This is a genomic window from Novosphingobium sp. PhB55 (assembly GCF_004368805.1).
Taxonomy (GTDB): domain Bacteria; phylum Pseudomonadota; class Alphaproteobacteria; order Sphingomonadales; family Sphingomonadaceae; genus Novosphingobium.
In genome coordinates this window covers 343,923-433,360 of sequence record NZ_SODQ01000008.1, presented here as the reverse complement: position 1 = coordinate 433,360, position 89,438 = coordinate 343,923, and the positions used below count along the sequence as shown (strand labels likewise).

Below are 89,438 nucleotides of genomic sequence, written 5' to 3'. Positions count from 1 at the left end.
CTCACCACCGAGGCCGGATCGCTCAACGACCAGGCCGCCCGCTTCGATACCGGCGCGCGCAGGCAGGAGTTCCGTCTCTCCTCCGTCGCCTGACGGCGTATCGCCCCGAATGCCTGCCCGGTTCGAAGATCCGGACAGGCATTTCGATGTGCGCCGGTTAGTCCGGCAGGGCGTCCGTCTGCCGCAGCGCCTCGCCCAGTGCGAGCGCTGCCGAGGTCGCCAGGTTCATGGAGCGGACCTGCGGCCGCATCGGGATGCGAAGCCGGGCGTCGCAGATATCCGAGACATCGACGGGAACGCCCGCGCTCTCCTTGCCGAACAGCAGGATGTCGTCGGGCCTGAACGTGAACGTGTAGGGCGATTGTTCGCTCTTTGTCGTGAAGAGGACCAGCCTGCTCGCGCCGATCGTGCTTCGGAAAGCCTCGAAATCGGCGTGGCGCGTGATGGTGACGTGGTCGATGTAGTCCATGGCGGTGCGCCGCACGCGGCGGTCGTCCCAGGCGAAGCCCATCGGCTCGACAAGGTCCACGGCCGCGCCGAGGCAGGCGCTCAGGCGCAGGATGGCGCCGACGTTTCCAGCGATTTCCGGTTCGAAGAGTGCAATGCGCATCGAGGCTCATTGGCCCCGGTCGATGCACCATGCAAGCCCGCGCATGATGCATGCCGACCCGCGTTTCAGCGCAGCCCCAGGTTGGCGGCGAAAGTCCGGCCTTCGTAGTCGCTGCGGAACACCCCGCGTTTCTGGAGGATCGGCACGACCTCGTCGACGAAGTTCGTGACCGAGGAGGCCATGACCGTGGGCGTGAGGTTGAAACCGTGGCACCCGGTTTCGCGCCAGATCTCCTCCAGCCTGGCAGCGACCTGTTCGGGCGTTCCGACGATCTGCGGCATGCCCACCGCAAGGCCCCACTTGATGGCGACTTCGCGCAAGGTGAAAGGGCGGTCGCCCAGAACCGAGGTGAAAGCCTTCATCAAGCCCTGCGAGGCCTGCGTCGCCTGTTCCTGCATCGGCTGATCGAGTTCGATGCCGGAAAAATCCACGCCCATCGTCCCGGAGAGGCGGGAGAGGCAGCCGTCCAGCGGCAGCCGTTCGATGAGATCGTCCAGGTGTCGCTGCGCTTCTTCCTCGGTACCGCCGAGGATCGGCTGCACGCCGAACAGCACGCCCGGCGCCTTGCGGCCGAGCCCGGCGGCGGCTTCGTCAAGCTGGCGCATGGTGCGCTGCATGCCGGGCAGGTTGGGCTGGATCGCGAAGACCACGTCGCCATGCTCGATGCCGAAGCGCATCCCGCGCCCGGAGGTGCCGGCCTGGAACAGCACCGGCCGTTTCTGAGGGGAGGGCAGGACCGGCCCGACCGTCTGGCACTTGTGGAACTCGCCCTTGAAGTCGACGAATGCGACTTTGGCAGGATCGGCATAAACGCCCGCGTTCCGGTCGGCGAGCACCGCACCTTCGCCGATCGAATCCCAGAGGCGGTAGCAGATCTCCATATATTCGTCGGCCGCGTCGTAGCGGCGGTCGTGCTCCAGCTGTTCCAGGCCGAGCGCGCGATGCTCGCCGCGCAAGTGCCCGGTCACGATGTTCCAGCCGACGCGCCCGCCCGAGAGATAGTCGAGCGTGGAAAGCTGCCGCACGATCGTCCAGGGGCGGTAGGAACTCGTGGACATCGTGGTCGCCAGGCCCAGATGCTCGGTGGCGGCGGCGAGGGCGGAGAGCAGGACCACGGGATCGTGATTGGGCCAGCAGATGCCGTACTTCACGGCGTCCTCGTGGCTGTCGCGGTAACGGTCGAACACGCCGGGCGTGTCGGCGAAGAACAGCCCGTCGAACCGGCCGCGCTCAAGCGTGCGGACAAGGTCCTGCCAGGCCTTCAGGTCGGCCATGGCATCAAGCCGGTTGTCGCCGGGGGCCGCCCAGCTGAGCACGGTGTGGTTGATCGGGGAATGGATCTGGAAGCTGACCAGATGCATTCGCCGGTCTGCAGCCTTTGCGGTCATTGGCTCTCTCCTCGCAGCTCAATTATGCCGGTTTCCCGGGGGCCGGTTTGCAGGAAGCACCGAAGCCGACGATCGCCGGCCTCGGGACTCCCTGCAAGACCCTGCCGGACCGCTAGCGGTCCCCTCCCCAGGTGCAGTCGTGAATCTCGATGCCGAGTTCGGCGACGATCCTGTCCATGCCGAGGATCCCGAAAAGCACTTCGCCTTCGCCGATGCGGCGGCGGAATTCGACTTCGGCGGCGGCGCGTGCCTCCGCCCTGTCTACAGTCTGTTCTATCAAGGCGCGCGGGATCACCAGCACCCCGTCGGAATCGCCGACCACGAGGTCTCCGGGTTCCACCCGCACCCCGTCGGCCACCACCGGCACGTTGACGGCGGCCGGCCCGCGTTTCTTCGGGTGCTCGACCGAGACGGCGGTGGACCAGACCGGATAGCCCAGCGCGCGGATGGCATCGACGTCGCGCATGGCGCCATGCACCACGGTCCCGGCCAGGCCCTTGCGCTGCGCATATGTGCAGGCGACATCGCCCCAGAGAGCGCCCTGATGCCCTCCGCCATTGGTGAGAACCAACACGTCGCCCGCTTCGGCCACCCAGAGGGCGGCGTGGATGGCGAGATTGTCGCCGGGGAAATTCCATGCGGTGACGGCGGGGCCGCAGAGTTTCTGTCCGGGCGCGATCGGCGTCATGGCAGGGCTCATCAGCCCCATGCGCCCGGCGATTTCACCCAGGCCCTCGTGCAGGTCGGCCACGCCGAACCGGGCGGCGCGGGCGACCAGGGCGGGATCGGGTCTCGGGATCTGACGATAGATGACGGACTTCAGCGGCGCGGTCATGCAAGGGCCTCCGGATTGAGCAGGGTCTTCGGCCGCTCCCCGCGGCTCACGTCTTCGACGACTTGCGCGACGTTCAGGGCCATGTCGCGCATGCCCGCCTCGGTCACGCCGGCGACATGCGGAGAGAGCAGGCAGTTCGGCAGAGCGAACAGCGGATTGTCGGGCGCGGGCGGCTCCGCCTCGAAGACGTCGATGCCGGCGCCGGCGATCTGTCCCGCCTTCAAGGCATCGGCCAGTGCCGCCTCGTTGACGATGCCGCCGCGGGAACAGTTCACGAGGATCGCGTGGCGCGCCATCATGCCCAGTTCCACGGTGTCGATCAGGCCGCGCGTGGCTTCGGTCAAAGGCGTGTGGATGGAGATCACGTCGCGGCGCAGGATCTCCTCCAGCGGCAGCGGTTCCGCCCCGGCCCCGCGGATCTCCGTATCCGGCACCATCGGGTCATAGGCCGCGACTTCCGCGCCGAAGCCGGCTGCGCAGATCCTTGCCACGCAGCGGGCAATGCGGCCGAACCCGATGAGGCCCACGCGCGCGCCGGTCAGGTCGCCCAGCCGCACCGTCCATCGTTCGTTCCAGCGACCCTCGCGCACCAGGCCGTCCATGTCGCGCGTGCGGCGCAGCAGGGCCAGCATCATGGCCACGGCGCCTTCGGCCACGGCAGTGGAATTGTTGCCGCCGGGGGTATTGGCGACGATGACGCCGCGTGCGGACGCGGCGGCCATGTCGATATTGTCCACCCCGGCGCCGTGCTTCACGATCGCCTTCAGCCGCGGCATCGCCCCGAAAATCTCCGGGCCGAGCGGGCTGGTGCGGATCACGATGACGCTGGTTTCGGCGAGCCGGGCGTCGTCCCGCCAGTTCGCCGGTGCGATGATATCGTGTGCCTGCGACATCCGCTCTACGCCGATGGCATGAATCGGGTCGATGATGCAGACGAGCTCGCGAGAACTCATGGGACCTTCACCTCTCCAGCGATATGTATACGTGTTGTTGCTGTTTGGAAGGTTAGGTCCTAAAAATCGGCCGTCAAGCGGAGGGAGGTCTGTTTAATGTATCCAATAAGTGCAAACCGTCTGGGCGATTTCAGGAGAGGATAGGAAGCATGTTCGCAGCGCCGCCCGCCGTCATGGCGGAAGTTTTCTGCCGCATTCCCGACACGCTGCGCCGGTTCGGCGAAACCACCGAATGGGCGCGCGTGCAGCTTCATGGCGCCGCCGCACCGGTCTTCCTCGAAGGGCCGGTCTTCGACGCAGAGGGCAACCTCTGGGTGACCGACATTCCCTGGGGCCGATTGTTCCGCATCGATCCCGAAGGGCACTGCGAGGTGGGTTTCGAGTACGAGGGCCAGCCCAACGGCATGAAGTTCCTGGCGGACGGACGGCTGCTGGTGGCGGATCATCACAAGGGCATGGTGATCTGCGACCTGGCCAGCGGTCAGTCCGAGGTCTGGTTCGACCGCTATCTGCTGGAGCCGTTCCTGGGCTGCAATGACCTGACCATCGCGCGTAACGGCGATATCTATTTCACCGATCAGGGCCAGTCGGGTTGGCAGAACCCCAATGGCCGCCTGTTTCGCGTACGCGCCGGCAGCGGGCGGCTGGAACTGCTGCTCGATGGCATTCCCAGCCCCAATGGCCTCGTGCTCAACAAGGCCGAGACCGCGCTCTTCCTGGCCGTTACGCGCGCGAACGCGGTCTGGCGCTGCCCCTTGATGGAAGACGGCGCGGTGGTGAGCAAAGTCGGAACCTATATCCAGATGTCGGGTGGTTCCGGCCCCGACGGGCTCGCCATCGACGAGGACGACAACCTGGCGGTCTGCCATGTCGGCTTCGGCGCCGTCTGGCTGTTCAGCAACCGGGGAGAGCCGATGCTGCGGATCGACGTGCCGGAAGGGCGCTATACCACCAACGCAGCCTATGGCGGGCCGGACAATCGCTGGCTCTATTTCACGGAATCAAGCACCGGCACCATCTATCGCACCGAGATGCCGGTGCCGGGGCGCCCGATCTTTACCGCAAGCGTCTGAAATGCCGGGACGCCATGACTGCCGGGTGGCAATCATGGCGTCCCGTCGATGGGCTCTGGATCAGAAGCGGAAGCGGACGCTGCCCTGGACGGTACGCGCCAGAGTGCGGACGCCGAGGGGAAGCAGGTCCTCGCTGCCGTGATAGCGGTAGACATCGCTGCCCAGGATGTTCGAGGCTTCCAGCGACAGCGTCATGAACGATATGGGCGTATAGTTGATCGCCGCATCGAGCCGGTCGGTTGCGCCGTTATAGGGCGAATACCGGGCGCGGTCCGAGCCCTGGCCGTCGAGCCAGAAGCCGATGCGATAGGACGAGCGGTAGTTGTAGGCCACGCGTGCGCTGAAGCTGGGCGTGTCGTAGAACAGGGTCGCGTTGGCCGTCCACTTCGAGGTGTTGGGGGAGTCGAACTCGCCCGGGAAGCTCTCCTCATCGTCGTATTCGACGCGGGCCTTGAGGATGTGCGAGGCGTTCAGGCTGACGCCGAAGTTGCTGAGAATGCCCGGCAGGAAGTCGAAGAACGACTGGACCGTGCCTTCAAGGCCCACGAAAGTACCGTCGCCTGCGTTCCGCTGCTGCTCGACATAGCCGAACGCGGCGCCATAATCTGCAAGGTTGACGCCGTAAGCCGCCATTTCGGCCGCCGATGCCTGTTCGCGGCTATAGAGCAGGAAGCCGGTGGCCTTCTTGTAGTAGCCTGCCAGCGAGATCTGGCCGCCGCGACCGAAGTAGTATTCGGCGCTGACGTCGAAGGCCTGGTCGCGTTGCGCCTTGAGGCTTGGATTGCCGGCATAGACGATCGGCGGATTGCTGGTGAGGTTAAGCGAATAGAACGGACGCGCGTCGGCAAAGGTCGGGCGTTGGACGTTCGTGGAGTAGGACAGGCGCAGCTGTGCTTTCGGCGTGAAATGGATGACGGCCGAGACGCTGGGCAGGATGTCGGCGTAGTTGCCCTGGCCCTCTGCGGCCTCGACGATATCTTGATTGCCGTTGGAGGCATCGCCCGGCCGGTAGCTGAAGCTGCTCGACGTGCCCCAGGTGTTGGTGAAGCGAGCGCCGATCAGCCCTTCGACGGGGATGGTGCCCATGTCGAAGCCGTAATTGATCTGCGCATAGGCCGCGAAGTTCTTTTCGTTGGAGCTGAACGTGGACCCACGGTCGCTCGGCGGATCGATGGTGGAGAAGCGCGCGGCATTGGCGGGATCGTACTGCTGGATGAAGGCGCGAACGTCGTCGATCTGGCTCAGCACCAGGGAGCCGGGGATGCGGTACCACTGCATCGTCGATCCGCCGATGTCGGGGCCGACCTGGGATGCCATATCGTAGCCGGGGAACAGGCTGAGCGGGGCGGGCGCGCCGTTCACGCGGGGCAGGCCATCGCGGTAGCCGTAGTAATTGCTCGTACGACGCTGGTTGAAGCGGCCACCGACCTGCAGGCTGCGCAGCAGCGAGGTTTCGCTGAGCTGGATCGTCAGGTCTGCCTGGGCCGCGAATTCCTTGTTCTTGGAGCCGCCGAGATTGTCCTGGAAGCGGTCGACGCCGTAGGACGAGACGTCGTTCAGGTCGGCACCGTTGAGCGTGATCGAAGGTGCGCCCTTGCTGTAGATGTCCGAGGCGAAATCGACGGAGGCGGAGGTCAGGCCCTGAGGCTTGAGAATGCTTTCGACGAAGTAGTTACCCGTCTTCGACCAGTTGTACTGCACGCCGGTATTGATCTGGACTTTGTCCGAATGCCAGTGCGCTTCGAAGTTCGTGGTGTAGAGATCCGAGTGGATCGAGTTGTACAGGGAATCGATGCCGGCATTGACGCCATTGGCGTTGCTGACGGTCAGCGATTTTACGGTTCTGCCGTCGGGCATCAACACGATGTCGCTGTAGTTGCTGGCGTAAGGCATGTCCTGGACGTAGAGACGCTCCACCGAGCGCTTTTCGCGTGATCCGACGTAGCCGCCTTCCAGCACGAAATCGAGCTTATCGCTGGCCTTCCACTGCAGAACCGCATTGATCGAAGGGCGCTTCACGTTGCCCTGCTCGATGCCGTACTGCGCGCGATAGGGAATGACGATGGTATTGCCGCCAACGACAGTCTGCGTGGGCGACTCGCTCTCGATGAAGTTCTCGCGGTAGTTGGTCTTGGTCCAGGAGCCGTTGAGCAGGAAGCCGATCTCACCGATACCGGTCTCGATACGGTCGGCAATCAAGAGACTGCCGTAAGGACTGACTTTCTCGGACTGATCGTCGTAGGAGCCGCGAATGCTGCCCGCGACTGTAAGGCCCTTCTTGAGATCGAAGGGGCGGCGCAGTTCGACGTTCACGGTGCCCGCGATGCTGCCTTCCACCTGATCGGCCGACCGGGTCTTATAGACGTCTACCTGCTTCAGCAGTTCCGCCGGAACGTCGGAAAGGTCGATCGAGCGGCCAGCACCGAGGTTGGTGTTATTGCCGTTGATCGTCGTCTGCACCTGGTCGAGGCCGCGGATGGTCACGCTCTGGCCTTGTCCGCGGGCGCGTTCGATCTGCACGCCGGTGACGCGCGCGAGGGCTTCGGGGACATTGTTGTCGGGCAGCTTGCCGACGTCTTCCGAGACGACGGAATCGACGATCTGCTTGGAATTCCTCTTCTTGGTGGCGGCGGCTTCGACACTGCCGCGCACGCCGGTAACGAGGATGTCCACGGGGGCGGCCTGGCTCTGGTCCGACAATTCGGAAGCGGTGCCCAGCGTGCCCTGTGCCCATGCAGGAGCAGCCATCCCGACCGCGACGATCGAAGTCAGCGCCGTCGAAAGCTTCAAGACTCTCAATGATTTCATCGAAAAACCCCCTGTTTTGATCCGCGGCACCTTCGATCCGATGCCCTTACTTATATCGTATACGTCCTACGATATTCGTAACGAGTCAAGGCGATTGTGACGGTTTGGAAACATTTTTGTCCGACTAGATGGGGTTCGGCGACAGATCCGAAAAGCGGATGGCAAAAGAGGCGCGGGTTTGTAACCCGCGCCTCTCCTGAGCTTTTTTGAAGGTTTGCTGACCCGTTCGGTAAGATCAGGAGCAGCTATCCAGTGGCGAATTGTCCGAGCGGACGGCAATGGGCTGAGGCTTCGGAGCCAGGACTTCCCATTCCTGGACGGCCAGTGCCGCATGGGTCTTTCCGTCCGTGGAGGCGTCCATCACCGCGCGGAGGCAGCGGGTCGTGATCGCAGGGAACGAAACATCCTGGAACGCGCCGGGGGTCGTACCGTAGGCGCTGGCCCTGGGAACGGTTTTCCAGCCGCGCTTGCCGGTAGAATTCCAGTATTCGAGATGCCAGCTCGCAGGCGGCGCCACGCCCACGCCGGATCCGGCCGGCTGGTCGTTCCAGAACCACAGGCGCGACCCGTCGATCGTCACCGGCTTGTCCCAGCGATATTCGATCCACTGACGCGGCGGGTTGTTCGGTGACCAGCTGCCCCACATGTCGGGCGGGAGCGGTGCTTCCTTGACGGCGCCGTTGTTCAGGGCCTTGATCCAGAACTGCACCGGCACGGGATCGTTCGAGGCGGTGGCCCAGGCCGCGCGCGCAATGTTGCGGCTGGGCGGCAAGGGGGGCTGCGGGCGCAAGGTCGGCACGACGGTGCGAATGCGCGCGGGGACAACGCTGTCGTCCCATTCCATCCTGTCCAGCGCGACGCTGCGGCGGAAGTGTCCGCCGCCTTTCGCATCCGCCGTGTGATAGGCAAGGTACCACTGCCCCTTGAACTCTACCGCGCCCGGATGGGAGGTGGTGGAGGATACGGGATGCAACATGACGCCCCGATAGGTCCACGGTCCCATTGGAGAGGGCGCGCTGCCATAGGCGATGCAGGCATAGTAGACGGCCTGCGTGCAGTCGGATTTCGGGCCGGCGTTGTTGCCGGCGTAGAGCATGTAATAAGTGCCCTTGCGTTTCATGATCCACGGGGCTTCGAAGAAGCCGGTCAGGCCGGTGACGGTCTGCTCGGGTCCCTTGGGCGTGATCATGTCACGTGCTAGTTCCATCCCGCGAAGCTGGCCGAACGTGCCCCAGTAGATATAGACCCGCTGATCGTCGTCGACGATCACGGTGGGGTCGATGTTCTGGATCTTGTTGGGGTAGGGCACCTTCTGCGAGATGATCGGACCGGCTGGATGGGCATCGCGCCACGGCCCCAGCGGACTGTCGGCCACGGCCACGCCGATCGCGAACTTGTCCTCGGCGTTGCTGTCTCTCTCCAGCACGGGGGCATAGAGGTAGTAGCGCTTCCTGCCGTCTGCGGCGCGAGGCCCCTCGACGATCTGGCCGGCGTAGGCGCGGGCCTTCTCGGCCCAGGCGAAGACATTCTCCGGCTTGATGATGGCAGGGTAATGCGTCCACTTGCCGGAGGCGGGATCCGCGGTCTTCAGCAGTTGCCATTCGGGCATGATGAAGTCGTTGACGTCGCTGGCCGCCTCGTCGCGACCCGTGAGGATCCAGAGCTGGCCATCGGCGACGAGCGGCGCCGGGTCGGTGGAATAGTAGTCGCCGTCGGCGAGAATAGGATTGCCGGGCACCGCAAGCTCGCGGCTGACCGGGGCGGCTTCCTGAGCGCCGACCGCCGCCGGCGAAAGGCCGATTCCCAGGATCGCCGCCCATGCGCAGGCCTGGGTTCGGACCGAGGCGGCACCGCGGCCGAAGGGAAGGGCAGGGCGCCGGCCAGTTCCACGCCTAGATGATTGCACGCTGATACTCCTATCGAATATCGTATACAGTGGAGGCGTTCCTGGCTTTCAGTCAATAGGTTCCTGCGCAAGTTCTGGGGTAGCGCTATCAAACAGCGCATTAAGACAAAACTGATTATATATCGTATATTTTCCTTGATTATCGATTGGCCGGAGGTCATGACACGATGGTCTTCCGAAACAACCGAGCGATTTCAGCCGTGCGTGCTTCGACCTTACCTTTCGCGAAATCGATCAGCCTCGTTGCCCTGGCCTGGGCGGTGCCGATGCTCACGGTCACGGCCGAAGCGCGTGATGCGCGCGGCGCGGTCGCAGCCGTCCCCAGCATCGACGCGCGTTATGCCGATGCCGAGAAATACCTGGGCAGCGCGCTGGGCGACCTCATCGACAATGCCGATGTCGCGCCTCGCTTCGTGGAGGGCGGGTTGTTCTACCGCACCGGCAACCGGCTGGAGCAGCGTTACCACTTGCTGGACCTTGCCAGCCAGCAGAGCCGGGAGATCACCTCCACCACGGCGCTGCTGGCGGCGCTGGCCGCTGCCAAGGGCGCTCCGGTCTTGATCGACGATGCCCGGATCGCCGATGTCGACTACGACCCCGCGCAGGGCGAAGTGCGGTTCCGCGCCTTCGACGGTGCGCTCTGGAGCCTGGATGCGGCGGGCAAGGCCCTGCAGGTCGAAGCGGCGGATCATCGCGAGATGGATCTTGCTTCGCCGGACGGCAAGACGAAGATCGTCGCCCGGGATTTCAATCTCTACGCCGTGGATATCGCCAGCGGCCGCGAAGTGGCCCTCACCACGGACGGTACGCGGGAGCAGCCCTATGGCCGCTCGATCCCGGAATTGTCCGATATCCTGCGCGAAGGGACCGAGGAACCGGCCATGCCGGTATCGGCGCAGTGGTCGCCGGACGGCCGCTACCTGCTGAGCTGGCGGCTCGACACGCGTGCGGTGAAGAAGCTTTCGATCACCCAGCAGAACCCGCCCGGCAGTTTCTACCCGCGCAGCTTCAGCTACGTCTATCCGCTGGCGGGGGCCGAGAAGCTGCCGCAGGCGACGCGCTTCGTGGTGGATGTCAGGCAGGCCCTGCGCAAGGGCAAGGCGCAGATCGTGCCGATCCAGATGCCGGCGGAATCGCTTCTCTACCCCGCGCCGCCGGACATGGGCTGGCTGGACGGCAAAGTCCGCGCGCTCTGGACCGAACGCGGCTACGGTCAGCAGGCCGTCTACCTCGCCGATCCGCAGACCGGCGTGGCCCGGATCGTCGTGCACGAGGCGGTGAAGCCGGTCGTCACCGTGACTTCGAGCATGATCTTCCCCGCGCCCGAACTGGGCGGCGAACTTTCGATCTCCGAGCGGACCGGCTGGGCGCAGCTTTACCTCGTCACGCCAGACCTCGGTCCGGATGGCGGGAAGGCGCTGACCACCGGGGCCTGGGAAGTGCTCACCGTCGATAATGTGGCGGAGGACAAGGTGTCGCTGGTCGTCACCGGCGTCGGCCGCGAAACATCGAGAGAAGGGGCGGGAGAAGCGTCGGGCGAAGGGGCGCGCAATCCCTATTGGCGCGCGCTGTACCGGGTTCCGATCGCGGGCGGCGAACTCACCGAACTCACGCCCGAGCCGCTCGATCACAATGCCCAGGTCTCGCCCGACGGCAAGTGGATCGTCGATCAGATGTCGAGCCCGACAACGCCGACGCGTGCGGTGCTGCGCGAAGGCGCGACCGGGCGGATCGTCAAGGAACTCGCGCGGGCGGACGACAGCCGCCTGCGCCGCACCGGCTACACCCCGCCCGAACCGTTCAAGGGTGTTGCCGCGGACGGCACGACGCCGATCTACGGCATGATCTACCGCCCGGCGCATTTCGATCCCGGCCGCAGCTATCCGGTGATCGACAACGTCTACACCGGCCCGACCACCACGGATGTGCCTGCCACCTGGAGCGACGCGCGGCGCGTGGCCGGCAACAGCGTGGCGCAGATCGGCGCGATCGTCGTGATGATCGACGGCACCGGCACCTCGCGGCGCGGACAGAAGTTCCGCCTGCCTGCCTTCCAGAACCTCGGTGAGGTGGGGCTGGACGATCACATCGCGCTGATCCGCCAGATGGCCGCGAAATACCCTTATATGGACGTGAACCGCGTGGGCGTGTTCGGCGGTTCGGCCGGGGGCTATGACACCGCACGCTTCGTGCTGCGCCGCCCGGACTTCTTCAAGGTGGGCGTCGCCTCCTCGGGCAACCACGACTTGCGCCTCGACAAGACCTGGTGGCCGGAAGTCTCGATGGGCTATGCCGACGAGGCGACCTGGGAGCGGAATTCGAACATGGCGGTAGCGGGCCAGCTCAAGGGCCACCTGCTGCTCGTCCACGGCGACATCGACGACAACGTGCCCATCACCGAGAGCTACCGGCTCGCCAAGGCGCTGATGGATGCCGGGAGGGACGTCGATCTCATCGTGATGCCCAATGCCACGCACAACGTCTACCGGCCCTTCTTCTGGAAGAAGCTGCGCGACTATTTCACCCAGTACCTGCTCGGCGAAACGCCGCCTGCACTCGGCCCGGTACAGCCGGCCAAGCCCGCCGTCGCCACGGCCGCCCACTAATTTCCTTCAAGGATCAGAAATGAAGCGTCTCCTGAAGCCCCTTCCGCTCATTGCCCTGGTGCTCGGCACTCTGCCGGCGGCGTTGCCCACGAGCATCGCTCACGCGGAGGAGGGCGAGGCGCCGAAGCCGAAGAAGGTATTCCCCCCGATCCGCAAGACCGAGATGGAGACGGCAACCTTCGATCTCGCCTTGCGTGCGGATACCCAGACGCTGGCCCATCTCTCGCCCAAGGGTGACACCGCTTTCGACTTCGTGCCGGCCGGCCGCGAGGCCGAACGTGCAAGCGACGGCTACGTCCACATCGGCGACATCCACATCCGCCTCAAGACGGCCGGTTCCGAGTGGCAGGACTATTCTTCCGCCCATGCGCGCCAGCAGATCACGGCGCTGCCGGGCGGCAAGGACGTGCTTGCCGCCGCCGACATCACCGCGTCGATGGGCACCTCCGGAAATGGCGGGGCAATGCCGCTGCGCGTCGAGCGCCGCTGGGTGAACGAGGCGGGCGTGCTCGCCATGCGCTTCACTCTGGTCAACACCAGCAGCGCCGCGGTCGAGATCGGCGGCCTGGGCATGCCGATGGTGTTCGACAACATCATCCTCGACCGCGACCTGGACCAGGCCCATGCCGAGGCGAGCTTCGTCGATCCCTACATCGGCCGAGACGCGGGCTATCTTCAGGTCACGCGCCTCAACGGACAGGGACCGGCGCTGCTGGTGCTGCCCGAGAAGGGCACCCCGCTCGAAGCCTATCGCCCGATCATCGAGGCGCGCGCCGCCAGGAATGGCGACATCTTCACTGACAAGAGCCAGCGCAGCCAGGTCTCGGAAGGGTTCTACGACTGGACGGTGGCCAGCAAGGGCTTTGCCGAGAAGGAATGGGCAAAGGCCGGCCAGCAGTGGAACGCGCCGACCAGCATCACGCTTGCTCCGGGTGAAAGCCGCACGATCGGCCTCCGCTTCGTGACTGCCCCCGATATCCGCAAGATCGAGGACACGCTGGTGGCGAACAAGCGCCCGGTCGCGGTGGGCATTCCCGGCTATGTCGTGCCGACCGACCAGACCGCCAGCCTGTTCCTCAAGACGCCGAGCAAAGTGGCGAAGATCGAATCCTTCCCCGAAGGCGCGCTCACCGCGATCGCCGGGAAGAGCGGCACCTACAAGAACGGGGGGGGATGGTCCCGCTATCAGGTCAAGGCTTCCGGCTGGGGCCAGGCGCGGCTGACCGTGACTTATGCCGATGGCCAGAAGCAGACGGTCAGCTACTACATCACCAAGCCGCTCGAACAGGTGATGGCGGACATCGGCCACTTCACCACCACCGACCAGTGGTTCGAAGGCAAGGGCGATCCCTTCCACCGCAGCCCTGCGATCCTTTCCTACGACCGCGAGGACAACAGGATCCTCACGCAGGATGGCCGTGTCTGGGTGTCCGGAATGAGCGACGAGGGCGGTGCCGGTTCGTGGGTTGCCGCGATGATGAAGCAGCTCGACAATCCCAATGCCGAGGAAGTCGCCAAGCTGGAGCGCCTCGTCAACGAGACCGTGCTCGGCACCCTGCAGGTCGAGGATGGCCCGCAGGCGGGCGCGGTGAAGAAGAGTATCTTCTACTACGATCCGGTCGAGTTCCCGAACTACTACGATCCCAAGATCGACTGGAAGAGCTGGACGGCCTGGTCGAAGAAGGATTCGGACGATCTCGGCCGCTCCTACAACTATCCGCATGTCGCCATCGGCCACTGGGTGCTCTACCGCCTTGCGCGTGACAACCAGGGCCTGGTCAAGCAGCACGATTGGAAGTTCTACCTGGAGTGGGCCTACCGCACGTCCGTGGCGATGATGCGCGATGCACCGTACTATGCGCAGTTCGGGCAGATGGAGGGCGATGTCTTCATCGACATCCTCAAGGATCTCAAGCGCGAGGGCCTGAGTGCCGAAGCCACGGAAATGGAAGGCCTGATGAAGGGCCGCGCCGACCACTGGCGCACGCTCAAGTTCCCGTTCGGCAGCGAGATGGCCTGGGATTCCACCGGCCAGCCCGAAGTCTACGCCTGGATGCGCTATTTCGGCTATCAGCCCCAGGCGGACGAAACGCGCGAGGTCATCCTCGCCTACGATCCGACCATTCCGAGCTGGGGCTACAACGGCAATGCCCGCCGCTACTGGGACTTCCTATATGGCGGCAAGGTCTCGCGCATCGAGCGGCAGATCCACCACTACGGCTCCGCGCTGAACGCAGTGCCGCTGTTCGACGCCTATCGCCAGAACCCCACCGACCTGCACCTCCTGCGCGTCGCCTACGGCGGCATGATGGGCGGCGTGACCAATATCGACCAGCAGGGCTTCGGTTCTGCCGCGTTCCACTCCTGGCCCGACATGATGAAGTGGGACGCCATCACCGGCGACTACGGCATGGGCTTCTACGGCCACGCCATCACCTCGGCGACTTACATGGTCGACGATCCGCAGTTCGGCTGGCTGGGCTTCGGCGGCGAACTGACGGCCAAGGGCGCCCGGGTTCATGTCGAACCGAAGGACGGAGCCCGCCGCCGCCTCTTCATCGCCCCGGCAGGCCTCTGGATCACGCTGGAATCGGGCCGCATCAAGAGCGCCGATTATGACGCGAAGACCGGCAAGGTCGTGCTGAAGCTCGATCCGGCCACGGCGATCGCCCCGCGCGCGCGTCTCCTGTTCGAGACGACCACGGCTGGCGGCAAGACTTACGCCGCGGACACCGGCACCGCCGATCGCGGCGGCTTTGCGATCGCGCTGGGCGATGCGGAAACCACCGTCACGCTAAGCCCGCGCTGACGATGAAAGTCCTGCTTCAGGCTTCGGTGCTGGCTGTTCTTCTTTCGGGAGGGGCCTTCCCGCCAGCGCCGGTGCTTGCCTCCCCGGTCACCGGCTCCACACCGAGTGCGGCCTGCGTGGCCGGGGACTGGAAGGTGGCGGTTACCGACCCTTCGGACGCGGCGAATTCCGCGTTGCCGCTCCAGATGGAAAGCCCGCATTTCGCGCTTCACTGGAAGGCGGGCACGGTCGACGCCGAAGTGGCCAGGGCTGCCGCGAAGCATCTGGAATATGTCTGGGACTATTTCCTCGGCACCCTGAAATTTCCCGAGCCGCATTGCGGCTCTGCGGGCAAGTTCAAGGTCAACGCCTATATCGGCGTGGGTTACGGCCTTACCGGCGGCGCCGATGAGCTGGGCCACATGGGCATGTGGATCGATCCCGGTGCCCTCAAGGACCGCTTCGGTCTTGCCCATGAACTGACCCATGCGCTTCAGGCCGCCACCGGCCGCCTGATGGATTCGCCCTACACCGGCTGGATGTTCGAGAGCCATGCCAACTGGATGACGGTGCAACTGCCCGAATTCCGCGAAAACACGCATTGCTCGGTGCTGCTCAAGCAATATCCGCACCTCTATTACGGCTCCACCCGCAGCCGTTATTGCAATTGGCAGTTCTTCGAATACCTCAAGGACACATACGGCTTCGAGGCGGTCAACGCGATCTGGCGGACCGCCCCCGGCAAGGACGACCCCGCGCGTCTCACTGCCGATCCCTTCTCCGTCCTGCAGGCGAGCCGGAACTGGACCCAGGCGCAGCTTAACGACGTGTTCGGGAACTGGGCGCTGCGGAACGCCAATTGGGACTACACCAACCCCGATGGCAGCGACCAGGGCGCGGTTTTTCGCCGGAACTACGGGACTTACGAGCAGACCACCGACGCCGGCATTCTCTCCGCGACAGTGCTCGATCCGGTGGACCTGCGCCGCCGCCGCTTCGCCGTGCCGGACATGTGGGCGCCGCAGCGCTGGGGCTACAATGTGGTCAGGCTGCATCCCGATCCCGGCAGCGCGCGGGTGACCGTGACGTTCCGGGGTATCGTCCAGCAAGCCAGCGCGACAAATGCGCTGCCGGGGCTGGCGGACGAGCCGGAAACGATCCCGCCGCCCGCATCCGACTGGCGCTGGGGTGTCGTCGCGGTGGGGGCGGACGGCAAGAGTCGGTACTCCCCCTTGCAGAGCGGCGCAAAGGGCGCGGCTGCGATGGCTGTTCAGGCGGGCGACACCGGCCTCTACCTCGTCGTCATGGCTACCCCTTCGCGGATGCAGAAGATCCGCTGGGACCAGCCCTATTACGCGATCTATCGCTATCCCTGGATGGTCCAGTTCGAGGGCGCGATGCCCGACCGCTGGCAGGCCGGTGCGCCGGAGCCGATCCCGGGCGGCCACCGTCACGCGAACGGCGGCGGCTGGGTCGGCCCCGCCGCCACGGTGGCGCCGGGCGCTTATGTCGGCCCCTATGCCCGCGTGGTTTCCGGCACCGTTTCCGGCAAGGCGCGGATCGAGGATCACGCCGTCGTGCTCGATAAGGCGCAAGTAAGGGACGAGGCGGTGGTTTCGGGCCTCACGGTGCTGCGCGGCGACACCGTGTTGAAGGACAAGGCCCGTGCCGCCACCGCGATGCTGGGCATAGGGGAGTACGAGAAGGGCATCGTTCTTTCGGGAACGGCGCAGAACCTTGGCGATGTCGAGCAGCGCGGCGGTTCAGCCTCCAGCGGGGTGTTCTACGGCTTCGTCGATCCCGAGAGCGTCAAGGACCCAAGGCACGGCGCGAATCTTTCCGCGCCCGTCCCGGAAGTCACCGCAAGACGGCGATACCGCTGGATCCCGTGAAAGGATCGCCCACGCAGGGGGCTCGCTCACGATTCCCAGTAGGGTGGATCGCCGAAGCTGCGGCGCAGGCTTTCGGCCAGGGCGCGGATCTTGGGGGCGGCGCCGTGGTCGCGGGGATAGGCAAGGAACAACTCCGCGCCCTCGGCCTGAAGCCCGATGTCGATCTCTTCCAGGGTTCCGCTGCGGACGGCGTCGTGCACGAAGAAACTGGGCAGCAGGGCGATGCCGAGGCCCGCTGCGGCGGCATCGCGCATGACCAGTCCGTTATTGACGCGGAGCCCTGCATTCGGGCGGATCACGGACCATCCCGTCTCCGTGGCGAAGCGCCAGTCGCCTGACCTGTTCGAATAGAGGATGCCGCGGTGGCGCTCCAGTTCCGCCAGCGAGACGGGCCGGCCCTCCCGCTCGAGATATGCGGGCGAGGCGACCAGCAGGCGCCGGCTGGCGGCCAGGCGGCGGGCGATCAGGCGGCCATCGCCCACCGCACCGTGCCGCAACACGGCATCGAAGCCGTCGCTGGCCGCATCGACGAAGCCGTCATCAAGCTCCAACGAGACCTCGATATCGGGATATTCGCCAAGAAATCGCGCGAGTGCGGGACCCAGATGCAGGATGCCGAAGCCGACCGGGGCGGAAAGCCGGAGCGGGCCGGACAGTCTGCCGCTGCGGGCCGCCAGTTCCGCGGCGGCTTCCTCCGCCTCGCGCAGGATTCGCCGGGCGCGGGGCAGGAAGGTCTGGCCGCTGCTGGTCAGGGAGAGTTTGCGCGTCGAACGTTGGAGGAGCGTCGCGCCCAGCGAGCGCTCCAGTTCGGCCAGCCGCTCGCTCACCACGGACTTGGCCAGGCCAAGCCGCCGCGATGCCGCGCTGATGGATCCTGCGTCGGCCGTGGTGAGGAAAGCCACGATCCCGTCGAACTTCATCATTGTTCGGAAATCCCGTCGTCCAGTTCCGGCATTTGCCGGCTAGTTCGAACGATGCCCGCAAGGCATCTACAAGTCCAGAGGGCGGGCCGAACCACCTTGCCGGGACCTTCCCGGGGAGGCGGCCCACCGGCAGGATCTGGTTCCAGAGCCTGAGAGACAACCACGAGAATGGAGACAAGGTCATGAATGAATTCACTGGCAAGAACGTCCTGATCCTCGGCGGCAGCCGCGGAATCGGCGCTGCGATCGTCCGCCGGTTCACCGCCGGTGGCGGCGATGTCGCCTTCACTTACGCCGGTTCGCGCGAAGCGGCCGAGGCCCTGGCAGCGGAAACCGGCGCCGTGGCGATCCGCGCCGACAGCGCCGATCGCGGCGAAGTGATCGCTACCGTGGCCGGACGCGGCGCACTGGACGTGCTGGTCGTCAATGCCGGAACGCTGGTGCTGGGCGATCCGCTGGAACTCGATGCCGACGCGGTCGACCGCATGATCGACATCAATGTTCGCGCGCCCTATCACGCCGCCGTGGAAGCGGGACGCCGGATGAACGCCGATGGCCGCATCATCGTCATCGGATCGGTCAATGCAGACCGCATGCCTTTCGCGGGCGGGGCGGCCTATGCCCTGACCAAGGCGGCCATGCAGGGCATGGTGCGCGGCCTGGCACGCGATTTCGGCGACCGGGGCATCACCGTCAACAGCATCCAGCCCGGCCCGACCGACAGCGAAATGAACCCGGCCGAAGGACCCATGGCAGCCACCATGCACAGCTTCATGGCGATCAAGCGCCATGCCCATGCGAGCGAGATCGCCGAACTCGCGGCCTTCGTCGCCGGCCCGCACGGGGCGATGATCACCGGCTCCATGCAGACCATCGACGGCGGCTTCGGGGCTTGATCGTCAGAGCGCTGAAAAGGCTTCAGCCACTTTAGCAACAGGGGCCGGGCGAGGGTATTTCCTCGTCCGGTCCGTCTGCGCGTTGCGGCTTTCCCTCATGCGCAAGACCAAATTACCCCTACTCCGATAGCCCAATTGAAACCCTTCCACGAGGCGCGCATTCTTGGTTACGTTGAGGAGACTCGGTAGTGGCAAACGAATGCATTGCGTATCGTGATTCAAAGGGGGGCCTTCACGGCTCGGCGGAAAAGGCCACGCTGGAAGACCTGGCCGGCGTTCTGGGGCGCGTGGGAGACGAAGGCGGCATGACGGCCGGCGTTGCCCGCATGATTTTCGACAAGCGGGCAGAAATCGAGCGGGTCTTTGCCGAGCACGACGCCATCATGGCTTCGGCCGACAGCCGCCGCCCGGAAGACCCGGTGGAACTCATCACCACCCCGGCAGCACAGATCCACGTCGTGAACTAGGCTGCGACTAGTGCGCTTTGCCTGGTGCTGGCGACAGCATCCAGGCGTGAGCGCGCGCTTGACGTTCGCAGTGCCGCCGTCCGATGCCCATGCGGGCATCCTTCGGCGAAGTCTTCAGGCCTTGCGGGCCTTGTGTTCGGCCAGGAGCTTGTCCAGTTCGTCGATCCGCAGCCGCTCGGGCGAGCCCTTCGGAAGGCCTTTCAGGCGGCATTCGGCCCAGAGGCTCCTGCGTTCGGACTCCAGAGCCTTGAGATAGAGGTCAGCCACGGTGTTTATCTCCTGTCGCTGCGGCCACGCCGTTCGGGCACGCCAGCGGTGTTGTTGATGTCTTCGGCGGAGAGCTTGCGCCAGCGTTCCAACCGCTCGGGCTCCAGCGTGCCTGCGGCGAGCGCTGCCTGTATCGCGCAGCCCGGCTCCTTGTGATGCCCGCAATTGGAAAAGCGGCATTCGCTGGCGAGAAGCGTGATGTCGTCGAACACTTCGGCAAGGCCGGTGGCGGCCTCGGCCAGCTTGAATTCGCGCATGCCCGGGGTGTCGAGTAACCAGCCGCCGCCCGTCAGCCGGTGCATTTCGCGCACGGTCGTGGTGTGGCGGCCCTTGCCGTCATGCTCGCGCACGGCCTGGGTGGCGATGCTGTCGGACCCGCGCAGGCTGTTGACCAGGGTGGATTTGCCGACGCCGGAAGAGCCCATCAGCGCCACCGTCTGCCCGGGGCCGCAGCGAAGAGAGAGATGGGCGACGCTCTCAGGGTCGCGGGCGTTGACGGTTTCTATCTCGAGGTCGGCCTGAAGCCCCAGCGCGGCCTTGCGGAAATGGTCGAGCCGATCCGTCAGGTCGATCTTGGTGAGCACGAGCACGGGCGTGACGCCCACTTCGCGAGCCAGCACCAGATAGCGCTCCAGCCGCGGCACGCTGAAATCCTGGTTGCACGAAGTGACGATGAACAGCGTATCGACATTGGCGGCAATCAGCTGGACCCGGCGGTCGTTGCCGGGCGCGGGGCGCTTGAACAGGTTTTCACGGTCCAGCAGGCGCTGCGCTTCGTGCTTTTCCCGCCCGACGAGCATCCAGTCGCCCACGGCGGGGCGGTCCTCCGGTCCCCGGGAAGCAGGCAGGCGCGACGATATCAGCCCCTCGAACTCGGCGCCGACGACGGTGACGAGGCCGCGATAGACGGCCATGATCCGTACCGGCAGGGTATCGCGCCGTTCGTCATCGGAGAGCTGGTTGCTGAAGAACGGCCTCCAGCCGAGGTCTGCCAGCGAAGGGAGGGGCGCATCCATGAGCAGCGAAGGGGCTTTCCTGTCGATGTCCGCAAAGCTGCGGGCGGTGCTGAAACGCCGGGCGGCAGCCGCGCGGCGGCGTGACGCGGCGAGGTCCCATCGATCGGCGCCGGATCATCACGGCGCATACACATCAACGGGGCCGTTGGATATGCCCAGTTCGCAAAAAGCCGCAGTCCGGCGGCAAGGGGCGTGGCAGCCGCCCCGAACGCGGCGCTATCAGCTGCTGGCCTCGGCACCGCGATGATAGCCGTAGCCCGGTTCGGCGCCCCGAATGTCGAAAGTGAACCACGCGCTTTCGCCGTAATCGTACAGCTGGACGAAATGGTCAGTGACCTGGGCGGAATAGGCGTGGTCGGCGCCGCGGTCGTGGCCGCGGACCTTGGCACCGTCGATCTCCATGGAAACGAAGGCTTCTGCGCCGGTGTCGTAGATCTCGGGAAGGGTGCCGCCGAACTTCACCGCGCGGTCGCCATCGAAGCCCTGCAACTGGGTGCCCCGGCTCTCTGCGGCGATCTGCAGATCGCGCTTGGCCGAATGATCGAACACTCCGGCGACTTTCTTGCCGGCGACAAAGGCGTAAGCTGCTGCGGCGATCATCGCGCGGGTTTCTGGAAGCATGCCCTTATGTGCCACTCCAGGGGCAGGGAAATCAAGCCTTCTCGGCGAATCGCGCCAGCGTCTGCATTGGGAGCGGGGAGGCTACCAAGGCGCGGCGCGCCGAGCATGGCTTTCCTGCAGGAATGTGGCAGTCGATCCAAAACCCGCAGGTCCCGGCACGATTAGCGACGATATGCTGTAGACGCGAGCACGACTCCGTATTACTATGATTCCAATTAGTATTACTAAGACGGGTGGAAGAATAATACGAGGGCAGGCGCATGGACGGAGTTCGCGTAGGTAAAAGGCTGATAGGCACTCAGGCACCGGTCACGGTGGGCTGGGAAAACATTCCCCGGGTCGAGGGCGGTCCGGTCAAGCAGTTCGTTTTCACCTGGTTCCAGCCCACAGTGCTCTTCGCGCTGATCCTGTTCTGGTACTATGCTCCCAATTCCATCGCCAAGGCCTCGACCGCGATCGGCATCGGCATCGGCTTCAAGGTGCTGCTGCTGGCGATGGAATGGAAATTCCCCCGCCACGAAAGCTGGAACCTCACCTGGAAGGAACTGGTGACCGACCTTTTCTACGTCGGGTTAGGCTATACCGCGCTCCGCATGGTCGATGGCTACATCGGCGATGGCGCGATGATCGAGGGCATCCAGCACTTCTTCCACTCGGACAAGTTCACCTGGTTCCTCGGCATGCCGCTGCTGCTGCAGGCTTTCCTGATCGCCTTCATCTTCGACTTCGGGCAATACTGGATGCATCGCGGGATGCACAACTGGTACCCCTTGTGGCTGTCGCACTCGGTGCACCACTATATAACCCAGCTGAACATCAACAAGGGCGCCGTGGGCAACCCGACCGAGCTGTTCCTGATCGGCCTGGGTATCGGCGGTTTCTTCGATTTCCTGCCGCGCGCCGCGCTGCTGGCCGGGGCTTTCGGCATGGCGATCGGGACGTACCAGCATATCAACGTGCGCTTCAACAGCCCGCGCTGGTGGCGCTTCCTGTTCAACACCACCGAGCATCACAGCCTGCACCATTCGCAGGACTTCGAGGCCAGCCGCAGCAATTATTCCAATACCTTCATCTTCATCGACCGCATCTTCGGCACTTGCGTCGATGGCGAGGCAGAGCTGCTCGGCATGGAAGGCGGCCGCCGCATGTCGATCCGCGAGCAGATGACCTATCCCTTCACCGAGGGCTGGAAAACGCTGAAGGAGCGCGTCGCCCGTCCCGAGGCGGTACCGGCCGAGTGAGCGCCAGAGTGAGCGCCTGCCTGCACGGTCGGCCTCTTCGCTCCGCCATGCCTTGCCCGAAGCGGTCGTTCGCGGCCCGGCTTCAGCCCTGCCGCGCGAAGCGGCAGGGCGGGACTCTCCACAAGGAGATCACATGAACCTGCGTTTCATCGACTGGATCTGGCATGTCCGGGGCAGCCTGGCTCTCGCGCCCGACCAGTCCGGCGACGATGCCTTTGACAGACTTCGTCCGCTTTTTCGCCAGACCGGCACCAGCCACGAGCGCAACAGCGACCGGCTGGTCTTCCAGAAGAAGGACCAGGCCGCCCAGGACAAGATGTCCGTGTTCGACGGCGGCGTGCTGCGGATCGAGAAGGGGCTGGCCGGATCGGTGCTCCATTACCACCTGACCAGCCGTGCCCTGCTGTTCTGCTTTCTGGCGCCTCTGCTTTTCCTGGCGTTTGCCCAGCTGACCGTCGTTCTGGGCAAGTTCGAAAAGCCCGCCGCGGAGACCGAAAGCAAGAGCGCGAAATCGGCCAGGGATGACGCGGCGCTGCCGATGAATTTCATCGACAAGGCGCTGGGCGCTCCTGCTCCCGAAAAGAAGGATCCGAAGAAGCCCAAGGAAAAGGACAAGAAGCACTCCCCCACGCCCGGTTATGTCTTCGCCGGTATCTTCGCGTCGCTCTATGTCGTGGGGCGCATTCTGGAGGACAGGCTCGTCCGGTCCCTGTTCAAAAAGAAGTTGCTGGGATCGTAGCCGGTCGCAAGGCCCGGGCATCGGCCGCGCCGGATGAGATGGACTTGTGCGGGCGCATATGGTTTCTCTCCCTCATGGTTCTGCAAAGCATGACGATAGCGATGGGTGATTTCCTGTCTTGCTGACGGCCGTTTCGCCCGCGATGCTTGAGCGACAGGCGCGTGCCGCGCTCGCGCAGGGCGATCTGTCGCAGGCTGCCGCAGCGGCGCAGCAACTGGTCGCGGCCGATCCGCTTCGGGCCGAGGGTTACTTCCTGCTGGGCTTGGCGGCGGCGGAAGCCGGCCATGTGGCCAAGGCCATTCCCCTGATCGAGGCCGCTGCCGCGCGGGGCGGGCAGGCAGAGCATCTGGCGCAGCTCGCCAGATTGCTCGTTCTCGTCCGGCGCGAGGGAGAGGCGGGCGCGGCAGCGCGTGGCGCGATGGCGGCGGGGCCGGGCGATCCGCTCACCTTCGATACCATCGGCTGCGTCCTGGCGCGGCTTGGCGACCATGCGGGATCGCTGGCGCCTTTCAGCGCGGCGGTGGATGGCGAGCCCGAAAACCTCGACTACCGTTACAACCTGGCTGCTGCCTGCGGCTTTACCGGCAAGGTCGAAGCGGCGCGGGACCACTACGAGGCGATCCTGGCGCGCGATCCGGGGCATGGCCGCGCGCATTATGCCCTGGCGATCCTGTCGCGGCAGTCGGTGCAGAGCCACCATGTCCCGCGGCTGGAGGCGGCGCTGGCCTCGGTCCCGCGGCCGGAAGATGCGCTGCGCATCCGTTACGCGCTGTCCCGCGAACTGGAGGACCTCGGCGAGAGTGCCGCCTCGCTGGCGCACTTGTCTGCGGCCAATGCCGCGCAGAAACGCGCGCTCCGCTACGACTTCGCGCAGGACGCAGCCATCTTCGACGCGATCGAGGCTCAGTTCGGGGGAAAGCCCGCCGAACTGGCGCGCGGCGCGGGGGATGGCAGCGAAGCGCCGATATTCGTGGTGGGCATGCCGCGCACCGGCACGACGCTGGTGGATCGCATCCTGTCTTCTCATCCGGCCGTGGAGGCTGCGGGCGAACTTCAGGCCATGCCGCTGGCGGTCAAGCAACTGGCGCTGCCACATCTGCCCGGCGCGCCTTCGCGGCAGGTCATCGACCCCGAGACCGTCGCGGCCAGCGGCCGGATCGAACCCGCAGCGCTTGGCGCGGCCTATCTGGCGCGCGCCAAAGTTCACCGCACCGGTGAGAAGCCGCGCTTCACGGACAAGCTGCCCGCGAATTTCCTCTACATCGGCCATATCCTGCGCGCCCTGCCGGAAGCGAGAGTGGTCTGCCTGCGCCGTCATCCGCTGGACACGGTGTGGAGCAACTTCAAGAACCTCTTCGCCAGCCAGTCGGCCTACTACGCCTATTCCTACGATCTCATGGATACGGCGCGCTACTATGCGCGTTTCGACCGGCTGCTTGCGCTGTGGGAGGAAATCTGGCCCGGCCGCGTGCTGCAACTGTCCTACGAAGCGCTGGTCACGGACCAGGAAGGGGAAACGCGCAGGCTGCTGGAGCATTGCGGCCTGGATTGGGACGCGGCGTGCCTGTCCTTTCACGAGAACCGCTCGGCCGTCGCCACCCCCAGCGCGGCGCAGGTCCGCCGGCCGATGAACCGGGACGGGATAGGCAAGTGGCGCGCTTACGAGGCGGCGCTGTCCCCCGCGCGCGACTGGCTGCGCACCCAGGGCATCGAGGTCTAGCCTCCCGAAAAGGACAAGCGCCGCCGCCTCGGAAGGCGGCGGCGCCTGCGATGATCGGCGCAGGGTGAATGGAGCGCTGCGCTGTGCCCCATTCCCCCTGCTATCCGACGTTTCTCAGTACTTGATCCGTGCTTCCACGCCGACCGTGCGCGGGTTGACCACGGTCTGGCGGTAGTAGCGCACGGCGACACCGTCGTTGACGCCGATGCGCGAACGGTCCTGACCCACAGAGACGACTGCGTACTTGTCGAAGATGTTGTTCGCGAAGAGGCTGACGGTGTACTTGTCCGTCTCGTAGGACAAGGTCGCGCGGTGCAGGACGTAGCTGGGGATCTTGTCCCCGTAGCCGCGGTCCCAGCCGATGCGCGAGACGACGTTGCCGCGGTAGGTCGCCGTCCAGTTGGCGCTGATGCTGCCTTCGCCCATCGGGACGGTGTAAGTCGCACCCAGGCTGCCCGCGTTCTTGGCCGAGCCGGGAAGCCGGTCGCCCGAAAGCGCGTCGAGCTGCGTGAATTTCGGCCGCCCGTCGTAGTCGTTCGGTGTCGTGCGGATGGTGATGATCCCCGGCACGTCCTCGGTCAGCTTCGCATCGGTGTAGGAATAGCTGCCCTGGATCGCCAGCTGCGGCACCGGCTTGAACTGGAACGAGGTTTCGAAGCCCTGCGACTTGGCCGAACCGCCATTGACGGTGATTCCGGTCACGCCGTAGTACGTGGCGGAGTCGACCTGGATGCCGTCCCACTTGATGTGGAAGACATCGAAGTTGAAGGACAGCTTACGGTCGAACAGTTGCATGCGCACGCCGATTTCCGCATTGCGCGTCTTGTCGGGTCCGTACTGGACTTCGTTCGGCAGGGCGCAGGCGTTCTGCTGGTTGGCCGGAACCGGATCGGGGCATGGCGCCACGCGGTTCGGGCCGCCGATGCGATAGCCCTTGCTGTACGTGCCGTAGACCATGAAGTCAGGCGTGAAGTTGTACGAGGTGTTGAGCTTCCACACCCAGCCGTCCTTCTTGGCCTTGCCGCCGGCGGGATCGACATCGTAGGGGCTGAGCGGGTCGCCCAGCAGGGGCAGCACCAGCGCGCCCTGCACGTCGGAACTGTACTTGAAGTAGCGAGCGCCGCCGGTGATCTGCCATTCCGGCGTGATCTTGAAGGTGCCTTCGCCGAAGACTGCCTTTTCGGTCACCTTCGACTTGGTGTAGCTGACATATTCGAGATCGTCGGGATTGCCGGTGACGCCGTAGAAGTCGGACAGGCCAGGCGTATGCTCGGCATAGTCGTTATGGTACTTCTGCTGGTTGTAGAAGCCGCCCAGAACCCAGTTGAACGGGCCGCCATGTCGCGAGACCAGTCGAATCTCCTGGTTGAACTGCTTGCGGCGGCCGTCGCTTTCGTTCCAGCTGGAGAAGGCGGGGAACAGTTCGTAGTCGTAGTCGAGATCCAGCAGCAGGTCGGTGTTGTCGGTCTGGCTGCGGGTGCGCACGTTGGTATAGGCGGTGGTGGAGACGAGATCGACGATATCGGCGATGTTCGCGTTGATCTCCATGCTGGCAAGGTGGGCGCGGCGGTTGACCGGCTCCTCGTAGCGGGCGGCGTTCTGATACTTGCCGGTGCCCAGCACGCCGTTGCTGTTGGACTGGGCGCCGTCCGTGCGGGTGCGCTGGAAGGCGTAAGTGAAGATCGCCTTGAGGTCTTCGGTGGTCTGGATCAGCAACTGGTTGCGGGTGGTGAAGGTCCGCTCGAAGTTCAGGTCCTTGCTGCGGCGCAGATTGGCGGCGAACTCTTCACGGGTGACACCGTCCGTGCCGCCGGGCTGGGGTAGGGAAACGCCGGGCGTCTGCAGCAGCAGCGGATAGTCGATGAAGCCCGGATCGTAGTAATATCCGGTGGCCGAGCGGAAGGCGACATGGTCGCGCACCAGCGGAATGTTGATCATCCCGTCCAGCTGGTAGCCGAAGTTGTCGGAGTGACTTTTCGTGGTGAGGCGGCCGTGAACCTCGCCTTCGAATTCCTCCACGTTCGGGCGATTGGGAATATAGCGAATGGCGCCGGCCAGCGTGCCAAGGCCGTAGAGCGTGCCTTGCGGGCCGAGCAGGGTTTCCACGCGCGCGATGTCGAGCAGCTTGAAATCGTAGAAGAGCGGCACTTCGCCCAGGTAGATGCCGAGGGAGTCGTCGTAGTTGGCACCGTTGGAATCGACATCCGAGGCGTTGAGGCCGCGCAGGACGATGGAGCCGGTCGATCCCGGGCCGGTATCCGAGATCGTCAGGCCGGGGGTGAAGTCCGCCAGGTCGCGCACGTCGTCGATCCGCTGGCGCGAGAGTTCTTCGGCGCCGATCGCGGAGATGTTGATCGGCGTATCCATGATCGTCGTGGCGCGGCGCGTTCCGGTGACGACGATGGCGTCACCTTCCTGGATGGCCGCGGCGGGTGCGTCCTGGGCGTCCTGTGCCATGGCCTGCGTGGCACCGGCGGCGCCCGTGAAGAATGTTGCGGTCAGCAGCGCTGCCCTCAATTTCGCGCGATGTGTCATGTGCTTCCCTGTCCTTGGCTGAGGTTCCCCGGGCTCCGGCCTGCCTGCGCCGAAGGTCTCGGGTACCGCTTTTATTGGCATGACGGGCCGGCCATCTTCGTGGATGTCGCGCCTGCGCGTCTCTGGTTCCCGACATCGCCCTTCGGCGGGTCGAGGGTCTTCGTTTCAGTGCGGCGTTTCACTGCGGCCGGTTCGATCCCGGAGGATCAGCCGGTCGCCCGCACCGAATTGCCGCGCTTCGCTTCCGCTCGGCGCGCCTGGGCACGGTCGAGCAGGGGGCGGAAGGGGAAAACGAACTGTTCCCGGATCGACAGGCGACGGAGGTCGTCCTGTCCGACGACGCTGGCCTCGCCCTCGCGGTAAGTGCCGAACAGGCGGTCCAGCAGGATCAGCGAATTGGCGTAGTTGCAGCGCGTGCTCTCGTAATCGGTCGAGTGATGCAGGCTGTGGTGCCGGATCGTCGTGAAGAAGAGCGAATAGAACTTCGGCGGATCCGCGCGCACATTGGCATGGGCGAACGTGGAGACCGCGCCCAGGATGTTCAGCCCGCAGAACACGGCGGCGGCCGACAGGTCGAACAGGGCCAGCACGCTCAGGCCGATCAGGAACAGTTCGATGGGGTTGCCGACGTAGCCCTTCGCGGCGTTGAGCTGGGTGATATGGTGATGCGGTGCATGGGTCAGCCAGAAGGGCGTGAAATTGTGCATCAGGCGGTGCATCCAGTACTGCCCGAACTCGATCACCACGATCACCAGGGCAACCTGCACCAGGAAGGGCAAAAGCGCGGCCCATTCGGTGGTGATGCCCAGCGACTGCTTCAGCGCCTTCAGCGGATCTTCCGCCAGATGGGTCGAAACCCAGGAAATGGCAGTCGCGCCCAGCACCACGTAGAACAGGTCGGTAAAGAATTCGCGCCGATTCATGCGCCAGCCGGCGTGGCGCTCATTCACCCATTCCAGCCCCAGCACGCTGAGCGTGATCAGGGAGGAGCTGACGATCAGCGTCCACGAGTTTTCGATCACCGCCTTGGGCGCGAAGGCCCAGAACGCCGCGATCACCACGAGATAGGCCGGCGGCACCAGATTGAACAACCACTGCTTCGTGGTGTCTGCGGTCCGGTCGGCGTCGGCCGATCGCTCGTTGTCCGAGAGAACCGTGCAGGAGATTGGCAGTTGTTCCATCGAAAACCCCCCATCCAGGCCAGTGGACCAGCCTGCTGTTACAGATTCTCTCTCCCGGATTTTCATCGCTCTGCCTGGCGACTTGATACACGGTATGGATATTACGTTTCTCGTCAAGCGTATTAATGTCGGTTTGACTTGTTTTGGTACAGTCGGCCTGGAAACGCAGGATTAATGCCGTTTTTCGGCGGCGAGGTAACACTGGCGCATATCGCCGCAATCGTCGGAGCGGTGCTTCCGCTGCGAAATCGGGATGTCGATTCGCCGCGGAAGGTTCAATCGTAGCGATAGGGATTGCGGTCGATGGTGGTCGTCCCGCGCGTCTGGTTGCAGAGGAACACGGTGCCGGTAAAATAAATCCCGGGCTCGGTGATCGTCTGGGCATGGGCATAGGCCTCGCGCAATTGCTGCACGGTCATTTCCACGGGGGCCTCGTCCGGCTGGTAGGTCAGGCCATAGGGATAGTCCTGCCCGTCCTTGCTGATCTCGACATGGCATCCCATGACGTGCGCGACCGGATGGGTGTCGCAGAAATCGATCAAGCGTTTCATGCTGTCGAACCAGGGCTGCCAGAAGCTGATGTAGCATCGGCCGCGATAGAACATGTCGCCGGTATATAGGATCTGCGTGTAGCTGTCGTAGTACGTGAACTCGGACACGACATGGCCGGGCGAGCCCCAGATCAGGATCTCGCGGTCGCCGAGGTCCAGGGTCACGCGCTCTTCGGGAAACCGGGTCATGCCCCAGAAGCCGACCATTTCCTCGTGCGTAAGGCCCATGTATCGGGTGTTCGGCCGGTCCGCGAACTGGTTGGTCGCGGCGTAGTGGTCGGCGTGGAGGTGGCTGAACGCGACGAGCAGTTCCAGCGAGGCGGGATCGCGCCCGTTGCGGCGGCACCAGTCGTCGATGCACTGGTCCACCACGCCGCGCAGGTCCCAGTCGTTGCGAAGCTGCACGAAGCCTTCGTCCAGCAGGAGCACGCGGTCGTTGCCGAAGTAGAGCGGAGCGAACGGCGCCTCGTAGCTGTAAGCCTTGTTCTGCCGCAGGATGGCCGTATGCGGATTGTACCAATGGACCTGAACGGGCGGGTCGGTATTGTCCATGCAGGACGGCGAACCGCAGATCCAGCGCTTGGGGAAACTGCCGGCGGCAGGAAGGTCGCTCGTGAAATCGATGGGCGCCGGCCGCGCGGCGGCGGCCACCGTGTCGGAGAGGGCCGCCAGGGACAGCCCGGTCAGCGGGACGGCGGCGACAGCGGCATTGCGCGAAAGGAAAGTGCGGCGATCCATGGAGAGGGTCCTTGGCGTCAGAAGGGGCGCGGCGGGTTGATGTCGGGCACGCCCTCGGGCCAGACCCTGGTCTTCTGGTCGGGGCTGACGCCGTTGAACAGGACGAAGTCCGGCCGGATCAGCATCATGTCCTTGCCCTGGATCTCGCGCGCGTGGGCGAGCGCCTCGTCGATCAGGTCCGGGGTCATTTCCAGCACCCGCTCATAGGGTTTGTAGGTCGCGAAGCGGGGATAGTATTTGCCCGGCACGAACATCATCTCGACGTGGCCGCCCAGCAGCCACTTGACCGGCTGTTGCCGCACGAAGTCCCGCAGCCGCTCCAGCGAGGCGACGAAATCGCGGTCGTTGCCGATGTTGATCTTGCCGGGGAACAGCAGGTCGCCGGTGAACAGGAAATCGCAGTAGGGGTCGTGGAAACTGACCCCGTCCCGGTGCGTGCCCGGCGTCGGGATGACGCCGATGACGCGGCCGCCCAGATCGATCCGGCCCGATCCGGAAGGCCAGCTTGCGTCGAGACCGTAGAAGCGCTTCATGAGGGCAGGCGGCTTGGGCACGATCGTCGTGTCCGGCCGCCCTGCGAACTGGACCAGTCCCTGGTTCTGTGCGGCATCCTCTCCCGAAGTGAGCGCTACCGTCAGGGGCACGGACTTGCGTCCGCGGGCCTGGCACCAGCGGGCAAGGATGGCATCCACCGTTTCGCGCAGGGGATAGGCCTGCGCGTTCGCGGTAGCGCCGGTATCGATCAGCAGCGCGCTGGCATTGCCGAACAGGAGGTAAGTGAACGGCGCTTCCCAATGGACGCAGACGTTCTGCCGCAGCACGAACGTATCCTCGTTGTACTGCACCACCTGCACGCGCGGATCGCGGTTCCGGGCTGCGACGTTGGAGCCGTAAGTCCAGCGAAATGCCAGATTGCCCGGTGCCGGACCGTCGCAGGCGTAGTCATGGACCACGGCCGTCTTGCGGTGCAGCGGCACTGCGCTGTCGGTATGGCGCGCACCGGGCGGGTTGTAGCCCAGCGCCGGGTTGCCGTTGGGATAGGTCCGCGCGGTGGCGGACTGCGGATTGCCCGACAAAGCGGAATTATAGGCTGGATTTTGCGCCACGGAGTTCCCCGATATGTCCGCACGAAGTCCGTCACGTTATCGATATTACCAAACTCTGCAATGGTAATATTTACGGGCTATCCCCGTAACACGGCGGGGTTTCGGGCGCGGACCCTCTGGGCATGAAGCGCGGCACGCTCTTGACACCCGTCCCCCAACCGGCCCAGCGTCGATCGCAAAGGATCGTCCCGCCCTCCGGTTTTCGGGACGAAGCCGCAGATGCAAGGATTATGACGATGGCCCAAGGGGATGCAGCGTGAAGACCGACGCCGCCAGTCTGGCCCGGCTCAGCATGAGCCTTCCCGCCGACCTGTTCCGCCAGCTCGATGCGATGGTCGAGGAACGCGGACTGCCTTCTCGCTCGCAGCTCATTGCCGAGCTGATCCGTCACGCCCTGGCCGAACATGAAGCGCTGACCCGGCCGGAAGAGATGCTGGCGGGCACGATCACCCTGGTCTACCGGGGCGACAAGGGCCGGGTGCGGCATCAACTGGCGCAGAGCCAGGCGGAGTACCTGAAGGAGGTCATCTCCTCGCAGCATGTGTTCCTGGAGGATGACCAGTCGCTCGAAGTGTTGCTGGTGCAAGGTCCTGCCGCGCGGCTGAAGGATCTCTGCGATGCCCTGCGCGCCATTCGCGGCGTGCATCAGCTCCAGCTCGTCACCACGACGGCGCTGCTTCCGCCGCTGCATGAGCAGGACGAGCTGGCGGGGACGGCGGACCGCGCCGCACGCAAGCGCCAATCCGAGGACGAAGTGGCGGCCTGATCTCTCGGGCGCGAGCGGGGCGCGGATCGCGCGTTCCCGCGCACATGCTCTTGAGGCCGCAGCAACCGCTCCCTGTGCCGCGCCGTCACGCGCGGCAGCTGGCGCAAGTATTACAAAGCACGCGCAGCGTAATAATTTTCGATGGACAACCTTTCGAATCGCAGCAATGTTGCACTGCGAAAGGGGACCGACTCATGATCGTACCGATCCGTCGCATTGCCAAGGCCACGTTGATGGCGGGCGTGCTTCTCACTGCAGCCTGCTCGCAAGGCCCGAGCGAGGCGCCCAAGCGCACCGAGTTCAATATCGGATGGTCGATTTACGCGGGGTGGATGCCCTGGCCCTATGCCCAGCAGGCGGGCATCGTGAAGAAGTGGGCGGACAAGTACGGCATCAAGATCAACGTCGTGCAAGTGAACGACTACGTTGAATCGGTGAACCAGTACACGGCCGGCAAGCTGGACGGCGTGACCGTCGCTAACATGGACGCCCTGACGATCCCGGCCGCTGGCGGCAAGGACACCAGCGCGATCATCGTCGGTGACTATTCCAACGGCAACGACGGCGTGCTGATGAAAGGCATTTCGAATGCCGGAGGGGGCTATCTGAAGGCGATCAAGGGCCAGACGGTCAATCTGGTCGAGCTTTCGGTTTCGCATTACCTCCTGGCGCGCGGCCTGAATTCGGTGGGCTTGGCGCTGAAGGACGTGAAGACGGTCAATACCGGCGATGCCGATATCGTCGGAGCTTTTGCCAGCCCCGACGTCAAGGTCGCCGTCGCCTGGAATCCTCAGCTCAACGCCATGAAGGCGCAGCCGGGTGCGAAGCTGGTGTTCAGCTCCGCCGACATTCCCGGAGAGATCCTCGACCTGCTCTGCGTGGATACGGCCACGCTCAAGGCCAATCCCAACTTGGGCAAGGCGCTGGCGGGCATCTGGTACGAGACGACGGCGCTGATGATCCGCCAGGATGCCGAAGGCAAGGCCGCCCGCGCGGCCATGGCGAAGCTGGCGGGGGCCACCCCGGAATCCTTCGACTCCCAGCTCGGCACCACGCATCTCTACGCCGATCCCAAGTCCGCCGTGGCCGCAACGGATGCTCCGGCGCTGATCACGACGATGACGCGGGTGCGGGACTTCAGCTTCTCCAAGGGGCTGTTCAAGGGATCCAACTCGGCCGACGCCGTCGGCATGTCCTTCCCGGGCGGCAAGACGCTGGGCGATGCGCAGCACGTCACGCTGCGTTTCGACGACAGCTTCATGAAGATGGCGGCTGACGGAAAGCTCTAGTTCGGCAGGCGGGGTTCGATTGCGGCAGTTTCGCAGTCGACCCGCCACGACGCCAACATCTCGCAAAGTGAGACAACGACAATGCGCTGGGTGAATCGTCACGTCGGGCGAGGGGGGCGGCTGTTCCTGGGAGCCACGCCGATCCTGCTGCTCGTGCTGGTCTATATCGTCATGGCCGCCAGCCGGCATGCGGTAAACCCGGCGGACAAGATCCTGCCGCTGCCGGGGGCCATGGCCGAAAGCATGTCGGCGCTGCTGTTCCAGCCCGACCAGCTCACCGGACAACTGGTGTTCTGGGCGGACACCCTCGCCAGTCTGCAGCGCCTGGGCATCGGCCTTGGCATCTCGACGCTGATGGCGCTGATGGTGGGTCTGGCGCTGGGGGTGCTGCCGCCGGTACGCGCTACCTTCGGGCCGCTGGTGACCGGCATCGCCGTCATTCCGCCGATCGCTTTGCTGCCGATCCTGTTCATCGCGCTGGGGCTGGGCGAGACGGCCAAAGTCGCGCTGATCGTGGTGGGCATCGCCCCGGTCATGATCCGCGACATCACGGCCCATGTCGCCGCTCTGCCGACCGAGCAGATCATCAAGGCGCAGACCCTGGGCGCGAGCAGTTGGCAGGTGATGATCCGCGTGGCGCTGCCGCAGGCGATGCCGCGGCTGCTCCAGGCGATGCGCCTGGCGCTCGGGCCGGCCTGGGTCTTCCTGATTTCCGCCGAGGCGATCGCCTCGGACGTCGGCCTCGGCTACCGCATTTTCCTCGTTCGCCGCTATCTCTCGATGGATGTGATCCTGCCTTACGTCGCCTGGATCGCCCTGCTGGCGATCCTGATCGACGTGGCCCTCACGTTCCTCAGCCGGCGACTGTTCCCCTGGGCCCATGGAGCAAGCCATTGAGCACTCTGCTGCGCTTCTGCGATGTCTGGGTCGAATACGGCGACCGCATCATCATCGAGAAACTCAACCTCGACATCGAGGAAGGTTCCTTCGTTTCCATCGTCGGCCCCTCGGGGGCGGGCAAGAGCAGCTTCCTGCGGCTGATCCTGGGACAGGAAGGGCCGAGCCAGGGCAAGATCCTGATGGACGGAACGCCGCTCACGCCCGAATGCGGCCCTGACCGCGGCGTGGTGTTCCAGCGCTATTCGGTGTTCCCGCACCTGACGGCGCTGCGCAACACGACCCTGGGCCTGGAGTGCGAGAAGGCGCCCCTGCTCGGACGCCTGTTCGGCAGTGCCCGGCGCGCGGCCGAGGAGGAGGCGACGGCGATGCTGACCGCCGTGGGCCTGGGGCATAGCCTTGACCTCTATCCGGCGCACCTTTCGGGCGGCATGCAGCAGCGTCTGGCAATCGCGCAGGCCTTGGTGAAAAGGCCGCGCATCCTGCTCCTGGACGAGCCCTTCGGCGCGCTCGATCCCGGCATCCGTGCGGACATGCATGCGCTGATCCTGCGCCTGTGGCGGGAATATTCACTGACCATCGTGATGGTGACGCACGACATCCGCGAGGCCTTCACGCTGGGAACCCGCGTTCTGGCGCTCGACAAGCGTCGTCACGATCCCCACGCGCCCCACCGTTTCGGCGCCACCGTGGTCTACGACCTGCCGATGCGCGAGCGTGCCGAGCCGGCACCCGAACAGCTCGAAAATATTACTATTGACGTAATTGGTAATAATTGAAAAGAGAGTGGGCATGGGCTCCGAATCCGCAAGCCTGGCGCGGCTCAGCATGAGCCTCCCGGCAGATCTCTTCAGACAGCTGGACATGATGGTGGCCGAACGCGCGCTGCCGTCGCGCTCCCAGCTCATCGCCGAGCTGATCCGCCACGCGCTTGCGGAGCACGGCTCGCTCATGCGCCCGGACGAGATGCTCGCGGGCACGATTACCCTGGTCTATCGGGGCGAGCGGGGCCGGGTGCGGCACCTGCTTTCCCAGACGCAGGCCAGTTACCTGAAGGAAGTGATCTCTTCCCAGCACGTCGTTCTGGAAGACGATCAGTCGCTTGAAGTTCTTCTCGTGCAGGGACCGGCCGTTCGGCTGAAGGAACTGTGCGACGCCATTCGCCGGGTGCGCGGGGTGCAGCAGCTTGAGCTGGTCACCACCACCGCCCTCCTGCCGCCGCTCTACGACCAGCACGGCAATGCATTCAGACAGACCGGAGCGCATTCATGACCCAGACCCTGGCCGATCCGCTCGCCGCGCGGGACCATGCCCGCGCCATGGCAGGGACGATCGTGGAGAGCATGCCCGTGCTCCCGCCCGTTGCCGAAGACTTGCCCGAGGGCGTGGACGGCGCTGACCTCGTGTGGGAGGAAACCATCGCGGCAGGCGGCTATGCCACGCGCCGGCTCTCGCGCGGATCGCGCCTGCGGCTGATCGACCTTGCCGGCGACGCCTGCGCCTCGCTGCTGGTGTTCAATGCGGAAATGCCGACCGAGCGCCTGAACGTCGCCGATACCGTCAAGGTTCAGTGGAATGCCTATCTCGGCGCGGGCAAGCTGCTGCTGTCCGACATGGGGCGCGTGCTCATGAGCATCCTCGAAGACGAGGCCGGTACCCACGACACCTTCTGCGGCACCTCGAACGCGGCCACCAATGCGGCGAAGTACGGCGATGGCCGCAACAGCGGCGACTATCCCAACGGCCGTGACCGTTTCCTGCTCGGCGCTGCCAAGCATGGCCTCGGCCGCCGCGACGTGCATCCCTGCGTCACCCTGTTCAAGGGCGCGCGGATCGAGGCGGACGGCGGGATCACGCCCGATGTCGGCCCCTTCGCGCCAGGTCGCAGCCTGGTCCTGCGCGCCGAGATGGACGTGATCGTGGTGATCGCCAACGTGCCTCACGTCCTCGATCCGCGGACAAGCTGGAGCGTCACGCCGCTGCGCGCCTCGGCATGGCGCGGCGCGGTGACGGGAGAGGACGATCCGCTGCGCAACGCCAGCCCCGAAGGCCTGCGCGCCTTCCGGAATGTCGAAGACTATTTCCGTCGTTGAAAGGACAGGTTGCATGACCGCCGACCCCCATCTCGCCGGCCTTTCGGGCGCCGTGATCCACGACGTGACCGTCCCCGCCCGCGCGCCCTGGCTGCACCATGTCCAGGCCGGGCAGACGCTGCGCATCGTCGACCTTGAAGGCAACCAGGCCGTCGACTTCCTGCTCTATGCCGCCGCCGACGATGCCGAGCGCTACAGCGCGCAGGACACCGTGGCCGCGCAGGGCAACCTGTTCCTGCGGCAGGGCACCCGGCTGCTGTCCAACGAAGGCAATGCGCTGATGACGATTGCCGCCACCTCGGTCGAATACCACGATACCATCGGCGGCGCCTGCTCGTGCGAATCCAACACGCTGCGCTACGGCCACCACACCAAGGCCGAACACGCCTGCGTGGAGAATTTCCTGGAAGCCAACCTCACCGAAGGGCGCGGCAAGCGGGACATCGTCTCCAATATCAACTTCTTCATGAACGTACCGGTAGAGCCGGACGGGTCGCTGGGCATCGTCGACGGAATATCCGCGCCGGGCCTGACCGTTGATTTGCGGGCGGACATGGACGTCGTCGTCGTCGTCTCCAACTGCCCACAGGTCAACAACCCCTGCAACGGCTTCAACCCCACGCCCGTCCGCATGATCGTCGCCGCATGAGCTTCGACACGGTCCTGATCGCCAACCGAGGCGCGATCGCCACCCGCATCATCCGCACCCTGCGCGGCATGGGCCTTCGCTCTGTCGCCGTCTACTCGGAAGCGGACGAGGGTTCCAGCCACGTCACCATGGCGGACGAGGCCGTCTGCATCGGCGGGGCCAAGCCCTCGGAAAGCTACCTGAACATCCCGGCGATCCTCGACGCCGCCCGGCGGACCGGGGCAGGGGCGATCCATCCGGGCTACGGTTTCCTGGCGGAGAACGTGGAATTCGCCGAGGCCTGCGCCGCGGCGGGGATCGTGTTCATCGGCCCGACCACGCAGAACATCCGCACTTTCGGCCTCAAGCACAGCGCCCGCGCGTTGGCGGCAGCACACGAAGTGCCGCTGGCACCGGGCACCGGCCTGCTGACGGGCGAGGAAGAGGCCGTGGAGGCCGCTGCGCAGATCGGCTACCCGGTCATGCTCAAGGCCACGGCCGGGGGCGGCGGCATCGGCATGCGCGTCTGCGAGGACGAAGCGGCCCTGCGCGAGGCTTTCGACGCGGTAGCGCGGCAGGGCCTCAGCAATTTCGGCGATGCCAGCGTCTTCCTGGAACGCTACATCCGCCGCGCGCGCCACATCGAGGTCCAGCTCTTCGGGGACGGGCAGGGGCGCGTCATGGCACTGGGCGAACGCGACTGCTCGTTGCAGCGCCGCAACCAGAAAGTGGTCGAGGAAGCCCCGGCACCGCTGCTGCCCCAGCATGTTCGCGCCGAGCTGATCGCCTCGGCCATCCGCCTGGGCGAAGCCGCGGCCTATCGCTCGGCCGGTACCGTGGAATATCTCTACGACGCCGACCGGGAGCAGTTCTTCTTCCTGGAGATGAACACCCGCCTCCAGGTGGAGCACGGCGTGACCGAGGCGGTCATGGGCATCGACCTGGTCGAGTGGATGGTGCGCGGCGCTGGCGGCGACTATGCCTTCCTCGACGCCGGCACACCGGTGCCGCAGGGCCATGCGGTGCAGATGCGGCTCTATGCCGAGGATCCCTCGCTGGACTATCGGCCCACTTCGGGCACGCTGACGTGTCTTGAGTTTCCCGACGACATCCGCACCGAGACCTGGTGCACGGCCGGAAGCACGGTCAGCGCCTGGTACGACCCGATGCTGGCCAAGCTGATCGTTCACGCGCCAAGCCGCGCCGAGGCGGTGGAAGCCGCGCAGCGGGCGCTGGACGGCAGCCGTGCCGACGGCATGGAAACCAACTTGCGCTGGCTGCGCGAAGTGGTGCGCTCCGCGCCCTTCGTCAGCGGCGAAGTCTCGACCCGTGTGCTCGACACGATCGCCTACCAGCCGCGCGCGTTCCGCGTGGTCAGCGGCGGCACCGCGACCACGGTGCAGGACTGGCCGGGCCGGCAGAAGTTCTGGGCCGTGGGTGTCCCCCCATCGGGGCCGATGGACGACCAGTCCTTCCGGCTCGGCAACCGGCTGCTCGGCAATCCCGAAGGCACTGCCGGGCTGGAAGCCACGGTCACCGGGCCGACCCTGTCCTTCGTCGCACCGGCCCGCATCTGCCTGACCGGCGCGGACTTCGGCGCCACGCTGGACGGCAAGCCGGTAGCGCGCGGCGTGCCGGTCGATGTGGCCGCGGGCCAGACGCTGGCGCTCGGCCGCGCCTCCACGGCGGGCCTGCGCGGATATATCCTCTTCGCCGGGGGTCTGGACATCGCGCCCTATCTGGGCAGCCGCAGCACGTTCGAGCTTGGCCAGTTCGGCGGCCATGCCGCGCGCCGCCTGCTGGCGGGCGACACGCTGCACCTGGGCAACGACGATGTCGGCGCCGCGCTCCCTTCGGTGCCGCTGCCCGAGATCTGTAGCGAATGGACGCTGCGCGTGCTTTACGGCCCGCACGGCGCGCCGGATTTCTTCACGGGTGAGGACGTCGAAACCTTCCTCGCCGCCGAGTGGAAGGTCCACTACAACTCCAACCGCACCGGCGTGCGCCTGATCGGTCCGAAACCCCGCTGGGCGCGCACCGACGGCGGGGAGGCGGGGCTTCACCCCTCCAACATCCACGACAATCCCTACGCGATCGGCGCGGTGGACTTCACTGGCGACATGCCGATCATCCTCGGTCCGGACGGTCCCTCGCTCGGCGGGTTCGTCTGCCCCTTCGTGGTGATCGCGGCCGACCGCTGGAAGATCGGCCAGCTCGCGCCGGGCGACAAGCTGCGCTTCGCCCCCGTCACCATCGACGATGCGGCGGCGGCGGATGCGATGCAGCGCGACCTCGTGGCGACGGGCGCCGTGCCCGCCGCTTCCCCGGTGCGGCCGGTGGAGACGCTCTCCCCCATCCTCGGCGAAATTCCCGAGGGTCCGGGCCGTCCGCGCACCGTCTATCGCCAGCAGGGCGATCGCAACATCCTGGTCGAATACGGCCCGATCGTGCTCGACATCGAACTGCGCATCCGCGTCCATGCCCTGATGACGGAACTGGAGCGCCTGGCGCTTCCCGGCATCATCGACATCGTGCCGGGCATCCGCTCGCTCCAGCTCCATTTCGACGGTGCCGCGATGGACCAGCGCGCGGCACTCGCCACGCTGATCGCGGCGGAAGAGCGGCTGGGCGACCTGGAGGACTTCACGATCCCCTCGCGCGTCGTCCACCTGCCGCTGAGCTGGCGCGATCCGGCGACGATCGAGACCATCGAGAAGTACATGGCCACCGTGCGCGACGATGCGCCCTGGTGCCCGGACAATATCGAGTTCATCCGCCGCATCAACGGCATGCCCGACCAGGCCTCGGTGGAGAACCTGATCTTCGAGGCCAACTACCTCGTCATGGGGCTGGGGGACGTCTATCTGGGCGCACCCGTCGCCACGCCGGTCGATCCGCGGCACCGACTGGTCACCACCAAGTACAATCCCGCCCGGACCTGGACGCCGCCCAACGTGGTGGGCATCGGCGGCGCTTACATGTGCATCTACGGCATGGAGGGGCCGGGCGGCTACCAGCTGTTCGGACGCACCACCCAGGTCTGGAACACCTACCGCCAGACCGATGCCTTCACCGAGGGCAAGCCCTGGCTGCTGCGCTTCTTCGACCAGATCCGCTTCTATCCCGTCAGCGCCGAGGAACTGGCCGAATGGCGCCGCGAGTTTCCTGCCGGGCGCCGGTCGATCACGATCGAGCCTTCCGAGTTCCGGCTGGCCGATTATCGCGCCTTCCTGGCGGACAATGCGGAAGGGATCGCCGAATTCGAGGCCCGCAGGCAGGCCGCCTTCGACGATGAGCGCGAGGACTGGCAGCGCCGGGGGGAATTCGACCAGGCCGAAGCGGCCGCCGAAGTGGAAGTCCCGGTGGAAGCCGCGATCGTCCCGCCCGACGGCGCGGACCTCGTGGAGGCGCCTTACGGCGGCAGCGTCACCCGGCTGCTCGTGGCAGCGGGTGACAGAGTTGAGGCAGGCGACAGGATCGCCGTGATCGAGGCGATGAAAATGGAATGTCCGGTCGAAAGCCCCGGCGCGGGAACGGTGGCGGCACTCTACATGCGCGAAGGGCAGTCGCTTCAGCCCGGCGCGCCGATGCTGGCCTTGAGGCGCAGCGCATGAGCGGGCCCGCCATCACCGCCCTGACCGCAACCGCAGCCGGCCGTCTCGGCGTGCAGGACATCGCTGCCGCCGTCCGGGGCGGGGCGACCTCGGCGCTCGCCGTGGCGCAGGATGCCTTGGCGCGCATCGAGGCCTACGACGCGGTGCAGCCGCAGATCTGGATCAGCCGGGCCAGCCGTGAGGATGTCCTGGCTGCCGCCCGCGCCGTGGATGCCCGCGTCGCGGCCGGGGAAGACCTGCCGCTGGCGGGCGTCCCCTTCGCGGTGAAGGACAATATCGACGTTTCCGGGCTGGAGACGACGGCGGCCTGTCCCGCTTTCGCCTACGAGCCCGAGAGCGATGCCGATGTGGTCGCGCGTCTGCTGGCGGCCGGGGCGATCTGCCTGGGCAAGACCAACCTCGACCAGTTCGCCACCGGCCTCAATGGAACGCGCAGCCCTTACGGCATTCCGCGCAATGCCTCGAACCTGGCCTATGTCAGCGGCGGATCGAGTTCCGGTTCCTCGATCGCGGTGGCGGCGGGACTGGTCGCCTTCGCGCTCGGCACCGATACGGCCGGGTCCGGCCGCGTGCCGGCCGCCTTCAATCACCTGATCGGCTTCAAGCCCACCAAGGGCCGCTGGAGCACGCGCGGGCTGGTGCCCGCCTGCCGTTCCATCGACTGCATCACCGTCTTCACCGACGGCACGGCCGATGCGCGGCTGGTGGACGGGGTCGTGGCAGGCTTCGACCCGGCCGATCCTTACTCCAAGCCACTCGCCGACCGCCCGCTCGCCCTGCGCCGCATCGGCGTTCCGCGGCGCGAGCAGCGCGTGTGGTTCGGCGACGGCGAAGCCGAGTATCTCTACGACCAGGCCCTGGCCCACCTCGCCGCGCTGGGCGAAATCGTCGAGATCGACCTCGCGCCCTTGCTGGAGGCAGCGCAACTCCTTTACGGCGGCCCCTGGGTTGCCGAGCGCACGGCGGCCATGGCCGGGATCCTGGCCTCCAACCCGCTCGCCGTGGACCCCACCGTCCGCGCGGTGGTGGAGCCGGGTGCGGCTATCGCCGCTACCGAGCTGTGGAACGGGATCTACCGCATGGCCGATCTCAAGCGCCATGCCGATCTCCTGTGGAACGAGCTGGACATGCTGGCCTTCCCCACCACCGGCACCACCTACCGCGTGGCCGAGATGCTGGCGGCGCCGGTGGCGCTCAACAGCAACCTCGGGCTCTACACCAATTTCGTGAACCTGCTGGACATGGCCGCACTGGCCGTGCCCGCCGGGATCCGCGCCAATGCCACCGGCTTCGGGATCACCCTGATCGGCCCTGCCGACAGCGACCGTGCCCTGTTCGATGCTGCCGATGCCTATCTTTCGGCCGCCGCGCTTCCGTCAACGCCACCACTCGATCTGGAGGGAAAGATGCAGACCGTTAAGCTTGCCGTGGTCGGCGCCCATCTCAAGGACATGCCGCTGCACTGGCAGCTCACTTCGCGCGATGCCGAATTCGTAGGGGCATTCGAGACCGCCCCCAACTACCGGCTCTACGCCATGGCGGACAGCGTGCCGCCCAAGCCCGCGCTCGTCCACAGCGCGGATGGCGCACCGATCAAGGTGGAAGTCTACGAACTGGGTGTCGCCGAGTTCGGGAGCTTCGTCGTCGACGTCCCGGCGCCGCTGGCCATCGGCACGGTGACCCTGGCCGACGGCACCAGCGTCAAGGGCTTCGTGGCCGAGCCCCGCGCCCTGGACGGCGCCGAGGACATCACCAGCCTGGGCGGATGGCGCGCCTTCGTGGCACGCGCCGCCTGAGGGGCGGCTCGACACAAGCCGGTACGAGCAAACACCGGTACGAGAAACAGGGGGTTAGCATGCGCAAGTGGATTTCGATGGCGGCTCTGACCGGCGCTGCCGTGGCCGGTGCCGCGGTGGCAGGCATTGGCCAGGCCCATGCGGAGCAGGTCATCGCCGTGCCGGGCTTCGCGGACTTCCTGGCGGTGGACGGCAAGACGGTCTGGACCACCAACCGCACCAGAGTGGAGCAGTGGTCTCGCAAGGGCAAGCTCGCGGAAGTACCGGTGAGCCGCGCCTGCGGGGCGATGACGGTGGCTTATGGCTCGCTCTGGCTGGCGGACTGCCAGGAACTGGCCGTTAAGCGCATCGATATCCGTTCGGCCAAAGTGCTCGCCACGATCCCCACGGGCATCGCCAATCCGCAGGGCGAGCTGAACGTCGTTGCCGGCGCCGGCTCGATCTGGGTGGCCAGCGATGACAAGGGCGCCGTCTCGCGCATCGATCCGGCGACCAATCAGGTCATTGCCTCGGTAAAGGTCGATCGCGGGACCTGGTACCTTGCGTTCGGCTTCGATGCGGTCTGGGCGGTCAGCGCGGCGGAGCGCTCGGTCCAGCGCATCGATCCGGCCACAAACACCGTCACCGGGCGCGCTCCGCTCGGTGCGGAACCGGGCTTCCTGGTTGCGGGCGAGGGGGCGGTCTGGGTCCAGGAGCAAGGCGATGGCACGCTGGCCCGCATCGATCCCCAGACCGTGACGGTCACCGGACGCACGAAAGTCGGGGAGAACCTCAAGTGGGGCGATATCGACGCGGGCAGCGGCAGGATCTGGCTGCGCACCACGGACGACCAGGTGTTTGCGACCATCGATGCCGGGACCGGCGCCGTGGAATCGCGCTTCGGCAAGCCGGCCGGCAGCGGCGCGCTGCGCTTTACGCCGTCAGGCGTGTGGACGACGGCGCACGACGAGCATACGCTGACCTGGTGGCCGAAGTCGGAATTGAAGAAGAACAGATAGATAGCGTCGGGAGCGGCCGGACTGCGTTCGCTTCCGCTTCCGGTTGGCCGATCCGTCCGGTTCTGTTCGATCGCTGCGGTACCGGCGCCGATGGGACAGATGACGCATGAGCGAACCTACGCCGTTGACTGACAGGAAGTTCGCCAGCCGGGTGGACTGGAACCTGATGCGCACTTTCGTCGATATCGTGCGGGCAGGGGGAATCGGCGCGGCGGCGCGGCAGCTTGGCAAGCAGCAGCCCAGCGTCAGCGCGGCGCTCAAGCGGCTGGAAGACCATGTCGGCGCCACCTTGCTGCATCGCTCCGCCAATGGCGTGGAGATGACCGCCGCCGGCAAGGCGATGATGATCCTGTGCGAGGACATGCTCGAATCGGCGCGGATGATGCCGCATCAGGTGGCCCAGGCCACCAGGCGGGTCGAGGGGGTGGTGCGGATCCAGATCGTGTCCGCCATCGTCTCTCCCGAATTCGACGAAGCGATCGCGAGCTTCCACCGGCGCAATCCGGACATCCGCATCGAAATCCGCGTCTCCGCCTGGCGGCAGGTGCTGGAGGCGCTGGAGGCGGGCGAGGTGGAAGTGGGCATCGGCTACGACAACAGCGTGCGCGGCAGCCTGGTCTACGAGCCGCTATTTGTCGAACGCCAGCAACTCTACTGCGCCCGCAATCATCCGCTGTTCGGTTACCGCATCACTCAGCCGCGCGAACTGGAGCACGAGGCTTTCGTGCTCATGGGCAGTGACGAGATCGAGGTCATCACGCATCTGCGCCGCCGCTACCGGCTGGGCACGCGGGTGACCGGCCTGGCCGACGACATGAACGAGGCGCGGCGGTTGATCCTGTGCGGGGTGGGCATGGGTTTCCTGCCCATGCCTGCCGTGCGCGCGGAAGTGGAGCGGGGCGCGCTCTGGCCGCTGCTCCATGCGGATATCGAACCGGCTTACGACATCTTCCTGCTCGCCCGCTCCGAGCCGGAACGCGACACGGCGACCCAGCTGTTCATCGACGAAGTGTTTCGCCGTCTGCGCGCCCAGCCTCGATCATAGATCCGATCTATGGGCGGCATCGGGATTTTACCCCTGCCGTGATGACCTCCGGCACTGCAGTCTTTTCACCAGACACAAGGTGAAGGCGGTAGATGAGCGTCAGGAACGATCTTCCCAGCAAGCACTCCCGGCAGGCAGGCCCGCTGCGCATCGCCGCTTCGGCGGTCCTGCGGTTCCTTCGCGAAGGCATGGAGGCGCGGGCCGGGGCGATCCGGGGCGCTGCAGGCGGTAACGCGCAGCGCCGGACCAGCCGATGAGGCGGCGTTTTCCCCATCGCGCCGCAGAGGTTCGGGCCGGGCGGCGCAGGCCTCTCGGCGGACTGGCTCTGGGGGTTCTGGCGGCCATGACTTGCGCGCCTTCGGCTCAGGCTGCCCAGCACCCCGGCGCGAAACTGGTTTCCTGCGCGGATGCGGACTGCCTGCTCGTCTCGGGCGCACGCAACGATCCGCAGGCGCAAGTCCTGATCAACGGGCATCCGGTAGAGGCGGAAGGCCGGCGCTCGTGGAAAGTGCTGCTTCCGGTCGAGACTGTGCGGGCCTGGTCGGCGCCCGGTGCGCGGAACATTGCCGTCACCACCCTCGGGGCGGGAAGCGACAGCAGGGATACCCGGCAGGTTAAACTGCCGATCGGAATGCTTGGAAGTATTACTGAACTAGCAGTGCTAGTAATACGCTGAACAAATTTCGCCGGTTGGAGTGAATAAATGAGCTGATCGATTGTCATTTCTTTGATCGGGCGCTATGAGTGCGGTGGTCGCCACCGTGTGACTCCTTGTGTCTGCTTGGGAGAAGATGATGAAGATTGGCGTTCTTGCGCTGGCGTCGCTGGCTTTTGCCACGTCGGCCACTGCAGCTACCGGCGAAAATCCGTTCGCGAAGGACCAGACGGTTCTCGAAATCAAGGGTCTCGATCTCGCCACGGCAGACGGGCAGCAGCGCCTTGCCATTCGCATGGACCAGGCCGCGCGCACCGTATGCGGTGAAAAGATGGCCAGCGTTCACCTCGCCGCCGAGCGCAAGGCTCAGGACTGCCGCGCCGCCGTCGTGGCCGACATTCGCAGCCAGATCGAAACCCGCCGCGCGGATGCATCGACTGCGCCTGCCGCCAAGCTGGCCCTGGCCGACTGACGCTGCACCGGCGCTATCCGGTTTGACCTGAGTGCCTGGCCGGCCCCGCGGGCTGGCCATTGGCACGGCAGGTATACGCCGCGGCATTCAGATGCCTTGGCGGTGAATGCCCCAGCTGATCGGGAGCAGCGTGTTTCGCCACCCCTCCGGCTATCGATCCCCGTTCCGCGCATCATGGATGGCGCGAAATCCTTTCAGGCAGGCCTCGCCCGAGGGGATGAAGCGGGATTCCAGCCCGATCGACGCCAGCGCGGCCGCGTAGAGACTCGACAGCGGGCCGTTGCCGATCAAGGGGATCTGTGCCTTGCCGAAGTCCGCGCTGACATCCAGCGCGTCCGCCAGCTCCGAGCCGATCAGCAGTCCGCGCAAGTAGGATGCGCTCTCGCTGCGCTGCAGGTCGCCGCGAACCACTTTTGCGCGCACGCCGAAAAGTTGGGTAGCAAGACCGGGGCTCCGCGACTTTCCGGCCGCAACGCCCGCGTGGAACGCATCGCCTTCCACCGCCTCGCCCTCGACGACCGAGGCGAGCAGGCCCTGGAGCGTGAGGCGGTCGAAGATTTCCCCCGACATGGCGGTGAAGAAGTCCGCGATGCGGCCGTCCTCGATCCGCACCCACTTGGTATGGGTGCCGGGCAGGGCCGCGATCCCCTGCGCCTGCCCCATGGCGAGAAGTCCCAGGAGCTCCACTTCCTCGCCGCGCATCACGTCGGGCGCATCGTCGAAGGCGCGGCGACAGGCAATGCCGGGAACGATCCGCAGCGGCGTGCCGCCGATCTCGACCGGGACGCAGGCGGAGGCGACTTCGCCCAGTCCGGCAGGTGCAAGCGCGTAAGGGGCCTCGGCCCAGCCGATGTTCGATCCGATCATCCCGGATGCATAGATCGGCCCATGGTCCGGCCAGCGCGCCACCAGCCCGGCCACGGCCTCCACCATGCCGTCACGGTCAAGCGCGGCGACGCCTGTGGGCGCGGCATATTCGTCGATCGCGGAACCATCCGGCGCGATGCGATAGGCGCGGAAGTTGGTGCTTCCCCAGTTTATGCCGACGATATCGGCTTCGGATTCGGTCTTAGCGGCGTGTGACACCGGCGCCTCCATCAATGGGGTGTATGGCGCCGGTGATCCATCCGGCGCGGTCGGAGGCCAGGAACAGGGCCAGTTCGGCCACGTCCTCGGCCATGCCCAGCCGCCCGAGCGGGTGGCGCAGAACATTGTCTTCGCGCGCCCGGATCGGGTCCGTCTGGCTTTCGAACGAACTGCGCAGTAGCGGGGTGTCGATCGAGGCCGGGGCAATGGCGTTGACGCGGATGTCTTCGGGCGCAAGCTCCAGCGCGACTGTGCGCGTCAGGCTTTCGAGTGCGGCCTTGGATGCGGCATATGCGGCAAGGCTGGGCGTGGCGAAGCGCGCGTTGATCGAGGAAAGCAGGAGCACAGATCCCTTGCGCCGGTCGCGCATGCCGGGAACGACACCGCGCAGCAGCCGCACGGCGCCGATGACGTTGACGTCGTAGATATCGGCATAAGCGGCAGGATCGGTATCCAGGGCGCCGCCCGCAACCGATGCCGCAGCCGCGTGAACGAGGATATCCGCCCGGCCGAGTTGCTCCTCCATGTGCTGCACGGCCGCTGCCACGGCCGCATCGGAGCGCAAGTCCGCCAGCAGCGGCAGGTCGGCCTCTTTCGCGTGTTGCAGGTCCATCCCCGCAACCCTGGCTCCGGCGGCGCGGAACCGCCGGGCAATCGCCGCGCCGATCCCGCTGGCCGCGCCGGTGACGAGCGCTACCCGGCCGTTCAGTTCGCTTTCTTCCACTCCGCTTCCCTTTCGGCCGTTCGCGTCCGTCAGAACTTCATGCTGACGCTGGCCTTGTACATACGCCCGAAGAACAGGTTGGTGCGCAAGGCGTCCTGCGTGCCGTCATACGTGCGCTGGTGCTCGTTGAGGATGTTGTTGGCCTCCAGGTTGAGCGAGACGCTGGGCGTGATGTCGTACCGGAACGTCGCCGAAAGGTCGGTGTAATTGTCGTTATAGATGCCGGTTCCGGCAGCCGAGAGGCTGACGAGGTAGGCATCGCGCCAGTTGTAGGCGACGCGCAGGCTGACCGGCCCCTTCTCGTAATAGCCCACGAGATTGACGTTGTTCTTGGAAAGTCCCGGGAAGGCCAGGGTGCGGCCCACCACGTCGCGGATCGGTGTGGTGGAGTCGATGTAGGAGTACGTCGCCATCAGGCCGAAGCCGTCGAACGGATCCGGCAGGAAGTAGAACGGCAACTGCACCAGTGCCTCCAGTCCCTTCACTTTGGCGCCGTCGCCGTTGACGCGGCGGTTGATGAGGTAGTTCACGCCGCCGTAGACTTCCGCGCTCTGTTCCGAGACGATGAAGGTCGAGACGTCCTTGTAGAACAGACCCAGCGAAGCCATCGCCTGGCGGCCGAAGTAGTATTCCAGCGATCCGTCGAACTGGTAGGCCTTGTAGGGATCGAGATCCGGCGCGCCGCCGTTGCCGGTGCCGGGCGTGATCTGCACCCCGTCCACGAAGACCGCCGTGTTGAACAGGGTCAGGCCGTTGTTGAGGTCCGCGGTATTGGGGAAGGCCAGGACTTTGGCTGCGCCCAGGCGCAGCACCAGCCCGTCGGCGATGTCGGCCTTCACGGTTGCGGAAGGCAGCCATTCGTTGTCGCTGCGGCGGAACGTGGTGGGCGTGGCCGCGCCGGTGCTGCTGATCAGGTTGCCGATCGAGGTCAGCCCCCGATGCAGATAGCGCAGGCCGATGTTGCCGCTCAGGCTGAATCCGCCCTGGGTGGCGAATTCCAGCTTGCCGTAGCCTTCGTAGAAGTTCTCCCTGATCTCGTATGTCCCGGCCTGCGACGTCGTCGTGGCGGTCGGGTTGAGGCAGGCGGCGGCCTGGGAGACTTGCGGGAAGTCCGTCCAGCTGCTGCATCCGCCCGTGATGAGGTCGGTGGCGACGAGATAGGATCGCGGCAGGCCGGCGAAGTCGCCGCTGGCGAAGTCCGGATTGGAACGCAGGCGGACGTAATCGCCCAGCTGGGTCGCCGGGATGCCGCCGGCCGGGCGAATGTCCGCCAGCGAAGGGTTGGCGCGGGTGTCGAGCCGCTGGTAGCGCGCGCCGACGCGCAGCTTGTCGAGGAAGCCGTCGCCCAGCTTGAAGTCCCAGTCGTTGCGCAGCGCCGTGGCCTCGGTGCGGGCGCGGTAGAGGTTGTCGAACAGGATCGTGAAGCGAAGCTGGGCAGGATCGGTCAGGTCGATGCCGTTGATCGAATAGGCGCCCAGGTCGCCGCTGGAGAGATCGAAGTCGATCGTCGGCGTGATCCCGGCAACCGGCTGCAGGCGCAAGTAGTTCTGGTCGTAGCTGGAGGTGGAGCGGTTGTACGAAACTTCGGCGCTGGTGTGGATCGTGTCCGTCACCTCGAAGTCGCCGTGCAGCGCGGTGGACCAGGTATCGGCCTTGGTCTTGGCATATTCGGTGTTGGTCAGGACCGGCGCGGTGGACCGGCCGGAAATCAGCACGTTGTCCGGCGAATACGTTGCATTGGTGAGGCCCACCAACGGGTTGAACGAGAGCCAGTAGCGTTCGCGGTCGGAAACCAGCTTGGAATAGAAGCTGTCCAGCGTCAGTTCGATGCCCGGCGAGGGGCGCCACTGGATCACGCCGTCGAGGCCGAACTTGCTGCGCGTCTCGTCGATTTCCTCGGGCCGCGCATCGGAAAGCCCGAAGTGCGTGGCGCCGGCTGCATCGGTGAAGCGGGTATAGCCTGCAAACGTGTCGAGGCCCTGCTGCGAAAGGCGGCGGCGGCCGTAGGAGGCGGAGACGAGGACGCCCAGCGTGTCGTCCGCGAACTTTTGCGAGGCCAGGCCGAACATCTCGTAGCTCGGCTTTTCGGTGAGGTCGTCGTAGCTGATGCCGCCGCGGGCGGCGATCTGGTTCGGCCCGTCCAGCGGCATGCGCGTCTCGATATCGACGATGCCGCCCAGCGCGCCGGCGATCTCGTCCGAGCCGGCCAGCTTGGTGACTTGCAGGCGGGAGATCAGTTCGGAAGGCACCAGCGCGAGCAGGCCGTAAGTGGAGCTGCCCAGTTGGTCCAGCCCGGTGCCGCCGCGGCCGGTGGCGTCGAAGATCTCGCGGCCGTTGAACAGATAGACGTTCTGGCGCAGGCCGCGCACGGAAATGTTGGAGCCTTCGCCGATGCCCCGGTCCACCTGGACGCCGGAGACGCGGGCCAGCGATTCCGCCACGTTGCGGTCGGGCAGCTTGCCGATGTCGTCGGCCACGATGGCATCGACGAACTGCATGGAATCGCGCTTGAGATCGCGCGCTGCGCCCAGGCTCTGGCGAATGCCGGTAACGATGATTTCCTGCGCGGCCTCGTCGGAAATCGGCGGATTGGAACCGGTGGCCGGTGCGGCGGCTTCACCGCTCGTTTGCGCCTGCGCGAATGCCGGTGCGCAGCAGGCTGCCGAAACCAGCGCGCTCGACGCCAGCAGGCTGCGAATCACATGCTCCTTCATCGTTCACCCCTCCATTTTCTTCGTTGTCGGCAGGTTTTCGGTCGTGTCACCGCCCTGTCTCTGGAATCGCTAATAAAGCAACATTACTAGTCGTGCAAGCGCATTGACATCTATAAATGAGTGGGTGTACCGCACATATAGCAACAGAAACATCGGGAGGGTTATGTGATCGAACTGAAAGGGGTCCTGCCGATCCTGCCGACGATCTTCACGGAAAGCGGCGCCATCGACGAGGCCGGCACGCGCCGCGTGCTCGACTATATCGTCGAAGCCGGTGCGCAGGGCGTGGTCTTCCCCGGCCTTGCCAGCGAATACGACATGCTGGACCGTGACGAACGCCTGCACCTGACAGCGCGGATCGGCGAATGGCTGGATGGCCGCATTCCCTTCGTGGTGGGGGGCAGCACTGAAAATACGGACGAGGCGATCGCTTATGCCGAAGCCGGCGCCCGGGCCGGCGCGCAGGCGGCCATGATCCTGACACCCAAGGCCTACTCTGCCGATTTCGAAGGGATGAAGCGCTTCTTCGAGGCGGCCCATGCGGGTTCGGGAATTGCGATCATGGTGCAGAACGCGCCGCCGCCGATGGGGATAGGCATGCCGCTGGAGGAAGTCGCGCAACTGGCGCACGAGGTTCCGGGCATCCGCTATGTCAAGGAAGAGGCCGCACCTTCGGGGCAGCGCATCACCCGCCTCAGCGAACTGGCGGGCGGCTCGCTAGACGCCGTGTTCGGCGGTGCCGGTGCGCGCTACGTGATCGACGAACTCGTGCGCGGCGCGCGCGGGACGATGCCCGCCTGCGAAGTGACCGAACTCCACGTTCGCATGCTGGCCGCGTTCGACGAAGGGCGCGAGCAGGACGCGCGCGATCTGTTCGAGCGCACCTTGCCCCTGCTCAGCATGCAGGCGAATTTCCGCTGGCGCCTGACAAAGGCGGTACTCCAGCGTCGCGGTCTGATCGACAGCACTCACGTTCGCGCACCCGGCCCGGAACTCGATCGCTACGACCGCCGGGAACTCGATGCCTTGCTGGCGCGCCTTGGCGATCTGCTGCCGCCCGGCATGGTGCAAGGAGCAGCGTGACGATGCGGATCGCGGCGGTCGACACCTTCATCGTCACGGTCCCCCGCGACACGCCCTATCTCGGACCACTGGGGCCGGGGGAGCGGGTCAACGCACGCGGCTACCTGGTGCGGAAGGGCAATGGGACGATCTACCCGACGGTGGATCGCTCCATCGTCGTGCGCGTGACAGATGGCGAAGGCAATGTGGGCTGGGGGGAAACCTACGGCATCTGCGCGCCGCGCGCGACATGCGAGATCGTCAACGATCTGCTTGCACCCGTGCTCATGGACGGCGTGGTTTCCGACCCGGCCGAAACGTGGGATCGCCTCTACGATCTCATGCGCGTGCGCGGATGCACGGGCGGTTTTCACGGCGACGCGCTGGCGGCGATCGACATTGCCTTGTGGGATCTGACCGGCAAGCACCGCGGACTTTCCGTGCGCGAACTGATCGGGCCGGCCGTGCATGGCGCGATCCCCAGCTACCTTTCGGGCCTGCCCGCCGCCACGCTGGACGGGCGGGTCGCCCTGGCCCGCGACTGGCAATCGCGGGGAATGACGGCGTTCAAGTTCGCCGCCGTCGTCAGCCACGAAGGTGTGGTCGAGGAAATGGCCGCCCTGCGCGGCGCGCTCGGTCCCGATGCGGAAGTGCTGATCGACCTGCACTGGAAATTCTCGCCCGAAGAGGCGCGCGCCCTGATCGCCCGGCTCGCACCCTTGCGTCCGGGCTTCGTGGAGGCTCCGCTCAAGCCCGAGGACATGCCGGGGCTGGCGCGGCTGGCGGCGGAGAGCCCGGTTCCGGTGGCGGCCGGCGAGGAGTGGTACACCGCCTATGAATTCGCCAATCGCCTGGCGTTCGGCCCGATCGCCTATGTCCAGCCGGAGATGGGGCACACCGGCCTGACGCAGTTCCTGCGCATCGCTGCCTTGGCCGAGGCCCACGGCGTGGCGGTGGCGCCCCATGCCACCATCGGCGCCGGCATTTTCCTGGCGGCCAGCCTCCATGCCTCCGCCACCCTGCCGGGCCTGTGGAAGCATGAATGGCAGCACTCCGTTTTCGAACGGAACCTGGCGGTGCTCGATACCGATATGACCCACGGACCGGATGGCTATCGCCTGCCGACCGGGCCGGGCCTTGGCGTGCAGCCCAATGCGAAATTCCACGAGCTGGCGGAGCGCGTCACGTGACGGCGCTCCGATTGGCAACGATCGAACCTTGGTGCATAGGACCATGTTGTGCGCGCTAAACTCAATGCCCAGCCGAACCAGAGCCTGATCGATGGCATTGCCACGCTCCAGGCGCTTGCGACATCGCCGGAGCCGGTCGGTTGCCGCGAACTGGCGCGGCGGCTGGATGCCGATCCCACCAAGATCAATCGCCTGCTCAAGACGCTGGCCTACCTGGGCATCGCGCGGCAGACCGCCAATCGCAAATATACCGCCGGGGCGGGCATGCATGTCCTGGCGGCGCAGAGCCTCTTCGCCTCCGGCCTGATCCGCCGCGCACTGCCGGTCCTGGAGGGGCTGCGCCGCTTCGGCCACACCGTGGCGCTGGGCGTGTTGTGGGGAGACAGCGTGAGCTACCTGTTCCACGCGCCGCCGGGTATCGAGGCCTCGGCGGGGCTGGGGCGCATCGGCCTGCTGCCCGCGACGACCAGCGGCATCGGCATCGTTCTCCTGTCCGAGCACGACGACGACGAAGTGCGCGATATCTACCGGGACCGCGAGATTCCGATGTTCCCTGATGGGATCGAGCAGTTGATCGCCAAGCTCGCCGAAGTGCGCGAGCTGGGCTATGCCCGCGTTCACGTTGCCGACGAACGCGATCATCATGTCGTGGCGGTTTCCACCGGCGACCCGGCCCATGCAGGCCTGGCTTTGTCGGGGTGGATTCCGGAAGCCGCTACCGAGCCGCTCGTCGCGGCGCTTCGCGAGGCCGCGCCCGAGATCGGAGGCTGACATGGCCTCACCCGTTCAGGCCGCCTCCGCTTCGGCCGCTCCCGCGCTGAGCGCGGGTGCCGAGGCCGCTGCCCCCGCCGCGCCCGGCCGCATGCGCTGGGCGATACTGGCGCTGCTCTTCGCGTCCACGGTTCTCAACTACGTGGACCGACAGACGCTCTCGATCCTTGCGCCGATGGTCCAGAAGGACCTCGGCATGGACGATATCGGCTATGCCCAGGTCGTCCAGTTCTTCCTGATCGCCTATACCATCGCCTACCTGCTTGCGGGCTGGCTCACCGATAGACTGGGGACGCGGCTGGCATTGGCGCTGTTCGTGGGCTGGTGGTCGCTGGCCAACATGGCGACGGGTCTGGTCCGCAGCGCCGGAGCGCTGGGCGGCGCGCGCGCCATGCTGGGGCTTGGCGAGGCGGGCAACTACACCGCCGGGCCGAAAGCGATTTCCGAGCACTTTCCGCCGCAGGAGCGGGGCTTCGCCTTCGGTACCTATACCGCCGGCGCCATGGTCGGCGCGACGATCGCCCCACCGCTGATCGGCTGGCTGGCCCTGACCCAGGGCTGGCGCGCGGCTTTCGTGGTGACGGGGGCGCTGGGCTTCGTGTGGCTCGCGGCCTGGCTGGCAATCTATCCGCGCGGCAAGGCCGGCCCCACCGTGACCGCCGAGCCGACGCCCTGGCGCGCGATCCTGCGCGAACGTCCGCTCTGGGGATTTGCGCTGTCGCGGATGCTGGCCGATCCGGTATGGTACTTCTACTTGTTCTGGTTCCCGAAATACCTGTCCGACGAGCGCGGGCTGAACCTGGCCACGATCGCCGCGACGGCCTGGATCGTCTATCTGGCGGCAGACCTTGGCAGCATCGGCGGCGGCGTCTTCTCCGGCAGGCTGATCCGGCGCGGGATCGATCCGGCACGCAGCCGGCTCATCGGCCTGGCGGTGGCGGCGGTGCTGGCGCCGGTGGGCATGGCGATCTCGACCGGGCCGGCCATCCCGCTGACTTTCGCAATCGCCGCGGCCGTGGCTTTCGCGCACCTCGTGTTCCAGATCAACCTGAGCACCCTGGTGGTCGATCTGTACCCCACGCGCGTCGTGGCCACGGTGTTCGGCATCGTGGCGGCGGGCAGCGGACTGGGCGGCATCTTCTCGACCCAGCTCGTCGGACGGCTGGCGCAGTCAGGGCACTATGACCAGGTGTTTCTGCTCATGGGCATGCTGCACCCGCTGGCGGCACTGGTGGCCTGGCTTTCGCTGCGCAGCCAGCCGCGCTCGGAACTGCGCTCCCCCGATCAGGCGGACTGAACGGGGCGGCTCAGGAAAGGCCGTTCCGGACCTGCCACTGGCGTGCGAGATCGGGCCAGCGGGCAATCGGCCAGGATGGGTCTGCGCGCAGGCCCAGGCCATGGGCGCCGTCCTCGAACAAGTGCATGTCGATCGCCCCGCCCGATGCGCGCACGGATGCGAACAGCGCGAGCGCGTGATCGACCGGCACCACGCGGTCATGCACGGCATGGACCAGGAAGATCGGCGGCGTGATCCCCGGCAGCTTGCCGTCGAACGACCACTGGGCAATGTCCTCGGGCGAAGGGTCCGGGCCGAGCAGGGCAAGCCGCGAGCCGACATGGGCGCCGGCCCCGAGCGTGACCACGGGATAGAGCAGGATCGCCCCGTCCGGCCGGGTGAGCAGGTGGTCGGCCTCGTCCAGCACCGGGTAGGTGCGGTCGTAGACCTTGACGCAGAGGCTGAGCGCGAGGTGCCCGCCCGCGGAGCCGCCCATCACGGTGACCCGCCTGGGATCGACGCTCCACCGCCCGGGACCGCCCGCGCGGATCAGCCGCATGGCGCGCTGCGCGTCCTGAAGCGCCACCAGCGCCTTGCCGCCCCAGCGGTCCGCTGGAAGCCGGTAACGCAGCACGAATGCCGCGACGCCCTGCGCATTCATCCAGCGCGCGGATTCGTACCCTTCGCGGTCGATGCCGACGCGCGAATAGCCGCCGCCCGGCACGATCAGCACGGCCGCACCGGTCGGGTTGGCGGCGGCGAAATAGGACAGGGTGGGCCGGGTGACATGTTCGGCCACGCGGTAGCGAAGGCCGGCATTGTCCCACTGGTCGTCCACGGATTCCGTCACTTGCGGCACCGGGCCTCCGGGCATCCGGCGTTCCGGCCAGAGCGGAAGGACGAGATCGGGTTCGCGGGTGTCCTTCGAGAAGCCGAGGATCTCGGTTGCCGAAGTGGCCGCCTGGGCCAGCGCGTGCGGCGCTGCGAGCGCGCCTGACAGGAGGGTGGCGCCGGCCAGCAGATCGCGGCGGGACGGCTTGGGCAGGTCTGTCATTTGCGGCGTATTCCTCCCTCTCCCTGGGCCTCCTGGCTCCGTGCGAAGAGTGCGGGTTTGTGGCGTAGTTAGCAATATGAATCTGCGGACAATTCGATAAATGCGCCAACGATCCGATCATACGGTCATAATCGTGGCTATATATGCAACGGTGGTCCGCGCCGTTCCGGGCACCGCCGCCCGTCACCCTTACCCCGAAAAGACGAAGTTTACCGTCAGGGATAGGTGATATTCTCCGCGCACAAGCCGAGGATCGGCCCGACCGTGGAGAGCTGGGATGCAGGAGGACAATAGCGCGAAGCCGCAGAATGCGAACAAGGCCCTGTGGGAGAAAGGCGATTTCACCCGTCTTGCCGCAACCATGCGGGAAAGCGGTGAGGATCTGGTCGACTGGATCGCGCCCCAGCCGGGCATGGAGGTGCTCGATCTTGGCTGCGGCGACGGCACGACGGCGGTTCCGGCGGCGCGGCGCGGCGCGCATGTGCTGGGCGTGGACATTGCCTCCAATCTCGTTGCCGCTGGAAATGCCCGGGCGCGCGCGGAGGGGCTGGCGAACTTGCGCTTCGAGGAGGGCGACGCCAGCGCGCTGACCGGGCTGGGCGATGCCCGTTTCGATCTGGTGGTCAGCATCTTCGGCGCGATGTTCGCGCCGCGTCCGCACGACGTCGCCGCGGAGATGGTTCGCGTCTGCCGGCCCGGCGGAAGGATCGTCATGGGCAACTGGATACCCGGCGATCCGACGCTGGTTGCCATGGTGCTGAAGACATGCGCCGCCTTCATGCCGCCGCCGCCCGAGGGTTTCGTCAGCCCGGTGAGTTGGGGCCAGGAAGACCTCGTGCGCGAACGCTTCGGTGCCGCGGGCATCGCACCGGAGCGGATCGCCTGCGAAAGGGCGACCTATACCTTTCGCTATCCCGGAACGGCTGCGGCGTTCCTCGCCGTCTTCCGCGACTACTACGGACCGACCATGAACGCTTTCGATGCGGCGGGGCGGGACGGGCGGCGGGACGCGTTGCAGGCGGAGCTGGAGGCGCTCTTCGAGGCCGAAAACCGGGGCACGGCCGGGCAGACGGTGATACCTGCGACATATCTGCGCGTGACCGTCGAGAGGTAGGGCTCCAGACGTGGCTCACGGCGCGGCGGGGGCGGCGGCCGGGGTGCCGCTTTCGAGTGTGAACAGGGCGACTAGACCCGATGCCACTGCAAGAACGGCTGCGACGATTGCGGCGGCCTGGAATGCCGCAGTGAGTTCCGCCGCGGAGACGGCGATGACCGCGCCGGCCACTGCGGTGGCGACGAGCCCGCCGGTGCGGGCAATCGCGCTGTTGAAGCCCGAGGCGGTGCCGGTATGGCGCTCGTCCACCGAGGAAAGCACGGCAGTGGTCAGCGGTGCCACCGCGCCGGCCATGCCCAGCGCAATCACGGCGATGCCGGGCAGGATGCTGGTCCAGTAACTGGCCGTGGGATCTGCGCGCATCATCAGGGCGAAGCCGGCGCCGGTGACGATGGGGCCAAGAGTGAGCGGCCAGCGCGGGCCGATGCGCTCGGTCAGGCGCCCGGCAAGGCGCGACACCGTGCCGATCACTATCGAGAACGGCAGGAGCGCGAAGCCGGCCTGGGTCGGGCTATAGTGTCCGCCGACGATCAGCAGGTAGGGCAGCAGCATCAGCAAGCCGCCCAGTGCGCCGTAGAGCAGCAGGGTCAGCAGGGTCAGGCCCACGAAGGGGCGGGAGGCGAACAGGGCCAGCGGCATCATCGCGCGCTCGCCCAGGCGGCGTTCCGTCATGATGAACAGGGCCAGCAGCAGGATACCCGCCCCCAGCCCGATCCAGGTTCCGGTCGATGCCGCGTGATGGCTGGACCACAAGGTCAGCGCCCAGGTGATCGCGCCGAGGGCGGCGGTCGCCAGCAGAGCGCCCGTCCAGTCGAGCGGTTCCCGGCCTTTTTCGCTCTCCTCCACATAGCGCCAGGCCACCAGGATCGCCGCGGCGGCCACTGGTATGTTGAGGTAGAAGATCGCGCGCCAGCCGACGCTGTCCACCAGCCAGCCGCCGAGCGGCGGGCCGACGGCGCTGGCGATGGCGCCTGCCGCTGCCCAAGTGCCCACGGCGCGCCCCCGGGCCTCGCCCTCGAACGAACTGCCCAGGATGCCGAGGCTGTTTGGCATGAGCACGGCCGCACCGATGCCCTGCGCCGCGCGCGCGGCCAGCAGCATCGCCAGGTCCTGGGCAAGGGCGCAAGCGATCGAGGCAAGCGTGAACAGCACGATGCCCGTCACCAGGGCGCGCTTGCGCCCGAAATGATCGCCCGCGGCGCCGCCCAGCAGCAGCAGCGCCGAGAGCGGCAGGAGGTAGGCGTTGATGACCCAGGGCAGGCTGGCGGCGTCTCCGCTGAGTTCCTGGCCGATGGCGGGCAGGGCGACATTGGTCACCGAGCCGTCGATGAAGGCCAGGCTGGATGCCAGCATCGTCGCCGCAATCGTCCAGCGCGGACGGGCGACGGTCTTGCCTTTGCGCGCCACGGCCTGGCCGCTGTCGCAATCGGTGGTGGGCAGGGCGGTCATGATGCCTCGGGCAAATTCAGCAAGGGCGAGGGCGGCAGGGCGGGCGGGGCAAGGCTGCCATGTCCGTCAGAGGTGCCGGGTTTCGGCAGGGGGATGCTGCCAATCGTCATGCAGGCCGTCCATGTAGACCAGGGGGGCGGAGACCAGGTCATCAACAAGCAGATCGTCCAGCGCGGCAAGATGAACGGTGACGAAGTCTCCGCCCATCGCCTCGATATGGCCGTGACCGTGGGTCGCGATCCCGCAGACCGAGCAGAAGCGGTGATGACCTTCGCCCCAGTCGCCCGACTTGCCATAGTCCGCCAGTTTTCCGTCTCCGCTCAGCAGGCGGAAATCGCCGGGGGCGAGATGGCCGGCGTTCCACATGCGCTGTTTCCAGCAAAACGTGCAGTTGCACTTGCCCGTCCCCAGGTCGAGATCGATGTCCGCTTCGAAAGTAACCGCCTTGCAGTGGCAGCTGCCATGATAGGTTTTCTTCATGATCCCGAGCGCTCCTCCGGCCCTGCAAACCCGCCGTCCCGGCCGGTCGTGCCGAAGGAACAACTCGGCGGCTCCGCATTGGTGCCGGACCATTTGCGACGGTCTGACGCGCAAAACGCCGCATTGGTCTCGCCCCGGATGCGGCCCGGCTGTTTTTCGCGGTTTTCCTCACGTCATGCACTTGGCGGCGGGCACCAATCGACCGGGATCGAGTTGATCTGAAAGCGCGGTCTTCCCGCGCCTCAAAAATGCTGCCCCTCGAGAGGCCGATCACCATGACGATACTTGTAAACGGCGCTACCCTGGACGCTCCGCACGATGCGCGGGTATCGCTGCTGGACTTCCTGCGCGAGACTTGCGGGCTTTCCGGCACCAAGAAAGGCTGCGACCAGGGTGCCTGCGGAGCCTGCACCGTGCTGGTCGACGGGGAGCGGATACTCTCGTGCCTCTCTCTGGCCGTGCAGTATGAGGGGCGCTCGATCACGACGGTCGAGGGGCTGGGCCAGCCCGGCCGGTTGCACCCCCTGCAGCAGGCCTTCGTGGAACATGACGGCTTTCAGTGCGGCTACTGCACGCCCGGCCAGATATGCTCCGCCGTGGGCATGGCTGCCGAGATCGCGCGCGGCGTGCCAAGCCATGTCACGGTCGATCTGGGGGGCGAGGATATCCTGCTGAGCCACGAGGAACTGCGCGAACGCATGAGCGGCAACTTGTGCCGCTGCGGCGCCTACAACGGCATCGTCGAGGCCATCGCCGAGACTTACGGGGCGGAAACCATGGCGGAGGCTGCGGAATGATCCCGTTCACGTATATGCGGGCCACCGATGCGGCGTCGGCGGTTCTGAAAGGCGGCGCGGCGGGCGCCCGGTATCTGGGCGGCGGCACCAACCTCGTCGACCTGATGCGCGAGAACATCGAGACGCCCGAAAGCCTCGTCGACGTGACCGGGCTGCCGGGTGGGATCGACGAGCTGCCCGGTGGCGGGCTGCTGATCGGTGCTGCCGTGCGTAACACGGCGCTGGCCGAGCACCGGGCGGTCCGTCTGCGCTATCCGATGCTGGCGCGCGCCATCCTGGCCGGCGCGAGCGGGCAGATACGCAATATGGCGACTGTCGGGGGCAACATCCTGCAGCGTACCCGCTGTTCCTATTTCTACGACGAGGCCGGATCGCGCTGCAACAAGCGCCATCCGGGAGAAGGCTGCGACGCGGTGGGCGGCTTCAACCGCAATCACGCCATTCTGGGCGCCTCGTCCGCTTGCGTCGCCGTCCACCCTTCCGACATGTGCGTTGCGCTGGCGGCGCTCGACGCCGTGGTCCATCTGCGCGGAAACGGCGGCGAACGGCGCCTTGCCTTCACGGCTTTGCACCGTCTCCCGGGAGAATTGCCGGACGTCGATACCATGCTCCAGCCGGGCGAACTCATCACCGCAGTCGAGCTACCGCCGATGCCATTCGCCGCGCGCTCAACTTACCGCAAGGTGCGGGACCGTTCGAGCTATGCCTTTGCGCTGGTTTCCGTGGCGGCGGCGCTCGATATCGAGGGCGGGCAAGTGCGCGACGTGCGCATCGCACTGGGCGGCGTGGCGCACAAACCGTGGCGGGCCGAGCGAGCCGAGGCCCTGCTGCGCGGTGGTCCGCTGTCGGCCAACAGTTTCGCTGCCGCTGCCGAGGCGGAACTGGCTTCGGCGCAGGCGCTTTCGGGCAATGGCTTCAAGATCGATCTGGCACGGCGCACGCTCGTCGCCGTGCTCGAAGACCTTTCAGGAGAGATCGCATGAGCATCGCGAGCGACGCCAAGCAGGCGCTGCAGGGCGCGGTTCAGGGCGTCATGGCGAAAGCGGTCGCCCTCGCGCCGGACAGCTGGATCCCCGGAGGCGAGCCCGATCCTTTGATCCGCGAGCGTTATGGCCATGTCGGCAAGCCGCTGTCGCGTATCGACGGTCCCCTCAAGGTGGCCGGGCGGGCCACGTTCGCGGCGGAGTTTCCGCTGGAGGGCATGGTCTACGCCTCACTGGTGTTCAGCACGATCGCCAAGGGGCGTATTGCGGCGATGGACACTTCCCACGCAGAGACGGCGCCCGGCGTGGTGGCGGTGATGGACCACCGCAATGCCCCGCGCCTTGCTCCGCCGCCTGTCTTCATGTCGGCGCCGAAGGCCGCCAATGGCGACAATCTGCCGATCATGCAGGAAAGCGAGGTCAACTGGAACGGCGAGCCGGTCGCTGTCGTGCTGGCGGAAACGCAGGAGCAGGCCGACCACGCCGCATCGCTGGTCCGCGTGACCTTCGAGGCGGCTCCGGCCCTGACCTCGCTGGACGAGGCGCGCGAACAAGGCACCAAGCCGGCCCTGTTTATGGGCCAACCGCTTCATGACGAGCGCGGCGATGCCGAAGCGGCGCTTGCCGCGGCCGAAGTGAAAGTGGACGCGCTCTACACGACGCCGCGCCACAACCACAATGCCATCGAACTGCACGGAGTGACCGTGGCCTGGCAGGGCGATGTGCTGCGTATTCATGACGCGTCGCAGCTGGTTGCCCATACCGCCTGGTCCATCGGCCAGATGTTCGATATGCCGGAGGACAAGGTCATCGTCACCTCGCCTTTCGTGGGCGGCGGCTTCGGGGGCAAGTGTCTCTGGCAGCACCAGGTGCTGGCCGCGCTCGCCGCGAAGCTATGCAGTCGCCCGGTGCGCCTCGTCCTCTCGCGCGAGGGCGTGTACCGGGTGGTGGGCGGTCGCTCGCCGACCGAGCAACGGGTGGCGCTCGGCGCGGATCGCGAGGGTCACCTCAAGGCGCTTGTCCATACCGGCGTGACCGTCAAAACTGCCAGCAACGCCATGCCGGAACCCTTCATCCTGCCCACCCGCAGCGCCTATGCTTCCGAGACGCTCAAGCTGGACGTGCAGGTGGTGGAACTCGACATGCTCGCCAACACCTTCATGCGAGCGCCCGGGGAGTCGGTGGGAACGTTCGCCCTGGAGAGCGCCATGGACGAACTGGCCGAGGCGCTGAACATCGATCCTGTGGAACTGCGCATCCGCAACGAGCCCGAAAAAGACCCGAGTTCCGGCCTGCCGTTTTCCTCGCGCCATATCGTCGAGGCCTGGCGCACAGGGGCGGAGCGCTTCGGCTGGGATCGCCGCGACCCGCGCCCCGGCCTGCGCCGCGAGGGAGAGTGGCTGGTCGGCATGGGCTGCGCCACCGGGACTTACCCCTATTACCGCATGGGCGGCGGCGCGGCCCGGATCACCCTGATGCAGGACGGGCAGGCGGTGGTCGATATCGCCGCGCACGAGATGGGCATGGGCACCGCCACGGCGCAGACCCAGGTCGCCGCCGAAAGGCTGGGCCTGCCTATCGAGGCCGTGCGCTTCAATTACGGCGATTCCACTCTGCCGGGCGTGGTGCTGGCGGGCGGATCGCAGCAGACCGCCGCTATCGGCGCCTCCGTGGGTGCCGCTCATCGCGAACTCGTGAAGCAACTGCTCAAGCTGGCGGGCAATGATTCTCCTCTCGCCGGTCTCAAGCCGGATGACGTGATCAGCCGCGACCAGGGGCTGTGCAAGGCTGATGAGACCGCGCGGCACGAGAGCTATGCCTCGATCCTGTCACGCGCGCAGCAGCCGTCGGTAAGCGTGGAGGCCGAAGGGCCGCCGCCGCTGGAGACCATGCACTGGTCGATGCACAGCCACGCGGCGATGTTCTGCGAGGTTCGCGTCAACACGGTCACCGGCGAGCCGCGCGTCAGCCGGTTCCTGGGCTCGTTCGATTGTGGGCGCATCCTCAATCCGAAGACGGCCACCAGCCAGTTCCGCGGCGGCATCATCATGGGGCTGGGGCTGGCCCTGATGGAAGAAGCGCAGTTCGATGAGCGCAAGGGCCGGGTGATGAACCCCAGCCTCTCCGAATATCATGTGCCTGTGCACATGGACGTGCCCGAGATCGACGTGATCTGGACCGACATTCCGGACCCCCATGCGCCGATGGGCGCTCGGGGCATCGGCGAGATCGGGATCACCGGCACGGCGGCGGCAGTGGCGAATGCTGTCTACAATGCCACCGGCAAGCGCGTGCGCGACTTGCCGCTGACGCTGGACAAACTGCTTTAGGGTGCTGGACCGGCGGGGAGCCTCGGGCGGCGGACCTTTTCGTTCCTATGAACCGGCCTATGGGGCACGATCCGGTTCAGTTCGGAGGCAGGCGGCGGATGCGATAGGGCCCGGTCCGGGCCGATAACGGACGGCCTTTCCAGCTTAATCCCACGCATCCCTCCAGCAGCAGGCAATCGACGGCGGCATGGACCTCGGGCATGGCCTCCCGCCAGGTGTCGCCGGGTGCTATCGCGCGGGCGACTTCGCTTGGGCATACCGTGGCCCCCGGTTCGCGGGATGCGAGCAAGGCCAGAGCCGCCGCGCGGGCGTCGTCCATCATTTCCCCCGCGGTTTGCCGCGTGGAGTGCGGCCGGACGTCATCGGATCGGGCCGGGGCGGCGGTTTCCAGCCGGCGGGCGGCGTGCTGCGTTGCTGGTTGGTTCCGAGCCCCATCGCGCCGGGACGCTGGCGTTGCAATCCCGACAGATCGGCGCGCTCGACCTCTTCCGCGCCGGCGCCGCCGCGCAGGAGGCTGATCTTGTCCCGGCAGCGCTTCGCTTCCTCGAAGTCCAGGGCGCTGGCCGCTTCCTCCATCTTGCGCTGCAGGTTTTCGATCGTCTCGGTCATGGATGCTGAACGCGCGGCGACCCTTCCGGTGCCTGCAATCGCGGATGAACGCGTGGACCGCCGCGTTCCAAACCGAACCTCACCAGGAGTTCGGCTGGAATCGCGGCCAGTATCTCCTCATTCCTGCAGGTTGTCGCTTCACCGGAATGCGTAATCCGGTCGCTGCCGCGCAGCATCGATAACCTTTCGTCACATTCCATTGGCTGCGTTTCGATCGGATTATTGCAATTATCGTCTTGCACTTCGGTGATTGTGCGATGCAAGATTGTCCCGCATCATCTTCATGTAATCTCGGTCTGTTTTACGGACTGTCATTCCTATTACCTTGTCAGCACCTTGATAACGACAGCCAGCGGCAGGATCGCCAAGGTTTCGAAAAGGGGACAGCATGAACTGGTCCGTCGCCAATCCCTCTAGCCCTGTGGCCGAGGCCCCGTGGCATGCCCTGGACGGCCGGCAAGTGCTGGACGAACTCGGCGCCGCGCCAGAGGGTCTGTCGCACGAACAGGCGGCAGCGCGTTTGCGGCAGTATGGACCCAATAGTCTCCCCGAAACCGCGCGCGTGCATCCCTTGCGGCGCTTCCTCATGCAGTTTCACAATCCTCTGATCTATTTCCTGATCGCGGCAGGGCTGGCGGCGTTCCTGCTGGGGCATCCGGTGGACGCATCGGTCATCATGCTGGTGGTGGTGGTCAATGCCATCGTCGGCTTCGTGCAGGAGGGGCGGGCGGAGGAATCGCTGAGCGGCATGCGCGCGTTGCTCTCTCCCCACGCCGTCGTGCTGCGAGGGGGAGAGCGAACCTCGGTCGATGTGGCGGATCTCGTGCCGGGAGACATCGTGCTGCTGGAGCCGGGAGACCGCGTCCCTGCCGACTTGCGCCTGCTCAAGGCGCGAGGTCTCGCCATCGAGGAAGCCGCGCTCACCGGAGAATCCGTCGCGGCGGAAAAAGGGGAGGGGGCCGTTCCCGTCGACGCGCCGCTGGGCGACCGCGCCTCGATGGCCTTTTCCGGTACGCTGGTGGCCAAGGGGCAGGCCACCGGCCTGGTCGTCGGCACGGGCAGCGCGACCGAGATCGGGCGTATCAGCGGCATGCTCCAGGCGGTGCCGGTGCTGGTGACGCCGCTGATCCGGCAGATCAACCGCTTCTCGCATCAGCTTACTTTCACCATCCTGGGCGCGTCGGTGCTGCTGTTCATCTTCGCGGTCCTGGTGCGCGGCTTCGGCTGGGACGATGCGCTGATCTCGATCGTGGCGGTGGCCGCCGGCGCTATTCCGGAAGGTCTGCCTGCCGTCATCACCATCACCCTGGCCATCGGCGTGCGGCGGATGGCTGCGCGCAAGGCAGTGATCCGCAAGTTGCCCGCCGTGGAAACGCTGGGCGCCACCTCGGTCATCTGCACCGACAAGACCGGCACCCTCACGCGCAACGAGATGACCGTGCGCCACGTCTTCACCGCTTCGAATGCACTGGAGGTATCCGGTTCCGGCTATGCGCCGCAGGGCATGATCGCGGCCGATCCGCTGGACGACCCCGCTGGCGGGCAAGCCGATGGCGGCGATGCGGCGGCGATCATCCGCTGCGGCATGTTGTGCAACGATGCCAGCCTGCGCGAGGAGTCCGGCGTGTGGAGCGTGGCGGGCGATCCGATGGAAGGCGCATTGCTCGCGCTGGGGATGAAAGCGGGGATGGACCCTGCCCGGGTGGCCGCCGAATGGCCCCGGCTGGACGAGATCCCCTTCGATGCCGACTATCGCTACATGGCGACGCTTCACCGCGGGCCGGGCGGCGATCATGTGGTCTTCATCAAGGGCGCGCCCGAGGCTGTGCTGGCTCTGGCGGGCGGGCAGGCCGATCCGTCCCGATGGGACCGGCTGGCCGCCCGCGCGGCGGCCCAGGGCGAGCGCTTGCTGGGCTTCGCCATGCTGACGTTGCCGACCGCCCGGGACCGGCTGCGCTTCGAGGATCTTCAGGAGCTGACGATGCTCGGGCTCATGGGCTTCATCGATCCGCCGCGCGAAGAGGCGCGCCGCGCCATCGCCGAGTGCCGCAGCGCTGGCATCGCGGTGAAGATGATCACCGGAGACCATGTCGAGACCGCGCGCGCCATTGCCCGCCAGCTCGATCTCGCGGACGATCCGGTGGCAATGTCCGGCGCGGAACTGGAGCGGCTGAGCGACGCCGAACTCATGGAAGTGGTGGGCGGCGTCAGCGTCTTCGCGCGGGCCAGCCCGGAGCACAAGCTGCGCATCGTGCGGGCGCTGCAGGCGCGGGGCGCCATCGTGGCGATGACCGGAGACGGCGTGAACGATGCGCCGTCGCTCAAGCAGGCCGATGTCGGCACCGCCATGGGCCTCACCGGCACCGAAGCCGCGCGCGAGGCGTCGCAGATGGTCCTGCTGGACGACAATTTCGCCTCCATCGTCGCGGCCGTAAACGAGGGGCGCACGGTCTACGACAATTTGCGCAAGGTCATCGCCTGGACCCTGCCGACCAACGGCGGCGAGGCCATGCTGATGGTGCTGGCGATCCTGGCCGGCTTCACCCTGCCGATGACGGCGACGCAGATCCTCTGGATCAACCTTGTCACCACGATCACGCTGGGCCTCGTGCTTGCCTTCGAGCCGCCTGAAACCGAAGTGATGCAGCGCCCGCCGCGCCGGGCCGACGCCTCCCTGCTCTCACCGTTCCTGCTGTGGCGGATCGTTTTCGTCTCCCTGCTGTTCACCGGCCTGATGCTGCTGGTGTTCTTTGGCGCCCTGGCCCGGGGTGAGGATGTCGAGACGGCGCGCACGCTGGTGGTCAACATGCTGGTGGTGGGGGAGATCTTCTACCTCTTCAACGTGCGCTACTTGCACATGCGGTCGCTGACCCTGCGCGGCGCGCTGGGAACGCCGTCCGTGCTGCTGTCGGTCGGCGCGGTGGTGTTGGCGCAGTTCGCCTTTACCTACCTGCCGGTAATGCACGAGGTGTTCGATACGCGGTCCGTGTCGCTGGTCGACGGCGTGATCATCGTCCTGCTCGGGGTGCTGCTTTTTGCCGTACTGGAAGCGGAGAAGTGGATCATGAAGCGGTTGGACTGGTTCGAGGACCTCCATTCCTGACCCAGGCAGGCGCCCTGCGGGCCTCCCGATGTGCGCGAGCGCGCTCTGCCTGTTGCCGTCCTTCCGCCAGACTACGTCCCACCTGACGGTCTTCCCGCCGCAGAGCATGAGCCTTGGCAGCGAAACTGCCCTAGCCGCGTTTTCCCTTTGGACATCAAGGAGAAATACATGCGGATTCCGAAGTTATCCCTCGCCGTGGCACTGATTGCAGGGAGCCTTGGCCTGGCTTCGCCGGCGAGCGCTCAGCATCACTACGACCGTCACGACCGTGTCGAACACCACGATGCCCGCCGCGACCATGCCCGCCGCGACGACCGCCGTTATCGTCCCGCGCCGCGCCGTCATGACGTCCGCCGCCGCCATTCGTATCGTCACTCCTATCGCCACGCCAGCCATTGCCGCACCGTATGGCGCCATCATCGCCGCGTGCGCGTCTGCCGCTAGGCCGTGAAAGCCCCCGGCCCGGTGCCGGGGGCTTCAGCCGACCATTCCCGCCGATGGCCCGATCGCGCGCTTGCCGGGCAGGGTCGTCGGAGACATATTCCCAGGCATGACCAAGTACCTCATCTCCTTCCCGAGCGAGGCCATGGCGCTGACGCCGGACGAACTCGCGGTGGCCGCCAGGGAATCCCATGCGGTCATCGCCGCGGCCAAGGCTGCGGGAGTCTATGTTTTCGGCGGCGGAATAGAGGAGGACGTTCCCCCCGTGCTGGTTTCCGGCGAGGGAGGCGTGTCTTCGCGGATCTATCCCGGCAGCCGGTTGGACGGCGGGTTTACCGTCCTGGAATTGCCCAGCCGCGAGGAGGCTGAGCGATGGGCGGCCAGGATCGCTGCCGCCTGCCGCTGCGCGCAGGAACTGCGCGAGTTCATGTACGATCCGGAAAGTTAGGCCGGAAAGCTAGGCCGGAAAGCTGGGCCGAAGAGAAACGCCGGCAGCCGGGCGCTCGCTCAGGCGGGCACGATTTCGATATTGGGATGGTCGGCGAACACTTCCATCACGATGTCGAAGTAAGTCGTGCCGCGGCCTTGCTCCAGGGCCGTCAGCTGCCCGGCTATGGGGGAGCCATTGAACATCGTTCGCTGGCCGAGCCTTCCGCTCAGGAAGGCATGGGTGCATTCCGGACCGAGGGCCGCGCGTGTCGCTGCCATGTCCTTCCAGCGCAAGGTGACTTTTTCGGCCCCCTGCATCGCGCCGTAACCGCCGTAGAGCAGGTCGTTCAGGGCATCGAGGCTGTCTGCCAGTTGCCAGGATTCCCCGGCCATGAAGACCCTGTTGATCTCGGCATAGAACGCGGGAATGTCCGTGATGACGCTTCCGTCGATCTCGAACTGTCGCGCTTCCATCGGAGCGCTCTCAGGCGGCGCGTTGGAGGAACCGCTGGGAGAGCCCGTGATAGAGCTTTTCCTTGCAGACGAACTGGGCGGCGAAATCGCCGATCAGCGCAGAGGCGAGAAGCGGCATCATCAGGCCGCGGCTGGCGGTCGTTTCCGAGATGATGATCACGGCCGTGAGCGGCGCGCGCACGACACCGGTGAAATAGGCGACCATGCCCAGCAGGACGATCGCGCCCGGCGAATAGCCCGGAAAGATTCCGCGCAGAAGTTCGCCGATCCCGGCACCGATGGAGAGCGAAGGCGCGAAGATGCCGCCCGGCACGCCGGAGACGGCCGTCGCCAGTGTCGTCACGAACTTGGCCGCGCCGAACCAGACGGGCACGTTCTGGCCGGCGATGATGCCGTTTGCAGTATCGTAGCCGGTGCCCCAGGTCAGGCCGGTCGACACGCCGAGCGCGGCGACGATGGCGCCGCAGATCGCGGCGAACAGCACCGGGCGCGCGCGCAGCCAGCCCATCGGGCGCATGGTCGTGGTTCCTGCTCCCAGCATCAGCCGGGAGAACACGCCGCCGGCGATCCCGCCCAGGATGCCCGCGACCGGGGTGGCGATCAGCGCCTGCTGAAAGCCCAGCGTCTGGCGCATGGCGCCGAAGTAGATGTAGTCTCCCGCCAGCCCCAGGCTGACCATGCCCGCGATCAGCACGGCGGCCATGACCAGCAGCGTCATGCGCTGCTCGTAAGCTGCGGCCAGTTCCTCGATGGCGAAAGCCACACCGGCAAGCGGCGTGTTGAAGGCAGCGGCAACGCCCGCCGCGCCGCCTGCGATATAGACCGAAGACCGCAAGGGCACGCGCAGCATGCGGTGCATCCTGCCCATGATGGCTGCGGCGATCTGCACGGTCGGACCCTCGCGGCCGACCGAGGCGCCCACGAGAAGCGCGCCCACGGTCAGGAAGAACTTGGCAATGGCGGCGCGGGCGGACACCAGGGTGGACAGCGCCGCCTCCGGGTTCTTGGTCGCGGCCATCACCTGGGGAATGCCCGAGCCCTTGGCCAGAGGCGCGAAACGCAGCGTGATCCAAGCGATGGCGGCAAAGCCTGCAGGCGTCGCCAGCAGGGGCCCCCACCACCAGCGGGCTGCGAACATGTGGAACAAGGCGTTGGCTTTGTCCGCCATGTCCGCGAAGACCAGCGCCACCAGACCGACCAGCACGGCCCCGCCCACGATCGCCACGCGCCTGCGCCAGACCAGCGCTTCCGGACCGTGACGGCGCAGGACCACGCGAAGTCGGCGAGGCAGCAGGCGGCTCGGTTTGATCACGGTGCGAGACTCTCTGATGAGCGAATGGGAGAGGGCGGGGAGCCCGGCCCTATTGAAGCGCTTCGCCCGGCCTGTCCACCCATGCAGGGCATTCGTTCCTGTCAATCGCAGCCTGGGTACGGCGTAACAGGCAGGAAGCACTGTGCCGGTCGCAGCCTTTTGTATTGGGCGCGCGCTTTCCTTTCCCACCGCGCCCGCTGCTTGTCGCACGCCCGAGCATAAACGCCTGCTCCAGCCGGACCGTTACCGGCTGGAGCTTTCGGCGGCGTCAATACTTGTAGGCGAAGCTCAGGAAGAAGCTGCGGCCGGGTTCGGGGAAGCCATCTGTAAGCACGTAGTAATCGTCGAACAGGTTGCGCGCGCCGGCGCCGATCACGACACCGCGGTAGACCTCGTAGTTCACGGAAATATTGGCCTGGAAATAGGCGCCCGTGCGGTAATAGCGCGTGCCGGCGGTGTTCACCGTCCAGCGGTCCGAGGCGATATCGGCATTGGGCAGGATGTGCAGGCCGTCCAGAGGCGCCCAGTCGGCCCAGATGAATGCCTTGTGCGTAGGCACGCCGGTGGGCTGGAAGGCGGTGTTCGTCGGATCGTCGATATCGCGGTGCGTATACGTGTAGTTGCCGCCGAGGCTGAGGGTGTCGCCCAGCGTCGCGGTCAGCGCGATCTCGCCGCCGTAATAGTTGCCGCTGCCGAGGTTGCGGCTCTGGGTTACGGGCTGCTGGTTGAAGATGGTCGGGAAGGCAACGATCACATCGTTCAGGTGCGAGTAGAATACAGCGGCCTCGGCGTGGAGCGGGCCGAAGTCGCGTGCTCCGCCGATCTCGTAATTGGTGGCGCGCTCGGCCTTGAGGTCGGGGCTGGAGGTCGCTCCGCCGAAGCGGGAACTGAAGCGCTCGAAAATCGTCGGGAAGCGGGCGCGCGAGGAAATGCCGGCATGGAGGCTGGTGGCCGGGTCCGGTGTCCATACCAGCTGTGCCTGCCCATTGAGCGCCTGGCCGTTGTGCAGCGGATATTCGATCAGCGCGTTGCTGGCGTAGTCTTCCGCCCGGGTAAGATTGCGCCAGTCGAAGCTGACGCCGGCGGTGAGGGCCAGCGCGGGGTTGAAGGCAAGGCGGTTTTCGGCCGCGATGCTGTAGGTTTCCTCGATGCTGGTCTGCTTCGGCTCGGTCGTGCCGATACCGTTTGCGAAGCTCTCCTGCCATTCGACATGCTTGTCGCGGCGGTAATGCGCGGCCACATTGAAGCGGTCGGCCTCGCTCACGTCCACATCGAGCTGCGCCGATCCGCCCCAGGCCTTGTCGGCGTAATAGCTGTTGAAGGCGCGCGGGCGCGTCTGGGTGGTCTGGCTGGCATCGTCGAAAGCGCGCAGCAGGTTGTCGAAGCTGTTGCGGTAGACGCGTGTCTTCAGCGTCGCCAGATCGCCCAGCGCCGTGGTGGAGAGGAAGTAGATGCTGTCGATGTTCCAGTAGGGCCACGACCAGTTGCGCTGGGATGCGGCACTGTCGGTGATGTGCAGCGGCGCGTTCTTGGCGCCTTCCTGACGGGTATAGCTCAGCGAATATTCGTCGGTGGCATTGGGCGTGAAGCCCAGCTTGGCATTGACGCGCCAATCCTCGGTGCGCGAGAAATCGCGGTGGCCGCCATCTTCCGCCGATCCGGCGCTGGGCTCATAGCTCCCGGGCAGGTCCCAGTGGTCGGTGAAGTTGCGGGTGTAGCTGGCCTGTGCGTACCACTTGTCCTGCCGCGTGCCGAGCAAGGCAAACACGTTGTAGCCTGCATATTCGGCCTCGCGGCCCAGGTTCAGCGTGCCGCGTGCCTCGGCCTCGATCGGCTGAGAGGGCTTTCGCGTCACCAGGTTGATCGCCCCGCCCATTGCGCCGGGCCCGTCCAGAACGGAAGCATAGCCCTTGGCCACCTGTACTTGCGCAATGTCGCCGGTCAGGAAGCGTCCATAGTCGAGCCTGCCGTCTGCCGGCAGGTAGACGCGAATGCCGTCGATGGAGAGCGGCACCTGGTAGCGGTCGAAACCGCGCACGTTGATAAGGCGCTCATTGCGCGATCCGCCGCTGTTCGACGAGGACACGCCGGGCATGAGGTTGACCGCATCGTCCAGGCTGTTGCGCTGGAACAACTGCATGGCATCGGCATCAAGCGTGGTGGAGGATATCGTCGGCGTCGATTCCGTTGGCGCAGTGACGATGATCTGGCCCAGCGTAAAGGCATCGTCCCGACCTGAAGTCGTGCTCGTCTGCGCCAGAACAGGCGCAGAGACCGACAAGGAAAGGGCGCAGGAAAAAGTAACCGCAAGCGCGGAAGCGGAACGTATCAAGGAAACCCCCATTTTTTTTGACCTGTCGCCGTCCCGGCGATTCGCTATATCCGGTCGTATATAGCTTTGCCGCGCCGTAAAGCATAATGACGCCGGCGTTAGACGATGAGGATTGGCGATTGCGGCATGCGAAGAGGGAACGGACATCGGACCGAATTTCATGACTTGCGCATCCCGCCCGTCACTCGTCGCTCGCCCGTCCTGAGGCCGCGATGCGATACGGGCTGATCGGCCTCCTGCTGCTGGCCACGGCCGTTTCGGGCGCCTTGGCCGGGGAGCGCGGCGCGTGGAATTGGGGCGCGGACGCACCCCCGATCCCCGCCGACAATCCGATGAGCGCGGTCAAAGTCGAACTGGGGCGCCGCCTGTTCTACGATGCCGACCTTTCGATCAACGGCACGATGTCCTGCGCCACCTGTCACGAGCAGCACCACGCATTCGCGGACGGAAACCGCACCCATGCCGGGGCGCTGGACGATCCGGGGCGGCGCAATGTGCCCGCGCTCCAGAACCTCGCCTGGCTTTCGCCGCTGACCTGGGCCGATCCGCGACAGGCCACGCTGGAGGCGCAGGCCTCGGTGTCGATCCTGGGCGAGCACCCGGTCGAGATGGCGATGAAGGGGCAGGAAGCGGAACTGTCCCGGCGGCTCGGCCGCGATCCCTGCTATCGCAGCTTGTTCCGCAAGGCCTTTCCGCAATCCCGGGGGCGGATCGATTATGCCGATGTGGTGAGGGCGCTGGCTGCTTTCGAACGGACGCTGGTTTCCCGCGGCAGCGCCTGGGATCGTTTCGAGAGCGGGGAGAAAGACGCGCTTTCAAGCCAGGCGCGGCAGGGGCTGACCACTTTCAGGCGCGACTGCGCAGGATGCCACGCGGGGGCCGATCTCACGGACGCGAGGTTCCACAGGATCGGTCCGGTCGGCGCCGATCCCGGGCTTGCGGAGATATCCGCCTCTCCGGACGACCTGGGTCGCTTCCGCACGCCCGGTCTGCGCAATGTTGCCGTGACGGCTCCTTACCTGCACGACGGTTCGGCGGCGTCCCTGGCCGATGCGATCGCGGCGCACGGACAAGCCGTCCAGAGCGCGGACATGCCGCCGCTGCTCGCCTTTCTGGAGAGCCTTACCGACCACAGCTTCCTGACCAATCCGCAGTTTTCGCTGCCGATGGAGGCTTGCGGCAAGCCTTTGTGATCCCCGGCGTGCGCGCTAAAGCGTGACGCCGCGTTTCCAGATGCCGATGGCGCGTTCGTCGTTGCTTTCGTTGCGCGCGGGTTCGCCGCTGGCCACCGCGAGGATCCGGTCGAGCAGCGCCTCTGCCGCCGTTTCCATGCCCTGTTCCAGAGCGATGCCGGCGTCGAAATCGATCCAGCCGGGCTTGCGCGCGGCAAGATCGTGGTTGGAGGCGATCTTCATCGTCGGCACCGGGCTGCCCAGCGGTGTACCCCGGCCGGTCGAGAACAGCGTGATCGTTGCGCCCGCCGCCGCCAGCGCAGTGGTGGACACGGCGTCGTTGCCCGGACCTTCCAGCACCGTCAGGCCGCCTTGCGCCCGCAGCGGCGAAATACGCTCGCCATAACCGATCACGTCCCGCACGGGGGCGAGGCCGCCCTTCTGCACGGCGCCCAGCGACTTTTCCTCCAGCGTGGTAATTCCGCCGGCGATATTGCCGGGGCTGGGATTTTCCGAGACCGGTTCGCCGTGATCGAGGAAGTAGCGCTTGAACCCGTTCACCAGCGCGGAGAGGCTGTCGAACACTTCCTGGCTGGTTGCGCGTTCCAGCAGCAGGTTCTCGGCGCCGAAGACTTCGGGAATCTCCGTCAGGATCGCGGCGCCGCCGGCTTGGGTGACGGCATCGGCCATCAGGCCGATCAGCGGGTTGGCGGTCAATCCGCTCATGGCATCGGAGCCGCCGCATTTCACGCCCAGGCGCAGCGCCGATAGGGGCACGTCTTCACGGCTGTCGCCTGCCATCTCGGCCAGAAGCTCGGCAATCAGGGCCTGGCCAGCCGAGAACTCGTCCGTTTCGGACTGGGCGCGCAGGACCCGCAAGCGCGAACGGCGCGCTTCGGGAATGCGTTCCAGCAATGCATCGAGCTGGTTCGATTCGCAGCCCAGCCCCAGCAGCAGCACGCCGCCGGCATTGGGGTTGAGCGCCAGCGAGGCGAGGATCGCGGCAGTGCCGTCCAGATCCGCGCCAAGCTGCGAGCAGCCGAACGGATGGTTGAAGGCGTGGACCCCCTCTGCCCCCTCCGGTCCCGCCACCATTCCGGCATTGGCCTGTGCGGCCAGTCGCTCGCCCAGGCGGCCGACGCAGCCCACCGTGGGCAGGATCCAGAGTTCGTTGCGCGTGCCGACGCTGCCGTCGGCACGCCGATAGCCGCGGAAGGTGCGCTCCGCGTTCGTGCTTGCGCCTGCTGCGGCAGGGCCGGGGCCGGCAAAGGCATAGGCTTTCTCACCTGCCAGGGCCGTGCTCAGATTGTGCGAGTGGACGTGCTCTCCCACCCCAATGTCGCGCGTGGCCAGGCCGATCGGGGCGCGGTAACGGTGGACGGCTGCGCCGGCGGCGATCGGCGCGACGGCGAACTTGTGGCCCGCGGGAATGGGATCGCGCAAGGTGACATGAAGGCCCGGCAGGCGGATTTCCCGGCCCGCATCGAGCGGGTGCAGGGCGACGGCGACATCGTCTTCCTGAGCAATTCGAACGGCATCGACGGAGGGGGCAAAAGTCTCGATCATGGCCCGACGATACGCCATTGCCAGCGCTGGCACAACTCGATATTCGGACGGCAGCCAAGGAGATTCCGGATGCCGCAGCTTTCGCTTCACCCCGACCGCCTGTTCCCCGCCGATCCCGACACGCGGGCCATTGCGCGCGAACTCTATGCGCAAGTGGCGGGGTTGCCGATCGTCAGCCCGCACGGGCACACCGATCCCGCGTGGTTCGCTTCCGATGCCGCCTGGACCAATGCGACCGAGCTTCTGCTGGCCCCCGACCACTACCTGTTCCGCATGCTCTATTCGCAGGGGATCGACCTCGATGCGCTGGCCGTGCCGCGCAAGGGCGGGCTTCTGCCCGATACCGATCCGCGCGAGGCCTGGCGTCTGTTCGCAGCGAACTGGCACTTGTTCCGAGGGACGCCTTCCAGCATGTGGCTGGACCATGTCTTTGCCGAAGTCTTCGGCATCGCGGTCACGCTGGATGCCGGTTCGGCGGATCATTACTACGACACGATAGCAGAGGCGCTGGCCTCGCCCGCATTCCGGCCGCGCGCGCTGTTCGAGCGGTTCAACATCGAACTGCTTGCCACCACCGAAGGCGCGGGCGACGATCTGAAGCACCACAAGGCGATCCGCGCTTCGGGCTGGAAGGGCAATGTGGTCACTACCTATCGCCCGGATTCGGTGATCGATCCCGAGCACGATTCCTTCGCGCGCGACCTTGCCCGGTTCGCACAGCTCTCGGGCGAGGACGTGGGAAGCTGGCAGGGCTATCTCGCCGCACACCGCAAGCGCCGCGCCGATTTCCGGGAGATGGGCGCCACGGCGACCGACCACGGTTTCCTCAGCGCGCGCACCGCCGACCTCTCCACTGCGGCGTGCGAGGCGCTGTTCGCCAAAGTCATGGGCGGCAAGGCCGATGCCGCGGAAGCCGAGCTGTTCCGGGCGCAGATGCTCACCGAGATGGCGCGGATGAGCCTGGAGGACGGCATGACCATGCAGATCCACCCCGGCGCTACACGCAACCACAACGCGCGTCTCTTCGCCAGCCACGGCCGAGACAAGGGGGCGGACATTCCGCGCGGCACCGAATATGTTGAGGCGCTGCGCCCGATGCTCGACCTGTTAGGCAACGAGCCCGGCCTTACCGTCATTCTCTTTACCCTGGACGAAACGACTTACGCGCGGGAACTGGCGCCGCTCGCGGGCCATTACCCCGCCTTGCGCCTTGGCCCGGCCTGGTGGTTCCACGACAGCCCGGAGGGCATGCGCCGCTTCCGTGAAATGACCACGGAGACCGCAGGCTTCTACAATACGGTAGGGTTCAACGACGATACCCGCGCGTTCCTGTCGATCCCGGCACGGCACGACGTGGCGCGCCGCATCGACTGCGGCTTCCTGGCGCGGCTCGTCGCGGAGCATCGCCTGGCGGATTGGGAAGCGGCAGAGCTGGCGCAGGAACTGACCCTGGGTCTCGTGCGCAAGGCCTATGGCCTGGAGGCCCCGGCGTCGCGCGTGGTGGAGCTGGCGTGACCCGCCTTTCGCAAGCCTCGCTGGCCGCGCTGCCGGGCTCGGTCGCGGCGCCGCGGTACGACCGTGCGGCCGTGCGGCCGGGCGTCGTCCACTTCGGGCCGGGCGCCTTCCACCGCGCCCATCAGGCGGCCGCGTTCGATACGCTGCTGGCTCAAGACCCTCGCTGGGGACTGACCGGGGTCAGCCTCCATTCGCGCGGCGTTGCCGATGCGCTGAACCCGCAGGATGGGCTCTACACCCTGGCGCGCCTCGATGCGGAGACCGACTACCGCGTGATCGGCGCGATTGGCCGGGTGCTCACGCGCGACGATCCCGCTGCGATCCTGGCGGCCCTGGTCCATGCCGATACGCGCATCGTCAGCGCGACCGTGACCGAGAAGGGCTACTGCCTCGCCGCGGACGGCACGCTCGATTTCGCCAGCCCTACCATCGCCGCGGACCTCGAAGCCGCGCGGTCCGCAGACTGGATGCCGTCATCCTTCACCGGCTGGCTGGTGCGCGGGCTTCAGGGCCGCCGTCTTGCAGGGCTGCCCGGCGTGACCGTGCTCTGCTGCGACAATCTCTCGGACAATGGTCGCAAGCTGGAAGCCGCGACCCTGGCGCTGGCGGAGGCGGTCGACCCCGAGACCGCGCGCTGGATCGCCGATCATGCGGCGTTCCCGAACGCCATGGTCGATTCCATCACGCCCGCCACTGACGACGCCCTGCGCAGGCGTGTCGCCGCAGCGATAGGGCAGGAGGACGCCTGGCCCATCCAGCGCGAGCGCTTCACGCAGTGGGTGATCGAGGACCGTTTCGCCGGGGAGCGCCCCGCGCTCGACCTGGCGGGGGTGACTTTCACCGGAGACGTTCGCCCCTTTGAAACCGCCAAGTTGCGCCTGCTTAACGGCGCCCATTCCTCGCTGGCCTATATCGGCCTGGGGCGCGGACTGGAAACGGTGGCCGAAGCCATGGCCGACCGGGAACTCGCCGCATTTGCCGAGCGCCTGATGCGCGAAGATATCGCGCCATCGGTCTCCGCCCCGGCAGGGCTGGACCTGCAGGCCTATATCTCGGACATTCTGGCCCGCTTCGCCAATCCCGCGATCCGCCACCTGCTTTCCCAGATCGCCTGGGACGGATCGCAGAAGCTGCCCTATCGCCTGCTGGACACGGTGCGCGCCGCTCTTGCAGCGGGCCGCCCGGTCGCGCGGCTGGCGCTGCCCATCGCCGCCTGGCTGCGCTTCCTGGCCGCCGCCGCGCGTGAGGGCCGGCCGATCACCGATCCGTTGTCGGGTCCGCTGCTCCAGCGCGCCGAAGACTGGCGGGCAGTGCTGGCGATGCGCGAGGTTTTCGGCGAACTCGGCGCGGACCCCCGCTTCGTCGGCGCGGTGGAGGCCGGCCTCGCGGGATTGGCGGCGGGACGTCTCGACCCTGCTTGCGTCCACTGAAAGGGCCGCCCGTCACGGCGTCAGGCCGGGGCGGGCCCCGTGGACTCGGCGGGCACGAGTTCCAGCGCATGGGGCATGGTCGGTGCTGCCGTCTTGCCCTCGATCCGCGCGATGAGCTGCCCGGCGGCGCTGGCGGCCATTTCACCGAAAGGGCGCAGGACCGAGGTGAGGGCAGGGGTCAGCATGCGCGTGAGGATGCTGCCGTCGAAACCGACGATGGAGAGCTGGCCGGGCACCGCGATCCGGCGCGTCGCGGCCACTTTCATGACCCCTGCGGCCATGATGTCGTTGGCCGCGAAGATGGCGGTGGGGCGCGGCTCCCGGCTCAGCAGCTCTTCTGCCGCGAGGACGCCCGAGGCGAAGCTGTAGTCTCCTGAGGTTTCAGCCAGCGAGATCCCCGCCTGGTTCGCGATTTCGCCCAGGAAGCCCGTGCGCCTTTCCTGCGCGGAGGCGACCCCCTCCGGCCCGTTGACGAGGCCCAGGGCGCGGTGGCCCAGGCCGAGCAGATGGCGCGCCACTTCGGCACCGGCCTGTCGTTCCTCGCTGAGGACCACGCCTGCAAATCCCTCGATCGGGATGGATGACAGCGCGACGGCAGTGACGGGGCAGGTATCCAGCGCTTCGGGCAGGCCCGGTACGCCCGAGACCGGCGGCAAGAGGATGATGCCGTCAACTCTCGACCTGTCGATGAAGGCCAGGACGTCGTCGATGACGGCGTCATCCTGGTCGGGGCAGGCGTGGACCACCAGTTCGTAGCCGTTCGGCGATGCCACTCTGGCGATCCCGCGCTGGATGGAATCGAGCACCAGCGCGTTCTGGTCGTTATGCACCAGCCCGATTAGGAACGAGCGGCGCATGGCCAATGCCCTGGCGCCCCGGCTCGGCTTGAAGTTGAGCCGGTCGATGATGTCCTCGATCGTCTTGCGGGTGTTCTCGTTGACCTTTGGCGACTTGTTGAGGACGCGGGACACCGTGCGGATCGAAACGCCCGCGGCGGCGGCGACATCGTCGATAGTGGGCTCGCCGCCTGGGGATCGCGCTTCCGGTGCTTTCATCGCCTGTCGTGTAATGGCCTGCGGGCGGCGATCAAGGGCTTTCCCAAGTCGACGCCGGCACCTGCGCCCGCACCTGCGAACAGACATGGTCGTTTTTCGACCGCGCTGACGACGCTCGGGAAGTTTTACTGATTTATTTCCGCATTGTAGCGAAACCGTCACCAATCCGTGAAATAGGCCCGCTCCGGAAAGTTGCCGGCGCCGTGAACTCGTCGCGGCGCTTTCGCATCCAAGGGGGGTATAGGTGTTGAACAAGTCCGTTGTCACGTTGGCGGTTGCTGCCGGCTTTACAGTATTCGCGCCCGGAATGGCCCAGGCGCAGGATACCGCGCCCAGTGACGCGGATGGCAGCGAATTCGGGGATATCGTCGTGATCGGCAGCGGCCAGACCCGCTCGGTCTCGACCCTGCTGCCCTCCAACCTCGAAGCCCTGCCGCCGGGTACCAGCGTGCAGAAGGCGCTGAACTTCCTGCCGGGCGTGAGCGCGCAGTCGATCGATGCGCTGGGCGTCAACGAGCAGTCCCTTTCGCTGCAGGTGCGCGGTTTCAGCACCACCCACCTCGGCTATACGCTGGACGGCATGCCGCTGGGCGACGGCGCCTACAACAACTACAACGGCCTTTCGATCAGCCGCGCGTTGATTTCCGAGAACCTCGGCCGGGCCGACCTGGCGACGGGCATCGCCGGCCTTGGCATCCCTTCGACCAGCAACCTTGGCGGCGCGCTGACCTATTTCAGCAGCGATCCGCACCAGGACATCGGACTGACGGTCAGCCAGACGGTCGGCAGCGAAGATACCCTGCGCACTTTCGCGCGCTTCGACACCGGCGAGCATGGCGGGTTTTCGGCCTATGTCTCCGGCCACTACAGCGAACAGGACCTGTTCGTGAACCAGCGCGCCTACAACAAGTCGACCGGCAAGCAGTTCAACGGCAAGGCGAAGTACGCCTTCACCGGCGGTACGATCACTGCCTTTGCCGACATTTCGCGCACCAATCAGGCCGACGACGCCTACCTCTCCAAGGAAATGCAGGGTCGACTCGGCTGGGACTGGGGCGGCTATGCGCCTGACTGGCAGTCGTACCTCGACCGCGCCTACTGCTCGGTGACGGGACCGACCGCGCCCACCAAGTGCGTTGCCGCACCTTCACCGCAGAAGAACTCGGACGTGACCTTCACTAACGGTCAGATCCTGCGCAATGACAACTTGTTCTACCTCGCCGGCGATTTCGACATCACCAAGGCGATCAAGGCCCGCGTTCAGGTCTATCACCATACCGACAAGGGCGCCGGCAACAACTGGATCGTCGGCTGGTCCAAGCAGGGCACGGCGACCACCGCCGATGACGTGCCGGTGCAGATCCGCGACACGCGCTATACCATCAACCGTACCGGCGGGCTCGGCAGCCTGAGCTGGGACGTGGGCTTCAACCAGTTCCAGGCCGGCTTCTGGATCGAGGAAAACAAGAGCAGCGCCGCGCGCTACATCTGGACCAACGTGACCGGCCCGTTCGACATCGGGCAGTTTCTGGAGGGCCAGCCGGACACGGCGCAGTGGGTGCAGGAAACGAAGTGGAAGACCCGCCAGTTCTACGTGCAGGACACGATCAAGCTGCTGGATGACGCGCTCACCGTCGACTTTGGCTTCAAGGGGACGTACTCCCGCTCGGACGCCGAGGCGCAGGACGGCATCGCCAAGACCCCGCCGCCGGCCTCCAGCCAGTTCGCCACCGGCTCGCTGACGGCCAAGGACTTCTTCCTGCCCGAAATCGGCCTGCACTGGCAGGTCGCCCCGCAGCACGAACTCTTCGCCAGCTATGCCGAGAACATGGCCATGTTCCAGGGCGGTTTCAAGCTGGGCCCGCAGTCCGTCTCGCAGACCGTGTGGAACGCGCAGGGCAAGACCCTGAAGCCCGAGACCTCGAAGAGCGTCGAAGGCGGCTACCGCTTCGTCAGCAGCCAGTTGCAGGTCGCGCTCAGCGGCTACTGGGTGAAGTTCGACAACCGCCTGCTCCAGTACAATCCCTGCCCGACCAACCAGCAGCAGAATCCGGGCTGCGGCAACTCGTTCCACAATGCCGGCAGCGTCACCAGCAAGGGCGTGGAACTGGGCGTGCTGTGGAAGCCGCTGCCCTGGCTGAACTGGTACAACTCGGCCTCGTACAACAAGTCCACGTATGACGACGATCTGAACTGGTGCACCGGCGCGACTTGCGTCATCAAGGCGACCGCGGGCAAGCAGCAGGTCGATACGCCCAAGGAAATGCTGGCGAGCGTCCTGTCGGTGAAGCAGGACGGCTTCTCCGCTTCGGTACAGGGCAAGTATACCGGTCGCCGGTACTATACCTATACCAACGACCAGAGCTTCGGTGGCTATGTCACCGTGGACCTCGGCCTTGGCTACGACTTTGGCGACTTCGGACCGCTGAAGGGCGCGAAGCTCTCGCTGAACGTGACCAATCTGACCAACAAGCGCTATGCGTCGAACTTCGACAACAGCGTCTTCGCACCGGACGATGTCAACGGAACCATCCTCGTGTTCCACTCCTCGGCACCGCGCCAGGTCTTCGGTACGCTGGGCGTCAGCTTCTGATGCGATAGGAGCCCTTTCGGGCGGATTTCAACGGCCTTCCCCGCCATGGCGGGGGAGGCCGTTTTCGCATGTGGCCGAGGGTGCGCCCTGCCATCAGCCGGCGGCGGAGATCACCTCGATACGCAGGGGAGCGCCGCCCGCGGCGATGGCGAGCAGGAGGTCGACATTCGGATGGGCGCCGGGGCGGCTGCGCGCGTCGGGGGTGTGTTCGGCGAAAATAGCCAGGCCATGCTCGGCCGCAGCCGCATCGAGCGCACCGAAGGACTGCTGCAGGTAGTTGTAGACGGCCAGGGAGCCTTGCTTGCCCGGCTGGTTCTCGATCCCAGCGACGACCGCGCCGGTTTCGTCGAGCAGGTCGATGCGCTGAATGCCGTCGATCGGCGGCAGTTGCTGGAGATTGTCCTTGAAGGCGGCGGCGGGTTGGATCGTCAAAGCCGTGTCTTTCGTGTTTCCGGGTGAATGTCGCGGGCCTCTAACACCTTCCCCCTCCGCCCGCCAAGGCGGCAGTCCATGCTGACCCCTCGCAGGCCCCCCACATGAGCCCGCGACATACGCAGCGAAAATCGACTTGAGATAGGTGGCAGGACCAGCCACTCCGTTGAGTCCGGTTGGCCAATTCACGCAAACAAGTTTCCCATTCGCGAACCGCGAACGGGAAAAGCGGCTGAAAAGCGAAGGATTTGCAAGGGGTTCGACCCGCTAACGCAATCGTTCTTGCCAGCGAACCGCCATTTGCGAAGCCTCTGCCACGCCATGCTCGAAAACGCGGGGCACAATTCATGACGATCATGAGGCAGGCGCAGCCACCGCGCCGACGGGAGAATGAAACGATGGCTGTCGCATCACGCGTATTGCTGCTGGGCAGCGCGATATTCCTCATCGCTGCCGATGCCGCGGCAGAGCCGCAAAATTCCGATCCCATCGGCCGGGTCGATCTGGCCACCGTTCCTTTTGCCCAGGGCGAGCAGCTGATTTCGGCGACATACACGCCCTCCGGCAAAGTCCTCGTCGCCTATCGAAGCCATGCCGGCGGCGACGAGCGGGACCTGACGCTGGCGACGATGAACGACGACGGCAGCGCCCTTCGGCCGTTCTTCGCGGGACGGATCCCCGAACGCCCGAAGGACAACGGCCTTCGCTTCATGGTCTTTCCCGACGATCGCCGGATATTCCTCGGCGACTTCGTGATCGAATGCGCGATCCCGCTGGAGACTTGCGAAAAGGCCGGATTGATCCCGGTGCTCTACCCGCCCGAAGTCGCCGACGGCGGTCATATCGCCCATCGCTGGTCGGAAATGGTGATCGCCCCTGACAATCGGCACGTCGCCTGGACGACGCTCTTCGCGAATTTCTCCGCGGCCGTGTTCACGGGGACCTTGCAGCGGCAAGGCGACAGCTACCGGATCACCGCGCCGCGCATCGTCAGCACGCGCGAACCTTTCGCCGCGGACCCGCGCCATGCCGATGGGGTGATCCCGCAGCCTGTCCGCGGCGGCGAAGTGAAGCAGTTCGTGCGCGGCGGCACGGCGCTCTCGCTGGTGGGGGCGATCAGGCGCGACTTGCCGGACTCGGTCACGCTGGACCTGGCGAGCGGCGGCCTTCAGGCCGTCACCGATACGCCTGGCTATACCGAAACCACCATCTTCTCGCCCGACGAACGCCTGGGGCTGACGATGACGACGCGGTTTTCGGCGCAGACCGACCCGGCCATCCTGGGCCTGATGCCGCGCCCCTATCCCGCCGCGCTCAACATGGGGCTGAGCATGTTCGCCTATACTTATGCCGTTACCGGCGTGCGGAGTTCGCGTGAGGGCAGCATAGGTCCGGCGCTCATCGATATCGCCGCCTCGCAGCGACAGGACGGCTACCTCGGCAAGGACCTGGGCACCGAGGCGGGCTGGGTGTTCAACTCGCCGCTGTCCTGGAATCCGGATGGCAAAAGGGGAATGTGGATCGAGAACCGCAGGGGCAGTTCCACGAAGCGCATCCGCATGGTGCGGCTGCCCGATTACCGGCCCGGCCCCGCGGTGAAGGCGCGCGCGACGCCCGAACGGATGGCCTATGCGTCTTCCGATATGACCGAAGTTCCGAAACTGGCCGATCAGGCGAAGGCGGTGAACGTGAAGGTCTATGGCCGGACCTCCGGGTACATCGCCTATGAACGGACAGCGGCGGCGATCTCCAAGACCTATGTCGATTTCAGCGACGATGGCGCCGCCCTCTACAACGGCCGCGAGACCACGCATGTTCATCCCGCCGGTGCATCGACCTATGAGGCCGACATCGTTCTGGCCGGTCCGAAGCCCGGTGAGATGAAGCTGAAAGTGACTTTCGGGCCGCTTTCGGGCGCGCGGCCCAGCGCGATCGACTTCTCGCGCGACGGGCAGGGCCAGCCGCGCAGTGGCGGCTTCGCCAGCTATGCCGGCCAGCGGCTGGAGGTGACCAGCCTCGTGCCATGAGCAGGACCGACGCCCCGCGACGAAACAAAACGGCATACCGGGCATTTGCAGGAGCGATACTTATCCCTTCCCATCGGGAGATCCACCTTGCTCAGTGCGCAGCCGGCCGTCCGGCCTATCCGTCCGCTTCGCCGGTCGCTTCATCCGCTTCACGCGCTGTTGATGGCCTTTCCAGTCGCGCTGTTTCCCAGCGCGTTGCTGTCCGACGTGACTTACGTGAAGACCGCGCAGATCCAGTGGACCAACTTCTCCGCCTGGCTGATTACCGGCGCGCTGCTGTTCGGCGGGTTGGCACTGCTCTGGAGCGCCATCGCCACCTGGGCCGCGCGGGAGCCGATGGAGCGGCGCCATAACGGCGTGGTGACGGTGCTGCTGGCGCTCGCGTGGATCGCGGGGCTGTTCAACGCCTTCCAGCACAGCCATGACGGTTGGGCTTCGGTGGGAACGATGGGCGTGGTGCTCTCGGTTCTGAGCACGATCCTCGCGCTGGCCGCGGGCTGGGTGGGCCATTCGCAAGGCCGCGTTCTGGCAGTGGAGGCAGGCCGATGATCTTTCGCCATATCGCCATCGGCGCATCGGCGCTGGCGCTCGCGGCTTGCGGCAGCAGCAATCCCGATCTCGATCAGACCGGCGCGCAGCCGGACCTGCCGAAGCAGCGGCAGACCCTGTTGCCGCCCATGAACATCGCCACTCCGGCGGGCTGGAACGGTGAAGCGCCCAGGGCGCCGGCCGGCTTTGCCGTCACCGCCATCGCCACCGGGCTCAAGGTGCCGCGCCAGATCCTGGTGCTGCCCAATGGCGACATCCTCGTGGCGGAAGGCATGGGCGGCCAGGACGCGCCGACCGTGCGGCCCAAGGACGTGATCGCCGGCTACATCAAGTCCATGGGCAAGACCTCGGTGAAGGGCGGCAACCGCGTGACCTTGCTGCGCGACACCAATGGCGACGGCAAGCCGGACTTGCGCACCGAATTCGCGACCGGGCTCAACGCGCCCTACGGCCTCGCCTATGCCGACGGGAACATCTACGTGGCAGATCAGGATGCGGTGATCCGCTTCCCCTATCGCGACGGCATGACCCGCGCGGAAGGTCCGGGCGTGGAACTCGTGAAGCTGCCTTCGCGCATCAACCATCACTGGACCAAGGCGATGACGGCCTCTGCCGATGGCTCGAAGCTCTATGTCGGCATCGGCTCCAACAGCAATATCGGCGAGCGCGGCCTCGACGTGGAGCAGGACCGGGCGCAGATCTGGGAAATCGACCGGCAGACGGGCGCGCACCGGACTTATGCTTCCGGCGTGCGCAATCCCACGGCGATGGCCATCAATCCCGCCAATGCCCAGCTCTGGACAGTGGCCAACGAGCGCGACGAACTGGGCCCGCAACTGGTGCCGGACTATCTCACTTCCGTGCGCGACGGCGGCTTCTATGGCTGGCCCTATAGCTACTGGGGGCAGAACGTGGACCCCCGCGTCCATCCGCAGAAGCCTGCCATGGTGCGTGCGGCGATCCGTCCCGACTATGCGCTGGGATCCCATGTCGCCGCGCTGGGGCTGTCCTTCGTCACGGGAACGGGCCTCGGCGGCAACTTCGCGCAAGGGGCCTTCGTCGGCGAGCACGGCAGCTGGAACCGGCAGGACCTCTCCGGCTACAAGGTGGTCTGGGTGCCCTTCGCCAATGGCCGCCCCGCCGGCAAGCCGCAGGACTTCCTGACCGGTTTCATCAAGGACGGCCATGCCCGCGGCCGGCCGGTGGGCGTCGCCTACGATCCGGTGGGCGGAGCGCTGCTGGTGGCCGACGATCTTTCGAACATCGTCTGGCGCGTGGCACCTGTCCGGCCCTGACGCTTCCTGGCCGCCGCCTGCGCTGGATTGAAACCATCGCACGCGGCGGCTCGGCCTTCGGAAAGGGTGGCTCCGGTTCAGGGCGATGAAATGAAGTCGTTTTCCGCTGCGCTCACAGAACCTCACGCCAATTAACAAGCCGGATCGGCGCGGCCCGTTTATGACTTCCTGGCAGACAAGGAGGTCGTCATGCTCAACGAAACGCCCATTCTTACCCCTTCCCGGCGGCGCGAATTCATCGCCGGCGCCGCGGCGCTGGCAGCGGCCATGGTGGCTGGTCTCGGGCCGAAAAGCGCCATGGCGGCCGCGCCCGTGCGGCAGGCATCCATTGCCCTTGAGCCGGTGCGGCAGATTGCTGCCGGCACGCTCGACATCGGCTACGTGGAAATGGGCCCGTCTTCCGGGCAGCCCGTGCTGCTGTTCCACGGTTGGCCATACGACATCCACAGCTTCGCCCAGGTCGCGCCGATCCTGGCCGCGCAGGGGCACCGCGTCATCGTTCCCCACTTGCGCGGCTTCGGCACGACCACCTTCCGGTCGGCGGCCAGCCCGCGCAATGGCCAGCAGGCCGCGCTGGCGGCAGACGGCATTGCCTTGATGGATGCGCTCGGCATTCGGCAGGCCATCGTCGCCGGGTTCGACTGGGGCGCCCGCACGGCGGACATCATGGCGGCGCTCTGGCCGCAGCGGTGCAAGGCGCTGGTATCGGTCAGCGGCTACCTGATCGGCAGCCAGGCGGGGAATGCCAAGCCCTTGCCGCCCAAGGCCGAACTGCAATGGTGGTATCAGTTCTACTTCGCCACCGAGCGCGGCCGCGCCGGCTATGCGGCCGACACCAAAGCCTTCAACCGCCTCATCTGGCAGCAGGCCTCGCCCCGTTGGGCTTTCGACGACGAGACGTATGCGCGCTCGGCCGCGTCCTTCGCCAATCCGGACCACGTCGATATCGTCATTCACAATTACCGGTGGCGGCTCGGCCTGGCGCAGGGCGAGTCGCAGTACGACACTGCCGAGGCGCAGCTTGCATCGGCGCCTGCGATCACCGTTCCCGCGATCACCATGGAAGGCGATGCCAACGGCGCGCCGCACCCGGAGCCTGGCGCTTACCGCGCGAAGTTCTCCGGCCCCTACGAGCATCGCCTCATCACCGGTGGGATCGGCCATAACCTGCCGCAGGAAGCGCCCGAGGCCTTCGCCAAGGCCGTGCTCGATGCGGGGAAGCTGGCATGACGCTGCGTCCCGGCGCCTGCTGCCTCGCGCTGGCTGCGGCGTTCCTGGGCCTGTCCACCATGGTGGCGGCCCAGGACCGGCAGACGGAAGCGGCCCCTGTCTACGGCGTGAGGTTGCCTGAGGGCTACCGTGACTGGAAGCTCATCAGCGTCGCGCACGAGGCGGGCAAGAACAACGACATCCGTGCGATCCTGGGCAACGAGATCGCCTTGCGTGCCTATCGCGCGGGAACGCGGCCGTTCCCCGATGGCGCGGTGATCGTGCGGCTGGCCTGGCGCTTCGAATCGTCGCCCCGGAACGATGCGGTGTTCCCCGCTCCGCAGTCCTTCGTGGCGGGGGAGGCCACTAACGTCCAGGTCAGCGTCAAGGATGCGCGGCGCTATGCGGCCAGCGGCGGATGGGGCTACGGCCAGTTCGAGGACGGAAAGCCTGACCCCGGCGAGGCACTGACACGCTCCTGCGCCGCCTGCCATGCCAGGCTTGACGCGGGCGAACCGGGTGCGGACCGGGTCTTCACCGACTACGCACGCTGAAGCGGGCGACATCGATCGCCCGCTTGCCGCCAGTCGCTGGCCATGACGCCGGTGCGGGACGCTATCGCCCGCACCGGCGTTCCTGTTTTATTTGGCCATGGCGGCCCGCTCGATCAGCGCCGCGACTTCGGCCGGGTGCGACACCATGACGACATGCGAGCCGCCCTTCACGACCACCGTCTGCCGCGACTGCGCGCGCTCGGCCATGTAGTGCAGGGCGGCCGGCGGAATGTTCCGGTCGGCATCGCCATAGACGAACCACGAAGGCACATGCTTCCAGGCCGGCGCGGTCGAGGGTTCGGAGAGCGCGGCCTCGGCCACCGGGCGCTGCCCGGCCGCCATCAGGCGTGCCTCCGCCGCTGGCACATCGGCCGCGAACTGGTCGTGGAAACGGGCCTGAAGGATGTAGAGATCCTTGCCGCCGCCCGCGATCGGGACGGGCGGCGCCAGTGCCGGAGCGAGCGTACTGCCGGGAAACTTGCCGGTCAGACCCAATGCGGTCTCGCCCGCGTCCGGCGCGAAGGCGGCGACGTAGACCAGCCCCTTGACGCTCGGCAGTCCATCGGCCGCCTCGGAGATGACCGACCCTCCGTAGGAATGGCCGACCAGCACCACGGGTCCGGCAATGTTTTTCACCACGTCCGAAACGACAGCGGCGTCCGCACGGACCCCGCGCAAGTTGTCAGGCGCGGCGACGACGGCATATCCGTCGTGCTGGAGCACGGAAATGACGCCGTTCCAGCTGGAGGAATCCGCAAAGGCGCCGTGGACCAGCACGATCGTCGGTTTCGGTGTCGGCGTGCGCGTCTGCGCCTCTGCCGCGGCATAGGGAACGAGCGCGCCTGCAGCCAGGGCCAGCGCGCCGGCAAGGACAGTCTTCATGATGGAAATCTCCGTTACAGGGTCAGGCCAGGGCCACGACGGTGTCGATGTTGCCCTTCACCGCCTTGGAGTAAGGGCAGGTGCGATGCGCCGCTTCGATGATCTGGCGCGCGAGGTCCGGTTCGAGCCCGGGCACATGGACATCGAGCCTTGCTGCCAGCGCATAGCCGTCCGGGCCGTGGCGGAGTTCGACATGCGCATCGATGGAAAGGTCGCTCGGGAGCGTCACGCCCCTGGTTGCGGCGGCAATGCCCATCGCGCCCTCGAAACAGGCCGACCAGCCGGCGGCAAAGAGCTGCTCCGGATTGGTGCCCTGGCCTGCCGTGCCGGGGGTGGACAGCGCGATGTCGAGGCGCCCGTCGGAACTGCGGGCCTTGCCTTCGCGGCCGCCGGTGACATGGACTTCGGCGGTATAGAGCGTCTTGATGTCGGACATGGGTATTCTCCTTTTATTTGAGGGGTTCGTCAGCGCAGGGGGCGGAAGGCGGCGCGCAGTTCCCGGGCGAAGAGCGCGGGCTGCTCCCAGGCGGCGAAATGGCCGCCGGTTTCTGTCTCGTTGAAGTAGAACAGGTTGCGGTAGCAGCGCTCGGCCCAGCTTTTGGGCGCGCGAAAGATCTCGCCCGGGAAGACGCTGACGGCCACGGGCAGGTCGATGATGCCGCGCGCGTTGAAGTTGTTCGAATGGTCTTCCCAATAGATCCGCGCGGCCGAGGCCCCGGTTTCGGTGAGCCAGTAGAGCGAGATGTCGTCGAGTATCGCCTCGCGGCCCAGGACGCGCTCCGGCTGCCCGCCGCTGTCGGTCCACTGGGCGATCTTCTCGTACATCCAGGCGGCCATGCCCACGGGCGAATCGACCAGCGAATAGCCGATGGTCTGCGGCCGGGTGTTCATCATCGCGGCATAGGCCGAGTTATCGCGATAGAAGGCCTGGAGCTGCTCGAACGCCCGGCGTTCCTTGGCCGAGAGCTGGCCGGGTGCGGGATCTCCTGCTGCCAGGGTCCGGGCGATGTCGGCCGGGACCACGGCGGGCATGTTGAGATGGATGCCCAGCAGGCCCGGCACATGCTGAAGCGCCATGCGCTGAGAGATCACCGAACCGCAATCGCCGCCCTGGCTGACATAGCGGTCGTAACCGAGCCGCAGCATCAGCGTGGACCAGGCGCGGCCGATCCGGTCCGATCCCCAACCCGGCGTGGTCGGCCTGGCCGAAAACCCGAAGCCCGGGATCGAGGGGATGACGAGGTGGAAGGCATCCTCGGCCATGCCGCCATGGGCGGTCGGGTCCGTCAGCGGAGCGATGACGTTCAGGAATTCCAGGACGGAGCCGGGCCAGCCATGGGTGAGGATCATCGGCATGGCGTTCTCATGGCGGGAGCGCACATGGATGAAGTGGATGTCCAGCCCGTCGATCTCGGTCATGAACATCGGCAGGGCATTGAGGCGCGCCTCCACCTGCCGCCAGTCGTAGGCGCCGCCCCAGTAGGCCATGAGCGGCTGCAACGTCTGGCGGCGCACGCCCTGGCTGTCGTCCTCCACGGGCTGGGGATCGGCCCAGCGGGTTTCGGCGATACGGCGCTTCATGGCCGCGATCCGCTCCGCAGGCACCGCGACCCGGAACGGACGGACGCTACCGGCCTTTCCGGGCATCGCGGCCGCCCCGAGCGCATCGTCCGATGCCAGCGCGCGGGCCGTGCCGGGCAGGGCGGCCAGGGCCACCGCGGCCGTTCCCGCCCCGGCCACGAAATTCCGGCGCGATGTCAGATTGTCTGCGATCATCTCTCTTCTCCTTGGCCGGTCTCCGGGCCGTGTGGCGGACAAAGTAGAGGGATCGTCGCGGGATGCCCGTTAGCTGCGGTGATGCCGCGTTAGCGCCTGTTGTGCGCCGCCGCCCCGGGCGAAACTGCGCGCAGCTAACGCAAGCTGGCGTGCAGGACTGCCTTCCCGGCGCCTAGAACGCGGGCTCCATCCAAGGGAGCCATCCGCCATGACAACGAACCGCTCGCTGGGCTTCATCGCCGCCGCCCTCATGACCGCAGGAAGCACGACGGCGCTCTGCTGCCGCGAGGCGCTGGCCCGCCCGCTGCAGGACGGCGACGCCGTCGCCGCAGCCACTCCCTCCCGGATCGGGCCGATTGACCTGCTGGAACGGGCGCGGCCATGGCTGGCGCCGCAGGGCGCTCCGACGCTGCGCGGCAAAGTGGTGCTGGTGAATTTCTGGACTTACTCCTGCATCAACTCGCTGCGGGCGCTGCCTTATCTGCGTGCCTGGAGCGATCGCTATGGAGACAAGGGATTGCAGGTGGTCGGCGTCCATGC

Annotated in this window: 74 protein-coding genes (1 of these 74 only partly in view); 43 read left to right on the top strand and 31 right to left on the bottom strand. The window is 66.3% G+C overall.

Translation table 11 applies throughout. The features are described 5' to 3' along the window. Positions 1–157 precede the first annotated feature (157 nt). The 4 genes from EDF57_RS21425 to EDF57_RS21410 form a co-directional block, all read right to left on the bottom strand. Positions 158–610: a tRNA (cytidine(34)-2'-O)-methyltransferase gene (locus tag EDF57_RS21425; protein WP_134095710.1), complete on the bottom strand. Its 453-nt coding sequence runs from the start codon at positions 608–610 to the stop codon at positions 158–160. Positions 611–675: 65 nt separating this feature from the next. Then, entirely contained in the window at positions 676–1,998 is a 1,323-nt protein-coding gene (locus EDF57_RS21420) for an NtaA/DmoA family FMN-dependent monooxygenase (RefSeq protein ID WP_243841195.1), read from the bottom strand. Between the two features lie 112 nt (positions 1,999–2,110). After that, positions 2,111–2,833, bottom strand: a complete 723-nt coding sequence (locus EDF57_RS21415; RefSeq protein ID WP_134095709.1) for a 4-carboxy-4-hydroxy-2-oxoadipate aldolase/oxaloacetate decarboxylase — start codon at positions 2,831–2,833, stop codon at positions 2,111–2,113. Beyond that, the gene (locus EDF57_RS21410; protein ID WP_132266100.1) at positions 2,830–3,786 is read right to left on the bottom strand and encodes a hydroxyacid dehydrogenase; all 957 of its coding nucleotides are present in this window, start codon (positions 3,784–3,786) and stop codon (positions 2,830–2,832) included. Before EDF57_RS21410 ends, EDF57_RS21415 begins: the two co-directional genes overlap by 4 nt. Before the next feature lie 149 nt (positions 3,787–3,935). Between EDF57_RS21410 and EDF57_RS21405 the strand changes: the two genes are divergently transcribed. Beyond that, entirely contained in the window at positions 3,936–4,859 is a 924-nt protein-coding gene (locus EDF57_RS21405) for an SMP-30/gluconolactonase/LRE family protein (RefSeq protein WP_134095708.1), read from the top strand. 60 nt (positions 4,860–4,919) lie between these two features. Here the strand turns inward: EDF57_RS21405 and EDF57_RS21400 are convergent, their stop codons facing one another. Together EDF57_RS21400 and EDF57_RS21395 are read right to left on the bottom strand one after the other, a co-directional pair. Next, positions 4,920–7,649 carry a TonB-dependent receptor gene (locus EDF57_RS21400; RefSeq protein WP_166675343.1) on the bottom strand — a complete coding sequence of 910 codons (2,730 nt, stop codon included), beginning with the start codon at positions 7,647–7,649 and terminating at the stop codon, positions 4,920–4,922. A 253-nt stretch (positions 7,650–7,902) separates the two neighbouring features. Next, a complete protein-coding gene (locus EDF57_RS21395) occupies positions 7,903–9,573 on the bottom strand; it encodes a family 43 glycosylhydrolase (RefSeq protein ID WP_243841194.1) in 1,671 nt (556 codons plus the stop codon). Positions 9,574–9,773: 200 nt separating this feature from the next. Here EDF57_RS21395 and EDF57_RS21390 point away from each other — a divergent pair, with 200 nt between their 5' ends. Genes EDF57_RS21390 through EDF57_RS21380 form a run of 3 tightly spaced genes read left to right on the top strand, consistent with a single transcriptional unit; the run spans position 9,774 to position 16,859 of the window. Next, positions 9,774–12,179, top strand: a complete 2,406-nt coding sequence (locus EDF57_RS21390; RefSeq protein WP_166675342.1) for a DPP IV N-terminal domain-containing protein — start codon at positions 9,774–9,776, stop codon at positions 12,177–12,179. A gap of 19 nt (positions 12,180–12,198) precedes the next feature. Then, entirely contained in the window at positions 12,199–14,988 is a 2,790-nt protein-coding gene (locus tag EDF57_RS21385) for a DUF5695 domain-containing protein (RefSeq protein ID WP_134095705.1), read from the top strand. A 2-nt stretch (positions 14,989–14,990) separates the two neighbouring features. Then, the gene (locus EDF57_RS21380; RefSeq protein WP_208324920.1) at positions 14,991–16,859 is read left to right on the top strand and encodes an Svx/AvrXca family virulence/avirulence protein; all 1,869 of its coding nucleotides are present in this window, start codon (positions 14,991–14,993) and stop codon (positions 16,857–16,859) included. A 26-nt stretch (positions 16,860–16,885) separates the two neighbouring features. Here the strand turns inward: EDF57_RS21380 and EDF57_RS21375 are convergent, their stop codons facing one another. After that, on the bottom strand, positions 16,886–17,779 hold the full coding sequence (locus tag EDF57_RS21375; RefSeq protein ID WP_243841193.1) for a LysR family transcriptional regulator: 894 nt from the start codon (positions 17,777–17,779) through the stop codon (positions 16,886–16,888). Between the two features lie 185 nt (positions 17,780–17,964). Here EDF57_RS21375 and bdcA point away from each other — a divergent pair, with 185 nt between their 5' ends. Continuing rightward, positions 17,965–18,678: an SDR family oxidoreductase gene (gene bdcA / locus EDF57_RS21370; RefSeq protein WP_132266089.1), complete on the top strand. Its 714-nt coding sequence runs from the start codon at positions 17,965–17,967 to the stop codon at positions 18,676–18,678. A 188-nt stretch (positions 18,679–18,866) separates the two neighbouring features. Next, positions 18,867–19,145: a hypothetical protein gene (locus EDF57_RS21365; protein ID WP_243654233.1), complete on the top strand. Its 279-nt coding sequence runs from the start codon at positions 18,867–18,869 to the stop codon at positions 19,143–19,145. A 114-nt stretch (positions 19,146–19,259) separates the two neighbouring features. Here the strand turns inward: EDF57_RS21365 and EDF57_RS25620 are convergent, their stop codons facing one another. The 3 genes from EDF57_RS25620 to EDF57_RS21355 all read right to left on the bottom strand — a co-directional run bounded on the left by EDF57_RS25620 (position 19,260) and on the right by EDF57_RS21355 (position 21,028). Then, entirely contained in the window at positions 19,260–19,412 is a 153-nt protein-coding gene (locus EDF57_RS25620) for a hypothetical protein (protein WP_165921400.1), read from the bottom strand. A gap of 5 nt (positions 19,413–19,417) precedes the next feature. Beyond that, positions 19,418–20,428, bottom strand: a complete 1,011-nt coding sequence (rsgA, locus tag EDF57_RS21360) for a ribosome small subunit-dependent GTPase A (RefSeq protein ID WP_134095703.1) — start codon at positions 20,426–20,428, stop codon at positions 19,418–19,420. A gap of 219 nt (positions 20,429–20,647) precedes the next feature. Then, complete coding sequence (locus EDF57_RS21355; protein WP_243841192.1) at positions 20,648–21,028, bottom strand: hypothetical protein; 381 nt, start codon at positions 21,026–21,028, stop codon at positions 20,648–20,650. A 281-nt stretch (positions 21,029–21,309) separates the two neighbouring features. Between EDF57_RS21355 and EDF57_RS21350 the strand changes: the two genes are divergently transcribed. The 3 genes from EDF57_RS21350 (at position 21,310) to EDF57_RS21340 (ending at position 24,749) form a co-directional block, all read left to right on the top strand. After that, positions 21,310–22,290: a sterol desaturase family protein gene (locus EDF57_RS21350; protein ID WP_132266083.1), complete on the top strand. Its 981-nt coding sequence runs from the start codon at positions 21,310–21,312 to the stop codon at positions 22,288–22,290. A gap of 133 nt (positions 22,291–22,423) precedes the next feature. Continuing rightward, complete coding sequence (locus tag EDF57_RS21345; protein WP_132266082.1) at positions 22,424–23,029, top strand: hypothetical protein; 606 nt, start codon at positions 22,424–22,426, stop codon at positions 23,027–23,029. Between the two features lie 142 nt (positions 23,030–23,171). After that, positions 23,172–24,749, top strand: coding sequence for a sulfotransferase (locus tag EDF57_RS21340; RefSeq protein ID WP_134095702.1), 1,578 nt, complete (start codon positions 23,172–23,174; stop codon positions 24,747–24,749). Between the two features lie 114 nt (positions 24,750–24,863). Here EDF57_RS21340 and EDF57_RS21335 read toward each other — a convergent pair whose 3' ends face one another. The 4 genes from EDF57_RS21335 to EDF57_RS21320 all read right to left on the bottom strand — a co-directional run bounded on the left by EDF57_RS21335 (position 24,864) and on the right by EDF57_RS21320 (position 30,860). After that, positions 24,864–27,284: a TonB-dependent receptor gene (locus EDF57_RS21335; protein WP_132266080.1), complete on the bottom strand. Its 2,421-nt coding sequence runs from the start codon at positions 27,282–27,284 to the stop codon at positions 24,864–24,866. 206 nt (positions 27,285–27,490) lie between these two features. Further along, positions 27,491–28,465 (bottom strand): sterol desaturase family protein, encoded by a 975-nt coding sequence (locus EDF57_RS21330; RefSeq protein ID WP_134095701.1) that lies wholly within the window; start codon positions 28,463–28,465, stop codon positions 27,491–27,493. Between the two features lie 275 nt (positions 28,466–28,740). Then, entirely contained in the window at positions 28,741–29,754 is a 1,014-nt protein-coding gene (locus tag EDF57_RS21325; RefSeq protein WP_134095700.1) for an MBL fold metallo-hydrolase, read from the bottom strand. A 17-nt stretch (positions 29,755–29,771) separates the two neighbouring features. Then, the gene (locus EDF57_RS21320; RefSeq protein ID WP_134095699.1) at positions 29,772–30,860 is read right to left on the bottom strand and encodes an MBL fold metallo-hydrolase; all 1,089 of its coding nucleotides are present in this window, start codon (positions 30,858–30,860) and stop codon (positions 29,772–29,774) included. Between the two features lie 292 nt (positions 30,861–31,152). On the opposite strand from EDF57_RS21320, the gene EDF57_RS21315 reads away from it, so the two are divergent. From EDF57_RS21315 to EDF57_RS21255, 13 genes are all read left to right on the top strand, one after another. After that, the gene (locus tag EDF57_RS21315) at positions 31,153–31,626 is read left to right on the top strand and encodes a CopG family ribbon-helix-helix protein (protein ID WP_132266307.1); all 474 of its coding nucleotides are present in this window, start codon (positions 31,153–31,155) and stop codon (positions 31,624–31,626) included. 194 nt (positions 31,627–31,820) lie between these two features. Then, positions 31,821–32,915 (top strand): putative urea ABC transporter substrate-binding protein, encoded by a 1,095-nt coding sequence (locus EDF57_RS21310; RefSeq protein WP_134095698.1) that lies wholly within the window; start codon positions 31,821–31,823, stop codon positions 32,913–32,915. An 81-nt stretch (positions 32,916–32,996) separates the two neighbouring features. Further along, on the top strand, positions 32,997–33,812 hold the full coding sequence (locus EDF57_RS21305; protein WP_132266072.1) for an ABC transporter permease: 816 nt from the start codon (positions 32,997–32,999) through the stop codon (positions 33,810–33,812). Then, entirely contained in the window at positions 33,809–34,591 is a 783-nt protein-coding gene (locus tag EDF57_RS21300; protein ID WP_132266070.1) for an ATP-binding cassette domain-containing protein, read from the top strand. The genes EDF57_RS21305 and EDF57_RS21300 overlap by 4 nt, the downstream gene beginning before the upstream one ends. A gap of 13 nt (positions 34,592–34,604) precedes the next feature. Then, the gene (locus tag EDF57_RS21295; protein WP_132266068.1) at positions 34,605–35,084 is read left to right on the top strand and encodes a CopG family ribbon-helix-helix protein; all 480 of its coding nucleotides are present in this window, start codon (positions 34,605–34,607) and stop codon (positions 35,082–35,084) included. Beyond that, positions 35,081–35,905 (top strand): urea amidolyase associated protein UAAP1, encoded by an 825-nt coding sequence (locus EDF57_RS21290; RefSeq protein WP_134095697.1) that lies wholly within the window; start codon positions 35,081–35,083, stop codon positions 35,903–35,905. Before EDF57_RS21295 ends, EDF57_RS21290 begins: the two co-directional genes overlap by 4 nt. 13 nt (positions 35,906–35,918) lie before the next feature. After that, complete coding sequence (locus tag EDF57_RS21285) at positions 35,919–36,554, top strand: urea amidolyase associated protein UAAP2 (protein WP_134095696.1); 636 nt, start codon at positions 35,919–35,921, stop codon at positions 36,552–36,554. Then, positions 36,551–40,147, top strand: coding sequence for an urea carboxylase (gene uca / locus EDF57_RS21280; protein ID WP_134095695.1), 3,597 nt, complete (start codon positions 36,551–36,553; stop codon positions 40,145–40,147). The genes EDF57_RS21285 and uca overlap by 4 nt, the downstream gene beginning before the upstream one ends. Beyond that, positions 40,144–41,943 (top strand): allophanate hydrolase, encoded by a 1,800-nt coding sequence (gene atzF / locus EDF57_RS21275; protein ID WP_134095694.1) that lies wholly within the window; start codon positions 40,144–40,146, stop codon positions 41,941–41,943. Before uca ends, atzF begins: the two co-directional genes overlap by 4 nt. Positions 41,944–42,002: 59 nt before the next feature. Beyond that, a complete protein-coding gene (locus EDF57_RS21270) occupies positions 42,003–42,941 on the top strand; it encodes a YncE family protein (protein WP_134095693.1) in 939 nt (312 codons plus the stop codon). A 106-nt stretch (positions 42,942–43,047) separates the two neighbouring features. After that, positions 43,048–43,986, top strand: a complete 939-nt coding sequence (locus EDF57_RS21265; protein WP_132266057.1) for a LysR family transcriptional regulator — start codon at positions 43,048–43,050, stop codon at positions 43,984–43,986. A 92-nt stretch (positions 43,987–44,078) separates the two neighbouring features. Next, complete coding sequence (locus EDF57_RS25615; protein WP_166675341.1) at positions 44,079–44,243, top strand: hypothetical protein; 165 nt, start codon at positions 44,079–44,081, stop codon at positions 44,241–44,243. 537 nt (positions 44,244–44,780) lie between these two features. Beyond that, positions 44,781–45,113, top strand: a complete 333-nt coding sequence (locus EDF57_RS21255; protein WP_132266055.1) for a UrcA family protein — start codon at positions 44,781–44,783, stop codon at positions 45,111–45,113. 150 nt (positions 45,114–45,263) lie between these two features. Here the strand turns inward: EDF57_RS21255 and EDF57_RS21250 are convergent, their stop codons facing one another. The 3 genes from EDF57_RS21250 to EDF57_RS21240 are packed head-to-tail and all read right to left on the bottom strand — an operon-like array spanning position 45,264 to position 49,637. Beyond that, the gene (locus EDF57_RS21250; protein WP_166675340.1) at positions 45,264–46,199 is read right to left on the bottom strand and encodes a 2-dehydro-3-deoxygalactonokinase; all 936 of its coding nucleotides are present in this window, start codon (positions 46,197–46,199) and stop codon (positions 45,264–45,266) included. Next, positions 46,183–46,923, bottom strand: a complete 741-nt coding sequence (locus EDF57_RS21245; protein ID WP_243841191.1) for an SDR family oxidoreductase — start codon at positions 46,921–46,923, stop codon at positions 46,183–46,185. Before EDF57_RS21245 ends, EDF57_RS21250 begins: the two co-directional genes overlap by 17 nt. A 29-nt stretch (positions 46,924–46,952) precedes the next feature. Continuing rightward, complete coding sequence (locus tag EDF57_RS21240) at positions 46,953–49,637, bottom strand: TonB-dependent receptor (protein WP_134095690.1); 2,685 nt, start codon at positions 49,635–49,637, stop codon at positions 46,953–46,955. A 165-nt stretch (positions 49,638–49,802) separates the two neighbouring features. Here EDF57_RS21240 and EDF57_RS21235 point away from each other — a divergent pair, with 165 nt between their 5' ends. The 4 genes from EDF57_RS21235 to EDF57_RS21220 are packed head-to-tail and all read left to right on the top strand — an operon-like array spanning position 49,803 to position 53,957. After that, the gene (locus EDF57_RS21235; RefSeq protein WP_243841190.1) at positions 49,803–50,720 is read left to right on the top strand and encodes a dihydrodipicolinate synthase family protein; all 918 of its coding nucleotides are present in this window, start codon (positions 49,803–49,805) and stop codon (positions 50,718–50,720) included. 2 nt (positions 50,721–50,722) lie between these two features. Further along, a complete protein-coding gene (locus EDF57_RS21230) occupies positions 50,723–51,889 on the top strand; it encodes a mandelate racemase/muconate lactonizing enzyme family protein (protein WP_208324924.1) in 1,167 nt (388 codons plus the stop codon). A 48-nt stretch (positions 51,890–51,937) separates the two neighbouring features. After that, positions 51,938–52,660, top strand: a complete 723-nt coding sequence (locus EDF57_RS21225; protein ID WP_134095688.1) for a helix-turn-helix domain-containing protein — start codon at positions 51,938–51,940, stop codon at positions 52,658–52,660. A 1-nt stretch (position 52,661) separates the two neighbouring features. Further along, positions 52,662–53,957 (top strand): MFS transporter, encoded by a 1,296-nt coding sequence (locus tag EDF57_RS21220; protein ID WP_134095687.1) that lies wholly within the window; start codon positions 52,662–52,664, stop codon positions 53,955–53,957. A gap of 10 nt (positions 53,958–53,967) precedes the next feature. Here the strand turns inward: EDF57_RS21220 and EDF57_RS21215 are convergent, their stop codons facing one another. Further along, complete coding sequence (locus tag EDF57_RS21215; protein WP_134095686.1) at positions 53,968–54,990, bottom strand: alpha/beta hydrolase; 1,023 nt, start codon at positions 54,988–54,990, stop codon at positions 53,968–53,970. 277 nt (positions 54,991–55,267) lie between these two features. Between EDF57_RS21215 and EDF57_RS21210 the strand changes: the two genes are divergently transcribed. Next, complete coding sequence (locus tag EDF57_RS21210; RefSeq protein WP_134095685.1) at positions 55,268–56,104, top strand: class I SAM-dependent methyltransferase; 837 nt, start codon at positions 55,268–55,270, stop codon at positions 56,102–56,104. Positions 56,105–56,119: 15 nt separating this feature from the next. Here EDF57_RS21210 and EDF57_RS21205 read toward each other — a convergent pair whose 3' ends face one another. Both EDF57_RS21205 and EDF57_RS21200 read right to left on the bottom strand, forming a co-directional pair. Beyond that, positions 56,120–57,553 carry an MFS transporter gene (locus tag EDF57_RS21205; protein ID WP_134095684.1) on the bottom strand — a complete coding sequence of 478 codons (1,434 nt, stop codon included), beginning with the start codon at positions 57,551–57,553 and terminating at the stop codon, positions 56,120–56,122. A 66-nt stretch (positions 57,554–57,619) separates the two neighbouring features. After that, complete coding sequence (locus EDF57_RS21200; RefSeq protein WP_134095683.1) at positions 57,620–58,033, bottom strand: GFA family protein; 414 nt, start codon at positions 58,031–58,033, stop codon at positions 57,620–57,622. A gap of 275 nt (positions 58,034–58,308) precedes the next feature. Between EDF57_RS21200 and EDF57_RS21195 the strand changes: the two genes are divergently transcribed. The 3 genes from EDF57_RS21195 to EDF57_RS21185 are packed head-to-tail and all read left to right on the top strand — an operon-like array spanning position 58,309 to position 62,143. After that, positions 58,309–58,830: a 2Fe-2S iron-sulfur cluster-binding protein gene (locus EDF57_RS21195; RefSeq protein ID WP_134095682.1), complete on the top strand. Its 522-nt coding sequence runs from the start codon at positions 58,309–58,311 to the stop codon at positions 58,828–58,830. Beyond that, complete coding sequence (locus EDF57_RS21190) at positions 58,827–59,813, top strand: xanthine dehydrogenase family protein subunit M (protein WP_134095681.1); 987 nt, start codon at positions 58,827–58,829, stop codon at positions 59,811–59,813. The genes EDF57_RS21195 and EDF57_RS21190 overlap by 4 nt, the downstream gene beginning before the upstream one ends. After that, on the top strand, positions 59,810–62,143 hold the full coding sequence (locus tag EDF57_RS21185) for a xanthine dehydrogenase family protein molybdopterin-binding subunit (RefSeq protein ID WP_134095680.1): 2,334 nt from the start codon (positions 59,810–59,812) through the stop codon (positions 62,141–62,143). Before EDF57_RS21190 ends, EDF57_RS21185 begins: the two co-directional genes overlap by 4 nt. 76 nt (positions 62,144–62,219) lie before the next feature. On the opposite strand, the gene EDF57_RS21180 is transcribed toward EDF57_RS21185, so the two are convergent. Both EDF57_RS21180 and EDF57_RS21175 read right to left on the bottom strand, forming a co-directional pair. Further along, on the bottom strand, positions 62,220–62,462 hold the full coding sequence (locus tag EDF57_RS21180; RefSeq protein WP_134095679.1) for a DUF3253 domain-containing protein: 243 nt from the start codon (positions 62,460–62,462) through the stop codon (positions 62,220–62,222). Beyond that, a complete protein-coding gene (locus EDF57_RS21175; protein WP_132266028.1) occupies positions 62,462–62,752 on the bottom strand; it encodes a UvrB/UvrC motif-containing protein in 291 nt (96 codons plus the stop codon). Before EDF57_RS21175 ends, EDF57_RS21180 begins: the two co-directional genes overlap by 1 nt. A gap of 388 nt (positions 62,753–63,140) precedes the next feature. Here EDF57_RS21175 and EDF57_RS21170 point away from each other — a divergent pair, with 388 nt between their 5' ends. The 3 genes from EDF57_RS21170 to EDF57_RS21160 all read left to right on the top strand — a co-directional run bounded on the left by EDF57_RS21170 (position 63,141) and on the right by EDF57_RS21160 (position 66,744). Then, complete coding sequence (locus EDF57_RS21170; protein WP_134095678.1) at positions 63,141–65,855, top strand: cation-transporting P-type ATPase; 2,715 nt, start codon at positions 63,141–63,143, stop codon at positions 65,853–65,855. A gap of 168 nt (positions 65,856–66,023) precedes the next feature. Beyond that, positions 66,024–66,299, top strand: a complete 276-nt coding sequence (locus EDF57_RS21165; protein WP_134095677.1) for a hypothetical protein — start codon at positions 66,024–66,026, stop codon at positions 66,297–66,299. Between the two features lie 106 nt (positions 66,300–66,405). Continuing rightward, positions 66,406–66,744: a transcription initiation protein gene (locus tag EDF57_RS21160; RefSeq protein ID WP_134095676.1), complete on the top strand. Its 339-nt coding sequence runs from the start codon at positions 66,406–66,408 to the stop codon at positions 66,742–66,744. A gap of 59 nt (positions 66,745–66,803) precedes the next feature. Here the strand turns inward: EDF57_RS21160 and EDF57_RS21155 are convergent, their stop codons facing one another. The 3 genes from EDF57_RS21155 to EDF57_RS21145 all read right to left on the bottom strand — a co-directional run bounded on the left by EDF57_RS21155 (position 66,804) and on the right by EDF57_RS21145 (position 70,792). Next, on the bottom strand, positions 66,804–67,199 hold the full coding sequence (locus EDF57_RS21155; RefSeq protein ID WP_134095675.1) for a barstar family protein: 396 nt from the start codon (positions 67,197–67,199) through the stop codon (positions 66,804–66,806). A 10-nt stretch (positions 67,200–67,209) separates the two neighbouring features. Then, positions 67,210–68,508: a chloride channel protein gene (locus EDF57_RS21150; RefSeq protein WP_243654244.1), complete on the bottom strand. Its 1,299-nt coding sequence runs from the start codon at positions 68,506–68,508 to the stop codon at positions 67,210–67,212. A 271-nt stretch (positions 68,509–68,779) separates the two neighbouring features. Continuing rightward, on the bottom strand, positions 68,780–70,792 hold the full coding sequence (locus EDF57_RS21145; RefSeq protein ID WP_347876962.1) for a TonB-dependent receptor: 2,013 nt from the start codon (positions 70,790–70,792) through the stop codon (positions 68,780–68,782). A gap of 263 nt (positions 70,793–71,055) precedes the next feature. Between EDF57_RS21145 and EDF57_RS21140 the strand changes: the two genes are divergently transcribed. Beyond that, complete coding sequence (locus tag EDF57_RS21140; RefSeq protein WP_208324919.1) at positions 71,056–72,036, top strand: cytochrome c peroxidase; 981 nt, start codon at positions 71,056–71,058, stop codon at positions 72,034–72,036. 15 nt (positions 72,037–72,051) lie between these two features. Here EDF57_RS21140 and EDF57_RS21135 read toward each other — a convergent pair whose 3' ends face one another. Then, a complete protein-coding gene (locus EDF57_RS21135; protein WP_134095673.1) occupies positions 72,052–73,581 on the bottom strand; it encodes an altronate dehydratase family protein in 1,530 nt (509 codons plus the stop codon). Between the two features lie 69 nt (positions 73,582–73,650). Here EDF57_RS21135 and uxaC point away from each other — a divergent pair, with 69 nt between their 5' ends. Continuing rightward, on the top strand, positions 73,651–75,096 hold the full coding sequence (gene uxaC, locus EDF57_RS21130) for a glucuronate isomerase (protein WP_134095672.1): 1,446 nt from the start codon (positions 73,651–73,653) through the stop codon (positions 75,094–75,096). Continuing rightward, positions 75,093–76,526 carry a mannitol dehydrogenase family protein gene (locus EDF57_RS21125; RefSeq protein ID WP_134095671.1) on the top strand — a complete coding sequence of 478 codons (1,434 nt, stop codon included), beginning with the start codon at positions 75,093–75,095 and terminating at the stop codon, positions 76,524–76,526. Before uxaC ends, EDF57_RS21125 begins: the two co-directional genes overlap by 4 nt. 20 nt (positions 76,527–76,546) lie before the next feature. Here EDF57_RS21125 and EDF57_RS21120 read toward each other — a convergent pair whose 3' ends face one another. Further along, a complete protein-coding gene (locus EDF57_RS21120; protein ID WP_134095670.1) occupies positions 76,547–77,581 on the bottom strand; it encodes a LacI family DNA-binding transcriptional regulator in 1,035 nt (344 codons plus the stop codon). A 244-nt stretch (positions 77,582–77,825) separates the two neighbouring features. Between EDF57_RS21120 and EDF57_RS21115 the strand changes: the two genes are divergently transcribed. After that, the gene (locus EDF57_RS21115) at positions 77,826–80,174 is read left to right on the top strand and encodes a TonB-dependent receptor (RefSeq protein ID WP_132266008.1); all 2,349 of its coding nucleotides are present in this window, start codon (positions 77,826–77,828) and stop codon (positions 80,172–80,174) included. A gap of 93 nt (positions 80,175–80,267) precedes the next feature. Here EDF57_RS21115 and EDF57_RS21110 read toward each other — a convergent pair whose 3' ends face one another. Then, on the bottom strand, positions 80,268–80,606 hold the full coding sequence (locus tag EDF57_RS21110) for a DUF2322 family protein (RefSeq protein WP_208324918.1): 339 nt from the start codon (positions 80,604–80,606) through the stop codon (positions 80,268–80,270). Positions 80,607–81,004: 398 nt separating this feature from the next. On the opposite strand from EDF57_RS21110, the gene EDF57_RS21105 reads away from it, so the two are divergent. The 5 genes from EDF57_RS21105 (at position 81,005) to EDF57_RS21085 (ending at position 86,240) form a co-directional block, all read left to right on the top strand. Next, on the top strand, positions 81,005–82,633 hold the full coding sequence (locus EDF57_RS21105) for a hypothetical protein (RefSeq protein WP_134095669.1): 1,629 nt from the start codon (positions 81,005–81,007) through the stop codon (positions 82,631–82,633). 87 nt (positions 82,634–82,720) lie between these two features. After that, positions 82,721–83,182 carry a DUF2231 domain-containing protein gene (locus EDF57_RS21100; protein ID WP_347876961.1) on the top strand — a complete coding sequence of 154 codons (462 nt, stop codon included), beginning with the start codon at positions 82,721–82,723 and terminating at the stop codon, positions 83,180–83,182. Next, positions 83,179–84,477, top strand: a complete 1,299-nt coding sequence (locus tag EDF57_RS21095; protein WP_134095667.1) for a sorbosone dehydrogenase family protein — start codon at positions 83,179–83,181, stop codon at positions 84,475–84,477. Before EDF57_RS21100 ends, EDF57_RS21095 begins: the two co-directional genes overlap by 4 nt. A 189-nt stretch (positions 84,478–84,666) precedes the next feature. Then, positions 84,667–85,707 (top strand): alpha/beta hydrolase, encoded by a 1,041-nt coding sequence (locus EDF57_RS21090; protein ID WP_134095666.1) that lies wholly within the window; start codon positions 84,667–84,669, stop codon positions 85,705–85,707. Continuing rightward, the gene (locus tag EDF57_RS21085; protein ID WP_134095665.1) at positions 85,704–86,240 is read left to right on the top strand and encodes a cytochrome P460 family protein; all 537 of its coding nucleotides are present in this window, start codon (positions 85,704–85,706) and stop codon (positions 86,238–86,240) included. The genes EDF57_RS21090 and EDF57_RS21085 overlap by 4 nt, the downstream gene beginning before the upstream one ends. An 87-nt stretch (positions 86,241–86,327) precedes the next feature. On the opposite strand, the gene EDF57_RS21080 is transcribed toward EDF57_RS21085, so the two are convergent. From EDF57_RS21080 to EDF57_RS21070, 3 genes are read right to left on the bottom strand one after another with little or no spacing between them, the layout of a single operon-like run. Next, positions 86,328–87,122 (bottom strand): alpha/beta hydrolase, encoded by a 795-nt coding sequence (locus EDF57_RS21080; RefSeq protein ID WP_134095664.1) that lies wholly within the window; start codon positions 87,120–87,122, stop codon positions 86,328–86,330. Between the two features lie 22 nt (positions 87,123–87,144). Further along, a complete protein-coding gene (locus EDF57_RS21075; RefSeq protein ID WP_132265994.1) occupies positions 87,145–87,558 on the bottom strand; it encodes an organic hydroperoxide resistance protein in 414 nt (137 codons plus the stop codon). A gap of 29 nt (positions 87,559–87,587) precedes the next feature. Next, positions 87,588–88,898, bottom strand: coding sequence for an epoxide hydrolase (locus EDF57_RS21070; RefSeq protein ID WP_134095663.1), 1,311 nt, complete (start codon positions 88,896–88,898; stop codon positions 87,588–87,590). 208 nt (positions 88,899–89,106) lie between these two features. Between EDF57_RS21070 and EDF57_RS21065 the strand changes: the two genes are divergently transcribed. Beyond that, positions 89,107–89,438, top strand: partial view of a redoxin domain-containing protein gene (locus tag EDF57_RS21065; RefSeq protein ID WP_134095662.1) — the 5' portion only. The gene runs 760 nt beyond the window's last position; 332 of the gene's 1,092 nt are visible here — the first part of the coding sequence; its start codon is at positions 89,107–89,109; its stop codon lies off the right edge, out of view.

Excerpts from the sequence above, each read along its gene's own strand:
- EDF57_RS21415 (WP_134095709.1), bottom strand. The coding sequence starts at position 2,833 with ATGACCGCGCCGCTGAAGTCCGTCATCTATCGTCAGATCCCGAGACCC.
- EDF57_RS21310 (WP_134095698.1), top strand. The coding sequence starts at position 31,821 with ATGATCGTACCGATCCGTCGCATTGCCAAGGCCACGTTGATGGCGGGC.
- EDF57_RS21315 (WP_132266307.1), top strand. The coding sequence starts at position 31,153 with ATGAGCCTTCCCGCCGACCTGTTCCGCCAGCTCGATGCGATGGTCGAG.
- EDF57_RS21170 (WP_134095678.1), top strand. The coding sequence starts at position 63,141 with ATGAACTGGTCCGTCGCCAATCCCTCTAGCCCTGTGGCCGAGGCCCCG.
- EDF57_RS21295 (WP_132266068.1), top strand. The coding sequence starts at position 34,605 with ATGGGCTCCGAATCCGCAAGCCTGGCGCGGCTCAGCATGAGCCTCCCG.
- EDF57_RS21095 (WP_134095667.1), top strand. The coding sequence starts at position 83,179 with ATGATCTTTCGCCATATCGCCATCGGCGCATCGGCGCTGGCGCTCGCG.
- EDF57_RS21165 (WP_134095677.1), top strand. The coding sequence starts at position 66,024 with ATGCGGATTCCGAAGTTATCCCTCGCCGTGGCACTGATTGCAGGGAGC.
- EDF57_RS21355 (WP_243841192.1), bottom strand. The coding sequence starts at position 21,028 with ATGATCGCCGCAGCAGCTTACGCCTTTGTCGCCGGCAAGAAAGTCGCC.
- EDF57_RS21105 (WP_134095669.1), top strand. The coding sequence starts at position 81,005 with ATGGCTGTCGCATCACGCGTATTGCTGCTGGGCAGCGCGATATTCCTC.
- EDF57_RS21270 (WP_134095693.1), top strand. The coding sequence starts at position 42,003 with ATGCGCAAGTGGATTTCGATGGCGGCTCTGACCGGCGCTGCCGTGGCC.
- EDF57_RS21215 (WP_134095686.1), bottom strand. The coding sequence starts at position 54,990 with ATGACAGACCTGCCCAAGCCGTCCCGCCGCGATCTGCTGGCCGGCGCC.
- EDF57_RS21205 (WP_134095684.1), bottom strand. The coding sequence starts at position 57,553 with ATGACCGCCCTGCCCACCACCGATTGCGACAGCGGCCAGGCCGTGGCG.
- uxaC (WP_134095672.1), top strand. The coding sequence starts at position 73,651 with ATGCCGCAGCTTTCGCTTCACCCCGACCGCCTGTTCCCCGCCGATCCC.
- EDF57_RS21375 (WP_243841193.1), bottom strand. The coding sequence starts at position 17,779 with ATGAAGTTCGACGGGATCGTGGCTTTCCTCACCACGGCCGACGCAGGA.
- EDF57_RS21350 (WP_132266083.1), top strand. The coding sequence starts at position 21,310 with ATGGACGGAGTTCGCGTAGGTAAAAGGCTGATAGGCACTCAGGCACCG.
- atzF (WP_134095694.1), top strand. The coding sequence starts at position 40,144 with ATGAGCGGGCCCGCCATCACCGCCCTGACCGCAACCGCAGCCGGCCGT.
- EDF57_RS21080 (WP_134095664.1), bottom strand. The coding sequence starts at position 87,122 with ATGAAGACTGTCCTTGCCGGCGCGCTGGCCCTGGCTGCAGGCGCGCTC.
- EDF57_RS21330 (WP_134095701.1), bottom strand. The coding sequence starts at position 28,465 with ATGGAACAACTGCCAATCTCCTGCACGGTTCTCTCGGACAACGAGCGA.
- EDF57_RS21090 (WP_134095666.1), top strand. The coding sequence starts at position 84,667 with ATGCTCAACGAAACGCCCATTCTTACCCCTTCCCGGCGGCGCGAATTC.
- EDF57_RS21325 (WP_134095700.1), bottom strand. The coding sequence starts at position 29,754 with ATGGATCGCCGCACTTTCCTTTCGCGCAATGCCGCTGTCGCCGCCGTC.
- rsgA (WP_134095703.1), bottom strand. The coding sequence starts at position 20,428 with ATGGATGCGCCCCTCCCTTCGCTGGCAGACCTCGGCTGGAGGCCGTTC.
- EDF57_RS21425 (WP_134095710.1), bottom strand. The coding sequence starts at position 610 with ATGCGCATTGCACTCTTCGAACCGGAAATCGCTGGAAACGTCGGCGCC.
- EDF57_RS21210 (WP_134095685.1), top strand. The coding sequence starts at position 55,268 with ATGCAGGAGGACAATAGCGCGAAGCCGCAGAATGCGAACAAGGCCCTG.
- EDF57_RS21420 (WP_243841195.1), bottom strand. The coding sequence starts at position 1,998 with ATGACCGCAAAGGCTGCAGACCGGCGAATGCATCTGGTCAGCTTCCAG.
- EDF57_RS21265 (WP_132266057.1), top strand. The coding sequence starts at position 43,048 with ATGAGCGAACCTACGCCGTTGACTGACAGGAAGTTCGCCAGCCGGGTG.
- EDF57_RS21185 (WP_134095680.1), top strand. The coding sequence starts at position 59,810 with ATGAGCATCGCGAGCGACGCCAAGCAGGCGCTGCAGGGCGCGGTTCAG.
- EDF57_RS21195 (WP_134095682.1), top strand. The coding sequence starts at position 58,309 with ATGACGATACTTGTAAACGGCGCTACCCTGGACGCTCCGCACGATGCG.
- EDF57_RS21220 (WP_134095687.1), top strand. The coding sequence starts at position 52,662 with ATGGCCTCACCCGTTCAGGCCGCCTCCGCTTCGGCCGCTCCCGCGCTG.
- EDF57_RS21160 (WP_134095676.1), top strand. The coding sequence starts at position 66,406 with ATGACCAAGTACCTCATCTCCTTCCCGAGCGAGGCCATGGCGCTGACG.
- EDF57_RS25615 (WP_166675341.1), top strand. The coding sequence starts at position 44,079 with ATGAGCGTCAGGAACGATCTTCCCAGCAAGCACTCCCGGCAGGCAGGC.
- bdcA (WP_132266089.1), top strand. The coding sequence starts at position 17,965 with ATGAATGAATTCACTGGCAAGAACGTCCTGATCCTCGGCGGCAGCCGC.
- EDF57_RS21230 (WP_208324924.1), top strand. The coding sequence starts at position 50,723 with ATGCGGATCGCGGCGGTCGACACCTTCATCGTCACGGTCCCCCGCGAC.
- EDF57_RS21410 (WP_132266100.1), bottom strand. The coding sequence starts at position 3,786 with ATGAGTTCTCGCGAGCTCGTCTGCATCATCGACCCGATTCATGCCATC.
- EDF57_RS21120 (WP_134095670.1), bottom strand. The coding sequence starts at position 77,581 with ATGAAAGCACCGGAAGCGCGATCCCCAGGCGGCGAGCCCACTATCGAC.
- EDF57_RS21135 (WP_134095673.1), bottom strand. The coding sequence starts at position 73,581 with ATGATCGAGACTTTTGCCCCCTCCGTCGATGCCGTTCGAATTGCTCAG.
- EDF57_RS21340 (WP_134095702.1), top strand. The coding sequence starts at position 23,172 with ATGCTTGAGCGACAGGCGCGTGCCGCGCTCGCGCAGGGCGATCTGTCG.
- uca (WP_134095695.1), top strand. The coding sequence starts at position 36,551 with ATGAGCTTCGACACGGTCCTGATCGCCAACCGAGGCGCGATCGCCACC.
- EDF57_RS21190 (WP_134095681.1), top strand. The coding sequence starts at position 58,827 with ATGATCCCGTTCACGTATATGCGGGCCACCGATGCGGCGTCGGCGGTT.
- EDF57_RS21305 (WP_132266072.1), top strand. The coding sequence starts at position 32,997 with ATGCGCTGGGTGAATCGTCACGTCGGGCGAGGGGGGCGGCTGTTCCTG.
- EDF57_RS21385 (WP_134095705.1), top strand. The coding sequence starts at position 12,199 with ATGAAGCGTCTCCTGAAGCCCCTTCCGCTCATTGCCCTGGTGCTCGGC.
- EDF57_RS21405 (WP_134095708.1), top strand. The coding sequence starts at position 3,936 with ATGTTCGCAGCGCCGCCCGCCGTCATGGCGGAAGTTTTCTGCCGCATT.
- EDF57_RS21155 (WP_134095675.1), bottom strand. The coding sequence starts at position 67,199 with ATGGAAGCGCGACAGTTCGAGATCGACGGAAGCGTCATCACGGACATT.
- EDF57_RS21290 (WP_134095697.1), top strand. The coding sequence starts at position 35,081 with ATGACCCAGACCCTGGCCGATCCGCTCGCCGCGCGGGACCATGCCCGC.
- EDF57_RS21200 (WP_134095683.1), bottom strand. The coding sequence starts at position 58,033 with ATGAAGAAAACCTATCATGGCAGCTGCCACTGCAAGGCGGTTACTTTC.
- EDF57_RS21240 (WP_134095690.1), bottom strand. The coding sequence starts at position 49,637 with ATGAAGGAGCATGTGATTCGCAGCCTGCTGGCGTCGAGCGCGCTGGTT.
- EDF57_RS21285 (WP_134095696.1), top strand. The coding sequence starts at position 35,919 with ATGACCGCCGACCCCCATCTCGCCGGCCTTTCGGGCGCCGTGATCCAC.
- EDF57_RS21345 (WP_132266082.1), top strand. The coding sequence starts at position 22,424 with ATGAACCTGCGTTTCATCGACTGGATCTGGCATGTCCGGGGCAGCCTG.
- EDF57_RS21175 (WP_132266028.1), bottom strand. The coding sequence starts at position 62,752 with ATGACCGAGACGATCGAAAACCTGCAGCGCAAGATGGAGGAAGCGGCC.
- EDF57_RS21140 (WP_208324919.1), top strand. The coding sequence starts at position 71,056 with ATGCGATACGGGCTGATCGGCCTCCTGCTGCTGGCCACGGCCGTTTCG.
- EDF57_RS21085 (WP_134095665.1), top strand. The coding sequence starts at position 85,704 with ATGACGCTGCGTCCCGGCGCCTGCTGCCTCGCGCTGGCTGCGGCGTTC.
- EDF57_RS21335 (WP_132266080.1), bottom strand. The coding sequence starts at position 27,284 with ATGACACATCGCGCGAAATTGAGGGCAGCGCTGCTGACCGCAACATTC.
- EDF57_RS21070 (WP_134095663.1), bottom strand. The coding sequence starts at position 88,898 with ATGATCGCAGACAATCTGACATCGCGCCGGAATTTCGTGGCCGGGGCG.
- EDF57_RS21255 (WP_132266055.1), top strand. The coding sequence starts at position 44,781 with ATGAAGATTGGCGTTCTTGCGCTGGCGTCGCTGGCTTTTGCCACGTCG.
- EDF57_RS21180 (WP_134095679.1), bottom strand. The coding sequence starts at position 62,462 with ATGGACGACGCCCGCGCGGCGGCTCTGGCCTTGCTCGCATCCCGCGAA.
- EDF57_RS21075 (WP_132265994.1), bottom strand. The coding sequence starts at position 87,558 with ATGTCCGACATCAAGACGCTCTATACCGCCGAAGTCCATGTCACCGGC.
- EDF57_RS21380 (WP_208324920.1), top strand. The coding sequence starts at position 14,991 with ATGAAAGTCCTGCTTCAGGCTTCGGTGCTGGCTGTTCTTCTTTCGGGA.